The 114,966-nt window shown below is 66.2% G+C and carries 106 protein-coding genes and 1 tRNA gene (2 of these 107 running past the window's edge); 47 read left to right on the top strand and 60 right to left on the bottom strand.

Annotation, left to right across the window (positions count from 1 at the left end):
• Positions 1-135: the final stretch of a helix-turn-helix domain-containing protein gene (locus MKW15_RS04725; protein WP_240856420.1), read on the top strand. Its footprint begins 474 nt before the window's first position; the window shows 135 of its 609 coding nt (coding positions 475-609); the start codon falls outside the window, past its left edge; it ends in the stop codon at positions 133-135.
• A 275-nt stretch (positions 136-410) separates the two neighbouring features.
• Positions 411-1,862 carry a DEAD/DEAH box helicase gene (locus MKW15_RS04730; RefSeq protein WP_240856421.1) on the top strand — a complete coding sequence of 484 codons (1,452 nt, stop codon included), beginning with the start codon at positions 411-413 and terminating at the stop codon, positions 1,860-1,862.
• Positions 1,863-2,295: 433 nt separating this feature from the next.
• Here MKW15_RS04730 and MKW15_RS04735 read toward each other — a convergent pair whose 3' ends face one another.
• The 4 genes from MKW15_RS04735 to MKW15_RS04750 all read right to left on the bottom strand — a co-directional run bounded on the left by MKW15_RS04735 (position 2,296) and on the right by MKW15_RS04750 (position 6,314).
• Entirely contained in the window at positions 2,296-3,102 is an 807-nt protein-coding gene (locus tag MKW15_RS04735) for a maleylpyruvate isomerase family mycothiol-dependent enzyme (RefSeq protein WP_240856422.1), read from the bottom strand.
• Between the two features lie 120 nt (positions 3,103-3,222).
• Entirely contained in the window at positions 3,223-3,699 is a 477-nt protein-coding gene (locus MKW15_RS04740; RefSeq protein ID WP_240856423.1) for a hypothetical protein, read from the bottom strand.
• Positions 3,700-3,716: 17 nt separating this feature from the next.
• The gene (locus MKW15_RS04745) at positions 3,717-5,276 is read right to left on the bottom strand and encodes a 4Fe-4S binding protein (protein WP_240856424.1); all 1,560 of its coding nucleotides are present in this window, start codon (positions 5,274-5,276) and stop codon (positions 3,717-3,719) included.
• 33 nt (positions 5,277-5,309) lie between these two features.
• Positions 5,310-6,314 (bottom strand): AurF N-oxygenase family protein, encoded by a 1,005-nt coding sequence (locus MKW15_RS04750; protein WP_240856425.1) that lies wholly within the window; start codon positions 6,312-6,314, stop codon positions 5,310-5,312.
• A gap of 165 nt (positions 6,315-6,479) precedes the next feature.
• On the opposite strand from MKW15_RS04750, the gene MKW15_RS04755 reads away from it, so the two are divergent.
• Positions 6,480-8,291 carry a cation:proton antiporter gene (locus MKW15_RS04755; RefSeq protein WP_240856426.1) on the top strand — a complete coding sequence of 604 codons (1,812 nt, stop codon included), beginning with the start codon at positions 6,480-6,482 and terminating at the stop codon, positions 8,289-8,291.
• 600 nt (positions 8,292-8,891) lie between these two features.
• Here MKW15_RS04755 and rpsR read toward each other — a convergent pair.
• The 4 genes from rpsR to rpmB are packed head-to-tail and all read right to left on the bottom strand — an operon-like array spanning position 8,892 to position 9,886.
• Positions 8,892-9,152: a 30S ribosomal protein S18 gene (rpsR, locus tag MKW15_RS04760; protein WP_240856427.1), complete on the bottom strand. Its 261-nt coding sequence runs from the start codon at positions 9,150-9,152 to the stop codon at positions 8,892-8,894.
• A gap of 22 nt (positions 9,153-9,174) precedes the next feature.
• Positions 9,175-9,480 carry a 30S ribosomal protein S14 gene (gene rpsN / locus MKW15_RS04765; RefSeq protein WP_240856428.1) on the bottom strand — a complete coding sequence of 102 codons (306 nt, stop codon included), beginning with the start codon at positions 9,478-9,480 and terminating at the stop codon, positions 9,175-9,177.
• On the bottom strand, positions 9,480-9,650 hold the full coding sequence (rpmG, locus tag MKW15_RS04770) for a 50S ribosomal protein L33 (RefSeq protein WP_240856429.1): 171 nt from the start codon (positions 9,648-9,650) through the stop codon (positions 9,480-9,482). Before rpmG ends, rpsN begins: the two co-directional genes overlap by 1 nt.
• Complete coding sequence (rpmB, locus tag MKW15_RS04775; RefSeq protein WP_240856430.1) at positions 9,650-9,886, bottom strand: 50S ribosomal protein L28; 237 nt, start codon at positions 9,884-9,886, stop codon at positions 9,650-9,652. The genes rpmG and rpmB overlap by 1 nt, the downstream gene beginning before the upstream one ends.
• A 69-nt stretch (positions 9,887-9,955) precedes the next feature.
• On the opposite strand from rpmB, the gene mrf reads away from it, so the two are divergent.
• From mrf to MKW15_RS04810, 7 genes are all read left to right on the top strand, one after another.
• Positions 9,956-11,311, top strand: a complete 1,356-nt coding sequence (gene mrf, locus MKW15_RS04780; RefSeq protein ID WP_240856535.1) for a ribosome hibernation factor-recruiting GTPase MRF — start codon at positions 9,956-9,958, stop codon at positions 11,309-11,311.
• Positions 11,308-11,568 carry a type B 50S ribosomal protein L31 gene (locus MKW15_RS04785; RefSeq protein ID WP_240856431.1) on the top strand — a complete coding sequence of 87 codons (261 nt, stop codon included), beginning with the start codon at positions 11,308-11,310 and terminating at the stop codon, positions 11,566-11,568. The genes mrf and MKW15_RS04785 overlap by 4 nt, the downstream gene beginning before the upstream one ends.
• 422 nt (positions 11,569-11,990) lie before the next feature.
• A complete protein-coding gene (locus MKW15_RS04790) occupies positions 11,991-13,547 on the top strand; it encodes an FAD/NAD(P)-binding protein (protein WP_374246207.1) in 1,557 nt (518 codons plus the stop codon).
• 3 nt (positions 13,548-13,550) lie between these two features.
• On the top strand, positions 13,551-13,988 hold the full coding sequence (locus MKW15_RS04795; protein WP_240856432.1) for a hypothetical protein: 438 nt from the start codon (positions 13,551-13,553) through the stop codon (positions 13,986-13,988).
• The gene (locus MKW15_RS04800; protein WP_240856433.1) at positions 13,985-15,598 is read left to right on the top strand and encodes an FHA domain-containing protein; all 1,614 of its coding nucleotides are present in this window, start codon (positions 13,985-13,987) and stop codon (positions 15,596-15,598) included. Before MKW15_RS04795 ends, MKW15_RS04800 begins: the two co-directional genes overlap by 4 nt.
• A gap of 11 nt (positions 15,599-15,609) precedes the next feature.
• Positions 15,610-17,757, top strand: a complete 2,148-nt coding sequence (locus tag MKW15_RS04805; RefSeq protein WP_240856434.1) for a cation:proton antiporter — start codon at positions 15,610-15,612, stop codon at positions 17,755-17,757.
• A 1-nt stretch (position 17,758) separates the two neighbouring features.
• Positions 17,759-18,571 (top strand): protein kinase domain-containing protein, encoded by an 813-nt coding sequence (locus MKW15_RS04810; RefSeq protein WP_240856435.1) that lies wholly within the window; start codon positions 17,759-17,761, stop codon positions 18,569-18,571.
• Positions 18,572-18,803: 232 nt separating this feature from the next.
• On the opposite strand, the gene MKW15_RS04815 is transcribed toward MKW15_RS04810, so the two are convergent.
• A complete protein-coding gene (locus MKW15_RS04815; protein WP_240856436.1) occupies positions 18,804-20,384 on the bottom strand; it encodes a serine/threonine protein kinase in 1,581 nt (526 codons plus the stop codon).
• A gap of 74 nt (positions 20,385-20,458) precedes the next feature.
• Positions 20,459-20,752 (bottom strand): hypothetical protein, encoded by a 294-nt coding sequence (locus MKW15_RS04820; RefSeq protein ID WP_240856437.1) that lies wholly within the window; start codon positions 20,750-20,752, stop codon positions 20,459-20,461.
• Positions 20,753-20,925: 173 nt separating this feature from the next.
• Between MKW15_RS04820 and MKW15_RS04825 the strand changes: the two genes are divergently transcribed.
• The 7 genes from MKW15_RS04825 (at position 20,926) to MKW15_RS04855 (ending at position 27,923) form a co-directional block, all read left to right on the top strand.
• Positions 20,926-21,786 (top strand): universal stress protein, encoded by an 861-nt coding sequence (locus MKW15_RS04825; RefSeq protein WP_240856438.1) that lies wholly within the window; start codon positions 20,926-20,928, stop codon positions 21,784-21,786.
• Positions 21,787-21,950: 164 nt separating this feature from the next.
• Complete coding sequence (gene soxR / locus MKW15_RS04830) at positions 21,951-22,400, top strand: redox-sensitive transcriptional activator SoxR (protein WP_240856439.1); 450 nt, start codon at positions 21,951-21,953, stop codon at positions 22,398-22,400.
• Positions 22,401-22,429: 29 nt separating this feature from the next.
• Positions 22,430-23,392 carry a patatin-like phospholipase family protein gene (locus tag MKW15_RS04835; protein ID WP_240856440.1) on the top strand — a complete coding sequence of 321 codons (963 nt, stop codon included), beginning with the start codon at positions 22,430-22,432 and terminating at the stop codon, positions 23,390-23,392.
• The gene (locus MKW15_RS04840; protein ID WP_240856441.1) at positions 23,389-24,594 is read left to right on the top strand and encodes an MFS transporter; all 1,206 of its coding nucleotides are present in this window, start codon (positions 23,389-23,391) and stop codon (positions 24,592-24,594) included. The genes MKW15_RS04835 and MKW15_RS04840 overlap by 4 nt, the downstream gene beginning before the upstream one ends.
• Positions 24,595-24,635: 41 nt before the next feature.
• The gene (locus MKW15_RS04845) at positions 24,636-25,865 is read left to right on the top strand and encodes an arginine deiminase (protein WP_240856442.1); all 1,230 of its coding nucleotides are present in this window, start codon (positions 24,636-24,638) and stop codon (positions 25,863-25,865) included.
• Positions 25,866-25,878: 13 nt separating this feature from the next.
• Positions 25,879-26,250 (top strand): GntR family transcriptional regulator, encoded by a 372-nt coding sequence (locus MKW15_RS04850; RefSeq protein ID WP_240856443.1) that lies wholly within the window; start codon positions 25,879-25,881, stop codon positions 26,248-26,250.
• 32 nt (positions 26,251-26,282) lie between these two features.
• Positions 26,283-27,923, top strand: coding sequence for a BCCT family transporter (locus tag MKW15_RS04855; RefSeq protein ID WP_240856444.1), 1,641 nt, complete (start codon positions 26,283-26,285; stop codon positions 27,921-27,923).
• 164 nt (positions 27,924-28,087) lie between these two features.
• Here the strand turns inward: MKW15_RS04855 and MKW15_RS04860 are convergent, their stop codons facing one another.
• Positions 28,088-29,677 carry a dolichyl-phosphate-mannose--protein mannosyltransferase gene (locus tag MKW15_RS04860; protein WP_240856537.1) on the bottom strand — a complete coding sequence of 530 codons (1,590 nt, stop codon included), beginning with the start codon at positions 29,675-29,677 and terminating at the stop codon, positions 28,088-28,090.
• Positions 29,678-29,721: 44 nt separating this feature from the next.
• On the opposite strand from MKW15_RS04860, the gene rsmI reads away from it, so the two are divergent.
• The gene (rsmI, locus tag MKW15_RS04865) at positions 29,722-30,588 is read left to right on the top strand and encodes a 16S rRNA (cytidine(1402)-2'-O)-methyltransferase (protein ID WP_240856445.1); all 867 of its coding nucleotides are present in this window, start codon (positions 29,722-29,724) and stop codon (positions 30,586-30,588) included.
• Here rsmI and MKW15_RS04870 read toward each other — a convergent pair.
• Positions 30,521-31,789 carry a sigma-54-dependent transcriptional regulator family protein gene (locus tag MKW15_RS04870; protein WP_240856446.1) on the bottom strand — a complete coding sequence of 423 codons (1,269 nt, stop codon included), beginning with the start codon at positions 31,787-31,789 and terminating at the stop codon, positions 30,521-30,523. The genes rsmI and MKW15_RS04870 overlap by 68 nt on opposite strands.
• Before the next feature lie 94 nt (positions 31,790-31,883).
• Here MKW15_RS04870 and MKW15_RS04875 point away from each other — a divergent pair, with 94 nt between their 5' ends.
• Together MKW15_RS04875 and MKW15_RS04880 are read left to right on the top strand one after the other, a co-directional pair.
• Positions 31,884-32,483, top strand: a complete 600-nt coding sequence (locus MKW15_RS04875) for a TetR/AcrR family transcriptional regulator (RefSeq protein ID WP_240856447.1) — start codon at positions 31,884-31,886, stop codon at positions 32,481-32,483.
• On the top strand, positions 32,483-33,598 hold the full coding sequence (locus MKW15_RS04880; protein ID WP_240856448.1) for a glycosyltransferase: 1,116 nt from the start codon (positions 32,483-32,485) through the stop codon (positions 33,596-33,598). Before MKW15_RS04875 ends, MKW15_RS04880 begins: the two co-directional genes overlap by 1 nt.
• Positions 33,599-33,706: 108 nt before the next feature.
• Here MKW15_RS04880 and MKW15_RS04885 read toward each other — a convergent pair whose 3' ends face one another.
• The 18 genes from MKW15_RS04885 to MKW15_RS04970 form a co-directional block, all read right to left on the bottom strand.
• Positions 33,707-34,867, bottom strand: a complete 1,161-nt coding sequence (locus tag MKW15_RS04885) for an aminodeoxychorismate synthase component I (protein WP_240856449.1) — start codon at positions 34,865-34,867, stop codon at positions 33,707-33,709.
• Between the two features lie 10 nt (positions 34,868-34,877).
• The gene (gene metG, locus MKW15_RS04890) at positions 34,878-36,452 is read right to left on the bottom strand and encodes a methionine--tRNA ligase (RefSeq protein ID WP_240856450.1); all 1,575 of its coding nucleotides are present in this window, start codon (positions 36,450-36,452) and stop codon (positions 34,878-34,880) included.
• 53 nt (positions 36,453-36,505) lie between these two features.
• Positions 36,506-37,504, bottom strand: a complete 999-nt coding sequence (locus MKW15_RS04895; RefSeq protein ID WP_240856451.1) for a HEAT repeat domain-containing protein — start codon at positions 37,502-37,504, stop codon at positions 36,506-36,508.
• Positions 37,504-38,160 (bottom strand): HEAT repeat domain-containing protein, encoded by a 657-nt coding sequence (locus tag MKW15_RS04900; protein WP_240856452.1) that lies wholly within the window; start codon positions 38,158-38,160, stop codon positions 37,504-37,506. Before MKW15_RS04900 ends, MKW15_RS04895 begins: the two co-directional genes overlap by 1 nt.
• Positions 38,161-38,321: 161 nt before the next feature.
• Positions 38,322-40,685, bottom strand: coding sequence for a glycoside hydrolase family 65 protein (locus MKW15_RS04905; RefSeq protein ID WP_240856453.1), 2,364 nt, complete (start codon positions 40,683-40,685; stop codon positions 38,322-38,324).
• A complete protein-coding gene (locus MKW15_RS04910; protein ID WP_240856454.1) occupies positions 40,682-41,404 on the bottom strand; it encodes a beta-phosphoglucomutase family hydrolase in 723 nt (240 codons plus the stop codon). Before MKW15_RS04910 ends, MKW15_RS04905 begins: the two co-directional genes overlap by 4 nt.
• Before the next feature lie 58 nt (positions 41,405-41,462).
• Positions 41,463-42,161: a GntR family transcriptional regulator gene (locus MKW15_RS04915; protein WP_240856455.1), complete on the bottom strand. Its 699-nt coding sequence runs from the start codon at positions 42,159-42,161 to the stop codon at positions 41,463-41,465.
• Positions 42,158-43,000, bottom strand: a complete 843-nt coding sequence (locus MKW15_RS04920) for an oxygenase MpaB family protein (protein ID WP_240856456.1) — start codon at positions 42,998-43,000, stop codon at positions 42,158-42,160. Before MKW15_RS04920 ends, MKW15_RS04915 begins: the two co-directional genes overlap by 4 nt.
• 51 nt (positions 43,001-43,051) lie before the next feature.
• Positions 43,052-43,966 (bottom strand): oxygenase MpaB family protein, encoded by a 915-nt coding sequence (locus tag MKW15_RS04925; RefSeq protein WP_240856457.1) that lies wholly within the window; start codon positions 43,964-43,966, stop codon positions 43,052-43,054.
• Positions 43,967-44,019: 53 nt separating this feature from the next.
• Entirely contained in the window at positions 44,020-44,748 is a 729-nt protein-coding gene (locus MKW15_RS04930) for a hypothetical protein (protein WP_240856458.1), read from the bottom strand.
• Entirely contained in the window at positions 44,738-46,006 is a 1,269-nt protein-coding gene (locus MKW15_RS04935) for an MlaD family protein (RefSeq protein WP_240856459.1), read from the bottom strand. Before MKW15_RS04935 ends, MKW15_RS04930 begins: the two co-directional genes overlap by 11 nt.
• Entirely contained in the window at positions 46,003-47,145 is a 1,143-nt protein-coding gene (locus tag MKW15_RS04940) for an MCE family protein (protein ID WP_240856460.1), read from the bottom strand. Before MKW15_RS04940 ends, MKW15_RS04935 begins: the two co-directional genes overlap by 4 nt.
• The gene (locus MKW15_RS04945) at positions 47,145-48,347 is read right to left on the bottom strand and encodes an MCE family protein (RefSeq protein ID WP_240856461.1); all 1,203 of its coding nucleotides are present in this window, start codon (positions 48,345-48,347) and stop codon (positions 47,145-47,147) included. Before MKW15_RS04945 ends, MKW15_RS04940 begins: the two co-directional genes overlap by 1 nt.
• Positions 48,347-49,390, bottom strand: coding sequence for an MlaD family protein (locus MKW15_RS04950; protein ID WP_240856462.1), 1,044 nt, complete (start codon positions 49,388-49,390; stop codon positions 48,347-48,349). Before MKW15_RS04950 ends, MKW15_RS04945 begins: the two co-directional genes overlap by 1 nt.
• A 75-nt stretch (positions 49,391-49,465) precedes the next feature.
• Positions 49,466-50,485, bottom strand: coding sequence for an MCE family protein (locus MKW15_RS04955; RefSeq protein ID WP_240856463.1), 1,020 nt, complete (start codon positions 50,483-50,485; stop codon positions 49,466-49,468).
• Positions 50,482-51,798, bottom strand: a complete 1,317-nt coding sequence (locus tag MKW15_RS04960) for an MCE family protein (RefSeq protein ID WP_240856464.1) — start codon at positions 51,796-51,798, stop codon at positions 50,482-50,484. The genes MKW15_RS04955 and MKW15_RS04960 overlap by 4 nt, the downstream gene beginning before the upstream one ends.
• A 1-nt stretch (position 51,799) precedes the next feature.
• Complete coding sequence (locus MKW15_RS04965) at positions 51,800-52,660, bottom strand: MlaE family ABC transporter permease (protein WP_240856465.1); 861 nt, start codon at positions 52,658-52,660, stop codon at positions 51,800-51,802.
• Entirely contained in the window at positions 52,660-53,469 is an 810-nt protein-coding gene (locus MKW15_RS04970) for an MlaE family ABC transporter permease (RefSeq protein ID WP_240856466.1), read from the bottom strand. Before MKW15_RS04970 ends, MKW15_RS04965 begins: the two co-directional genes overlap by 1 nt.
• Positions 53,470-54,263: 794 nt before the next feature.
• Here MKW15_RS04970 and MKW15_RS04975 point away from each other — a divergent pair.
• The 6 genes from MKW15_RS04975 (at position 54,264) to MKW15_RS05000 (ending at position 59,822) form a co-directional block, all read left to right on the top strand.
• On the top strand, positions 54,264-55,094 hold the full coding sequence (locus MKW15_RS04975) for a PhzF family phenazine biosynthesis protein (RefSeq protein WP_240856467.1): 831 nt from the start codon (positions 54,264-54,266) through the stop codon (positions 55,092-55,094).
• A 21-nt stretch (positions 55,095-55,115) separates the two neighbouring features.
• Positions 55,116-55,988, top strand: a complete 873-nt coding sequence (locus MKW15_RS04980) for a TatD family hydrolase (RefSeq protein WP_240856468.1) — start codon at positions 55,116-55,118, stop codon at positions 55,986-55,988.
• Positions 55,989-56,148: 160 nt separating this feature from the next.
• Positions 56,149-57,267 carry a resuscitation-promoting factor gene (locus MKW15_RS04985; protein WP_240856469.1) on the top strand — a complete coding sequence of 373 codons (1,119 nt, stop codon included), beginning with the start codon at positions 56,149-56,151 and terminating at the stop codon, positions 57,265-57,267.
• Positions 57,231-58,130: a 16S rRNA (adenine(1518)-N(6)/adenine(1519)-N(6))-dimethyltransferase RsmA gene (gene rsmA / locus MKW15_RS04990; protein WP_240856538.1), complete on the top strand. Its 900-nt coding sequence runs from the start codon at positions 57,231-57,233 to the stop codon at positions 58,128-58,130. The genes MKW15_RS04985 and rsmA overlap by 37 nt, the downstream gene beginning before the upstream one ends.
• A gap of 116 nt (positions 58,131-58,246) precedes the next feature.
• A complete protein-coding gene (locus MKW15_RS04995) occupies positions 58,247-58,834 on the top strand; it encodes a GNAT family N-acetyltransferase (protein ID WP_240856470.1) in 588 nt (195 codons plus the stop codon).
• A 34-nt stretch (positions 58,835-58,868) separates the two neighbouring features.
• A complete protein-coding gene (locus MKW15_RS05000; protein WP_240856471.1) occupies positions 58,869-59,822 on the top strand; it encodes a 4-(cytidine 5'-diphospho)-2-C-methyl-D-erythritol kinase in 954 nt (317 codons plus the stop codon).
• Between the two features lie 185 nt (positions 59,823-60,007).
• Here MKW15_RS05000 and MKW15_RS05005 read toward each other — a convergent pair whose 3' ends face one another.
• Positions 60,008-60,748 carry a glycoside hydrolase family 25 protein gene (locus MKW15_RS05005; protein ID WP_240856472.1) on the bottom strand — a complete coding sequence of 247 codons (741 nt, stop codon included), beginning with the start codon at positions 60,746-60,748 and terminating at the stop codon, positions 60,008-60,010.
• Positions 60,749-60,790: 42 nt separating this feature from the next.
• On the opposite strand from MKW15_RS05005, the gene MKW15_RS05010 reads away from it, so the two are divergent.
• Entirely contained in the window at positions 60,791-61,939 is a 1,149-nt protein-coding gene (locus tag MKW15_RS05010; protein WP_374246276.1) for a lipase family protein, read from the top strand.
• A gap of 17 nt (positions 61,940-61,956) precedes the next feature.
• On the opposite strand, the gene MKW15_RS05015 is transcribed toward MKW15_RS05010, so the two are convergent.
• The 3 genes from MKW15_RS05015 to MKW15_RS05025 all read right to left on the bottom strand — a co-directional run bounded on the left by MKW15_RS05015 (position 61,957) and on the right by MKW15_RS05025 (position 66,006).
• On the bottom strand, positions 61,957-63,756 hold the full coding sequence (locus tag MKW15_RS05015) for an ABC-F family ATP-binding cassette domain-containing protein (RefSeq protein WP_240856473.1): 1,800 nt from the start codon (positions 63,754-63,756) through the stop codon (positions 61,957-61,959).
• Positions 63,757-63,780: 24 nt separating this feature from the next.
• On the bottom strand, positions 63,781-64,653 hold the full coding sequence (locus MKW15_RS05020) for an SGNH/GDSL hydrolase family protein (RefSeq protein ID WP_240856474.1): 873 nt from the start codon (positions 64,651-64,653) through the stop codon (positions 63,781-63,783).
• A gap of 159 nt (positions 64,654-64,812) precedes the next feature.
• A complete protein-coding gene (locus MKW15_RS05025) occupies positions 64,813-66,006 on the bottom strand; it encodes an acyl-CoA dehydrogenase family protein (protein WP_240856475.1) in 1,194 nt (397 codons plus the stop codon).
• A 133-nt stretch (positions 66,007-66,139) separates the two neighbouring features.
• Here MKW15_RS05025 and MKW15_RS05030 point away from each other — a divergent pair, with 133 nt between their 5' ends.
• Positions 66,140-67,363 (top strand): acetyl-CoA C-acetyltransferase, encoded by a 1,224-nt coding sequence (locus tag MKW15_RS05030; RefSeq protein WP_240856476.1) that lies wholly within the window; start codon positions 66,140-66,142, stop codon positions 67,361-67,363.
• Positions 67,364-67,874: 511 nt separating this feature from the next.
• Here the strand turns inward: MKW15_RS05030 and MKW15_RS05035 are convergent.
• Both MKW15_RS05035 and MKW15_RS05040 read right to left on the bottom strand, forming a co-directional pair.
• Positions 67,875-68,609 carry an alpha/beta fold hydrolase gene (locus tag MKW15_RS05035; RefSeq protein WP_240856477.1) on the bottom strand — a complete coding sequence of 245 codons (735 nt, stop codon included), beginning with the start codon at positions 68,607-68,609 and terminating at the stop codon, positions 67,875-67,877.
• 69 nt (positions 68,610-68,678) lie between these two features.
• Entirely contained in the window at positions 68,679-70,292 is a 1,614-nt protein-coding gene (locus MKW15_RS05040; RefSeq protein WP_240856478.1) for an ABC-F family ATP-binding cassette domain-containing protein, read from the bottom strand.
• Between the two features lie 142 nt (positions 70,293-70,434).
• Between MKW15_RS05040 and MKW15_RS05045 the strand changes: the two genes are divergently transcribed.
• A complete protein-coding gene (locus tag MKW15_RS05045) occupies positions 70,435-71,436 on the top strand; it encodes an enoyl-CoA hydratase/isomerase family protein (protein ID WP_240856479.1) in 1,002 nt (333 codons plus the stop codon).
• A 14-nt stretch (positions 71,437-71,450) separates the two neighbouring features.
• Here MKW15_RS05045 and MKW15_RS05050 read toward each other — a convergent pair whose 3' ends face one another.
• The 4 genes from MKW15_RS05050 to MKW15_RS05065 form a co-directional block, all read right to left on the bottom strand.
• On the bottom strand, positions 71,451-72,206 hold the full coding sequence (locus MKW15_RS05050) for a hypothetical protein (protein WP_240856480.1): 756 nt from the start codon (positions 72,204-72,206) through the stop codon (positions 71,451-71,453).
• Positions 72,207-72,221: 15 nt separating this feature from the next.
• A complete protein-coding gene (locus MKW15_RS05055; RefSeq protein WP_240856481.1) occupies positions 72,222-73,841 on the bottom strand; it encodes a peptide chain release factor 3 in 1,620 nt (539 codons plus the stop codon).
• A gap of 85 nt (positions 73,842-73,926) precedes the next feature.
• Complete coding sequence (locus tag MKW15_RS05060) at positions 73,927-74,778, bottom strand: type IV toxin-antitoxin system AbiEi family antitoxin domain-containing protein (protein WP_240856482.1); 852 nt, start codon at positions 74,776-74,778, stop codon at positions 73,927-73,929.
• A 111-nt stretch (positions 74,779-74,889) separates the two neighbouring features.
• On the bottom strand, positions 74,890-75,906 hold the full coding sequence (locus tag MKW15_RS05065; RefSeq protein ID WP_240856483.1) for a beta-ketoacyl-ACP synthase III: 1,017 nt from the start codon (positions 75,904-75,906) through the stop codon (positions 74,890-74,892).
• A 173-nt stretch (positions 75,907-76,079) separates the two neighbouring features.
• Here MKW15_RS05065 and MKW15_RS05070 point away from each other — a divergent pair, with 173 nt between their 5' ends.
• Complete coding sequence (locus tag MKW15_RS05070; RefSeq protein WP_240856484.1) at positions 76,080-77,084, top strand: ATP-binding cassette domain-containing protein; 1,005 nt, start codon at positions 76,080-76,082, stop codon at positions 77,082-77,084.
• Entirely contained in the window at positions 77,081-77,905 is an 825-nt protein-coding gene (locus MKW15_RS05075) for an ABC transporter permease (protein ID WP_276614618.1), read from the top strand. Before MKW15_RS05070 ends, MKW15_RS05075 begins: the two co-directional genes overlap by 4 nt.
• A gap of 182 nt (positions 77,906-78,087) precedes the next feature.
• On the opposite strand, the gene MKW15_RS05080 is transcribed toward MKW15_RS05075, so the two are convergent.
• The 4 genes from MKW15_RS05080 to MKW15_RS05095 all read right to left on the bottom strand — a co-directional run bounded on the left by MKW15_RS05080 (position 78,088) and on the right by MKW15_RS05095 (position 82,984).
• Positions 78,088-79,158 carry a beta-ketoacyl-ACP synthase 3 gene (locus MKW15_RS05080; protein WP_240856541.1) on the bottom strand — a complete coding sequence of 357 codons (1,071 nt, stop codon included), beginning with the start codon at positions 79,156-79,158 and terminating at the stop codon, positions 78,088-78,090.
• A gap of 738 nt (positions 79,159-79,896) precedes the next feature.
• Positions 79,897-81,696: an SLC13 family permease gene (locus MKW15_RS24510; RefSeq protein WP_240856485.1), complete on the bottom strand. Its 1,800-nt coding sequence runs from the start codon at positions 81,694-81,696 to the stop codon at positions 79,897-79,899.
• 53 nt (positions 81,697-81,749) lie between these two features.
• Entirely contained in the window at positions 81,750-82,316 is a 567-nt protein-coding gene (gene pth, locus MKW15_RS05090) for an aminoacyl-tRNA hydrolase (protein ID WP_240856486.1), read from the bottom strand.
• Between the two features lie 38 nt (positions 82,317-82,354).
• Positions 82,355-82,984, bottom strand: a complete 630-nt coding sequence (locus MKW15_RS05095; RefSeq protein ID WP_240856487.1) for a 50S ribosomal protein L25/general stress protein Ctc — start codon at positions 82,982-82,984, stop codon at positions 82,355-82,357.
• A gap of 260 nt (positions 82,985-83,244) precedes the next feature.
• On the opposite strand from MKW15_RS05095, the gene MKW15_RS05100 reads away from it, so the two are divergent.
• Positions 83,245-83,706, top strand: coding sequence for a limonene-1,2-epoxide hydrolase family protein (locus tag MKW15_RS05100; RefSeq protein ID WP_240856488.1), 462 nt, complete (start codon positions 83,245-83,247; stop codon positions 83,704-83,706).
• Between the two features lie 47 nt (positions 83,707-83,753).
• Complete coding sequence (locus MKW15_RS05105) at positions 83,754-84,167, top strand: NINE protein (RefSeq protein ID WP_240856489.1); 414 nt, start codon at positions 83,754-83,756, stop codon at positions 84,165-84,167.
• A 64-nt stretch (positions 84,168-84,231) separates the two neighbouring features.
• Here MKW15_RS05105 and arsC read toward each other — a convergent pair whose 3' ends face one another.
• The 4 genes from arsC to glmU all read right to left on the bottom strand — a co-directional run bounded on the left by arsC (position 84,232) and on the right by glmU (position 88,431).
• A complete protein-coding gene (gene arsC, locus MKW15_RS05110) occupies positions 84,232-84,573 on the bottom strand; it encodes an arsenate reductase (glutaredoxin) (protein ID WP_240856490.1) in 342 nt (113 codons plus the stop codon).
• A 9-nt stretch (positions 84,574-84,582) separates the two neighbouring features.
• Positions 84,583-85,758 (bottom strand): MFS transporter, encoded by a 1,176-nt coding sequence (locus MKW15_RS05115; RefSeq protein WP_240856491.1) that lies wholly within the window; start codon positions 85,756-85,758, stop codon positions 84,583-84,585.
• 224 nt (positions 85,759-85,982) lie between these two features.
• Complete coding sequence (locus MKW15_RS05120; protein WP_240856492.1) at positions 85,983-86,960, bottom strand: ribose-phosphate diphosphokinase; 978 nt, start codon at positions 86,958-86,960, stop codon at positions 85,983-85,985.
• Positions 86,961-86,970: 10 nt separating this feature from the next.
• The gene (glmU, locus tag MKW15_RS05125; protein WP_240856493.1) at positions 86,971-88,431 is read right to left on the bottom strand and encodes a bifunctional UDP-N-acetylglucosamine diphosphorylase/glucosamine-1-phosphate N-acetyltransferase GlmU; all 1,461 of its coding nucleotides are present in this window, start codon (positions 88,429-88,431) and stop codon (positions 86,971-86,973) included.
• A 236-nt stretch (positions 88,432-88,667) separates the two neighbouring features.
• Here glmU and MKW15_RS05130 point away from each other — a divergent pair, with 236 nt between their 5' ends.
• Both MKW15_RS05130 and MKW15_RS05135 read left to right on the top strand, forming a co-directional pair.
• Entirely contained in the window at positions 88,668-89,423 is a 756-nt protein-coding gene (locus MKW15_RS05130; protein ID WP_240856494.1) for an SDR family oxidoreductase, read from the top strand.
• Between the two features lie 61 nt (positions 89,424-89,484).
• A tRNA-Gln gene (locus MKW15_RS05135) sits at positions 89,485-89,556 on the top strand.
• Positions 89,557-89,606: 50 nt separating this feature from the next.
• On the opposite strand, the gene MKW15_RS05140 is transcribed toward MKW15_RS05135, so the two are convergent.
• The gene (locus MKW15_RS05140; RefSeq protein ID WP_240856495.1) at positions 89,607-89,816 is read right to left on the bottom strand and encodes a hypothetical protein; all 210 of its coding nucleotides are present in this window, start codon (positions 89,814-89,816) and stop codon (positions 89,607-89,609) included.
• A 321-nt stretch (positions 89,817-90,137) separates the two neighbouring features.
• On the opposite strand from MKW15_RS05140, the gene MKW15_RS05145 reads away from it, so the two are divergent.
• Entirely contained in the window at positions 90,138-90,725 is a 588-nt protein-coding gene (locus MKW15_RS05145) for a vitamin K epoxide reductase family protein (RefSeq protein WP_240856542.1), read from the top strand.
• A gap of 66 nt (positions 90,726-90,791) precedes the next feature.
• Positions 90,792-91,346 (top strand): hypothetical protein, encoded by a 555-nt coding sequence (locus MKW15_RS05150; protein WP_240856496.1) that lies wholly within the window; start codon positions 90,792-90,794, stop codon positions 91,344-91,346.
• Positions 91,347-91,772: 426 nt separating this feature from the next.
• Here MKW15_RS05150 and MKW15_RS05155 read toward each other — a convergent pair whose 3' ends face one another.
• On the bottom strand, positions 91,773-93,287 hold the full coding sequence (locus MKW15_RS05155; protein ID WP_240856497.1) for a DHA2 family efflux MFS transporter permease subunit: 1,515 nt from the start codon (positions 93,285-93,287) through the stop codon (positions 91,773-91,775).
• Positions 93,288-93,388: 101 nt separating this feature from the next.
• Here MKW15_RS05155 and MKW15_RS05160 point away from each other — a divergent pair, with 101 nt between their 5' ends.
• Entirely contained in the window at positions 93,389-94,075 is a 687-nt protein-coding gene (locus tag MKW15_RS05160; RefSeq protein ID WP_240856498.1) for a TetR/AcrR family transcriptional regulator, read from the top strand.
• Positions 94,076-94,096: 21 nt separating this feature from the next.
• Here MKW15_RS05160 and MKW15_RS05165 read toward each other — a convergent pair whose 3' ends face one another.
• The 6 genes from MKW15_RS05165 to MKW15_RS05190 form a co-directional block, all read right to left on the bottom strand.
• Entirely contained in the window at positions 94,097-94,996 is a 900-nt protein-coding gene (locus MKW15_RS05165) for an AurF N-oxygenase family protein (protein ID WP_240856499.1), read from the bottom strand.
• A gap of 31 nt (positions 94,997-95,027) precedes the next feature.
• Entirely contained in the window at positions 95,028-96,026 is a 999-nt protein-coding gene (locus tag MKW15_RS05170; protein WP_240856500.1) for a glycine betaine ABC transporter substrate-binding protein, read from the bottom strand.
• The gene (locus MKW15_RS05175) at positions 96,023-96,763 is read right to left on the bottom strand and encodes an ABC transporter permease (protein WP_240856501.1); all 741 of its coding nucleotides are present in this window, start codon (positions 96,761-96,763) and stop codon (positions 96,023-96,025) included. The genes MKW15_RS05170 and MKW15_RS05175 overlap by 4 nt, the downstream gene beginning before the upstream one ends.
• Entirely contained in the window at positions 96,760-98,049 is a 1,290-nt protein-coding gene (locus MKW15_RS05180) for an ABC transporter ATP-binding protein (protein WP_240856502.1), read from the bottom strand. Before MKW15_RS05180 ends, MKW15_RS05175 begins: the two co-directional genes overlap by 4 nt.
• Positions 98,046-98,690, bottom strand: a complete 645-nt coding sequence (locus tag MKW15_RS05185) for an ABC transporter permease (protein ID WP_240856503.1) — start codon at positions 98,688-98,690, stop codon at positions 98,046-98,048. Before MKW15_RS05185 ends, MKW15_RS05180 begins: the two co-directional genes overlap by 4 nt.
• Positions 98,691-98,847: 157 nt before the next feature.
• Complete coding sequence (locus MKW15_RS05190; protein WP_240856504.1) at positions 98,848-99,261, bottom strand: nuclear transport factor 2 family protein; 414 nt, start codon at positions 99,259-99,261, stop codon at positions 98,848-98,850.
• 62 nt (positions 99,262-99,323) lie between these two features.
• Here MKW15_RS05190 and MKW15_RS05195 point away from each other — a divergent pair, with 62 nt between their 5' ends.
• The 3 genes from MKW15_RS05195 (at position 99,324) to MKW15_RS05205 (ending at position 100,779) form a co-directional block, all read left to right on the top strand.
• Entirely contained in the window at positions 99,324-100,040 is a 717-nt protein-coding gene (locus MKW15_RS05195) for a TetR/AcrR family transcriptional regulator (protein ID WP_240856505.1), read from the top strand.
• Between the two features lie 84 nt (positions 100,041-100,124).
• Positions 100,125-100,478: a hypothetical protein gene (locus MKW15_RS05200; protein WP_240856506.1), complete on the top strand. Its 354-nt coding sequence runs from the start codon at positions 100,125-100,127 to the stop codon at positions 100,476-100,478.
• A gap of 103 nt (positions 100,479-100,581) precedes the next feature.
• Entirely contained in the window at positions 100,582-100,779 is a 198-nt protein-coding gene (locus MKW15_RS05205) for a hypothetical protein (protein ID WP_240856507.1), read from the top strand.
• Positions 100,780-100,783: 4 nt separating this feature from the next.
• On the opposite strand, the gene MKW15_RS05210 is transcribed toward MKW15_RS05205, so the two are convergent.
• Positions 100,784-101,593: a dioxygenase family protein gene (locus tag MKW15_RS05210; RefSeq protein ID WP_374246331.1), complete on the bottom strand. Its 810-nt coding sequence runs from the start codon at positions 101,591-101,593 to the stop codon at positions 100,784-100,786.
• Between the two features lie 90 nt (positions 101,594-101,683).
• Here MKW15_RS05210 and mfd point away from each other — a divergent pair, with 90 nt between their 5' ends.
• Positions 101,684-105,268, top strand: a complete 3,585-nt coding sequence (mfd, locus tag MKW15_RS05215) for a transcription-repair coupling factor (RefSeq protein WP_240856509.1) — start codon at positions 101,684-101,686, stop codon at positions 105,266-105,268.
• Positions 105,269-105,455: 187 nt separating this feature from the next.
• Here mfd and MKW15_RS05220 read toward each other — a convergent pair whose 3' ends face one another.
• Positions 105,456-106,529, bottom strand: coding sequence for a M48 family metallopeptidase (locus tag MKW15_RS05220; RefSeq protein ID WP_374246336.1), 1,074 nt, complete (start codon positions 106,527-106,529; stop codon positions 105,456-105,458).
• A 145-nt stretch (positions 106,530-106,674) separates the two neighbouring features.
• Between MKW15_RS05220 and MKW15_RS05225 the strand changes: the two genes are divergently transcribed.
• The 5 genes from MKW15_RS05225 (at position 106,675) to cysC (ending at position 113,005) form a co-directional block, all read left to right on the top strand.
• A complete protein-coding gene (locus tag MKW15_RS05225) occupies positions 106,675-107,640 on the top strand; it encodes a nucleoside triphosphate pyrophosphohydrolase (RefSeq protein WP_240856510.1) in 966 nt (321 codons plus the stop codon).
• Between the two features lie 106 nt (positions 107,641-107,746).
• Complete coding sequence (locus tag MKW15_RS05230; RefSeq protein ID WP_240856511.1) at positions 107,747-109,180, top strand: sulfatase family protein; 1,434 nt, start codon at positions 107,747-107,749, stop codon at positions 109,178-109,180.
• A 119-nt stretch (positions 109,181-109,299) separates the two neighbouring features.
• Positions 109,300-110,097 (top strand): trehalose 2-sulfotransferase, encoded by a 798-nt coding sequence (stf0, locus tag MKW15_RS05235; protein WP_240856512.1) that lies wholly within the window; start codon positions 109,300-109,302, stop codon positions 110,095-110,097.
• The gene (gene cysD, locus MKW15_RS05240; RefSeq protein ID WP_240856513.1) at positions 110,094-111,071 is read left to right on the top strand and encodes a sulfate adenylyltransferase subunit CysD; all 978 of its coding nucleotides are present in this window, start codon (positions 110,094-110,096) and stop codon (positions 111,069-111,071) included. Before stf0 ends, cysD begins: the two co-directional genes overlap by 4 nt.
• Entirely contained in the window at positions 111,071-113,005 is a 1,935-nt protein-coding gene (gene cysC / locus MKW15_RS05245; RefSeq protein WP_240856514.1) for an adenylyl-sulfate kinase, read from the top strand. The genes cysD and cysC overlap by 1 nt, the downstream gene beginning before the upstream one ends.
• A 246-nt stretch (positions 113,006-113,251) precedes the next feature.
• Here cysC and efeB read toward each other — a convergent pair whose 3' ends face one another.
• Positions 113,252-114,559 (bottom strand): iron uptake transporter deferrochelatase/peroxidase subunit, encoded by a 1,308-nt coding sequence (gene efeB / locus MKW15_RS05250; RefSeq protein WP_240856515.1) that lies wholly within the window; start codon positions 114,557-114,559, stop codon positions 113,252-113,254.
• 38 nt (positions 114,560-114,597) lie between these two features.
• Positions 114,598-114,966, bottom strand: partial view of an iron uptake system protein EfeO gene (gene efeO / locus MKW15_RS05255; protein ID WP_240856516.1) — the 3' end only. 858 nt of this gene lie beyond the right edge of the window; only the last 369 of its 1,227 coding nucleotides appear in the window; the start codon falls outside the window, past its right edge; the stop codon is at positions 114,598-114,600.

A 114,966-nucleotide genomic window follows, 5' to 3' on the forward strand; every position in this document is an offset into this window, starting at 1 on the left:
GCCCGACTCGGACCGACCGACGCACCGGAGGAACTCGGACCCGGTGACTACATCTCGTATCCGGGCGACGTGGAGCACGTTTTCGCGGCACTGGAGCCGGGCACGGTCGCGGTGATGCTGAGCGAAGCGTTCTGACGGCCAAAGGCGACGTGGGTCACAGAATTGGCCGTGCGACTACTAGACACGTAGGGTGGTCAGCGGTGACGCGCCCGATGGGCGACGTCAACGCGTCGTAGAACGCTGATTCGCAGCGCGGCCGCAGGACAAACAGACCCAGTCCGCAACCCGGCCCCTGCTCCACGACTTCGTACGGCGAACGGACCCGCACACCTGCGTGTTCGCCATCTGAGCACCTGAGATCGACCGGCAATGGCCGCGATCGGAGCGTGCCTCAACGCAGAAAGCAGTACATGACCACATTCGAATCCCTCGGTGTGCCCGCAGAACTGGTGAAAGTTCTTGCCGCCGAAGGTAAAACCGAAGCATTCCCGATTCAGGCCGACACCCTGGGCGACACCCTCGAGGGCAACGACGTCCTCGGTCGCGGAAAAACCGGCTCGGGTAAGACCCTCGCCTTCTCCATCCCGCTGGTCGCGGGTCTGGCCGAGTTGAAGGTCGCCCGCACCCCGGGCGCGCCGACCGGCCTGGTCCTGGCCCCGACCCGTGAGCTCGCAACGCAGATCGCGGGCGTCGTCGAACCGCTCGCGGCGGCCGTCGGCCTGCGCGTGACCACCGTGTTCGGTGGCGTCAAACAGGCCCGCCAGGAGCAGGCTTTCCGGCGTGGCGTCGATATCGTCGTCGCATGCCCGGGCCGTTTGGACGACCTGATGAAGCAGGGCATCGTGACGCTCGACGACGTGGAGATCACGGTCATCGACGAGGCCGACCACATGGCCGACCTCGGTTTCTTGCCGGTCGTCACCCGGATTCTGGCCGCGACTCCCGCCGACGGACAGCGCCTGCTGTTCTCGGCGACCCTCGACAACGGCGTCGACAAGCTCGTACGCCGCTTCCTCGACAACCCGGCGATGCATTCGGTCGACGAGGCCAATTCGCCGGTCGCGGCCATGACCCACCACGTCTTCGAGGTGTCCGCGAGCGACAAGGCGGCGCTGATCACCGAACTCGCGTCGGGCGCCGGGCGTCGAATCCTGTTCACCCGCACCAAGCATCACGCCAAGAAGCTTGCTCGCAAGCTGACCGAGGGTGGCATCCCGGCGGTGGACCTGCACGGCAATCTCAGTCAGCCCCAACGTGATCGGAACCTGGGCGCTTTCGGTTCCGGTGATGTGCGCGTGCTGGTCGCGACCGATGTCGCGGCCCGCGGCGTGCATGTCGACGACATCGAGCTCGTCGTGCACGTCGACCCGCCCGCCGAACACAAGGCGTACCTTCATCGTTCGGGCCGTACCGCTCGTGCGGGCAGCGCAGGCGACGTGGTGACGGTGTGCCTGCCCGACCAGCGGCGCGACGTCGCTGCTCTGCTGCGCAAGGCCAAGATCTCGGTGTCGCCGACCGTGGTGTCGCCGACCTCCGAGGCGGTCGGCGTCCTGGTCGGCGAGCGTGCCGCGCACGTCGCACCTGCGCCGGCGAAGGCTCCGCAGGCGCGCTCCCAGTCGGGCAAGTCCCAGCCGGGTAAGCAGCGTCGACGCGGTTCCGGCCGGTCACACTCGGGTGCCGGTGCGGCGGATGGTCGTCGCAGCGGTGCCGGGAATGCGCGCCGGACCGGACACACCGGCAGCGGACACGCAGGCGGCGGACACGCGGGCACCGGACACTCAGGTGGTGGCGCCCAGGGCGCGGCTCATCGTCGTGCCGGGCAGTCGCGCGGACGCCGACGCGCGGTGCGCGCAGCCGGCTGACCACGTCCATCCAAGCCAAGACGATCCGTTTGAAGTTGAGCCTGGAATCCGGACCCAACGTCGAACGGATGAGGCCTGTCACCAGACTCGTCGGATCAGCGGCCCACCCGCCGCCTGCGGCGGCGATCGTGGAGGCGGGAAGAGGGCCGTGGAGCGCGACGCGGCGACGATGATCCACGAAAAATAGGGGAAGAAACTCGTCCGCTACCCCTGGAGTCCTCCCCGCGAATTTTCTCGCGGACGACTCAACAAGCAGGGGCAGAAAGTAGGGGAAGAACCTTCCCCTACTTTCAGTGGTCCGGTGGCTCGCTGACGTGGCCTGTTCGCCTGCCCTTCGAGGTATCCCTCGGCTGGTGCCTCGGGCACCTCAGAGAGCGGTGGGGTGGTGGACGCTTATGTGCAGGTCAGAGCGCTAGTCACCGAACTCGTCGAATCAGGCAGGCAGAAACCGTTTGGCGAGTGCCGGAGCCAGCCAGGGTTTGCCACCCCAGGCGAAGGCCCGGCCCGTCACGCCCGCCCACATCGGTGAGCAACGACCGTAGCCGGCCAACAGCGCCGTGGTTGGCTCGACGCTGATGTGGACGTCGGTGGGCCGGGGGTCGGGCGGGTTGATCTCCAGATTTCCCGCGGTGAACTCGTAGATGAAGGATTCGTCGGAGCCGCGCAGGTGGATGTCGTAGGTGGCGAAGTGGCCGGCGCAGGCCGAAGCGTTCACCCAGCTCGGCAAGATCTGGTGTCGTCCGCGGGCGATCATCGCCGCCACCTCCGGGTCCACCGGCCATGGCGCGCGGACCGTGCGGGCGATGTCGTGTCCGTGCACCACGAACTCGCCGATGAGGATGCCCAGCGCCGCGTCGGCCCGGATCATCCGATCGCCGTCGAAGTGCATCTTGGGTACCTGCGCACCGAAGTGGGCGACCGCGTCGAGAAGCTCGTCGAGGTCGTCGAGCAGGGTTGCGACCAGGATCGGAATGTCGCGGCTGGTGAGGTTCGCGATCTGTTTCGCGTTGAAATCGGGCACGTCAGCGGCGTGGAACGACCAGTCGCCTACACCGCGGGCCAGGGCGAGGTAGCGGGCCGGTGCGGTCGAGACGTGTCCGACGCAATCGGCCACCGTCCAGCCGGGGGTTGCCGAGAGTCGGGCTTCGGGATCGGTGACCGAACTGACGAGTGCGGCGAACTGGGCTGCCGTCGCACGGGCAGCGTCGATGTAATCGAATCTCGAGTACATCTGCGTCATCGGTGGGTCCCCCACATGGGGGACGAGATTACTCCCGGAGGCCGGGGTGTGCGAGGCATCGAATCCGGGTCGTCACCAAACTGAGTTGATCCGTGATCAGATGCGCTGTGGCAGTACAGGTCAGGGATTCTTCGCGCCGACGATCGCCGCACGGACGGCTTCCTGGCACGCCGTGCCATCGGGTGCGCCGACCCCGATGTGGAGACTGCCCGGCTGAGCATCCGCGCCGAAACCGGTGACCGAGAAGCCGTCGTCGGACGTCGGACCCAGCTGCTGCATCGAGGCACGGGCGAGCGGCACCGACAGCGCACTGGTACCGCGTTGTGCGCCCGACACCACGACGATCAGGTGTGTCGGATGCAGAACCACCAGCGTCTGGTGCTCGGAATCGGGATCGACGGCGTTGGCTCGCCGCCCGAACAGCTTGCCGAAAAACGTCGTCGACGGCGGATTGATGCTCCGGGTGATCCAGGCCGGCAGATCGTCGGTGATCTGCAACTGATGTGACTTGGCGTGCTCGCGAAGAGCGGTCGCCATGCCGGGAGCCAGGTCGGTCAGGTCGGCGTGTGTGGTGGTGCGCTGGTATGCCGCTGCCATGGCCCCAGCGTAGATGCCTACCGCGCGAGGAGTCTGCGACGACGAGTCGCAGCGGGTGCCCCGAGTGCCCCGGACTCCAGATCGGCGATCAGCGCGGCGACGGTCTCGGCGGAGTCGGTCTTGTTGGTCCCGATGAAGCCCGACGGTCCGCGTTTGATCCAGCCGGTTACATACATGCCGGTCAGCGGGTCGTCGCCGTCGTACACGCGTCCCGAGCGATGGCTGATGGTTCCGGTCGATTCGTCGAACGGCAGACCCGGAACGGGCCGCCCACGGTAACCCACCGAGGTCAGCACCAGGCTGGTGTCGACAGTGATCGTCGCGCCGGTCGGCTCGACACCTCCGTCTGCGGTGGCCCGATTGCGGCCGAGGACGACGCCGGTGGCCACGCCCTTCGACGAGGTGATGACCTCGAGCGGCGAGGAGAAGAAGGCCAGCCGGATATGTCGTTCGGCGGGTAGGCCACGATCGGCGATCTCGCGCAACAGGTTCAGCTTCGCCGTGTCGGTCGCGTCGCGTGGGATCTGGGGGTCGAGGTGGTCGAGGTCAGCGGGGTCGACGGCCACCGGGACGCCGGAGTCGACGAGTCCGACCAGTTCGGGCAGCGTGAACGCCGCATGTTCGGGGCCGCGTCGACCCGCGACAATCACTTCCTGCACCTGCGAGGTCCGCAGTGCACGCAGGGCCCGACGCGAAATCGTGGTGTGCGCCAGTGCGTCGGGGTCCGAGACCAGGATGCGGGCGACATCCAGTGCCACGTTCCCGTTGCCGATGACGAGAGCGCTCTCGCCATCCAGGTCCAGACATTTCCCGTCGCTTCGCTCGCCCCGGTCGAGGTCGGCGAAATCGGGATGGTCGTTGTACCAGCCGACAAACGACGTCGCGCTGGCAACGCCGGGCGCGTCGATGCCGGGGATGTCGAGACGCTTGTCGGTGGGTGCGCCGCCGGCCCAGATGACCGCATGATGCCGTGCGCGCAGCTCGTCGAGCGTGATGTCGCGTCCGACCTGCGTGTTCAGCAGGATGTCGAGCCGGGGGTTGGCCGCGACGTCGTCGAAGAGCCGCATCACCGTGCGGGTGGCCAGGTGATCGGGTGCGACGCCGTATCGAGCCAGGCCGAACGGTTTGTCGAGGCGCTCGTAGATGGTGACCGAGATGCTGGGGTGGCGCAGCAGTTCGTCGGCGGCGTACATGGCCGACGGTCCCGATCCGACGATCCCGACCGTGACATCGCCGTCGACGGCGATCCTACGCGGCTGGTCGATGGGCGCGAGAGGCAACCGCATCGCGGGATCGACGGGGAATCGTGCGCCGACGTCCATCGGATCGGCGTAGGCGGCCGCGTTGATGTCGGCGAACCGCTCCTGGCCTTCCGGCAGGCGGTGGCCGGGAACGATCGCGCCGACAGGGCACGCGCTTACGCAGGCGCCGCAGTCGACACACGTCGACGGGTCGATGTAGAGCATCTCGGCAATGCCGAAATCGGGCTCTTCGGGTGTGGGGTGAATGCAGTTGACCGGGCATGCGTAGACGCACGAGGCGTCACCGCAGCACGCCTGCGTTACGACATGAGGCATGAGTTTGCTTGCTGGGTAGGCGGATTGGTCGAATCAGGCTGCGGTGTAGATGGGTTCGCTGCGGAACCGCGACGACCGGCCGTCGATTCCCAGCACGCGCCAGACCAACCGGGAGATCGGGTTCATCAGGCCGCATTGTTCGGCCAGCATCCGCACGTCGCCGAAGACGTTGCGGCGCACACGCTTGGACTCTCCGGAACGCCAGAAGATGTCCTTCATCACCTCGCGGGGCACGTCGAACTCCTTGGCGAAGGAGCGCGGTGGAACCATGATGGCGCCGAGCAGGATTCGCATCGTGAGGGGGAACATCAACGACAGCGCGAACCGCTGGATGCGGCCCTTACCCGGAACGGTGGCGCGCAAGTGGTTGTGCGCGAACGAGATGTGCCGGGCCTCCTCGGCGACGTGTAGCTGCATCACCGCTGCCATTGCCGGGTGCAGGTTCGAGCGGGTGCGCAGGAAGTCCTTCTGCAAGTGGTCGATCGGCTCCTCGCCACCGAGGACGCCGAAGAAGAAAATGCTCGGGAACGTCGTCGACGCCAGGGGGACCAGCGGCGAGATCAGCCGGTAGCCGACCTTGGCGCCGGGAACGTCCATGCCGATGCGGTTGACCAGTTCCTGAAACATCAGGGTGTGGTTGCACTCTTCCTTGGACTCGTGCGTCGTGTAGCGGAATCGCTTGTCGCCGTTGGAGAGTTTGAAGCTGTACTGCATGAGACCGCGGATCAGGATGGACTCGAACTGCAGTCCCACCTTGGCCACGTTGGCCTGGCGCCACATGCCGATCTTGATCTGCTTGTCCTGCGGCAGGTTCTGGTACCAGGGGTGGCGACCGATGGGGTCCACGTCGTAGGAGAGGATCCACCGCGGATCGTTCTCGACGACCGCCATGTGCGGTGCGTCCCAGTCGATGTCGAGGTACGGATCGAAATTGCGGTGCACCGACGCGGACGACAGGTCGTCGAGGACCTGGGCGTAGTCATCTGCAGCGATGGACTTGTCATGTTCGGGCACGTAACGCACGGCGGCGTCGGTCATCGTCCTCGCCTCTCTCGTCGTCGACGCGACCGAGAGTCGCGTCAGGTGTGTGGGTTGCGAAACTATGTCCAGCGGGGCTATTTGTCAACATTCAATGTCACATTCGCTGATGGCACGGGGTGTCATCGGGTTATCCCGACGCGGCGATGGACGATGATGGTCTCCATGGAGCATGTCCTGCTGGTGGTCCTTGCTGTGCTCGCGATCGCGGCCGTGCACGAACTGGCCCCTCGAGTGCACGTCGCACCCGCGCTGGTGCTGGTCGTATTCGGCGCCGTGATCGGGGTGATGCCCGGCGTGCCCGAGGTCGAGATCGATCCCGAATGGATCCTCGTCGGTGTGCTGCCGCCACTGCTCTACGCTGCGGCCGTCTCGATGCCGACCATGGATTTCCGACGGGACTTCGGGACCATCAGCGCGCTCTCGGTGGTGCTCGTCGTGATCAGTTCCGTTGCGCTCGGGTTCTTCTTCTACTGGCTGATTCCCGGCATCGGTCTCGCCGCGGGTATCGCGCTCGGCGCGATCGTGAGTCCGACCGACGCCGTGGCCACCGCGATCGCGAAACGCATGGGCGCGCCGTCGCGGGTGACGGCGGTGCTGGAAGGCGAGAGCATGCTCAACGACGCCACCGCCCTGGTGCTGCTGCGCTCGGCGATGGCGGCGATCTCGATGAGTGTGTCGTTCGGCGGCGTCGTCCTCGGTTTCGCGTGGGCGGTGGTGGGCGCGGTGATCATCGGCAGCGTCGTCGGGGTGCTCAATCTGCTTGTGCGATCGCGGGTCTCGGATGCGACGGTGAACACCGCGATCTCCTTCACCGCGCCCTACCTGGCGTATCTGCCGGCCGAGCACTTCGAGGCGTCGGGCCTGGTCGCCGCGGTCACCGCCGGCCTGATCACCGGTGCCGGCGCGGCGCGCTACCTGACGCCGCAGCACCGGCTCTCCGACACCCAGAACTGGCACACCGTCGAGCTGATCCTGGAAGGCGGGGTGTTTCTGCTGATGGGTCTGGAGTTGTTCGCGCTGATCCAAGACGTGGAGAGGCACCACGAAGGGGTGATGCGCGCGGTGTGGATCGGACTGGCCGCGCTGGCGGTGACGCTGCTCATCCGAGCGTTGTATGTCACACCGCTGGCCTGGCTGCTGAATCGGGCGGCGAAACGCGGGTTGGCGGTGCGCCCATACCTGGAGACGATGAACGACAACATCACCTCACATGCGAAGACGCAGCGATTGTCGGCGCAGTCGGCGTCGGGTGCCACGTCGTCGGGCAAGCGACGACGCCAGAAGGTCGACCGCCGGCTGCGACGCGCACTGTCCGGTCGAAAAGGGGCAGGCGAACCAGCTGACGTATCGCAGCTCGGACCCGAGACCGCGCGGCTCTACAGTTTGCGCATTCGTCGCCAGATCGCGGACATCGACTACTACCTCGCCGCTCCGTTGGGCCCCAAGGAGGGCACGCTCGTCGTGTGGGCGGGAATGCGCGGCGTCGTGACGGTGGCGGCGGCACAGACGCTGGACCCGGACACGCACTACCGCTCGCTGCTGGTGCTCATCGCCTTTGTGGTGGCTGCGGCGTCGCTTCTGTTGCAGTCGGGCACCCTACCGTGGCTGATCAGGAAGCTCGGGGTCGCCGACAAGCCCGAGGAACTCGCCGCCGAGCACGACCGCCTGCGCGCCGACCTGAACAAGACCGCGCAACGTGTGATGACCGAATCCGATGCGGTGCAACGATTCCCGTGGCTGCGCGCCCGGATCGAGCAGATGGAACGGGAATCCGACGAGGACGAGGACGCCACCGGCAGCGCTCTGGACTACCGCGCGAGTTTCGAGAAGACCCGACGCGCGATCATCGAAGCCCAACGCCGCACCCTGCTCGCGTTGCGCAAACAGGGCACCTACTCGTCGGCCCTTCTCACCCGCGAACTCAAGCAACTCGATGCCGAGGAGATCAGTCTCGACATGCGGACGGAGGATTGACTGGCCGCCGACAGCCGGAGATCACGGGTGGCCAGAAACCGCTGGTGTACATCGGGTTTCTAACTGAACACACGATTTATGGCATCGCGACGCGTCGCGATCACAAAGACCTCACAAATGAGGTCCATGTCGCAGCCCTGCTCCGACGATCCAGGTCGTTGGCTGACGGTCGTGAGCCCGGAGACCTGGTGGCACGCGCGCTTTCCCCTAGATTTCGCGGTCGGGTCGCTGGCGTTTCTCCCCGATTCGGGGGTTGGCAACCGAACTCGCCGAGTCAGCGACCCACCCGCCACCTGCGGCGGCGACCCTGGAGGTGGGAAGAGCGACGCCGTCCGAAGCGTCCCAAGAAAGTAGGGGAAGAAACTCGTCCCCTATTCTTGGAGCCCTCCCCGCGAATTTTCTCGCGGGCGACTCAACAAGCAGGGGCAGAAAGTAGGGGAAGAACCTTCCCCTACTTTCAGTGGTCCGGTGGCTCGCTGACGTGGCCTGTTCGCCTGCCCTTCGAGGCATCCCTCGGCTGGCGTCTCGGGCACCTCGGAGAGCGGTGGGGTGGTGGACGCTTATGCGCAGGTCAGAGCCCTGTTCGCCTAACTCGTCGAGTCAGCGATTGCTGCCGTAGGGCAGCAGCGCCATTTCTCGTGCGTTGCGAATCGCGGTGGCCACCTGGCGTTGCTCCTGGGGTGACAATCCGGTGACTCGTCGGCTGCGGATCTTGCCTCGATCGGAGAGGAAGGTGCGCAGCAGGGAGACGTTCTTGTAGTCCACCGGGTTGCGACCGTCCACCTTGATTCCCTGTGCGGTCAGTTGATTACGCGCCTTGCGGGCGGGTTCGGCCGCGCGTCGGCGAGAGGGTTTGGGCATCGATGGCTCCTGAGATCGGCTGTTACCAGCTGGATTTGTGGATTCCGGGCAGCTCGCCGCGGTGGGCCAGTTCACGGAACCGGACCCGTGAGACCCCGGCCTTCCCGATGTATCCGCGGGGGCGGCCGTCGATGGCGTCGCGGTTGCGCAATCGGGTGGGGCTGGCGTTGCGGGGGAGTGCCTGCAGTTCGCTCTGCGCACGACGACGGTCGGCGGCGGGCAACGATATGTCGGCGATGGTGCGTTTGAGGGCAGCGCGACGCTCCGCGTGGCGGGCGACGATCACCTTGCGCTGCTCGTTGCGAATCACCTTGGACTTCTTGGCCATCAGCGTTCCTCCCGGAATTCCACGTGGCGACGGACAACGGGGTCGTATTTCTTCAACGTCATGCGGTCGGGATCGTTGCGCCGATTCTTGCGCGTCACATAGGTGTATCCCGTTCCGGCAGTTGACTTCAGCTTGACGATGGGGCGAATCTCGCTTCCGCGCGCGGCCATCAGATCTTCTCCCCGCGGGCGCGAATACCGGCCACCACGGACTCGATGCCCTGGCGGTCGATGGTGCGCAACCCTTTGGTGCTGACGCGCAAGGTGATGTAGCGGTTCTCGCTCGGCAGGTAGAACCGCCGACGTTGGATGTTGGGGTTCCAGCGACGACGAGTTCGCCTGTGCGAGTGCGAGACCCGATTACCGAAGCCGGGTGAGCGGCCGGTGACCTGGCAGTGTGCGGACACGAGCACTCCTTTTTTGTTGGCAATGATTTCCAATTACTGTCAGGACACGGTAGCGTGGTCGACGTGCAAATGGAAATTGTTCCCAATAGCCGGACGCCGGTGATCCTGGTTTCCGGGCTCGACCGTGACGGCGTTGCCCGCGTGAGCGACTCGCTTGCGACGCCAGGAACGACGCTGATCCACCACGACCTGCGATCGCTGAACTCCGGCGCAGTCATTCGAACGGTGCGCTCGGTGGACCCCGACGGCACCGACCGTCAACAGTCCACTCTCGTGCAACTCGAGCACGGATGTGCGTCGTGCACGCTGCGCTTCGACCTCCTGCCGCTGCTTCGTCAGCTGCATCGGCGCACCAGCGTGAATCGCATTGTCCTGGAACTCGACTCCACCCTGGAACCCGAGGTGATCAGCGAGGCCATCGACACCGTGATGATCACGGACATGCCCGGTTTCGTCGACGGGCCGGCCGGCCTGGATGTCGACATCCACGCGACGGTGGTCTGTGTCGCAGAGGCCGATTGGCTCGACGCGGCGACCGGCGACATCACGCTGGGCGAAGCGGGCCTGCTGAATCGCGAACCATCGATCGGCGACGACGTCCCGGAATCGGAGATGATTTCGGTCGAGTACGACGACGATCGGACGCTCGCGCAGGTGGCCGTGGGTCAGGTCGCGTTCGCCGATGCCCTCGTGGTGTCCGCCGCCGATCCGGCTGTGCGCGACAACTGGGCATCGGCACGTTTGATGGCCGTCCTCACGAGGTTGGCGCCCAAGGCGCCTATCATTCTGGAACTCCCGCAACGGCCGATGTCGTCGTCGCATGCGACAAGCCTGCTGCAGGCCATACAGCCGGGTGCTCGCCGCGGTCGGGTGAGCGGTCCGCACAGTCCGCTCCTCGTCGGCGAACCGCCGCTGGATTCCGAGTGTGGTGTGCAGATCGTCGAGTTCCATTCCGATCGGCCCTTCCATCCCGAACGACTGCACGAAGCGCTCGACGCCCTGCTCGACGGTGTGGTGTGTTCGCGGGCGCGGGTGTGGTTGGCGACGCGGCCCGACCACATGTTCTGGCTCGAATCCGCCGGTGGCGCCCTGCGGGTCAGCGAGGCGGGCCGGTGGCTGGTCGCGACGCCGGTCGACGAACTGGCCGGCGTCGACGCCCAGTGGCGCGCGATGGCGGCGCTGCGCTGGGACGACACCCATGGAGACCGGCACTCGTCGATGGTCGCGCTCGTCCACCGGGCCGACCCGATCGAGATACAGGAAGCGCTCCGCGACGCCTGCCTGACCGACGCCGAGATGGCTGAGGGGCCGCAGGCTTGGCTCAGTTATTCCGACCCGTTCGGTGTCGTCCACAACGACCCCTGCGAACCCGATGAACGCGATGCCGACGAGTCGACGAGCATCGCCCGAGAGGACCGACGATGAAGAAGGGTGTTCACCCGGAATACCACCCGGTGGTCTTCCGCGACGCCAACACCGGCGACGAATTCATGACCCGATCGACCGCGACCTCGTCGTCGACCGTGGAGTGGAGCGATGGTGAGACCTACCCACTCATCGTGGTGGAGATCTCATCGAAGTCGCATCCGTTCTGGACCGGCAGGGCGCGGGTGCTCGACCGGGAAGGCCGCGTCGAACGCTTCCGTCGGAAGTACGCTGACCTGGGTCGAAACGCCGGATGAAAGCCATCTGTCGCGTGTCGTCTGATTGAGTGGTTGTGATCGCCGGTCGGATTTCTACGGGTTAGAGTTGTCGCACCAAGTTCCCGCCTCTCACCTGGAGGACCGATGTGCGGTCAGGCTAGCCCGTCCGGCGCCGTGCACGCGATCGTCCCAGTTCGATTGAGTGTCACCGGACACCCGAGGACACTGGGGTGAGCGCGCCACGAGGGCCGCACGATCCGCGTGGCCCGCAAGGTCCGACGCGGATCGTGCCTGCCTCCTCTCCTCCGGGCGGGCCGCCGCCTCCCGGTCCACCACCGCGATACCCCGGTCGGCCGGGTGGACCACCTCCGGGACCGGGTTTTCCGCCGCCTCCTCCAGGTCAACGAGCACCCGGTCCGCCGCCGAGGTCTGGGGCACCGCAGCCAGCTGCACGTGGTCAGGTGCAGACCGTCGGCGGTGACCTGACACCGGAGCTCATCGACTCCGACGTCTGGACCGACCAGATGGTCGAGCTCGCCGGGATTCCGGTTGTCGACGTGCCTTTCGTGACGGTCGGATCGGGTATCGGCTCCTTTGTCACGGTCGACTACCTCCGCATTTGTGGCGTCCCGCTGGACCGGATCGCGGTGCTCGGTCCGCAGGATGTGCCGTGGCACAGCTACGAATACCTGACGCGGGTGTCGCAGATCCCGCGCGGTGAGCGGCTGCGCTCGGACTCCGCCTCGACGCCGGACAACATCTGGGGATTCCCGTCGTATGCGGTGCGGGAAGCGTGGAACGACAAGAAGATCGGGCCGCTGTGGAACGTGCTGACCGAGCCGATCTTCTCGAACTACTACACGCCCAAGGCCGGGCACGCATTCGAGTCGATGGAGAAAGAGTGCAACCGGATCGGCTACCTGAATTGCCTGCATCGCGGACAGGTTCGGATGATCCGACGCCGGGCCGGTGGCGGCTACTTCACGATTCTCACACCGCCGCAAGGAACTTCGCCCACCAAGCGCGTCGCGTTCCGCAGCCAGTGGGTTCACGTGGCCATCGGCTACCCGGGTATCAAACTGCTGCCCGACCTACAGGCATTCCGTGAGAAGTACCGCGACGCAAGCAAGGTCGTCAACGCCTACGAGCCGCACGAACACATTTACCAGTCCCTCCAGCGCAAGCCCGGCACGGTGATGATCCGCGGTGCCGGTATCGTCGCATCGCGTGTCCTGCAGCGGCTCATCGACGACCGCGACAAGTACGGCCTGCAGACCCAGATCGTGCATCTGTTCCGCAGCTACGTCGACAAAGCGCACGGACCGCACATCTTCATGCGGCGCAAAGGCAAGGACGGATGGGCCTACCAGGGCTTCAACTATCCGAAATCGGTGTGGGGTGGCCAACTCAAGGCGCGCATGCGCAAACTCGAGGGCCACGAACGCGCCGAGGCGTACAAGCAGATGGGCGGCACCAACACTCCGGTGCGCGACGACTGGCAGGAGCAACTCAAACGCGGACGCTCCGAGGGCTGGTATCGCGTCGCGGTGGGCAAGGCCGAGAGTCTGGTCCCGGCCCAGGGCGGTCAGGGCGTGATGGCGACGGTGCGCGTCGACCCGCACGCACCGATCGAACAGCAACACCGGCCGGACGGGACCTTCGAGCTGTACGCCGATTACGTGATCGACTGCACCGGACTGGAAGCCGACGTCCGCGAGCATCGGCTACTCGCCGATCTCCTCGACCACACCGGCGCCGGCATCAACCCGGTCGGTCGCATGGATGTCGAACGGGACTTCGAGCTCAAGGGCACGCGCAATGGCAGCGGGAAGATCTATGCCTCGGGCAGTGCGACTCTCGGTGGGTACTTCCCGGGCGTCGACACCTTCCTCGGGCTGCAGATCGCGGCCCTCGAGATCGTCGATGATCTTGCCAAGCAGGGCTTTTGCAAGCGGCTCGGACCGGGCAGATCGATGCGGCAGTGGTGGCGCTGGGTGAATCACAAGGGGGTGGACTGACCCATGCTGCCAACTCTGTGGGGCCGAATTCAGACCCGGGTGCTGGTCCTGGGCATCCTCGGTGGACTCTGGACGCTGGTCCTCGCTCCGTTCCTGCCCGACGGCGCCCCGATCGCCACGAGCTATCAGGTGGCGTTCACGGTGCTGGCCGTGGTCATCGTGCTGGGTGTCGGCTGGGAGTTCATCTACCACTTCCTGCAACAGTTCCGGTGGGAGAAGGACTGGCCGACGCTGTTCGGATTGCTCACCGCAATCAACGAGGGCATTGCGGCCTGGTTCTTCCTCAAGTACGTCCCGGTCCTGCCCGACGATGTGGAGCTGACCCCACTCGTGTTCTGTATCCAGTTCATCACCACCTGGCTGATCGTGTGGGTGGCGGTCAACGGGCCGTTGCGAGCGATCTTTCCGCACTGGCGATTCCAAGGAGGCCGGTTCTTTTGACCACGTCAGCCGAGACCCCGAGTCTGACGCCAACCGTCACCCTGGTCCCGGGCGACGGAATCGTGATCCGCAAACCCGCATTCCTGTGCGTGCTCACCTCCGACGCACCGGCCGCGCTGCTCAAGGACGTCACTGCGCTCCAGGCCGCCGTCGCGGTACCCGACCGGATGCCGCGCCGCGGCCGTCATCTGGTGCGCAAGCTCGCCGAGATCGTCGCCACCGCCGACGACCCGGTGAACATCGCCTTCGCCGCGCCCGACAGCGCCGGAATCGCAATCTTCATGTCCGGGGCGGTGTTTGCCGAAGCCGACGGTGAGCGACTCGAACCGGAGGGCGACGAACCCTTCGACCGTGCCGTGGTGTGGCCGTTCGAAGGATTGGGGCTGTATCTGGTCGGCGCGGTCCCCGCCGAACCGGGCGAAGAGACCTTCGACCTGGTCAACGGTGTGGTCCCGGCCAGGGGTGCCCTGTTGCACACGCCGCTGGGCCTGCGGGGCACCGAAATCCACGAGATCGCCGCGCCACCACCGCGTATTCGTCCAGAAGTCCACGTCGACGACATCGCATCCAAGCCTGCCGCCGAGCCGGTCGACGCCGAGTCCGTTCCGGCCTTCCACGAACCGCCCCTGGACTTTTCGAAGCCGGCGCCGGAGCCGCCGGTGGAAGAGCCGGTCGTCCAACCGGATCCGGTTGCGCCCGCGCCGGCCGCCGACGCTGTGGACGAATCGATGAACTCGGCGACCGAACCCATGCGGGCGCCAACTCCGCCGCCTCCTCCTCCTCCTCCTCCTCCTCCTCCTCCGCAGCCCGAGCCGCGCCCTGGCCCGGTGGCAGTGCCCGAACCGCAACCGTTCCAGTCGTCGTCACTGGGCGGTGGTGAACCGTTCCAGTCGGCGTCGCTCGGTTCCGTGGGTCCCGACCCCGTTGCACTCGAGCCTGCTGCACCCGAGCCCATTGCGCCCGAGCCGGTTCCGCAGCCGCTGCCCGTCCAACCCGTGCGACCCGCCGAACCGGTGCAGCATGCACACGTGCATCACGACGACCTGCACGAACCGGTGGAGCAGCGCGCACCGTTGCCCAAGCAGGAACATCAGCGGCCGGCAACCGAGGTCGTGAAGATCGAGGAATCCCGCGCACATGTCCACGGGATTCGCTGCTCCCGTGGACATCTCAACCACCCGCAATCGTGGCTGTGCGGGGTGTGCGGCATCCGCATGGATCAGCTCACCGCGATCCTCGTCGAAGGGGAGCGGCCGCCGCTGGGCTGGCTGTTGCTCGACAACGGGTCCACGTACCTGCTCGACGAGGATCTGGTGATCGGACGTGAACCGGGCACCGGAGGGGGTGGAGGGCGTGGGAAGCCCAAACCGATTCGCGTGCAGGACGAGTCCGGGCAGCTCTCTCGGCGACACGTCGAGATCCGGCTCGTCGAATGGACGGTGCAGCTCGTCGACCTTGGTTCGGCGAACGGTACCTACGTCGTCGACCCGTTGAGCGGCAATCGGGAGACCCGACTGCCCGCGCAGCGCCCGCATGTGCTCGCTCCCGGCTCGCACGTGCGAATCGGCGGACGGCACTTCATCTTCGAATCCCCGCACGCCCGAGTCTGACCGAGGGCGACATGGCCGACACGCACACCGTCACGTTCCTTCTCCTCGACGTCGCCGTCGTCATCGCGGCGGCGCGAGCGGGTGGCTTCGTGGCACGTAAGTTGGGGCAGCCCGCGGTGGTAGGTGAGATCGCGGCCGGAATCGCGCTGGGGCCAAGCCTGCTCGGGCTGTTCCCGGGCAACCCCGACGAATGGCTGTTCCCGACCGAGGTGCGACCGCTGCTCTTGGCGATAGCCCAGCTCGGGCTGGTCTTGTTCATGTTCATCGTCGGGCTCGAACTCGACATGCGGCTCATCAAGGGGCGTGAACGCGCTGCGGCGAGCATCTCGCTGTCGTCGATCATCCTGCCGTTCGCGCTCGGTGCGGCACTCGCCCTGATCCTGTACGACCAGCACGACGACAAGTCCCTCGCCCCGAATGTCAGTCTCCTGAACCTGACGCTGTTTCTCGGAATAGCCATGTCCATCACCGCATTTCCGGTGCTGGCCCGCATTCTGAACGACCGAGGGATGATGCGCACGGTGCCCGGCGTGTTCAGCCTGGCGGCAGCCGCGGTCGACGACATCGTCGCGTGGACCCTCCTCGCATTCGTGACCGCCATCATCGGTGGCGAGAACGTGGGTGACGTCGGCAAGATCGTCGGGCTGTCGCTGTTGTACTGCGCGGTGATGTTCCTCGTCGTGCGCCCGTTGCTCGCTCGTCTGGTCGAGTGGCGCGACACCGCGGGCCGCATGACTCCCGACATCCTTGCCGTTGTCCTGATCGGGTTGTTCCTGTCTGCGGCGGCCACCGAGTGGATCGGCATCCACTTGATCATCGGTGCCTTTGTGTTCGGTGCGGTGATGCCGAAAGTCGGCGCCGAACAACTGCACCGGGAGATCCTCGAACGGCTGGAACAGGCCAGCGTGCTGCTCTTGCTGCCGATGTTCTTCGTGGTCACCGGTCTGGCGGTGGACCTGAGCGGCATCGGTCTGGACGGGTTGTGGCAGCTCGTGCTGGTTCTCCTCGTGGCGATCGCGGGTAAGTTCTTCGGAGCGTTTGCCGGTGCTCGGGCCAGTGCGATCCCGGGCAGACAGAGCGCTGCGATAGCCGTGCTGATGAACACACGAGGGCTCACCGAGTTGGTGATCCTGTCCGTGGGGCTCAGCCTCGACGTGCTCACACCCCAGCTCTACGCGATGCTCGTGGTCATGGCGCTGGTCACCACTGTGCTCACCGCGCCGCTCCTACGACTCGTGTATCCGGATTCGGTGGTGGCCAACGACATTGCGGAGGCCGAGCGCCTCGCATTGGCGGCCGGATCGGCCAACCGGGCGATGGTGGTGCTGACCGATCTCGACGCGAGTGTCGACGAACTGTTGCATCGACATCGGCGACTCTTCGGTGCAGCGGCAGGCTACGACGTGGTCCTGGCCGGCGTACTCTCGGTCACGGCGCCCGCGAAGCGGCTCGAGGTCGGGGTGCCGATCATGCCGGACTTCGCTGCGATGGCGTCGGCCGTGGAGAAGCTGAACATGTTGGGATCGGCGTTACCGGGCCCGGATTCGGTGTCGGTGCTGTGCCGCTTCAGTGCCGACCCGGTGGTCGATCTGACCGAGATGGCCGAGAACGCCAACATCGATTTCATCTTCCTCGACAGCAGCCGTTCCGAGATCGCCGACGGGCTGCAGATCGCACCCGTGGTGACGGTGGACGAGCGAGCTCCGGGACCCGATATTGCTGCGAGCGGGGATCGGGGGGCCGCGTCGATCGTCTGCGTCGCACCGGAGACGCGTGCCGGCCGGACCGCCATTCTTGTGGCTGCCGGGTTGGCACTCAACGAATCTGCGCCGCTGACGATCGTGACCGGCGCATCTCGGCGTCGCGTGCTCGCCGATCTGGAACCGGCGATCGACCAAGGTCTCGAGATCAGCGTCATCGACCGCAAGCGCTCCTACGATCGGGTCGCGGCATTGATTGTGGTGGCCGACGAGGAGACCGACGGCACGGTCAAGGTCGTCGACCATGTGGGAACCAGTGAAGAAGGCTTGGGGGACAGGGTGAGTCGCTACTTTGAACGGGTGGTCGCAGAACGGGTGGACTCAGCCGCCCCGCGCCCGATACTCGGGCAACCAGTGCACACGCACACCACAGCACACGAAACACCGGAGAGGCACTGACATGGCCACCGTCGAGATTCCGCAACAGCTCGCGGATTTCACTGTGCTCAGCAAGTTGGGTGCAGGAGGAAACGGCACGTTCTACGTGGCGGTCCCACCACCGCGCCTGAACATCAACGCCGAGCGCGTGGTGGTGAAGGTGTTCAGCGGCACCTGTAGTGACGATGCCTATCGTCGCGGTGTCCGCGAGCTCCGCGCGTTCGCCGCGGTGCAGTCGCCGTATCTCGCCGCGTTGTACGACGCTGTGCTCCAAGGCCAATTCATGTATGCCATGGAGTATTTCCCGCTGGGATCGCTGGGCGCTCCGACTCGGCCGCTGACCCGCAACGAGAAGCTGTCGGCGATCGCCGACGCGGCCCGTGGCGTCGACGCACTGCACGAAGCTGGGATCGCCCACGCCAACATCACGCCGACGAGCATCATGGTCACCGAGGGCGGCGGTCGCATCTCGGACCTCGGTCTGGCCCGGGTTCTCGCCGCCGATGAGCCGATCACCAGTTTCGCGCAGCCCGGCGCGGTCCAGTACATGGATCCTGCTCTGCTGGCCGGTGACACACCATCCCGTGCCACCGACATCTGGTCGCTCGGTGCGTGCCTGCACGTCGCGCTCACCGGTCGCGGCGTGTACGGCGACATCCCAGAAGCCCAGCCGCTGTTGGCGATTCGCGCCGCACTGTCCACTCCGCCGGCGCTCTCGGAGAACCTCGACCGCGACGAGCGTGCGCTGATCGCGAGTTGTCTCGCACTGGCCGGCACCCGCCCGGCCACCGCACTCGAGGTCGCCGACAAGATCGAGGCGATCAAAGAGGCGTGAGCCCAGCCGCCGGGAGAGCCGACCATCCGCTCCCTGGCTCGAAGGGCCTATTCCGCTCCCTGAGGTGCGAGCGAAGCGAGCCTCGAAGGGGCTTGGTGAGACAACAACGCAATCTCACCAGGGAGGCTTCGAGGCTCGTCGCTTGCGCTCCTCGCACCTCAGCCGGCGGGACGGCTCAGCCGACGGGACGCCTCAGCCGGCGGAAGCGGTCTCGAGTTGGGGATGGTCACCGTCAGGTGCCGAAAGGTGCTGTCTGCCACCAGTCGTCGAGGACTTGCTGCCCGGTGTGGCCGGGCCACGTGGCGACGATCGTGTAGGGGCGCCGTGGGTCGTCGTTGAAGTTGGTGATGGTCCAGCCGTGCGGGACCGTGTCGGGGCTGGCGAAGACCGGGCCCTCATCCCACCGGTGGGGCTGGCCGGGGCGTTTGGGCAAGTCGGCGGTGACGACGGACCGGCCGGCCATGGTGGCGGTGTGCCACACGACGAACGTGAGGTTGTTGGGGTTGATGCAGCTGATCCCGGGGACGTCGCCGTTGGTGATCTCCTTGCATCCGGAGTCACCCCAGCCGTTCTCGGCCGGTCGCGAGGGAAGCAGGTCGGGGAAGGTGTCGGCGATCGGTGCGGCGGCCGACGACCACTTGTCGCCGCCGTTCCGCGCCCCCAGGTAGGCGAGCGTGCCGATGACGACACCGACGATGACCAGCACGGAGACGATGGGCACCACGACGGGCGGCATCCGCCGGTTGTGGGCAGATTTGGCACGGACTGCCGACCCCGATCGAGATGCGTTGCGCGGCTGGGGATGATGAGAGGCGTCGGCCTGCCCGAGGGCGGCGCGGCGGTCGGTGACCACCTCGGTGTCACTCTCCGGATTTGCCCGCGGGGTGAACAGTCGCCGGAGGCGGGTGGTCGGCTGGTCTATCGCCTGGGTGGTCGCCTCCACTGAAGCAGGAGCGGGTTGTGATCGCTGCGCGTCGGCGACCTGTGCGGCCCTCGTCGCCGACGACGACGGCGGCACCGGGCTCCCCGACGGGAAGTCGCCCGACGGCGGTGGCTGGGCGGCTTCGGGCCGGGACAGTGTGACGGCGAGTTCGGCCGCGCGCGTGAATTCGGCGCACGTGCGATAGCGCACGTTCTTGTCGGCACCGAGGGCGCGGTCGATGGCCGACCGCAGGGTGGGCGAAATGCTCTCCGACAGTGGTTCATTGGGTGACGGAGGGGTTCCGGTGAGCAGCTCGAGGAGCACGTAGGCCAGCATGTGAACGTCGTTCGCGGGATGGTACCGGGCGTCGTCTGCGGTGCGCGACAGGGCAAATCCGGTGAGGACGGCGCGTGGTGCAGCTGTCTGCTGTCCCGCCTCGGCTGGCACGAGGATGATCGTGGCCGGGCTGATGTTGCGCAGGACAAGGCCTTTGCGGTGCGCGCTGTCGAGCCCCTTGCCGATGTCGGTGACGATGGCGACGGCGGTCTCTTCGTCGAAAGCGTTGGGTCCACTGCGGAGACGTTCGGCAGCGGAGATGCCGTCGAGGTGTCGGGCGGCCACCCACAGTTGCGCGTTGTCGCTCCCGCGTCCGAGCACTTCGGCGAGGTTGGGATGCCGCAAGCGCGTTGCGACGTCGATGGCGCGCTCGAGTCGGCGTCGAAAGTCGGGATCGGCGGAGAGATCGGGTCGGATCAGGGTGAGGTCCACCGGCTCCGGGTGCGAGGGGTTGGTGGCGAGGTAGGTGACCCCGCCCGGGTCCGCCCGCAACACGGCCTCGATCCGATGCCCTGACACTGTGGTTCCCGGCGGGACGGTGCCAGAGATGTTCACAGTCGGATCTGCTCCCCGAGTCGTGAGGTTACTGCCCGTCGCTTCGCTCGCCCCGGGTTTGTTGGAGTCTAGCCCTAAGACTCGACGAGTTCGCCTGCCGTGCCGAAGAGCGTGATCACGAAGAATGCGAGCAGAAACCACGATCCGCCCTGCCATACCTGCCAGCGGCCTTCGTTTCGCCAGACCCGATAGGTGCGCCACAACATGGCGAGTGCCCCCAGCAGTGCCACGATCGGTGACGCCGCGAACAGCGCCGTGCGCAAGGGCGAGGACGACGCGACGGCGACGCCGATGAGGCCGAAGGTGAAAGCGACAGTGACGATCACGTGAATGGCCACCGCGCGGAGATCGTCCGACGTGCCGGTCATCGGGCCGACTCCTGGTAGTTCGCAAGCATGTTCATCGTCGACAACACCCTACACGGAGCTTCGCAAAGCGTAAGAACGGGACTTTCGCCTTATTGCCACCACAGTCGTAACCGGGCACGATAGAAGGTGAGGATAAGAGTATCCTCCAGTCGAATTGAGGAGATGGTCTGCATATGAACGCGATTCTCGTCGGCGTTGACGGGTCGGACGCGGCAACAGGTGCAGTACGGTGGGCGGCTCGAGCCGCCGCGGTGGAGAACGCCGAACTCAAGTTGGTAGGCGTGTATGACGCCAGCACCAGTGACTACGCCCCGGGGTTGATCATTCCCCAGGACGTCATCGACGCAATTCGTCAAGATGCCTCTGATGCGGTACATGCCGCCGCGGATGCGGCCAAGCAGGTGGCTCCCGACGTCAGTGTCGTCACCTCGATCGTCGACGGCGATGCCGGCCGCGTCCTTCTCGAACTCGGCAAGGAAGCATCGATGATCGTCCTCGGTACCCGCGGGCTCGGCAGCGTCAAAGGACTGTTCCTGGGTTCGGTGAGCACCACGGTCGCCGCACACGCGCATGGGCGCGTCGTGATCGTCGCCGGTGAAGGCGGCGGCGGACCGGTGGTGGTCGGTGTCGACGATTCGCCGGTCAGCGAAGCCGCTGTCGCCGAGGCGTACCGGCAGGCGTCGTTGCGCAACGCGACACTCGTGGCAGTGCACACCTGGACACCGCTGGATGTGGATGCCCTGCACGGCTATGGCATCGACCCCGATGAGGTCGCGCGGATGTCGCAGGACGCCGTGGAAGCCGTTGCCGAGCGGATGGCCGGATTCGCCTCCGACTATCCCGACGTCAACGTCGAGCGCAAGGTGCTGCCGGAGGATCCGGCCAAGGCGCTGCTGGACGCTGCGGGCGACGACGCTCAACTGATCGTCGTGGGCAGCCGCGGTCGTGGCGGCTTCAAAGGACTACTGCTCGGCTCGACCAGCCAGAAGGTCATGCACCAGGCGCAATGCCCGGTGATGGTCGTCCGGGCCTGACAGACTCGCGTCCGCGGGCGTGCGGGCGCAACCGATCGAACACCCCATGATCCCGTCGGGGGCAGGGGTGTTCGTGATCATGGATCGCCGACGGTGGCCTTCGTACGACGACGGGCCGCTCGCAGCGATCCTTCTCCGGGACCGGTGACGCCTACCATGGCGGCATGGCCCTGAAGAAGCTCGAGCTCTCCGTGGGAGAACTCGCGCAGCGGGCAGGAATCGCACCGTCGGCGGTCCGATTCTATGAGGAGCAGGGACTCATCTTCTCCCGGCGTACCTCGGGGAATCAGCGACGCTATCACCGTGCGATGCTGCGTCGAGTGGCCTTCATCCGGGCGTCGCAGGCAGCCGGGATTCCGCTGGCAGTGATCGCCGAGGTCCTCTCCGAACTCGGTGACCACGAATCGCCGCCGAAAGCGATGTGGGAAGCGGCGTCCAAACGGTGGATCGACGACATCAACCATCGCATCGCACTCCTGGAGAACATGCGCGACATGATCGGCTCGTGTGTGGGCTGCGGATGCCTGTCGCTGGGGGAGTGTCACCTGCTCAATCCGGGGGACGAACTCAACAAACTCGGCCCCGGGCCGCGTCGACTGATGCGGGATAACTGACTTTCTGGGGGCGTCGATAGTGTGGGGGCATGGCTCGACCGACGCGGGTGGCGCTCGCCCTGGGTAGTGGTGGCGCGCGGGGCTACGCGCACATCGGGGTGATCGAGGAACTCCTTGCGCGTGATTTCGAGATCGTCAGCGTCGCGGGCTCGTCGATGGGTGCACTCGTGGGTGGACTGCACTGTGCGGGCCGCCTCGATGAGTATGTCGAGTGGATCGCGGGTCTGCGACAACTCGACGTCGTCCGCCTGGTGGATGTGTCGTTGAACAAACCGGGCGGAGTGATCGGTGCCGAGCGGGTCGTCGACCGAGTTCGGGAGATGCTGGGAGACAAGCAGATCGAGGATCTCGAGATCCCGTTCACCGCTGTCGCCACCGACCTGAACGCCGGGCGGGCGGTGTGGTTCCAGCGTGGCCAACTCGTCGACGCGATCCGCGCTTCGATCGCCATTCCGGGTGTCATCAGTCCACACGAATACCAGGGACAACTCCTCGGCGACGGCGGCATTCTGGATCCGCTTCCGGTGGCACCGACCTCGGCGGTACCCAGCGACGTCACGATCGGGGTGATCCTCGGCTCCGACAGCGGGCCCGACGACGGCGCATCGCGGGAACCGCGCCCCAAGGGCCTGCTGCGCCGCAACGTGGCACCGATCCTGGAGACCGAGTTCGTCCGATCGGTCCGCGAACGCTTCGGCTTCGATGGCACCGGTTCCGATACCGACACCAAGGACACCGACGACACCGCCGACGCCGCCGACGCCAAGGAAGGGCCGCAGCGGATGGGCCGAATCGAGGTTCTCGGCCGTTCGCTCGACATCATGCAGGAAGCGCTGACGCGCTACCAGGTCGCCGGATACCCGCCGGATGTGCTCATCCGGGTCCCGCGCAATGCGGTCCGGACCCTCGACTTCCACAAGGCGTCCGAGATGATCCAACTCGGGCGGGAACTCACCGCGCAGGCGCTCGACGATCTGCCCGAGCGGCCATGAAGCAGATTCCTCGCGGTATCTGGGTGTTGCTCGCCGCCAACGTGGTGATCGCCCTCGGCTATGGCCTGATCGCACCCGCGTTGCCGAGTTTTGCGCGCAGTTTCAACGTGTCGCTCACCGCGGCGACGGCCGTCGTGTCGGCGTTCGCGGTGATGCGGCTGCTGTTCGCGCCGGCCACCGGGCGTCTCGTCACCCTGTTCGGTGAACGCCGCATCTACCTCACCGGGCTGTTGATCGTCGCCGTCAGTACCTTCGCGTGTGCGTTCGCGCAGGGCTACTGGCAGTTGCTGGTGTTCCGGGCGGCCGGTGGCATCGGATCGACGATGTTCAGCATCTCCGCGATGGCGCTGCTGATCAGGATGTCGCCCAACGACATTCGCGGTCGCGTGTCCGGATTCTTCTCGGCCGGTTTCCTGATCGGCAACATCACCGGCCCGCTGATCGGGGCGGCGCTCGTCGGGTTCGGGCTCCGTATGCCGTTCGTCGTCTACGCGATCGCACTGGTGATCGCCTCCGCGGTGGTGGCCACCCAGCTGCGTGAGGTGCCGGCACCCGACCGCACCGACGGCCCGGCGAGCGGCGTCATCTCCTTTCGGCACGCCCTCGGCGACAGCGCCTACCGCGCGATCATCGCGTCCAACTTCACCCAGGGCTGGGCGTCGATGGGGGTGCGGGTTGCCGTGGTTCCGCTGTTCGTCACCGAAGGGCTCGACGAGGGTGCCGGCATGGCGGGGGTGGTGCTGGCCGTGTACGCCGCCGGCAACGTCGTCGCGATCCTCAGCGCGGGCCGCCTGTCGGATCGTTACGGGCGTCGGCCCATCATGCTGCCCGGACTGGTCCTGATGGCGGCCTCGACGGCCGCTCTCGGGTTCTCCGCGAACATCGTTGTCGCGCTGGTCCTGTCGCTCGTCGCGGGTGCGGGATCGGGGTTGTTCGCACCCACCCATCAGGCGGCCCTCGCCGATGTGCTCGGAAATCGGCAACAGGGCGGCTCTGCGTTGGCGGCCTATGGCATGTCGTCGGATCTGGGTGCGATCAGTGGGCCAGTGATCGTCGGGTTCGTGGCCGACCGGGTGGGTTTCGGTCCAGCGTTCGTGTTGACGGGTGTGGTGGCGGCGCTCGCCTGCGTGATGTGGCTGTTCGCGCGGGAGACCGCGCCGGCGATCGTCGGCGACGGTCCGACGATCACACCCACCGGATGATTTGAAATGTGCGCGCCTCGCCGAGGCTCTACCGTTGACTCATGACCGATCGGGACGCGTACGACTATCGGCTCGGGGCGACATCGGAGGTGGGCCGACTCCGCGCCGTCATGCTGCACCGGCCCGGCGACGAGCTCAGGCGTCTGACCCCGCGCAACAACGATCAACTCCTGTTCGACGGTCTGCCCTGGGTGGGTCGCGCGCAGGAGGAGCACGACGCCTTCGCGCAGGTGCTGACCGACCGCGGTGTCGACGTCTACCTCCTCGGTGATCTCCTCACCCAAACCCTCGAACACAGTGGTGCCGCACGTATTCAGGGGATCGCGGCGGCGGTCAGTGCGCGGCGGCTGGGCAACCACCTGGCCGAGGACCTCGCCGGCCACCTCCGGTCGTTGCCGCCCGCCGAACTCGCCCGTGTCCTGACCGCGGGAATGACCTACGACGAACTGCCGATCACACCGTCGGCGGCCACGTCGTCGCTGGTGCGTCGGATGCACCACGGGCCGGAGTTCGCGATCGACCCGCTGCCGAATCTGCTGTTCACCCGCGACAGTTCGTTCTGGATCGGGCCGCGGTTCGCGATCACCTCGCTGGCCCTGCCGGCGCGTGCCCGCGAAACCTCCCTGACCGACCTCATCTACGCACACCACCCGCGGTTCACCGGTGCCCGACGCGCCTATGAGTCGCAGGTGGCGCCCGTCGAAGGGGGTGACGTGCTGCTGCTCGCCCCGGGCGTGGTGGCGGTCGGCGTCGGCGAACGCACCACACCGGCCGGTGCGGAAGCCTTGGCGCGCAGTCTCTTCGACGACGAACTCGCGCACACCGTGCTCGCGGTGCCGATCGAACAGGCCCGCGCGTTCATGCACCTCGACACCGTCTGCACCATGGTCGACACCGACGCCGTCGTGATGTACCCCAACATCCGCGACACGATGTCGGCGTTCACGTTGACCCACCGCGACGGCGAGGTGACCGTGACCGGTTCGCGACCCTTCGTCGACGCCGCCGCCGAGGCGATGGGAATCGACAAGCTTCGCGTGATCGACACCGGACTCGATCCGGTGACCGCCGAACGTGAGCAATGGGACGACGGGAACAACACGTTGGCCGTCGCCCCGGGCGTGGTGGTCTCCTATAACCGGAATGTGGAAACCAATCGACGCCTTGTGGATTCGGGTATCGAGGTGATCGAGATCGAAGGCCGCGAACTCGGTTCGGGCCGTGGGGGACCGCGCTGCATGTCCTGCCCCATCGCCCGAGATCCACTGTGAGAAGCGACGTTCCATGACGCTCGCCGAGAAGCTGGCCATCGACCCGTCGTCCGACCGGGCGCCGTTCGAGCAGGTTCGCCTGGGCATCATCGAGCTGATCTCGACCGGCGCACTGCTGGCCGGCGAGCGTCTGCCGACCGTCCGGGCACTCGCCACCGACCTGAACCTCGCGTCGAACACCGTCGCCCGCAGCTATCGCGAACTCGAGGCGGCGGACGTGATCGAGACCCGCGGCCGTCAGGGGTCGTTCGTCAAAGCCGGACGAAGCACCACGCTCGACGCGGCCGCGCGGGCCACCGTCGAGCATGTGACATCCCTGCGTGAACTGGGTGTCGACGACGAGACGATTGTTTCGCTAGTGCAACGAGTGGTGCGTGGTGCTTGAAGTCTCATGTCAAGATTTGATTACGTGAAGTAATGACAGCTGAACAGTTCCTGAAGAAGCCGGCTCGCCCGGTGGTGGATCCGTGGGTTTTCGGGATCACTGCGGTGATTGTGATCGCCTTCGTCGTCTGGGGCCTCGTCGATCAGGAAAGCCTGAACAACGTCAGCCAGGACGTCCTCGACGTGATCACCGAGAACCTCGGCTGGCTGTTCATCCTGGCCTCCACCGGCTTCGTCATCTTCGCCGTGTGGCTCGCCCTGTCCAAGTACGGGCGCATCCCGCTCGGCAAGGACGACGACAAGCCCGAATTCCGCACGGTCAGCTGGATCGCGATGATGTTCAGCGCAGGCATGGGCATCGGCCTGATGTTCTTCGGTGCCTACGAACCGCTGTTTCACTACGTGAGTGCGCCACCGGAGTTCCCGGAGGCCGACATCCGCGCAGCGATGGCGACCACGATGTTCCACTGGGGTTTCCACCCGTGGGCGATGTACGCGGTGGTGGGCCTCGCGATCGCCTACAGCACCTACCGGGTGGGGCGGACCCAGCTGATGAGCGCGGTGTTCGCCCCGTTCCTGGGCGAGCGCACCAACGGGCCGGGCGGCAAGATCATCGACATCCTGGCGATCTTCGCGACGCTGTTCGGCACCGTCGCGTCGCTGGGACTCGGTGCCCTTCAGATCGGGTCCGGTCTGGACACCGTCGGCTGGGTACACGAGCCGACGACACCCCTGCTGGTGGGCATCATCGCCGTTCTCACCGCCGCATTCGTGCTGTCGGCGGTGTCGGGAATCGCCAAGGGCATCCAGTGGCTCTCCAACATCAACATGGTGGCGGCGATCGTCCTGGCGGTCTTCGTGTTCGTCGTCGGCCCGACGATCTTCATCCTCAACCTGCTGCCGACGACGCTCGGTGCCTATGCCACCGACATCACCACGTTCTCGGCCCGGTCGGCGGCCACGGTCGGCGACGAGGGCGAGAAGTGGCTGGCGGACTGGACGATCTTCTACTGGGCCTGGTGGGTGAGCTGGACGCCGTTCGTGGGCATGTTCCTTGCCAAGATCAGCAAGGGCCGGACGATCCGCGAATTCGTCGTCGGCGTGATGCTGGTGCCGACCACGGTGTCGTTGGTGTGGTTCTGCATCTTCGGTGGTACCGCCATCCGGCAGCAGATGACCGGCGAACTCGGTTTCAGTTCCGACTCGTCCAGTGACTCGGCACTCTTCGACGTCCTCGGCCACCTCCCGTTGACGGGTATCGCATCCGCACTCGTGATGTTCCTCGTCGCCATCTTCTTCGTGTCGGGTGCCGACGCGGCGTCGTTGGTGATGGCCACACTGTCCGAACGCGGCGCGGAGGATCCGTCGCGATCGGTCACCATCTTCTGGGGTGTGCTGACCGGTGCCGTGGCCGCGCTGCTGCTCGCCATCAGCGGCGACGACGCACTCGAGGGAATCAAGAAGATGGCGATCATCGCGGCACTGCCGTTCGTCATCGTGATGATCGGTATGTGCCTGGCCCTCTACAAGGATCTCCGGCGCGATCCGCTGATCGTGTCGCGCAAGATCCTGACGACCCAGGTGGACAAGCACATTCGAGAACAGGCCGAGAAGATCACGACCGGCGAGTTCGAGGCGATCGACCCCGAGACCGCGGAGCGTGTCGATGGATGACGAAGCGCCTCCCGCCGGCTGAGGTGTGAGGAGCGATAGCGACGAGCCTCGAAGCCCTGGTGAGACGAAGTTGTTGTCTCACCAGGCCCTTCGAGGCTCGTCGCTTGCGCTCCTCACACCTCAGGGAGCGGGGGCGCAGGTGGCGAAGGCGGGAGTGTCGTCCATCAGCCCCAGCTGGGCAGCCAGATCTGCTGGTCCCACTGGGCCGGCGAGATCGGGGAGCCGGTGAGGATCGGCCACAGCCAGACGAAGTTGGTCACCACGAGGCCGACGTAGATGGCGACCACCAGGATCGCGAGTATGCGACGTTCGGGTCTGACGCCGGCGCGGGCGGTGGCCGAGCGCAGGATGTCCCCGCAACACAGGGCCAACCCCATCACCAGGAACGGTGCCATCACCGTGGCGTAGAAGAAGTACATCTGCCGGTCGATCTCGGCGAACCAGGGGAGGAACCCGGCGGCGTACCCGGTGAGGACGGCGGCGTAGCGCCAGTCACGGCGCACGATCCACGACCACAGACCCCAGAGCAGCATCGGCAGGGCGAGCCACCACAGTGCGGGCGAACCGATGAGCATCTGCGCGCGGACACATTCGCCGACGCCGCAGTGGTCGGGCCCGCTCTCGTAGGCGTAGAGCATGGGGCGCAGACTCATCGGCCAGGTCCATGGCTTGGATTCCCACGGATGGTGGTTGCCTGCCGAGTTCGTGAGTCCGGCATGGAATTTCAGGATGCCCGACTCGTAATACCAGAGCGATCGCCAAGCGCCGGGCACCCAGGCCCAGGTTCCTCCGGTGCCGATCGAGTTGCCGACCTGGTAGCGGTACACGGCGGTCTCACTGTTGAACCAGGGGATGAATGTCGCCAGATAGATGGCGATCGGCATCACCACGAGACTTGCGCCCGACGGCACCACGTCGCGTACCAGCGTCCCCACCCACGGGCGCTTGACGTGGTACGCCCGCCGCGCCGCGACGTCGAACCCGATGGCCAGCAGGACGAAGAAGATGACGAAATAGATGCCCGACCACTTGGTGCCGCACGTCAGACCGAGCATCACACCGGCGGTGAACCGATACCAGCGGAATCCCAGGCGCGGGCCGAAGTCGGAGTCGTCGATGCGGCCCTCGACGTACACGCGGTGCATGCGGGCGCGTACCTGATCGCGATCGGCGATCAGCGCGGTGAACGCGGCCACCACGAAGACGGCCTGGAAGATGTCGAGCATGCCCATCCGCGACTGCACGAACAGCACGCCGTCGCAGACAGCGAACACGCCGGCGATCGCGCCGACAAGGGTGGACCGCGACATCCGTCGCACCACGAAGTAGATCATCACCACGGTGGCGACACCGCAGACTGCCGATGCCACTCGCCAGCCGAGCGGACCGTAGCCGAACATGCCCTCCGACGCGGCGAGCAACCACTTGCCGACCGGCGGGTGCACGACCAGCCCGTACCCCGGATTGTCCTCGATCCAATTGCCCCCGGTGAGTACCTGCCACCCCTGCGGCACGTAGTGCTTCTCGTCGAACACCGGGGTGCCGTGGTCGGTGGGGTTCTGCAGGTTCCAGAACCGGGTGGCGATCGCCAGCAGGGCGATCACGGCTCCGACGACGAGTCCGCGCGCACGGTCGGGCGCACCGAACAGGGGGGTCGGGATGGCCGCGGCGAGTTGTGCCTGAGGGCCGCTCGGTTCGGTGGGCGGTCCGCCGCCGGCGGCGACGTCCGGCTCGCGGTCGCCGACAGCGGTCATGGTCACCCGTCCGATCGTAGGGGACACTCGTAAGCTGGCTCATCATGGACGCTCCGCACTCGGTCGAACACACCACGGACTCGGGTCGCCTGGTCCTCGCCGCGACCCCGATGGGGCAGGCCGACGACGCGTCCCCGAGGCTGCGTGCCGCGTTGGCGACCGCGGACGTGGTGGCCGCCGAGGACACCCGGCGCGCCCGATCGCTCGCGGCCGCGCTCGGTGTCGAGATAGGCGGCCGGCTGGTGAGCTACTACGACCAGGTGGAGGCGGCGCGCACACCGGCGCTGCTCGACGCGATCTCAGCCGGTTCCACGGTGCTGCTGATCACCGACGCCGGAATGCCGTCGGTGAGCGATCCCGGCTACCGCATCGTCGTGGCCTGCGCCGATGCCGGCCTGCCGGTGACCGCGTTACCGGGTCCGTCGGCGGTGACCACCGCGCTGGCGGTGTCGGCGATGCCGTCGGAGCGGTTCTGCTTCGAGGGTTTCGCACCCCGCAAACCCGGTGCTCGTCGGGATTGGCTGGCCACCCTGGCCGACGAGCGTCGGACCGTGGTGTTCTTCGAATCGCCCCATCGACTCGCCGAGACGCTGTCGGCCGCGGTGGACGTCCTCGGCCCCGACCGGCGTGCGGCGGTGTGCCGCGAACTCACCAAGACCTATGAGGAGGTGCGGCGGGGCCCGGTGTCGGAGTTGGCGCAGTGGGCCGCCGACGGTGTGCGCGGCGAGATCACGGTGGTCGTCGCGGGTGCCGAGATCGCCGAACCAGATGTGGGCGAGCTCGCCGATCGTGCCGAGCAGCTGGTCGAGGCCGGCACCCGCCTCAAGGAGGCGTGCGTGATCGTCACGCGAGGAACCGCTGCCTCTCGTCGAGACGTGTATCAAATGGTGCTCGAGCGCCGTCGGGAGTGACACCGTCGGGAGTAACACCGTCGGGGATGACGCGGAGTTCGACGTCGGGCGCCAGTCGGTAGGGCCTGCTGGTCACCAGCGCGCCGACGGCACGGCGCAGGCGCGACATCTCGGCGCGCACGGTCACCAGGTGTCCGCCGTCGCCGAAGATCAAGTGGCTCAATCGTTCTGCGTTGAGGCCGTGGTCGCCCGCGTTGCCGAGCAGGATCAGTATCTCGGCGTGGCGGGGCGTCAGCACGGTGTGCCACGGCTCGGCGTCACCACTGACGGTCACCGTCGGCTCGCCGCGCAGATCCAGCTCGGCAACCACCGGCGACGACGGCCCGACCTGCCGGACCAGCCAGCCCTTCGGCAGGCGTTCGACGACGCACGCACCGAGGCCCGGAATGAACTGGCGCATGCCGTCGACCGGTGCCGCGACGCGGGTCGGCTGCGTGCAGCCGCGGCCTTCGGCGACCCATCCGTCGTCGTCGATCAGCAGTCCGGGTCCCCGAATTCCGGCCAGCCGCGAGGTTCCCGCGCTCCGCAGCTCGGCCAGGGCGGCGAGGTGTGCCGTGGACATCTCGTGCTCGCCGAGTGTGGCGATGGCGGTGGTGAACGCGGTGGCGGCCGGCTGTAGCGCCATTGCCGGTCCGGCGAGTCCGGCAATGGCGACCATCTCACCGGTCCGCCGGTCGTGGATGGGGGCGGCGGTGCAGTACAGGCTGTGCAGGGCACGGTTGTAATGTTCGGCGCCGAAGAGCCGGGTGGGCCGCTGATGCCGGACGACGAGTCCGACGGCTGTGGTGGCGGTGGACTCCTCGTCCCATCGGGCACCTTCGACGAGGTGGAGGCGGTCGGCCGCTGTCAGCAGGCCCGATGACCCGCCGCGCCACAGGAGTACGCCGTCGGCGTCGAAGATGCCCATGGTCATCGCGGTGTCGTCGGCCGCGTCGGAAAACAAGGTCTGGATCTTCTCGACCGCGTCCCGGACCGGGTGGTGGGCGCGCCGCTCGGCGAGTTCGGTGCCGCTGATCGACGTCGGATTGTGGGTGTCGGGGCTGGGGCGTGTGCCGGACGAGCGTGCGCGCGTCCATGATTCGTGCACGTCGTCGTCGGGCGTGGCCGTCGGGGTCGCGCCGGCCATCACGGCGTCGTGCGTCGCGCTCAGATCGCGTGCGAGAACCGTGAGGTCGGTACCCGGAGCGATGGGGATGCCCATGGTCGGCAGTCTACGCAGGCCGCGGATATCCGGCCTGCTTGACGCGACGCCACGAGGTGGTGCCCGGGCAACTTTGATGTTAATGTCGATTGACATGAAATCTGCGGGGTCGCCGGCCGATACGCGGCGGTACCGTCAGACGGCGCGTGCCGAGAAGGCGGCGCGGACGGCGCAACGAATTCTCGATGCGTGCCTGGAACTGGCGTCGACCACTCCGCTGACGTCCATCACATTGACGAAGATCGCCGAGACCGCCGACGTATCTGTTCAGACGGTCATGCGGCGCTTCGGAAGTCGTGACGGGGTGGTGGCCGCGGCCGTCGAGCACTTCCAGGTGTCGGTCACCGATCAGCGCCGCGTCACACCGGGCAACATCGATGAGGCCGTCCGAGTCGTGGTGGAGCATTACGAAGAGTACGGCGACATCGTCATCGGGCTACTCGCGCAGGAGAACGAGGATGCTCAAGTTGCCGCGATCACCCAGCAGGGCAGAGAACTTCACGATCGATGGGTATCCGACTCCTTTGCGCCGAGCGGCCCGGTGATCCACCGACTACTCGTGGTGGCCACCGATGTGTACACCTGGAAACTGTTGCGATGCGACCGCGGTCTGACCGCGACGCACACCGAAGAACACATGCGCAGGCTGTGCCACGCGATCCTGGCAGATGCGTCGAACACCGAGGAGAACTGATGGCCGACATACTGTTCGTCACGATGGATGCGGGCGGCAACGTGCAGCCGATGCTCGGGGTGGCGCAGGCCGTTGCTGCCATGGGGCATGACATTCGGGTCGTGGGCCATGAGTCGCTGCGCGCCGAAGCGTCGCGGTACGGTGTCGACCTGATTGCGTATAGATCTGTACGACAATGGGATTCACTCAAAGTGCAGAGTCCGCTACGGTGGCCGCAGATGCTCAACGACCGGCGGATCGGCGACGAGGTGCGTGAGCTGTGTGAGACTCGACGGCCCGACGTCGCGATCGTCGATTGTCTGCTGGCGCCTGCGCATCATGTGGTTCGTGAACTGGGAGTATCGCGCGTCGTGTTCACTCACACCTTCCGCGAGTATGCCGACCACATGCGTCAGCTTCGACGGCTCGGCGGTGGCAGCCCCGCCGCGTTCTACGGCTATCGTCTTGGTGCGCTGTGGAACTCGGCGTCGGCGAACCTGGTTGCGACGCACCGCGCACTCGATCCTGCGTCCCGTCGTACGCAGCCGGCCAACGTGGAGTGGACGGGTGTGGTACTGCCCGAGGTCGTCGGGCCTGCCGCGTCGTCAGCGAGCAATGTGCTGGTAAGTATGTCCACCAACGGTTTTCCCGGTCAGGATCGCACCCTGCGGCGGATTGTCCAGGCGCTCGGGGACTTACCGGTGCAGGCGACTGTGACAACCGGAGGGGTCTTCGATCCGTCGGCCTTCGACGCACCCGACAACGTGACGATCACCGGCTATGCGGACCACCTGACGCTGATGCCGCAGTGTTCGCTGTTGATCGGCCACGGCGGACACTCGACCACCATGCGTGCCCTGGCTCATGGCATGCCGGTCCTCGTCATCCCGGCTTCGGCGTTCCTGGACCAGCGGATGATCGGGCGGGCATTACGTACTGCGGGCGTCGGAAATGTGTTGCCGCGCTGGTCATCGGCCGCGGCGATTCGACGGGCCGTGCAGACCTTGCTGGACGAGGAGGACGTACGTCGTCGGGCGGCGGCGTTGGGGGCCGAACTTCGTGCCGAGGACGGTGCGCGTCGTGCTGCCGAGAAGATCGACGCGCTGGTCGCGACGCGCGGTGTCGACTCGGCGTGACGATTCGCTCGCGTGCGGGATGACCGTGCCACTGCCGGTGCTTCCGCAGCGGATGGGATCTTCGGGCGAGGGAGCGGATACGACTCTACGAGGCAATGCGGTGCGCGATCACGGCTCGCTATGCTGCACGATGCTGGCCGCCTTGTCGAGGCACTCCTGCCATTCGGCGAGGGGGTCGGAGTCGATGGTGATCCCGCCGCCGACCCCGAGGGTGGCGCGCCCGTCCGGCGCGATCGCGACGGTGCGGATTGCGACATTGAGGTCCAGTTCCCCTCCGGGGCCGGCGATTCCGACCGCTCCGCAGTACACGCCGCGCGCAGCGGATTCCCACTCCGAAAGTAGCTCCAGCGCACGTAGTTTGGGGGTTCCGGTGACCGATGGTGGGGGAAACGTGGCCGCCAGCAGGGCGTCGTTACCGGTGCCGACCTCCAGGATGGCCTGAACGCGGGAGACGAGGTGCCATACCCCGGGGGCGGGCATGATCGAGAGCAGCTCAGGTACCCGAACCGATCCGGGTACCGCGAGGCGGCCGAGGTCGTTGCGGGTCAGGTCGACGATCATGATGTTCTCCGCGACATCCTTGACCGACGACGAGAGCACGTTCGGGTCGTCGTGGCCGGCGATGGTGCCCTTGATCGGCGCCGACGAGACGATGTTCCCGGTCCTGCGCAGGAACAGTTCCGGCGAGAAGCTCGCCACCGAGCCCCAACTGCCTTGCAGGAAAGCAGCTTTCGCCGGTGCGGTGGCGGCGGTGAGGTCGGCGAAGTAGTCGAGAGCGTTTCCGGTGACGCTCCCGGTGAACTGTGTGCATACGCAGGCCTGGTACACCTCACCGGCCCGTATCGCCGCCAGGCACCGCTCGATCGCCATCAAGTGGGGATCACGTTGTGGTGCAACCCAGTCCGCATGCCATTCGTTCCCTCTGGCCGGCCGAGCCGATGAATTGCCTGCGACGACGGCCAGTGCCCACGGCGGCACATCGCCGATCGTCTCCCAGACGCCGTCGCGCAAGATCAGCAGGTGGTCGGTGAGTCCACCGACCACCGTCGGAAGCGGCGATCGGTCGTTGTGCACCGGAAAACCCAAGTAGCCGAGCCAGTATCGGTCCGGGTTGTCGGGTGGGCGCACACCCGCGCGCAACTCGATCGACGGCGCGATGACCGCGTCCGCGTCCCACCACTCGCCGACCAGGGCGGCCGGCGGCGCCACGCCGTGTTCGGCGGTGTGGGCAGACAGCGCCCGCAGGACGTCGAGCGCGGTGCCGACCATCCGCGTCGGATCAGCTTTCGTAGCGCGGGAAGACCGGCGACGGCTTGGGCAGGGCGGTGCCCGGCACCAGGCGATCGCCGACCGCGCTGAACTGCCGGTCGGGCCCCACCGCGAGCAGGTCGAGCATCTTCGCGGTCGACGTCGGCATCACCGGCTGGCTGAGCAGGGCGACGATGCGTACCACCTCCGAGCACACGTACAGGACGGTTCCGGTGCGGCCGAGATCGGTCTTGGCCAGCTTCCACGGTTCCTGCGCGGAGATGTAGCGGTTGGTGTCGGCCAGCACCGCCCACAGCGCTTCCAGCCCGAGGTGGATGGCTTGGACATCGAATTGTGCACGGACCGCGTCGAGCAGCGCGTCGGCCTTCGCGAGCAGCTCGGTGTCGGCGTCGAGATAGACCCCCGGCGCCGGTAGTTCACCGTCGAAGTACTTGCCGATCATCGACAGAGTGCGTTGGGCGAGGTTGCCGAATTCGTTGGCGAGGTCGGCGTTGATACGGGCGATGATGGCGTCGGTCGAGTACGAACCGTCCTGGCCGTAGGAGATCTCGCGCAGGAAGAAGTAGCGGACGGGGTCGAGGCCGAACTCGGCGACGAGGGCATCGGGATCGAGGACGTTGCCGACCGACTTGCTCATCTTCTCGCCCTTGTTCAGCAAGAACCCGTGCACGAACACCCGCTTGGGGAGCTCGATCCCCGCACTCATCAGGAATGCCGGCCAATAGACGCAGTGGAACCGGATGATGTCCTTGCCGATGATGTGGAGATCGGCCGGCCAGAAACGACGCAGCGTTTCCTCGTCGTCGGGGAAGCCGACGCCGGTCAGGTAGTTGGTGAGGGCGTCGACCCACACGTACATGACGTGGTCGGGGTGGTCGGGGACCGGGACGCCCCAGTCGAAGGTGGTGCGCGAGATCGACAGGTCGGTGAGGCCGCCCTTGACGAAGCTGACCACCTCGTTGCGCCGGACGTCGGGACCGATGAACGACGGATCGGCGTCGTAGAGCTCGAGCAGCTTGTCCTGATAGGCCGACAGCCGGAAGAAGTACGTCTCCTCCTCGGTCCAGGTGACGACGTGACCCGATTCCGTTGCGACGCGCTCGCCCGCCTCGTTCACGCTGGTCTCGGAATCGGCGTAGAAGGTCTCGTCGCGGACGTCGTACCAGCCCGAATACTTGTCCAGGTAGATGTCGCCGTTGTCGTTCATCCGCTGCCAGATGGCCTCCGACGCCCGCTTGTGGTCCTCGTCGGAGGTGCGGATGAAGCGGTCGTAGCTCGACGACAGGCGGTCCTGCAGGGCCTGGAACCGGTCGGAGTTGCGGTTGGCGAGCTCGGCAGTCGGGATGCCCTCGGCCTCTGCGGTCTGCTGCATCTTCTGGCCGTGCACGTCGGTCCCGGTGAGGAACCGCACGTCGTACCCGTCGAGCCGTTTGAACCGGGCGAGCACGTCGGCCGAGATGTACTCGTAGGCGTGGCCGATGTGCGGTGCGCCGTTGGGGTAGGCGATCGCGGTGGTGATGTAGAACGGGCGCCCGTCACCGTGCGAGGTGGCAGGGGTGTCGGTGCTGGTCGGGTTCTCGGCCATAGTGGTGCCAGATTACCGATCGCGGCGTACGGGCCACCAACCGGCGTACACGCCTACGACGAGTTGCGGTGGCGCAGGATCGCCGCCGCGGTCCCGGCGACCGTCCCGTCGGGATCGGTGGTCATCTGGGTCAGCACGTCGACCGCACCCGGACCCGGAATCTCCGCCAGGGCCTGCGCGAGGCGTTGGCGCTGGGCTGGGTTCCCGTCGCCGAGTGCGGTGGTGAGAGTGCCGACGATCGGCACGGCGACGGTCGGGTCGTCGGCGTAGGTGCCGAGTATTTCGGCGGCCTCGACGTCGCGGTGGCCTTCGACGATGAGGCCGACCAACGATGTCACCGCGACCTGATCGCCGCGCGCACCGAGCGCGAGCGCCGCCCGATGACGGATCTCGTCGTCGGAGTCGGTGAGTAGTCGGCGGAGCAACTCGGTTGCACGATCGTCGTCGAAGCCCGCGATCGCCGTCGCCGCGCGGCGTCGCACATCTGCATCGGTCGACTCCAACCCTTGTGCGAGGACTGATAATCCGTCGCCATCAGACTGTGCCAACGCCCACCGCAACGCGCCGGCGACGTTGGTGTCGCTTTCGGTGAGGACGGCTTCGGCGAGACTGTCGGCCGACAGCCCGCGTGGGCTCGGGGACTCGAGCGCCGCCCGCTGCCGCAGCGCCGCGTGCTCGGACTCGACGCCGCGCAGGAGTGCGACCACGTGCAGCACCGAGTCCCAATCGGTCGGCCCGGCATCCGATACGTGCTCTAGGCGTTCGAGAAGGTCGGCGTCAGCGGCCATCCGGTCGCGGGTGTGGCGGATCAGGTCGGCGACGAGGGCGGACGGTGAGAAGCCGGGGTCGTCGAGCGCGTTGTGGATGTCGCGCAATGACATGCCCAGTGTCCGAAGGCTTTCCACGTGCAGCAGGCGCGTGATGTCGTCGGCCGAGTACTCGCGGTAGCCGCCGGAGGTTCGGCCGGTCGGTCGCACGAGCCCCAGCTTGTCGTAGTGACGCAGCATCCGTGTGCTGACGCCGGAGCGTCGTGCGACCTCACCGATCAACATCAGGCGCCGTCACCGAGGGCTGCAACGCGTTTGGCCGACTCGACCTCCAGCGCGAAGTCGGTGTCGGGGTCGAGCATCAGGCGCTCGGTGGCAATTGCGTGCGCCCGAACGCTTTCGAGCGCAGGAACAGCGGCGTCACCCAATGCGACAAGGGCGCGGCTCAAACTGCGCTGGACATCGATGTCGCCGCGGCCGAGTTGCGCTGTGAGTGTTCTCGCCAGTGCAGCTTCGCTGCCCGACGGCACCAGTGTGACTGCCGCCCGCCACGCGCTGCGCGCCACCTCGTCGTTGTCGTCGTCCATCAACGATGACGTTATCGCGGCCCAGGCCCGACGATCGCCGATCTTGGAGAGCGTGTGCAGCGCCTGGCTGCGTGCCTGCGGGTTCGGTGCGCCGAGCTCGACGATCAGGCGCTCGACGGTGACCTCGGTCGGCAGTCGGGTCAGTGCCCACGTCAGCATGTCGCGGACGAAGAAGTCCGGCTCGACCCCGCACCGTTCGGTGAGCGTGTCGACGAGTCCGGCGTCGGCGTGCGTGCCGGCCGCCAGTGCCGCCTGCAGTCGAGTCGACGCGTTCGGCGCGGCGAGCGCGGCTACGAGTCGGTTGTCGACGGTGTGCCGGGTCGCTGGGTGCTGGGTCGTGCTGTTCTGGGTCATGGGGACCACCTCCTTCACCCATGACCCAACACCTTGTCACCGTGTGAAGGTCAACGGTGGTCTCGACACGACGCCTCGCCCCACGGGGCTCGGTGTCGGCTCGACCAGCGGTGGGTGCGGGTTGGCTGGTGGTCTCGACCAGCGGTGGGGGCGGTGCTGGGTCAGATCTCCCGGCGGTAGGGTTCGCAGCCGTGTGGCGCCTTCGGGGGTTCGCGGTACTCGAGGGGTGGGATTTCCATCGCCACGGGTGCCGATTCCAGGGTGAACTTCTCACCGTGGTGGGCGAGGTCGATGGGCGGTCCGGAGAGCAGCCGGTAGGTGGCGTGATCCTTGTCGATCGCGACGACGATCTTGGAGTCGCGCACGATCATGCGGAACGACAAGTAGGTGAGCCGGCTCGGTAGCCGCGGCGCGAACGTGATGTTGCCGCCGAAGTCGCGCATCCCGCCGAACCCGGCGACGCAGTCGGTCCACGCCCCGGCGAGGGCCGCGATGTGCAGACCGCTGTTGACGTTGTTGTGCAGATCGTGCAGATCGGTGAACACCGATTCGGCGAGCAGGTCGTAGGCGAGATCGAGATATCCCACCTCGGCGGCGGTGACCGCCTCACAGCACGCCGACAGCGACGAGTCGCGCACGGTCAGCGGGTAGTAGTAGTCGAAATTGCGCAGCTTCTGTTCGGGCGTGAACGACGACCCGAACAGGTAGGTCGCGAACACCAGGTCGGCCTGCTTGACCACCTGCTTGCGATAGAGGTCGTAGTACGGGTAGTTCAGCAACAGCGGGTAGCGGCCGGCCGACGACTCGAAGTCCCACGCGCCGAGCAGGGTGAACGACTCACACTGCTGGTGCACGCCGAGCGCCTCGTCGTAGGGGATCGTCATGTCGTCGGCACACGATTCCCAGTGTGCGGCTTCGGCATTGGTGACACCGAATTGCTCGGCCAAATCGGGTCGACGATGGACCGCGGCCACCGCGTCACGCAGATTCTGCTGCGCGGCAAGGTTGGTGAAGGTGTTGTTGTTGACGACGGCGGTGTACTCGTCGGGTCCGGTCACACCGTCGATGCGGAAGCGTCCGTTGGCATCGTGATGTCCGAGCCCGGCGAACAGTCGCGCCGTCTCCACGAGAATCTCGACGCCGCACTCGGTTTCGAACTGCTCGTCATGCGTCGCGCGTAGGTAGCGGCCGGTCGCGTTGGCGATGTCGGCCGACACGTGCACACCGGCGGTGCCCGCGGGCCAGTAGCCCGAACACTCGTCGCCGTTGATGGAACGCCACGGGAACATCGCCCCGCGCTGGCCGAGTTCGGCGGCGCGGCTCTTGGCCTTGTCCATGGTCGCATGCCGCCATCGCAGTTCCTCGCCGGCCGCCGCGGGCACGGTGTAGGTCAGCATGGGCAGGATGAAACTCTCGGTGTCCCAGAAGGTGTGGCCGTCGTATCCGGGTCCGGTCAGACCCTTCGCCGGGATGGCGCGGGACTGCCCGCGGGCGCCGGCCTGCAGGACGTGGAACAGGGCGAAGCGCACGGCCTGTTGCAGTTCGGGGTCGCCGTCGATCTCGACGTCGGCGTCTCGCCAGAACTCCTCGAGGTAATGCACCTGATCGGCCTTGAGGGAGTCCCATCCCGTCTCCATCGCCATGGCGAGCGCGGCGTCGACCTGGGCACGGAGCGCGGGCACCGAACGTCGCGCCGACCACCCGTAGCCGATGTACTTGGTGAGCGTGATGCTCTTGCCCTGCGGCACATTCGCGGCGATGGTGAGGCGGGCCAGGTCCGCGTCGGCGCGGATGAACGTGTCGGCCTTGTCCGGGAAGTAGATCTCGTGGTCCATGCCGGCGGCGATGTGCAGGCCAGACTTCTTGGTGTGGTGGACCAGCATGCCCCAGTAGTTGCGGCATGTTGCGAGATCGGAGACCAACGGCGCGTCGAGCGCCGCGGCCAGACGTGGATCGTTGCCGGGCGCCGGAACCGGTTCGTTGGCAAGCAGATCGGACTGCAGGACCAGCTTCATGTCCTCGCCGATGGGCTCGACCTCGTAGCGGATCGCGGCGATGGTGCGCTTGGTGAACGACACCAGCCGCTCGGATTTGATGCGCACGGTACGACCGGTCGGCGACGTCCACAGCGTATGTCTGCGCAGGGTTCCGGTCCGGAAGTCCAGTACCCGCTCGTGAATTTCGGTGCGTCCGTAGCGAAGATCCATCGGCTCGTCTTCGACGAGCAGCCGGATGATCTTGCCGTCGGTGACGTTCACCACCGTCTGGCCGGATTCCGGGTAACCGTAACCACTTTCGGCGTAGGGCAGGTCACGTAGCTCGTAGAAGCCGTTCAGATAGGTGCCCGGATGATCGACCGGCTCACCCTCCTCGAATGTTCCGCGCAGCCCGATGTGTCCGTTGGACAACGCGAACAGCGTCTCCGTGGCCCCGAGCATGTCGAGTTCGACTCCGGCCGAACGCTTGAGCTGCCAGGGATCGATCTCGAAGCCGAAGCCGCTCTCCTGCGGCGAGTGGCCGCTCATGCGGGGAGCAATTCATCGAGATCGCCGACGACGACGCTGGCTCCGGCCGCACGCATGGCCTCGGTCTGCGCACCGTCATGCCGGTCGATGGCGACGACGAACCCGAATTGGCCTGCGTGACCGGCCTGCACGCCCGAGATCGCATCCTCGAACACGGCGGCCTGCGCCGGCGGGACACCCATCAGTTCGGCGCCCAGCAGGAACGAGTCGGGAGCGGGCTTGCCCGCCAAGCCTTTCTCGACGATCTCGAGGCCGTCGACCCGGACCTCGACGAACTGTGACAGGTCGGCTGCATCCAGCACGGCTGCTCCATTCTTCGATGACGTCACCACGGCGATGCGCAGACCCGCATCGCGTGCCGCGTTCAGATAGCGCACAGAACCCGGGTAGGCCTCGACACCCCCCTCCGACAGTGCGGTCAAGAACATCTCGTTCTTGCCGGTGCCGATGGCGGCAATCGTGTCGTCGTCGACGTCATCGATGGCACGCGAGTGCAGAAAGGCGCGGACGCCTGCCTCGCGCGGACGCCCGTCGACATAGTCGAGGTAGTCCTGATCGGTGAACTCGACGAAGTCGGGACTGTCCGTCCCGCCCGCCCGTTCGGAGAGGAAGTCGTCGAAGGCCGTCTTCCATGCCTTGCGGTGCAAGACCGCTGTGGACGTGAGCACACCGTCGAGATCGAACAGTGCCACCGAGATCGCTTCTGGCAAACCCAACACGCTTGGCAACGCTACCCGTCCGACGCCGCTCTGGCGCGGTTAGCGCGTGTCCTGGCGTTCAGGCCGAAGTCGCGGCGGGTTCGGAGTCGTCGTCCCAGAAGCCGATCGACTCGAGTTGGGCGATCAGACGATCGCGCGCGTCGGCGAATCGGGCGTGGATCTCGTCGCGGATACCGCGGACATCGCCGGTACGCAGTTGCTCGATCAGCAGGCGGTGGCTCGTCACCGCCTCGCGTCCCCAGGTCTCGTCGCCGGAGTACAGCTCGAACGGGTTGTACTTGCTCGCGGCGTACTGGAACCATGCCAGTTTCTTGCTGTTCGCCATCAGGTGCACCTTGCGATGAAAGGCGAACTCGCCGGCGAGCACGCGGTCGGCAAAGCCTGCGTCGACCGCCCGCTCGAGGTCGTCGACGATGGCGGACAGCTCGGCAAGATGGCGTTCGATGTCGGGCGTGTCGACGGCGTGAGTGGCCAGCCGCGACGACAATTCCGCCTGCATCCAGAAGATGTCGACGATGTCGCCGCGGTCGAGTGGTTCGACGATGAATCCACGGTGCGGCGACGAGCGGACCAGTCCTTCGCCGCGCAGGGTCACCAGCGCTTCACGAACCGGGGTCACACTGCAGCCGAGTGCCGACGCGGTCTCGTCGAGCCGGACGAAGTCGCCCGGCCGGAGTTGTCCGGTCATGATCCGGTTGCGGAGGTAGTCGGCGACCTCGTCGGTCAGTTGGGTACGCCGAAGGGACGCGGGGCTCATGTGCGGCTCCGTTGGTTCAGGGGGTCGTGATACACGGAGTTCTCTTTCAGTCGCGTGACCGCCTTGGCGGCCTTGCGCTTGCCGTGGCGACGTCGGGAGGGGCCAGGCCAGCACGCTTGCTTCCACCGTACTGTCCGGACGGCTCTTCGGAAGCGAACATCGTGTGCGGGGGTCCACTCGATGCCGTAGATCGATCGAAGTTGTGCGCCGGCCATGCCCCAGGTGATCAGCTGGACGCGCGGTATCTGGCGCACATATCGCCAGGGTAGGGAGTAAGTCGAGAAGACCTGCGTCGCGACATCGCCCGGGGTGGCCGTCTCCGGCGGGTCGGCCGGGTCCGACCGTGGACGATGCGCCGGGTAGTCGCCCTCCATGTAGGCGACGTAGGAGCGCAGGGCGGCGACGTCCACCGGCCAGTCGCCCACCTTCATCTGCAGCAGCGTGCCGACCGGGAGGAACTCTCGGTAGAGATGCTCGATGACGTCGTCGTCGAGCGGGGAGACGAACAACTGGTAGGTGTCGACGATGCTGACGAACCAGGTCGAGGCCACCCACAGCTGGTGGCCCGGATCGAACGCGGGGCGCCGACGACCATCCGGATGACCCGCGGGTACGCGGACATCGGCGTGGATGCGGTTGACCTCACGGACCAGCGGACGAAGCACCTCGTCGTCGCCCGAGGTGGCCAGACGCAAGTAGTTGATGGTGCCCGCCCAGCGTCGGGCCCCACGCATCCCGTAGACACCGCTTTCCACCTCGGTGGGAGCGATGTCGTCATGGGCGAGCTGCATGAGTGCTGCACGCGGCCACATCAAGTAGATGACCGGTTCGTTGAGCACCCGCTGCAGGTCGGGTCTCGACCTGGTTCGCAATGTCAGTACTCCGGGTCCTCAGACCATCGCCCGGTCGTGCTTCATGCGGAAACGCAGGTCGCGCATCAGCATTCGGCTGCCACCGAAGCGGATCGACTTGGGCAGGAACTTGTTGACCACCGACACGAAGGTGAACAGGTGCTGGAACCGACGGCGGTCGTCCTCGGTCCATTCCAGACCGAGCTGGTCGCGGTAGATGGGCGGCAGGGTGCCGATGGTGAGGAAGCGCAGCAGGTTCACGAACGGCAGCCGGATCATCGGGTTGATCATCCGCAGGTCGACCAGGTCGTTGAGGAAGTCGCAGGTGGTGTCGTCGATGACGATGCGCTGGCAGGCCACGTTCCAGTAATGGTCGAATTCCTTGCGGCTGGCCGGCCACATGTCGTCGGGGACCTGCAGCGTGGTGCCCAGGGTCTTCGACGACTGGTAGAACTCCTCGGCTTCTTCCTCGTTCATGACGCCGTGCAGCAGCTGGTGGGTGTCTTCGATGCCGACGAACAGGCAGGCGGCCACCCACATCTGGAGTTCGCGGTTGAAGGCGTTGTACTTGACCGGGCTGTTGGCGTCGGACTTGACGTGCCGGTGGGCGGAGTTGACGGCCTCGCGGAACGCGGCCTTCTCCTCGTCGGTGCCGAGGATCGCCACGGCCAGGTACTGGCCGGTGGTGCGGGCACGCTTCCAGGGATGTTTGACCAGCGACCCGGATTCCACCTTGGACTCCATGACGCCGTAGGCGACCTCGGGCCAGCCGAGTTGCATGACGACGTTGGCGGCGCCGCCGGCGAAGGACCAGAAGTCGATGGCCTCCTGGATGCGCGCCGGCTTACGCAGACTGGTGGAACGACGTTTGCGGGTGTCGATCTCGATCCGGGTTTTGGCGGTGGTCAACTCGGGGACGGTCTCGGTGAGAACGGGCAGGTAACTAGCGGCCATCGTCGTTCCTTTCTGTGTTCTGCGGTGGGTGGTGACGCACTATTCGGTTGTGATCACTTCGTCTGGATGTCGTCGACCAGCCAGTGGCCGTTGGAGTTCTTGAGCTTGACCACCATGCGGTAGGCCTGGGTCTTGCCGGTCGGTGCGACCACGTTGCGGGCCTGCTGGTCGACGAACAGCATCACGGTGGCGTCGGTTGCGCTGACCTGCTCGGCCGCTGCGTGACTGACGGTTGCGGTGGCCTCGCCCTTGCCGTCGGTGACGATCTGGGTGAGGTCGGTGACCATCTGGCTGTACTTGGCGGCGAACTCGGGGGTCGACATCGCCGCGATCGCCGCACGGTTCTTGTTCAGGTCGCGATAGTCGAAGCTGGACAGCTTGATCGCGTAATCCTTGGCGGTGTCGATGGCCTCGGCGGTGCTCGGCGCGGCCGCGCTCGAGGCGTCGTCGTCGGAGAGGAACTGATAGGCGAAGAAGCCGACCACGCCGATCAGGATGACGAACAGCAGGCTGACTGCACTGATGATCAGCGCGCGGGGCCGGCCTCGCTCGGGCGCAACGTCGCTCGAAGTGTCGGTGTCGGTGTCGGTGTCGGTGTTGTGGCCCACGGTCTTCGAGTCTCGTGTGGCGCTCGGCCGTTTGGCCTGCTTGCGCCGCGCGACCGGGGCCGTGCGTGCGGCAGCGCTCTTCTTGCCGCGGGGCGTGTCGGTCTCGCCGGTTGCCCCGGTGTCGTTCTTCTCAGTGTCCTTCTTCTCGGTGAGAGAGGTTGTATCAGTTGCCACTTCGTGCCCTTTCTAGAAGCTCTTGCCACCACTGGAGAAGTTCGACGCCGTTCGGGATGAGAAGCGGGTCGGCGACTGCGGGCGGCCCGGAAACCCCGCCCGGGGTGGTCATGTTGGTCGTTCCGAGTCCATTGGGTCGCGGAGCGTTTACCGCCCCGCGCTGTCCGTAGCCGTTTCCGGGCGGGCAGTAGCGGGTGAGATTGGGTGCGGTGACGGTGAGATCGCCGATCGCGCTGCGCGGTACGTCGTAGAACATGCACACCGGCCCCTGCGTGCCGATGAGGGCGAAGTCGGCGCGGTTGCCCTTGACGATCGATCGCAGGTCGAGCAGCCCCTGCGGAATCGTGTTCAAACCGGTTGTGAGCGCGGCATTTCGGTCGCTGATGATCGGCTCGACGACGGCCAGGTTGGCGAGCACACCGCCGAAGGTTCCGCGGTAACGATCGAAGAGAGTGCGGGTGCGCGCCAGGCTCTTCGGTCCGTGGTCGAGCAGGTAGACAAAGGTCGGCTGGTTGGCGTCGAGTTGGTCGGTGAAGTTCGCCACCGACCGCATGCCCGACTCGAAGGCCGCCGTGTTGTTGCTCATCGCGCCGAGCACGCTCAGCAGGTCGTCGAAGAGACCACGCAGGATCGGCGCATTGCGGTTGACGAGACTGGCGAGCGCGCTGCCGTTGCTGACGAGCTTGGCCAGCGCCTGATCGTTGTGATTGAAGGCGGCATAGAACTCGTTGCCGAAGGTGCTCAGATGGCCGGTCCCGATGCTGCGCAACACCGATGCGGCCTCGGTGATGATGGCGTCCATCTGCTTGGGCTGCAATTGCTGTGGGGCCTTGATGCTGTCACCGGATTTGAGGAACGGCGGCTCCTGGTCGGGCGTGATGATGTCGACGCTCTGGATGCCGGCCATCGAGGCCATGGTGACCTGCATGACGGAGTCGACCGGGATGAGGGTGTCGCCCCGGACGGTGAGTTCGATGTCGGCACTGTCGCCGGTGTCACTGAGGGACACCGATTTGACGGTGCCGATGTCGACGCCGCGAAGCGTGACCCCGGTGCCCGGGGTGAGGCCGAAGGCGTCGACCATGGTGGCGTGCAGCGTCATCTTGTCGCGCAGCCCCTCGGGCCCGGACACGAAGGTGATGCCGTAGGGGATCACCACGGCGGACAACACCAGGAAGATGATGAACTGCAGGGTTCCGGTGCGCGGCTTGGGCATCCGGTGGCGGCGTTTGGTTCCCGAGGGTGTGGTGTGAGTCATCGCGGGGCTCCTGGCCGGGTCGTCGTCGGGCGGGCCGGACTCGGTTGCGGTGTGGCGGGGCGATTGGCGCGAGCCTGCTTCTGAGGCCGCCCGAGGCCACCGGTGAGGGCGTCCTCGAGCTGCTTGGGTGTCGGCAGCGGCTGGCCGCTGAGCAGCAGCCCGCCGGTGAGGATCTTGTCGATGCCGCCGGGGATGTCGAGTGCACCGTCGAAGACGAGGTAGTCGCCGCGGATGGCCCGATTGAAGTTGCGCATGAACGAATTCATGTTGTTCAGCGTGGTGCCGACCGTCCCGTTGAACGCGGCCAACGACTGCACCAGGATGTTCGCGTTGGCGACCATCGTGTTCAGCGACGCCTGACGTCCCTTGACGACGGCGTCGAGATTGACGGCTAGCGTGGTGGTGTTTCGCATCAGCGATGCGACCTGATCACGCTGTGCGGCAAGGACTCCAACGGCGGTCGGCGCCTGCTGCAGGAAGTCGTCGACGACGGTTCGCTGGCTGACCAGCAGGTTGCTGACCTCGGTTGCAGCGGCGATCGCCGCGTTGAAGTCGTTGGTGTACACCGACGATCGGGACAGCAGCCGGTTGAGTGTGTCGATGAGATCGCCGACCTTGTCCGACCGGTTCTCGAACGCCGTGTTGAGGCTGTTCATCACCGACTGCAACTGGCTGACACCGCTGCCGCCCAGGATGTTTCCGAGTGCGGCCAGGGTGCTCTCGATCTGTGGGCCGACCGACGTCTGGGCGAGCGGCAGGTGTGAGCCGTCGCTGAGTTCGCCCTCGGGATCCTTGGGTGCGCTCAGCCGGATGAACGGAGTGCCCAGGGCCGACGGCAATTCGACGGTCGCATTGGTGTTGGCGGGCAGCGTGGTGCCGTCCTCGAGCGTCATCGTGATCTCGGCGTGGTTGCCGTAGAGGCCGATGTCGGTGACCCGTCCGACGATCTGCTGACCGTGGCGCACGTCGGCGCCCGACACCACTCCGTCGGCGGTGATCAGTTCGGCGGTCACGTCGAAGGAGTCGCCGCTGCCGGCACCCAACGGGAGATCCTGCAGTCCCGCCGAGCAGGCGGACAGCGGGATCGTCACGGCCGCTGCGAGAGTCGCGACGCGCAGTGCGGTCTTACGCCCGGCCATCAGTTCCCACCCCTCGGTGCTGGTGTCCCATTCCCTGGTGTCACTGCTGGGGGCCGGACGGGCAGCGCACCGCCGGTGATCGCCGAGACGATGCCCAGCGGATCGGACGAGCTGATCGGGAAGGCGATCGGGTTGGTGAGGCCTGCCCCGATGCAGATCGGCATCGGGAACTGATCGCACAGCGGCTTCAGCTTCTTGAACTGGGCCAGTGTGGTGGAGATGTTGAGGCGGATCCGACCACGACGGTCGGGGCCGATGGTGCTCGACAGGTTCTGCATCATCAGCGGTGCGAGATCCATGAACTCGGCGAGCCCGGCCTTGTTGGCGACCAGGGTGTTGCCGAGGTTCTCGAGGTTCTCGGCGACCACGCCCACGTCGTTGCCGTGTTGCATCACGAAGCCGTTGATCTGGTCGAAGACGATCCGCAGGTCGTTGATGGGTGTGGTGATGTCCTGGTTGGCGCCGGCCCACTGCGTGGACAGTCGGCTCATCGCCTCGACCAGGCCCGTCAGCGACACCTGCTTGGAGCGGAAGGTCTGCATGAGCTGATTGAGGCTCTCGATCAGATCCTGCAGATCCTCGGTGCGTGCGCCGAAGACGCCGGAGGCCGACGCCAGGCCCGTCATCATGGTGCCGAACTGTTCGCCGCGTCCGTCCCACGACTTTGCGGTGGCGGCCAAGAGCGTGCCGATGCCGTTGGGGTCGTTGTTGTTTGCGCCGCCCGGTGCAGGGCCCATGATCTTGGTCAGCGTGCCGATGCTGTCGAGCAGCTGGTCGAAGCTGATGGGGGAGTGGGTGTGTTCCATCGGGATGGTGCCGCCGTCGGGGAACTGCGGTCCGCCGGTGTAGGCCGGGCCGAGTTCGAGGTGGCGGTCGCTGATCACCGACGGATTCAGCACGTACGCCTGGACATTGGCGGGCAACTTCACGTCGGCCGGCATGCTCAGGGTGACGTTGACGTGGTTGCCGGCCGGCTCGACGGTCTCGATGCGGCCGATGTGGACGCCGAGCACCGTGACCTTGGAGCCTTCGTAAAGACCGTTGACGAAGGCGAATTCGGCATGCACGGTTCGGGTGTCGGCCTTGTCGACAAAGACGTACCAGAAGCCGGCGACGAGCGCGCCCACCAGCAGCAGTGCCATGAAGATCTTGTCGCCGTAGGTCTTACGCCGGCGTACTTCGCGAACTTGACGGAAGGTCATCAGCGGCACCCCTGCATCGCGCCGAGCAAACACAGCATGTTGTCCGGGATCACCGCGCTCGGCGACACCACGTCGGCCCAGTTGCCGTTGCCGGTGGCGTCGGTGATGGTCCGGATGGCCGGTGGCAACTGCTTCATGATGGCGTCGATGGTGGTGACGTTGGCGCTCAGCGTGCCGGTCACCGACTGGATATTCGTCACGAGTTGCCCCATCGGGATCTTCGGGAAGGTGGCGGCCATCTGGGCGAGAATGGTCCGGAGGTTGTCGACAAGACGCGTCAGCACGATCCGGCGCACCGCGAGGGTCTGCACGATCAGCTGGGTGCTCGAGAAGGCACTCGCCACCGAATCACTCTGCTGCGCAGTCACTGTCGCGAGCCGCTTGGAGATGGCGAGCAGCTGGTCGATCTGCGTGCCGGTCTGGGTGATGGCCGCGGTGGCACCGGCCGCACCGGCGATCGACTGATCGAGGGTGTCGCCGTTGGGCACGATCTGGTTCATGGTGGTGATCATCGCGCGCACCGCGTCGGAGTCGATGTCGCGCGAGGTGTGCACCGCCGCGCTGGAGATGTCGTCGAGGTTGTACGGAACCGTGGTGCGCGACAACGGAATCGTGTTGTCGGGACCCACCTTGCCGGAGCCGGCCGGGATGATCTCCAGGTAGCGCTTGCCGAGCACGGTCCGCAGTCGCACCGTGGCGCGGGTCTGGTTACCGAGCGGCTGGCCGTTGTCGAGGCGGAAACCGACCCGCACCTTGTCGCCGGCCAGGTCGATCGACTCGATGCGGCCGGCCGGAACGCCGGCCACCAGAACCGGATCGGCCGTGGTGAGCCCGGACGCGTTCTTGAGTTCGGCGGTGAACGGCGAGGTTTCGGCGTGGTACTTGAGCTGCGGGACGCCGAGGGCGATCAGCATGAGTGTCAGCAGGGTGATGATCCCGGCGGTACCCAGCACGGCCGCCGACGCACCCTGGGCACGCTTGTCGGACTTGAAGACGAACTCCAAGATTCCGACGAAGACGTCGATGAGTCTGACCAGAAACACGGGCTGGGCTCCTACTTTCTTTCCGGCTGTCGGCTGATGGGCAAGTCGTTGGTGGTCACGGGTTGTCGCATTCGCTCACATGCAGACCGGCGAGTGCTGCGGACCGAAGATGTTGGCCTCCAGGTTGAACGCCTTGAGGGTGAAGTTGCAGAGGTAGAGCATCATGAAGCCGCCGTAGCGTCCGCTCTGGTTGATCTTCTGTGCGAGCACCGGGAACTGTTTGAGGAATGTCGTGAACTGCGGGGTGTGGGCGACCCAGGTCGAGGTGACACCTTCCAGGCCGGTGAGGGCCTGCTGGAAGTTGCCGCCGGCCGACGTCATCATCTGCGCCAGTGAGGACACCGCGCGGTCGCCACTGGTGAGCAGGGCCGCGAACTGTCCGCTGTCGCCGACCACCGCCGACGTCAACGAGCTCAGCCCGTTGAACAGCTGGGTGAGCTGCGGGTTGTGTGAGTCCATCGTGCCCATCAGCTCGTTGAGGTTGGTGACGAGCTGCGCGAAGATCGCGCTGTTGGCCGACAGATTCGACCCCATGCTGCCGATTTGCTTGAGCAGCAACTGGACCGAACCCTGGCGACCCTCGAAGGTGTCGACGAAGCCGCGGGCGAGCTCGTTGACCTGCTTGGGATCCAGCGCGGAGAACAGTGGCTGGAATCCGTTCATGAGAGCGGTCAGGTTCACCGGTGCCGACGTCGCGTCGACCGGGATGTCGGTGCCGTTGCGGCCCGGCTGTCCCGGACGCGCCTGGGACAGCGCGATGTAGCGGGCGCCGAGCATGTCGCCGTACCGGATGGACGCGTGCACCTGCTGGGGAAGCTTGACGTCTTGCTGGATGTCGACCTCGACGTCGGCGAGCGCGGTGCCATCGGGCTGCGGGCTGAACTCGATCTTCTTCACCCGTCCGATGCGCACGCCGGACATGGTCACCGGGTTGCCTTCCAGCAGGCCTTCGGCGTCGGTGAACTGGATGTTGTAGGTCGTCGTGGGACCCGAAACCGGAACGCGCAGAGTGTTGCTGACGATCACGGCCGCGATGATGCCGATGATCACGAAGGACATCGACTTGACGACGGTCACCCAGGACAGGCGGGTCATCGCACCCTCACCTCGTTTCCGCGGAGCATCGGGCCGAGCATCAATGTGGTCGCCGGGTTCGGGGTCGCCGCCACCGGTCCGCCGCGCAGCTGGGTCTCGAGCCCGGCCAAGGTGGGCGCTTCGGCAGCACCGTCGATGACGGCGGGTCCGGTGAAGCCGGACGGTGTGTAGCCCGGCCGCGCGGTCTGCCGAGGCGACAGCAACGGTGGGTTGGGGGCGCCGGGCGCGCGCACCGGACCGGTACCGAGGCCATTGCCGGCGCCGAAGCACTGCTGGCCGCGCAGGTTCACATACGTCGGGCAGTTGGCGGCCGTGTACGGCATCGGTTGCGAGAACGTCGGTACCGCAGTGATGTTGAACCGTCCGCTGGAGAACAGGATGGTGCCGGCGGCACCGAACTTGGCGGCCTCGGTGACGGTGTCGGTGATGCCCGACGGGTTCTGCGCGACGGTCGACAGGATGACGTTCGTCGAACTCAGCACCGTGATGAGGTTCTTGCGCTGCTGCGCGATGAACGGGGCGACGCTCCCGACGAAGCCGGAGGCCGAGGCGAGGAAGGCGCCGAGGTTCTCCTGGTGTTCCACGATCCCACGGGAGATCGAGGTGGTCGACTGCAGGGTCCGGGTGATCGATGGTGTTGCGCGACGCAGGCTTTCGACGACGGCACGGAACCGCGGCGTCGAGTCGATGAATCGGTTGATGGTCGATTCGAGTTCACGCGACGCCTGCCACCAGTCGTCGATCATGATCCCGAGATCTCCACCGCTGGTACCGATTGCCTGCGAGACCGCGGCAAGCGCGATGTTCATCTTCTCCGGCTGCACTTCGGCGAGGACGCTGGAGAGCTTGCTGAAGATGTCGTACAGGTTGATCGCGTCGGGTCCGGCGTCGATCTTGATCTCGTCACCGTCGCTGAGCGACTCGGTGGACCCGGCCGGGGCCTGCGAGTTGTCGACGAGCTGAACATAGATGTCGCCGAAGAACGTTCGTGGAAGCACCCGCATGACGACGGTGCTCGGGATCTTCGACAGTTCGTCTTCTTTGATGGCGAGACTGACCTGCGACGACGTTGTGCCGGCGTCGATCGAGCTGATCTCGCCGACCTTGACGCCGTGGTAGCGCACGGGTGCGCCGGTGGTGATGAGACCGGCCTCGACCGGCACCTCGGCGTGGATCTCGGGTTCGGTCTCGAGAACGCCGGTGCTTCGGGCCACCATCCAGATGGCGAAAGTGCCCACGAGGACGGTCGCGATGAGGGCACGCAGGATGTAGGACGTGCGGGACACGGGATTTCCGGGCAGCATGACCGACATTTCAGATTCCGAATCCCGGAATCTGCGGGACCAGGCCCCAGAGTCCGAACGTGAAGATGACGTCGAAGATGCCGATCGCGAGGATCGACGTGCGCAGCGCGCGGCCGGCGGCCTGGCCGACACCCTCGGGTCCGCCGGAGGCGAAATAGCCATAGCTGCAATGCACGAGCGCCACGATGGCGGCGAAGACGATCGCCTTGGTCGCCGAGTAGAGCAGGTCGGTGGGGGTGAGGGCGAGATGGAAGAAGTAGTCGTAGGTGCCCGAGGATTCGCCGTTGTACCAGACGACCACGAGGCGGGTGGCGATGTAGCTCGCCAGCAGGCCGACCATGTAGATCGGCAGGATGCAGACCATCGCGGCGATCATGCGGGTGGTCGCGAGGAACGGGATCGACCGGATGGCCATCGAGTCCAGCGCCGCGATCTCGTCGGAGATGCGCATCGCGCCGACTTGTGCGGTGAATCCGGTTCCGACCTTGGCGGCCAACGCAATTCCGACGACGACGGGCGCGAGTTCGCGGGTGTTGGCGATCGCCGCGAGCATGCCCGACAGCGAGGTCATCCCCACCAACTGGAGTCCGCGGTAGGTCTCGACACCCAGCATCATGGCCGCGGCGAGTGACATGGCCAACACGATGCCGAGGGTGCCGCCGCCGGAGAGCAGGGACTTGGAACCGAAGGTGACCTCGGCGATCTGGTTGAGCACGTGCTTGCGGTAGTGCACCAGGGTGAACGGGATCGCGATGATCGAGCGCCAGATGAAGGTGACGAACTCGCCGAGCCGGACCAGACCGGACGTGAACTGTTGCAGCCGAGCCGAAGTGCGGCGCTGGACGCGCAAGGAGAAGTCTGCGGAAACCATCAGTACGCTCCCACCGCCGGGACGATCACCGTGTACAGCTGCGACAGGATCGTGTTGAAGATGAACACCAGCGCGAAGGCGATGACGACGGCCTCGTTGACCGCGTCGGCAACACCGCGTGGTCCGCCTCGGGCGTGTAATCCCTTGAAGGTGGCCACGATTGTGGATGTCAGCGCGAAGATGGTCGCCTTCACCAGCGCCATGACGAAGTCCGAGAAGCGTCCGTACTGGCTGAAGGTCGCCATGAAAGCGCCGGCGGGCAGGTGCTGGACGTAGATGTGGTAGAGGTAGCACGCCCCGACGCCGGTCACGGTGATCAGTGAGCACAGCACGAGCGAGACGATGATCGCGGCCAGGATGCGCGGCGCGACGAGACGCTCGATCACGTTGAGCCCCATGACTTCCATCGCGTCGACCTCTTCGCGGATCTTGCGGGAGCCGAGGTCGGTGCAGATCGCGGAACCGGCGACACCGGCCATCATGAGCGCGCAGACGAGGGCCGAGGCCTGACCGACGATGACGAAGGCGACGACCGCACCGGAGTATCCGCCGGCCCCGATCCGGCCGGCGAGTTCACCGACCGAGACGGCGATGAAGACACCGACGGGAATCATCAGCAGCAGCGACGGTCCGGTGCTGACCCGTCCGATGAAGACGGTCTGGTTCAGCGTCTCGGCGATCGACAGTCGACGTCGAAATGTGGCGACGACGAGGGCCCCGATGGCCTGGAGTGCGAATCCAAGAGTGTGGCCGGCCTCGTTCGCGAGATCGCGGACCGGCCCCTTGGATGCGGGCAGCTCGAACGCCAATGTGACCCCCTGTCATCGTGCGCGCTCTTGAAGCGGCGAGACGGGTCGCACCTACTGCGTATGGTGTGACCCGCATCGCAACGGAAAGCTATCGTGTTTCATATATGAAATCAACTCCTGAGTTGGTCGGTCGACCAGAATTGGGGACTTTCGACCCATGAACTGGGTGAACACGACTGCGTCTGTCCGCAAAATCTAGGGGAAGTACTTCTTCCCCGGGGTTCGTAGTCGTCCGCGAGAACTTTCTGTGGGAGGACACCACGGGTAGGGGAAGAAGTTTCTTCGCCTACTTTTGTGGGCGCATGCTCCTGGCGTCGCGTTCGGCGGAACGCGACGACCGACAAGCGGTGACTGAGATCGCGCCCGTCAGCCTCCGCTTCCGGGACATACCCGGACGACCACCCTCAGGGGCCCGATCTTGGCCACCGGCCCCGACCCACCTTCCCCCTTCACGATCGCCGACGCTGTCGGCGGGGGCGGGGGGGGGGCCGATCCGAAGAGTTTCGTGACCGCCCCGCTGGCCGTCGGGAATCTGTGCCTGGGAGGCCGGCCAAGCTCACAGTGCGCGTCGTCGGGCTGAGGGGTACAGCTTTCCGCACGGTGGTGGTCCCGGTTGAGTCCTCGTCGGCGCGTCGCATGCCCAGAGACCGCTTGTTGTGCCTGAAACCCGATGCGGACAGGCAGTTTACGACCAGGCATACGGTTACTGGCGGGAAGTCGGGTTTCTGGCCGGTCGCCGGGTTGATTCGAAAATCGTTGGCGCGGACGAGTGCACATGACGCAGGATGCGACCCATGAAGAGACGTTTCGCGCAGGTGGATGTGTTCTCGGCGGTCGGCACTCTCGGCAATCCGGTCGCCGTGGTGCTCGACGGGGATGGACTGACGCCCGACGAGATGGCGGCGTTCGCGCGGTGGACGAACCTGTCGGAGACGACGTTTGTGCTGCCTGCCACCGACCCGGCCGCCGACTACCGGCTGGTGATCTACACACCGGGCGGTGAGTTGCCGTTCGCGGGTCACCCGACGCTGGGGTCGGCGTTCGCCTGGCTCGCGGCCGGTGGGTCTTCGCGTAGGGAACGGATCGTTCAGGAGTGCGGAATCGGCCTGGTCGAGATCCGGGAGGAGGCGGGGCGGTTGTCGTTTGCCGCGCCGCCGTTGACCCGGTCGGGCGCGGTCGATGCAACAACGGTCGACGAGGTGTGTGCGGCTCTGGGCGTCGGGATCGACGAGGTGTCGGATGCGCAGTGGGTCGTCAACGGGCCGGAGTGGATGGTCCTGCGGCTGCCGTCGGCCCAACGCGTGCTGGACGTGACACCGGACATGGCCGCTCTCGGCGATCACCTCGTCGGGCTGGTCGGCGCCCATCCGGTGAACGGCGACGCGGCGATCGAGGTGCGGGCATTCGGGCCCGGCGTCGGGGTGCCCGAGGATCCGGTGACCGGCAGCCTCAATGCCGGCATCGCGGTCTGGCTTCGCGCCACCGATGCCGTGCCGTCGCAGTACATCGCGACCCAGGGCGCCGCGCTGGGTCGCGCCGGCCGGGTGCACGTGGACGACGACGGCACCGACATCTGGATCGGTGGTGACTGCATTCGGGTCATCGACGGAACGGTCGACATCTGACTCTGTGACATCGTTGGGTTCATGACCGAGGAGACGCTGAGCAACAAGGCGGCCAAGAAGCGGCGTCGTCGTGAGCCGCCGCCGGATCCTCCACCGCTGCCCGGGCTCGTCGACGCACACACCCACCTTGCGGCCTGTGGTGGCCGCGATGCGGAGACGGTCCACGCGATCCTCGACCACGCCGCAGCGGTCGGGGTGGGCCAGGTCGTGACGGTGGCCGACGACATGGTCGATGCGCGCTGGGCGGTTGCGGCCGCCGAATGGGACGACCGCGCGTTCGCCGCCATCGCCCTGCACCCGATGCACGCGGGTGATCTGACCGACGAGACCGCTGCGGAACTGGAAGAGATGGCGCGGCATCCGCGAGTGGTGGCGATCGGCGAGACAGGGCTCGACTACTACTGGCCGGCGCGATCGGAGGACTGTGCCGATCCGGCGATTCAACACGAGGCGTTCCGATGGCACATCGACCTCGCCAAACGCGTCGGCAAACCCCTGATGATCCACAATCGGGAGGCCGATCGTGACCTGCTCGACGTCCTCGCGGACGTCGGCGCGCCGGAGACCGTGATCATGCACTGCTTCTCCGGTGACCGAAATGTTGCATCCGAATGCATAGATCGCGGGTACTTGCTGAGCTTTGCCGGAACTGTGAGCTTCGCCAATGCCGGAGAACTCCGAGCCGCAGCCGAGATCGTGCCCGACGATCAAGTACTGGTCGAGACCGACGCGCCGTTTCTGACCCCGGATCCCTATCGTGGCCAGCCCAATCAGTCCTATTGCCTGCCGTACACCGCCCGCGCGCTGGCGCAGGTCCGGGGCGTCGACGACGCCGAGATGGCGCGGGTGCTGGGCGACAACGCCAAAAGAATTTACCGACTGCCTTTGCAGTAATCAGGCCGGTTCGTTATCGTACTGTGATCCACCAGGTGCTCCGGGTATCCCACCAGGATTCCGGGGAGACATTCCGGCCACGAGGGGCTTACGGCCGTCGGGGATGTGTTGTGTCTAGCGCGTTGGTGGACGCCCGTGTAGTCGATCAGGATGTTTCACCTTGTCTGTGCTCTCGAAGATCAACGAGTCCAAGTCCACCCGTGCGCGTGTGGCGCTCGGAGCTGTGCTCGCGACCGTCGCCGCCGGTGGTGTCATGGGCATCGCCATGCACAAGAACGTCACGATCGACGTCGACGGCTCCACTCAGAACGTGTCGACGATGGCGTTGTCGGTGGAATCGCTCCTCTCCTCACAGGGCATCGACCCGGTCGACGGCGACAAGGTGACCCCGGCGCTCGACTCCGGCTTCGACGACGGCCAGACGATCACCGTGCACCGGAAGAAGACCCTCACCCTCGACATCGACGGTCGTTCCGAGGTTGTTACCACCAACGCGGTCACCATCGACCAACTGCTGGCCGAGCGCGGACTCGCGCACGCCGCAGATCTCCCGAACTTCCAGCCGCACGCCGCGATGCCGGTCAAGGGCGGCGTCGTCGATCTGGCCATGCCCAAGAAGGTGCAGCTGACCGACGGCACCGCGGTCTCGCGACCGACCGTTGCCGCCCAGACCGTCGCCGATCTGCTCGCGACCCTGGGTAATCCGCTGGTCGCCACCGACAAGGTGGTGCCCCCGGCGAACACCCCGGTCAGCGCGAACATGAAGATCAACGTGACGCGCATCCGCACCGAGACGTCGACCGTCAACGAAGCTGTCGCACCGCCAGAGGTCAAGAAGAACGATCCGACCCTCATCAAGGACCGCAAGGTCGTGGTGAAGAAGGGCAAGCCGGGTCAGGCGCGGGTGACTTACAACATCACCACCGTCAACGGCAAGGTCGTCAAGCGTGAGCGCCTGCAGTCGGTCGTACTGGCTGCGCCGGTCGCCGCGACCGTCCGCGTCGGCACCAAGCCGGGTGCACCGTTCGTGCCGTACGGCGTCTGGGACGCCCTCGCGCAGTGTGAGGCCACCGGCAACTGGGCCATCAACACCGGCAACGGCTTCTACGGCGGCGTCCAGTTCGACCAGAACACCTGGGATCGCTGGGGCGGCCAGGAGTACGCGCCGCGCGCCGACCTGGCGACACGCGAGGAGCAGATCGCCATCGCCAAGAAGACTCAGGCCGCACAGGGCTGGGGCGCCTGGCCCTCCTGCTCGTCCCGACTGGGTCTGCGCTGACCGACTCCGACGCACGCAGGGTCGGTCTCCTCGGTCCTGTAGAGATCCGACGTCTCGCCGACGAGGTGGGGGTGCGCCCCACCAAGACACTCGGGCAGAACTTCGTTCATGACGCCAATACGGTGCGACGTATCGTCGCCGTCTCGGGTGTTGGCCCCGACGACACCGTCCTCGAGGTCGGTCCCGGGCTCGGATCACTGACCCTCGCGCTGCTCGAGGTCGTCGGCCGGGTGGTGGCGGTGGAGATCGATCCTGTTCTCGCCGAGCTACTTCCGAGGACTGTCGCAGACCGCGCGCCGTCGCGCGTGGATCACTTCGAGGTGATCACCGCGGACGCGCTGCGTGTGTCGAGAAGTGATCTGCCGGTGCTGCCGACCGCGTTGGTCGCGAATCTGCCGTACAACGTCGCCGTTCCGGTGTTATTGCACCTTCTGGCCGAATTTCCGGAGATCACAACCGCTTTGGTGATGGTGCAGGCGGAAGTGGCCGATCGGCTCGCCGCCGGACCGGGCAGCCGCACGTACGGGGTCCCCAGCGTGAAGGCGCGCTACCACGGCACGGTCAGTCGTGCCGGAGCGGTGGGCCGCAACGTCTTCTGGCCCGAGCCGAAGGTCGAATCGGGGCTGGTGCGCGTCGAACGGACGTCCACCTACCCGCAGGATGCCGAGTTGCGAGCGGATGTCTTCGCGGTCATCGACGCAGCATTTGCGCAGCGCCGCAAGACGATGCGCTCGGCACTCGCCGGCTGGGCCGGCTCACCCGCCGAGGCCGAACGCCGACTGCGCGCCGCCGACATCGATCCCGGAATCCGTGGTGAACGGCTGTCCGTCGACGATTTCGTGCGCCTGGCCCAAACGAACTAGGGCGTGTCTCCCAATCCCTCGCAGTGGGATTGGGAGGCACGCCCTAATTCGCTCGCTTTGTCCGGTTCCGGCTCGTACCCTGTTGCAACACAAGCCGATACCGAAGGGAGAGCGCGATGACAGTAGACACGCACGTGAAGACCCTACGCACAGGACGACTCGTCATGCGCCTTCCCGAAGAGCGCGACATCGAGCCGATCTTTCAGGCGTGTCAGGACCCGCTCATCCAGCGATTCACGCTGGTGCCGGTTCCGTATCGACGCTCGGACGCCGAATGGTTCGTTCGGGTGAACGCGCCGAACCCCGCCTCGGTGACCTGGTCGATCGAGGCCGCCGACGGGCATCTCGCCGGGACGATCGGGGTGTCGTTGAAGGGCGACGGGTCGGGTTCGGTCGGGTACTGGTGCGCGCCCGCCGATCGAGGCAACGGCTATCTGGGTGAAGCGCTGCATGCCGTCGTAGAGCACGCGTTCGACGACGAGGACGGGCTCGGGCTGCGGCGGGTGACGTGGCGAGCTCTGTGCGACAATGTCGTGTCGGCCCGCATGGCTGCGGCGGCCGGGTTCCGCTACACAGGGGTACGCACCGACAACCTGCGTGATGGCGACGAACGGATGCACACCGCCGAGCTCTGGGCAGCCGATGATCGGTCGCCGCAGATCTGGCCCGCGGACGTGGGCGGAATCTCGAAGTCGGGTGCCTGACGTCGCCGGGCAGCCTCGGTTAGGCTGATTTCTTGTGCCTCGCTCGTCCCTGTCGGTGGTGTCCGACTCCGTCACGGCGCGGGCTCCGTCGAAGGTCAATCTGCACCTGGGCGTGGGTCCGCGCCGGGCAGACGGCTACCACGACCTCGTCACGGTCTTCCAGGCCCTGTCGCTGCACGACGACGTGCGGGTAGCGCCGTCCACCGGCCTGCAGGTGACGGTGCGCGGCGAGGGTGCGTCGTCGGTGCCCGCCGACGACTCCAACCTGGCCGCACGAGCAGTGATCGCGCTCGCGCAGTGGGCCGGACGCGAACCCCGCGTCGACATCGACATCGACAAATCGATCCCGGTGGCCGGCGGCATGGCCGGTGGTAGCGCCGACGCGGCGGCAGCCCTCGTGGCCGCCGCCACGATGTGGAAACTCGACATCGACCGGGCGGAGCTGTCGGAGATCGCGGCGACGCTGGGCAGCGACGTGCCCTTCGCTCTCCATGGCACCACCGCGCTGGGGACCGGCCGGGGTGAGCAACTCATGTCGGTGCTGTCGCGTGGTGAGTTCCACTGGGTGCTGGCGTTGGCCCGAGAAGGGTTGTCGACGCCGCAGGTGTACGGCGAACTGGATCGGTTGCGCGACAGCCGATCTGACGGTTCCGAAGACGATGAGGATTTGCTGCGTTCGCCCGACGAATTGATGGTGGCGTTGGCTGCCGGCGACCCGGAAGCCGTCGCCCCGCTACTGCACAACGATCTGCAGCCGGCGGCCCTGAGTTTGCAGCCCACGCTGCGTCGAACGCTGCGCGCCGGGGTGGACGCGGGTGCGCTGAATGGCATCGTGTCGGGCTCCGGACCGACCTGTGCGTTCCTGTGCGCGGACGAGGATGCCGCGGTCAACGTCGCGGCGGAACTCTCCGGGGCCGGGGTCGCGCGTTCGGTGCGCACCGCGTCGGGACCGGCGGTCGGTGCGCGGGTGGTCAGTCCGGGCGTGTGATTCCCTGCCTCTCCCTGAGGCGCCCCCTCCGCTCCCTGAGGTGCGAGCGAAGCGAGCCTCGAAGGGCCTGGTGAGACGACCAATGTCCTCTCGCCAGGGGGCTTCGAGGCTCGCAGGCTCGCACCTCAGCCATCGGTGGGGGCTGCTCGCACCTAGCTGGCGGGGGTGCGGTGACGCTCGGTGGATCAACTGCCGAAGACGTTGATGGCGTTTCCGTAGGCGCGCAGCGACGCGATCGAACCGTTGTAGCGGTTCAGGTCGACGCGGGTGGGGACGCCGGGCAGGCGACCCGACGAGGTGTACTGCCAGAACCGCCAGGTGCGCCAGCCGCCGCGCGGCATCTGTGGGGCACTGCGGCCGTTGTACGACGCGATCCAGAGTGGGTGGTCGGCGAACTCGCGGGTCCCGCCCATCGCGGTGTTCCAGAAGTTCGGGTAGGTGTACAGGATCGTCTTGCGTCCGGTGAGCGGCTCGAGCGTCGCGAAGAACTCCCGCGCCCACGCGGCGAGAGCCCGCGGCCCGAGGCCGCCGCTGTGCTCGAAGTCGAGTACCGGCGGAAGGTCGAGAATGCCGTTCTGGCCGAGCACGATCGTCGCGTAGAAGATGGCTTGCGGTGCAGCGGGCCGACTGGGGTCGGCGTAGTGGTAGGTCCCGCGAATCAGTCCGGCGGCGCGCATGGCGAGACTGTCGGTGATGAAATACGGGTTCACATACCAGGTCGACTCGGTGGCCTTCACCATCGCGATCTGTTGCCCGGCCGCGCGAACCGCGAACCAGTTGATCGACGCACCGCCCGGATGCTGATGGCTCGACACGTCGGGACCGATGGTCTGCGGAGCCGCGTCCGCGCCCGGGACCTGCGACAACCCGCCCACGACGAGGGCAGCGGTGAGTGTGACGGCGACCACGATTCGTCGGACAACCACAGGTCAACGCTAGGTGATGCGGTGGACTATTACAGTTGTTTCGTGCGACCGACACTCATCCGGCCCGTGGTGGCAGCGATCGTGGTGCTGCTCGCCGCCGCCTGGGGGGTCGCCGTCGTGCCGCCGCAGGCGTCGGCCGCGGCACCCATCCCCGGCTTTGTCTTCTCGGCACGGCCCCTCGCTGCCGACCAGTTGCCCTCGGGTGCGGCGCAGGGCACCGACCTCGTCTACGCGACTCTCGATCAGAACGGCCGCCCTGCCATGGCGAGCGGGGTCTTCTGGACGCCGCGCGGCACCCCGCCTGCCGGTGGATGGCCGGTGGTGTCGTGGGCGCACGGAACCACCGGCATCGCCGATGACTGCGCACCGAGTCGAACTCGGCACGGCGACGGTCTCGAAGCTCCCGTCCGAAAGGCGCTCGACGCCGGATACGCCGTCACCGCCACCGACTACGCCGGGATGGGATCGGCGGGGGAGACCGAGTACCTCGGTGGCCGGGCGGCCGCGCACGCGATCGTCGACATCATCCATGCCGCACGGTCGATCGATTCCTCACTGTCGACGCGGTGGGTGTCGACCGGGCATTCGCAGGGTGGGCATGCCGCGCTGTTCGCGGCCCGGTTCGCCGGCGAGTACGCGCCGGATCTGTCGCTGCGCGCGGCCGTTGCCATCGCCCCGGTGTCGTCGATCGAGAACTACTTCGGCCTCTTTGGCCCGCGCACACCGGGATTGGGCCGATTCAACGGATTCAGCGGACTGTTCCTCTACATCTTGGCCGGCCTCGACCACGCCCGCCGCGACCTCGGCATCGCCGACCACCTCACCGACAACGGCCGCCGCTACCTCGACGCCGCCCGCGAACAGTGCTACGGCGACCTGAACGAGTCGCTGCGGTCGACCTCACCGGGATCGTTGGTGGCCAAGCCTTTTGACGACAGCGCGTTCCGCGACGCCCTGCGTGACTACGCGGCGGTACCGACCGGTGGCTACTCCGTGCCGGTGCGCATCGAACACGGCTTCCTCGACCCCGTTCTGCCGTACTTCCTGAGCCGCGATCTCCGCAAGGAAATGCGCGACGACGGCACCGACGTCACGCTGAAGACCTACCTGCGAGCCGACCACACGACCGTCGTCGACGAGTCACTCGACGACACGATGCGGGCCATCAAGGACGGGTTCGCGCGGGACTGATCAGCCGATCAGCCCCGTCAGCCGATCAGTTCCGACAACTCCAGCCAGCGTTCCTCGAGTTCGGCGGTCTCCACCTCGACCGCCCGCAACGAACCGGCGAGTTCGTGCAGACCGGTGTGATCGCTCTGATCGTGCTCGGCCATCCGCTGATGCAGACGCTCGACCTCGACGCCCAACTTGTCGAGCCGCCGCTCGATGGACGACGCCTCCTTTTCTGCCGCGCGACGATCGGCGCCCGACAACGCCGGTGCACCAGCCGTATCGGGTTTCGGTGAAGCCACAACCGATTCCGACGCCGAGGCCTCGGCCCGCCGCAGTCGCAGGAACTCGTCGACGCCGCCCGGCAGATGTCGGAGTCGTCGGTGGAGGATGCCGTACTGCTGATCGGTGACGCGTTCGAGGAAGTACCGGTCGTGGGAGACGACGATCAAGGTGCCGGGCCACGAATCGAGCAGGTCCTCGAGCGCGGCCAGCATGTCGGTGTCGAGGTCATTGGTCGGCTCGTCGAGGATGAGGACGTTGGGTGCGTCGAGCAGGATGAGCAACAGTTGCAGCCGGCGCTTCTGCCCGCCGGACAGATCGCGGACCGGGGTGGACAGCTGTGCACCGTCGAAGCCGAGTCGTTCGAGGAGCTGCGACGGTGAGAGTTCCTGCGCCTTGGAGCCCGACCCGAAGGTGTAGGTGCTGCGCAGGTCGGCCAGCACCACCCGCACCGGGTCGTCGAGGAAGGGGTCGAGGTCGTCGAGACGCTGGGTGAGTGTCGCGACCTTGACGGTCTTGCCGCGCTTGACCCGTCCGCCCGTCGGTTCCACCGTGCCGGCGATCAGACCGAGCAGCGTCGACTTGCCCGCGCCGTTGGCCCCGAGGATGCCGGTGCGTTCACCGGGTGCCAGTCGCCACTCGACGTCGTGCAGCACCTCGCGACCGTCGTAGGACACCGAGGCGTCGAGAAGGTCGACGACGTCCTTGCCGAGGCGTGCGACCGCGAGCGACTGCAGAGCGACGTTGTCGCGGATCTGCGGGACGTCGGCGATGAGTGCGTTGGCGGCGTCGACGCGGAACTTGGGTTTCGAGGTCCGGGCCGGGGCCCCGCGTCGTAGCCAGGCGAGTTCCTTGCGGGCGAGGTTCTGCCGGCGCGCCTCGATGGCGGCGGCCTGCCGGTCTCGTTCCACCCGCTGCAGGATGTAGGCCGCGTAGCCACCCTCGAAGGGTTCGACGATGCGGTCGTGCACCTCCCAGGTGGTGGTGCACACCTCGTCGAGGAACCACCGGTCGTGGGTGACCACCAGCAGCCCACCGGCGTTCGGCGGCCAGCGTTTCTTGAGATGCTCCGCGAGCCAGGTGATGGCCTCGACGTCGAGGTGGTTGGTCGGCTCGTCGAGGGCGAGGATGTCGTGATCGCCGGCGAGCAGCCGGGCCAGCGAGACGCGTCGCCGTTGCCCGCCGGACAGCGATTTGACCGGGGCGTTCCAGTCGACGTCGCCGAGCAGACCGGCGATGACGTCGCGGATTCGCGGGTCCGACGCCCATTCGTGTTCGGGTCGGTCGCCGACCACCACGTCGCCGACCGTTTGATCGCCGTCGAACACATCGGCCTGATCCAGCACACCTACTCGGACCCCGCCGCGGACCGTCACGCGGCCCGAGTCGGGCTCGCGCCGCCCGGCCAGCATCGCCAGCAGGCTGGACTTGCCGTCACCGTTGCGTCCGACGATGCCGATCCGGTCGCCCTCGTTGACGCCGAGGGACACCGAGTCGAAGACCTTGGTCGTCGGATACTCCAGGCCGAGGGCTTCTGCCCCGAGAAGATGTGCCACCCGACAACGCTAACCGAGGTGGGATTACCGCCTGATGGCGCCGTTCACCATCATTGCGATGGCCAGTGCGCCGGCCTGGTTGAGGTGGAACGGATAGGCGATGGTGTTGGACAACGCGGATTCGTACCAGGGGTTGATGAGGTTGCACGGATCGTGCCCGGCAGAGAGGCGATTGGCGTCGACGAAGGTTCCGTTCACCTTCACCGTCGCCCGCCAGAGCGCGCCGTTCGCGCGGTTGAACACCCGGTTCATGTAGCGGGTGTCGGGGTCGCTGAGCGGCACCATCGGCCAGCAGCCGTGGTTGCCCATGAAGCCGCCGATGCCGACGACGATGATCTGTGCGCGGGGCGCCTTGCGTCGGATCGCCTTGAGCGCAGGCGTGACCCGGTTCTCCATCGTCGCGATTCGCGCGCGGACCTCGTTCTCGACGCTACGACTGTGCCGGCAGCGTCGATCCTGGAACGGCGCGGTGGTGCATCGGGCGTAGATCCGGCCCCAGGCCATGTCGTTGCCGCCGATGCTGACGGTGATCAGCTCGGCGTCGCGCGGGACCAGATACAGCTGCGGCACCTTGTATCCGGCGTTGGTGCGCTGCCCGTAGGCATAGAGGTTTGCCGACTTCGCGCCTGCACAGGAGGTGTCGACGTAGCGGCGGGGAAGCGTCATCGCGGCGACGTAGAGCGGGTAGTTCAGCAACGACCGTTTGCAGCCGAGGAAGTAGTCGGGCGTCATGGAGAAGAATGCGCCCGACGCGCGGGAATCGCCCATCGCGACATAGGGGCCGTGGTTGTAGCGGACGGGCTGGACGACCGGTGCGGCGTTGGGTTCGGCGTGAGCCGGCGACCACGCGGCGGACACCAAGGAAACGACGAAAGCGGTCACCAGGACCAACGTCACGCCGCGCCCGATCCCCCGATGTGTCCCCCCTCGACGTACCACCCGAACCACTCGTCCACTCACTTTCGCCAACAAACATCCGACACCGGCCCCGGCGCTCAGCAGATTCTAAGGCACGACCCACTTTCTCGGGTCAACTATGGCGTACGCCACATTTGCTCACCTGTCGCGGTACTCCCGCAGCAGGCCGCGGCTGATGATCTGCTTCTGGATCTCGCTCGTGCCCTCGCCGATCAGCAGAAACGGCGCCTCACGCATCAGACGTTCGATCTCGTATTCCTTCGAGTAGCCGTAGCCGCCATGGATGCGGAAGCTGGCCTGGGTGACCTCGGCGCAGTATTCGCTGGTCAGGTACTTGGCCATGCCCGCGGCGACGTCGTTGCGTTCCCCCGAGTCCTTGAGGCGTGCCGCGTTGACCATCATCAGGTGTCCGGCCTCCACCTTGGTGGCCATCTCGGCGAGCGAGAACGCCACCGCCTGGTGTTCGGCGATGGGCTTGCCGAAGGTGCTGCGCTGCTGTGCGTATCGGACGGCGAGTTCGAAAGCGCGCTGCGCCACCCCGCACGCCCGGGCAGACACGTTCACGCGGCCGACCTCCACACCGTCCATCATGTGGGCGAACCCGCGGCCGCTGACCCCGCCCAGAATGTCGGTTCGCTCGGCGCGGTAGTCGTCGAAGATGAGTTCGGTGGTGTCGATGCCCTTGTAACCCATCTTCTCGATCTTCCCGGGGATCGTCAGGCCCGGTTTGATCTCGCCGAAGCCCGACGGTTTCTCGATCAGGAAGGTCGTCAGATTGTGGTGCGGTTTCTCGGCACCTTCGTCGGTGCGGACCAGTGCGGCCACCAGGGTGGACGATGCGCCGTTGGTCAGCCACATCTTCTGACCGTTGATCCGGTAGCCGTCGCCGTCGGCCTTGGCGGTCGTCTTGATGGCCGCGACGTCGGACCCGAGGTCGGGTTCGCTCATCGAGAAGGCGCCGCGCACCTCGCCGGTGGCCATGCGCGGCAAGAAGTGCTGCTTCTGTTCGTCGGTGCCGTGCTGGCGGATCATGTAGGCGACGATGAAGTGCGTGTTGATCACCCCGGACACGCTCATCCAGCCGCGCGCCAGTTCTTCCACACACAGCGCGTAGGTGAGCAGCGACTCGCCGAGGCCCCCGTACTCGTCGGGAATCATCAGGCCGAACAGGCCCATCTCGCGCATGTCGGCCACGATCTTCTCGGGGTAGGCGTCGGCATGCTCGAGTTCGTTTGCGGCCGGGATGATCTCGCGGTCGACGTAGGACCGGACGGTGGCGAGGATGTCGCGCTGGAACTCGGTGAGATCGAGGGTCTGGGCGATGCGGGCCATGTGGTCAGCTCCGTTGCTTCTCGGCAGTGATGGCGCCGTGTGAGTGTCACACATCGCGGGACCCGGGGGTGGCCCGGGATGTGTGACGTGTAGAACGATTCTCGGTGCCACAACTGCCCGAGAGGACCACCCCATGCGTGAGATCGTCATCTGCGAACCGCTCCGCACACCGATCGGCCGGTATGGCGGGATGTTCGCCTCGCTCACGGCCGTCGACCTGGGTGTCGCCGTGCTGACCGGCCTGCTGGAGCGGACGGGCCTGCTCCCCGATGCCGTCGACGACGTGATCCTCGGGCAGTGCAACCCCAACAGTGAGGCCCCGGCCATCGGACGTGTGGTGGCGCTCGACGCCGGGCTCGGGGTGGCCGTGCCCGGTATGCACGTCGATCGTCGGTGCGGTTCCGGCTTGCAGGCGGTGATCCAGGCCGGTCTGCAGGTCGCCGCCGGCGCCGACGACGTGGTGATCGCCGGAGGGACCGAGTCGATGAGCAATGCGTCGTTCTACTCGCTGGACATGCGGTGGGGCGGTGCGCGGTCGGGTGTCGAGGTGCACGACAGCCTCGCGCGCGCTCGCACGACGTCGGGTGGACGGAATCACCCGGTCGCGGGCGGGATGATCGAGACCGCGGAGAACCTGCGTCGGGAGTACGGCATCGAGCGTGTCGAGCAGGACGAGTTGTCGTTGGCATCGCACGAGCGCGCGGTCCGCGCCCAGCGCGACGGCATCTTCGCCGAGGAGATCATCCCGGTGCGGGTGGCCGGGCGTAAGGGCGAGACGATCATCGACACCGACGAGCACCCGCGCCCCGACATCTCGATGGACGCGTTGGCGCGACTGAAACCGATACTGGTGGAGACGGATTCGGAGGCGACGGTCACCGCGGGCAATGCCAGCGGGCAGAACGACGCGGCGTCGATGTGCGTGGTGACGACACCCGACGTCGCACACCGTCACGGCCTGGTGCCGATGGTGCGCCTGGTGTCGTGGGCGACGGCGGGAGTGCCGCCGGAGACGATGGGCATCGGTCCGGTGCCGGCGACCGCCAAGGCTCTGGGACTCGCCGGCCTCTCACTCGACGACGTCGGCCTCATCGAGCTCAACGAGGCGTTCGCCGCGCAGGCGCTCGCGGTGACGCGGGAGTGGGGGTTCGGGACATTCGGTGCCGGAACGGGTTTCGACCGGACCAACGTCAACGGCTCCGGAATCTCGCTGGGCCACCCGGTCGGCGCCACGGGTGGGCGCATGCTCGCGACGCTAGCCCGCGAAATGCGTCGTCGCTCAGTGCGTTACGGACTCGAGACGATGTGCATCGGCGGCGGACAGGGGCTTGCCGCGGTGTTCGAACTGGTGGATTGAGCCGCCGCAGCGTGGGCCCGCATTTCCGCTCCCTGAGCTGAGCGGGAGTAGCGCTTGCCGCCACCGCTCCCTGATCCGAAGAGTTCGGTGACCGACGCTCTGACCTGGGCAAATACGCTTGCATCGTGCCGAAAAATCTAGGGGAAGAACTTCCTCCCCTAAGTTCCAAGTCGTCCCCGCGAAAATTTGTGGGGAGGACTCCAAGGGTCGGGGAAGAAGTTTCTTCCCCTATTTTCTGTGCGGTCCCAGGCCGGACGACCACCCTTGTCTGGGTGCTCGTCGGCGTGTCGCGAACCGAGAACCGCGTTCTTCCCGCCTCCACGATCGCCGACGACGTCGGCGGGTGGGTCGCTGATACCCAAATAGCCCATTTGCCCTGGTCACGACGCCACCCCCGTGGCCGCAACACTGAGGTTCAAGGCTCTCGGCCGGCGCCTGGATCACCTAGCCAGCGGTGGACGGCGGCTTCGAGGCTCTCGGCCGGCGGAGTGGGGTGGGTGCGCAAACCGGCTCAAGCAACCGGCGGCAACCCCAGCGAGCACGACGACGCGAAATCGTCGATCAGCCGGCCCGTGCGTTCAGGCTGGATGAGCGGAAACAGGTGGCTCGCACCGGGGATGACGGTGAGTGCGGTGGCGTCGGATACGGCTTCGAATCGGCGTTCGTGCGCGCGGAACGGATCGCGTCCGCCGTTGACGAGTGCGATGGGACCCGGGAATCGCCCCAGTTCGCCCAGTGCGTCGAAATGCCGTACCTCGCCGACCACGTCGGAGATCGCGACCAGGGCCAGACCGCCGATCTCCATGTCGTCGGACACCTGACGACCGACGGTCACCCGGGTGAGCCAGCGGCTGATGGCGGCCGCCTCTTTCGGTAGGAAAGCGGTTGCCGCACCGAAGATCTGGAACGGCAGCGCGAACACGCGGCCGGGTTGGACGGTGGCGCACATCGGCATCACCCCGGCGACGAGTTCGGGATGCCGGCCGGCGACGGCCATCGCCACGTAGCCACCCATCGACATCCCGGCGATCACAGCTGGCCGGCCGAAGCCCTCGATCGCCGCGACCGCGGTGGCGACTGCGCCGTCGAGCGTGAAGGTTTCGGCCTGGCGCGCCCCGTGCCCGGGGAGGTCGGGATGCACGACGCGGCGGTTGGGGATGGCGGCGGCGATGCGGTGCAACGACTCGCCGCTCACCCGGATGCCGTGCACGAGAACGACTGGTGTGGCGTCATGAACAGAGGTCACCCCAGGCAGCGTGCAGGTTGTGGCTGGCGTGGCGGTGGCCGGGAGGAAAACGTCGGGTGACAACCCCGTTCAGCTGTCGTCTCCCAGCGCAACAGTGCGGTCGATGCCGATCGCGTCGAGGAAACCACTGTCGTGCGACACGACGAGCAGTGCACCAGTCCAGTTGTTGAGGGCGTCGGCCAACTGGGTGACGGTGTCGAGATCGAGGTTGTTGGTCGGCTCGTCGAGGACTATCAGTTTCGGGGCGAGCGAAGCGACGGGGGATTGATGCGGGGCGAGCGAAGCGACGGGGGATTGATTCGGCGGAGACTCACGAAGGAGTGCCGACGCCAGGGCGACTCGTAGCCGTTCGCCGCCGGAGAGTTCTTCGACCGCGCGCTCGGCACGTGCACCTCGAAACAGGAACCGGGCCAGGTGCGCACGGACCTGCTGTGCCGGAATGTCGGGATGTGCCGCGCTGAGTTCGTCGGCGATGCTGCGGTGCGGATCGTCGAAGCCGAATCGCTGTGGCACATAGGCAAACGGGACGACGATCCGCCCGGTGTCGATCAGTTCGGTGATGAGCGTGGACTTCCCGGACCCGTTGGGGCCCACGAGCGCGACCCGCTCTGGACCGTCGATGCGCAGTCGGTCGTCGGTGATGACCTGCGCGTGGGCTGCCAGTTCCACTGTCGGCACGGTGATTCGGGTAGCGCGATCGTCGCGGAGGTCCGCACGTGCGGCGTCGAGCCGGGCGGATGCCGCAGTGACGTCGTCGCGATGGGCGTTGCGCAGCTTGCCGGCCGAGACTTGCGCTGCATCCCGCCGCAGGTGCGCGATGATCTTCGGGACCCGTTTCTCCCGTTCGGCCTTGTCGGCGGTGCGGGCGCGGCGGTCGAGCTTGATCTGTGCGTCGACGAGTTCGCGCTTCTGCTTGCGCAGATCCCCGGCCGCGGTCGTCGCGGTCGCGACCGCCGCGTCCTGCTCGGCGTCGACGACCTCCCGGTAGTGCGTGTACGGACCACCGAAGAGTCGGACCGAACCACGGTACAACTCGAGCGTGGCGTCGACCCGGTCGAGGAGTTCGAGGTCGTGGCTGACCACCACCACGGTTCCGGTGAAGGCATCGAGAGCATCGAAAAGCCTTGCTCGCGAGCGACTGTCGAGGTTGTTGGTCGGTTCGTCGAGCAACAGGACGGCCGGGCGGAGCAGCAGGCGGGCAGCGATCGCCAGCAGCGTGGCCTCACCGCCGGACAGACCGCCGACTCTGCGGTCGAGGTCTGTCGGCAACCCGAGTTTCGACAGCTCGGAGATCGCGCGATGTTCGATGTCCCACTCGTCTCCGACGACGGCGAAGTCGCGTTCGTCGACGGAGCCCGCCTCGATCCGACGGATCGCGTCGGCCACCGATGCCACGCCGAGGGCGGCGGCGATCGTCGTCGTGGGCTCGTCGAAGCTGTGCTGCGGAACAAGAGCCACGGCGCCGTGTGTGGTGACCGACCCGGAACTCGGCCGCAGTCGGCCGGCGATCAGTGCGAGCAGCGTCGACTTGCCCGCGCCGTTGGCGCCCACGAGCGAGTGCACACCCGTGCCGACGGTGAACGACAGGCCGTCGAACACCGGTGTGCCGTCCGGCCACGCGAAGGTGACGTCCGAGAAGGTGATGGGGGCCGACGATGGTGCGCCGAAATGAGATGCGGTCATGAAAACTCCCGAGATGGTGGCGGATCACGCGATGGGCGGTGTCCGCGGCGACGTGCGGACGCATCTCAGCTGTTCATGATGGCTCCACCGTAACGCCCGGGTGGGTCGGGATGTCAAGTTGGTTTCGCGCTACCGTGACGGCATGTCGCTTATTCGTACCTCGGTCGCCAACGGTGTCGGTGAAGTCATCCTCGATCGCCCCAAGGCGCTCAACGCGCTGGATCAGAGCATGATCGACGACATGCATGCGGTCCTCACCGTCTGGGCCGACGACGACTCGGTCGAGACGGTGCTCGTCACCTCGGCGAGCGACCGCGCATTCTGTGCGGGCGGCGACATCCGTGCGATCCGCGACCACGCCGTCGATGGCGACATCGACGCGATCACCCACTACTTCCACAGCGAGTACCGCCTCGACCAACTCGTCGCCGACTATCCGAAGGCCTATGTCAGCCTCATCGACGGCGCCGCGATGGGCGGTGGACTGGGAATCAGTGTGCACGGCGAGATCCGGGTGGTGACCGAGAAGGCCCTCATCGCGATGCCGGAGACCGCGATCGGCTTCTTCCCGGACATCGGCTCCACGTATTTCCTGCCGCGGCTGCCCGACGGCGTCGGAATGTGGCTGGGGCTCACCGGTGCTCGTATTCGCGGCATCGACGCGGTGGCGGTCGGCCTCGCCACCCATTTCGTCGCGTCCGCGGATCTGCCGGACGTCGCCGACGCGATCCGGTCGGGCGCGCCGCTCGCCGACGCCCTCGCGACGTCGGGAACCGACGAAACCAGCGACGTGCCACTACGCAAGATCGGGGAGTACTTCGCCGACGACAACGTCGTGGCGATCGTCGGCGGCCTGCGCGGCGCGGTCGGCGACGAGTGGGCCGCCGAGATGCTGGCGCTGATCGAGAACGCCTCGCCGACAAGCCTGTTGGTCACCGCAGCGATGGTGAAGGCGGGCGCGCGATCGGGTCTCGACGAATGCTTCGATCGCGAACTCCATGCAGCACAACGGATCACAACCACCAACGACTTCCTCGAAGGAGTCCGGGCGGTACTGGTCGACAAGGATCGCAACCCGCATTTCGACCCCGCCACCATCGAGGCGGTCGACCCGGCCGTCGTGGCCACGATCGTCGGGGACTGAAGTCCGGACGCACCTCACGGACGGATGTCGAACCACCCACTGAACGACACCGTGGCCGGTGGACCCGGCGTCGTCGTCGATGTGGTGGGCGGAAGAGTCGTCCCAGGAGCGGGAGGCGGTGGCGGTGGTGGCGCGCTCGACGACGACTCGTCGGCGTCGTAGGGCACCGCGTCGTCGGGTGCGATGGGGTTCGCGTCGGTGAGCGCGGCGGTCGGGCAGACGAAGGAGCCGGCCGCGCGGTCGTCGGACATCGCGGTGATCGTCAACGCGCACACCGCGGAATGGTGATAAGCGCCTCCCGCCGAGACGCCGACCTGGGCGTTGATCGGCGCGGTGAGCGGTCCGACCTTGGGTCGTACGGTCCCGATGTTCGGGAGGACGCCACCGGTGAGCTCGCCGATGAGAAACTCGAGCTGCGCGCCGTCGGTACCCGCACCCTTGAAGACGAACAGCAGGGAATCCGGCGGCACGTCCGGTTGCGCCGGACCCCATCTGGCGAATTCGTAGCAGGTCGTATTGTCCGGCCCCACCACCGCGACGCGCATGAATCCCTTGCGGAACGCCAGATCGTGTGCGGCGCGGTCGATCCTGCCCTGGGGTGCTTCGGCGAGGCACTGGTCGGTTTCGAGGGTGCGTGAGGTGGCGGGCGTCGTGGGGGCGGCCGTCGACGACGCAGCATCGTCGGTGGTTTCCGCCCCGCAGCCTGCCACGCCAAGCGCAACGACAACGCCCAGCGCCGCGAACAACCGCATCCGAGAACGTGCGCTCATATCGGTTGTCCGCTCTCAATCCGCGGTCGCGACAAGGGGTTCCAGCGTGAGATCGGAATGCTCTTTCTCGATGTACTGCAGCCGCCACTTGTCACTGAACAGCGCGAGGATCGCGCCGTCGGTACGAGTGAACACTTCGACGCCGCGCTGCCGATCGAGTTCGGGTGCGCTCTGCTCGTCGGTCCGTCGGGCCAGGGTGTAGCCGAGCGGGTCGATGACGGTGTCGACGTTGAACTCCGACTTCATCCGTGCGGTGACCACTTCGAACTGCATCGGACCCACCGCCGCGAGCACCGGCGAGGCGTCGCCTCGGGTGTCGTTGCGCAGGACCTGAACCACGCCTTCGCTGTCGAGTTGATCCATCGCCTTGCGGAACTGCTTGTACTTGTCCGCGGTGGTTGCCCGCAGCGACGAGAAGTGTTCGGGTGCAAAGGACGGGATCGGCGGGAACTGCACCCGTGGGCCGTCGAACAGTGTGTCGCCAGGGGCGAGTGCGGTCGCGTTGACCAGTCCCACCACGTCGCCGGGAAATGCCACGTCGACCGTCGAACGGTCCCGACCGAACACCGCCTGGGCGTACTTGGTGGCGAACGGTTTCCCGGTCTGCGCATGGGTGACCACCATGCCGCGCTCGAACTCGCCGGACACAATACGCATGTACGCCAAGCGATCTCGGTGACTCGCGTCCATGCCGGCCTGCACCTTGAACACCACCGCGCTGAACGGGTCGGTGACCTCACGCTCGCCGCCGTCGACGTCCGCGCGACCGGCGGGTGCGGGGGCCAGCTCGACGAGCGTCTCCAGCAGTTGTCGCACACCGAAGTTGAGCATGGCCGACGCGAAGATCATCGGGGACGTCTGCCCGGCGAGGAACATCTCCTGATCGTGATCCTGACCCATCTCGCTGAGCAGTTCGCTCTCCTCGACGGCGGCGATCCAGGCGTCACCTTCGCGTTCGGCCGCGTCGTCGGCAGTCACAAACTCCTCGGGTGCGATCTTGGCGCCGCCCGCGGTGCGGGTGAAATGCACGTACTCGCCGGTGCGACGATCGAGCAGTCCGCGGAAGTCGCCGGCGATGCCGACCGGCACGAACAACGGCGTCGGCGTGAGGCCGATGCGTTCGGAGATCTCGTCGATCAGTTCGAGGGGTGTGCGGCCGGGTCGGTCCCATTTGTTGATGACCGTGACCACCGGGATACCGCGATGCCGGCACACCTGGAACAGCTTCAGCGTCTGCGGTTCGAGACCCTTGGCTGCGTCGATGAGCATCACCGCCGCGTCGACCGCCGTGAGCACCCGGTAGGTGTCCTCGGAGAAGTCGGCGTGGCCGGGGGTGTCGACGAGATTGATGACGTGCGGCAGGTCGGGATTGTCGGGTGAAGTGGTCGGCGAACCCTGCGAGGTGTAGTTGAACTGCAGCGCGGTCGAGCTCACCGAGATGCCGCGAGCCTTCTCCATCTCCATCCAGTCCGAGACGGTCGATTTGCGTCCGGCCTTGCCGTGGATGGCACCGGCTTCGCTGATCATGCGCGCATGCAACGCCAGCGCCTCGGTCATCGTCGACTTACCCGCGTCGGGGTGGGAGATGATCGCGAAGGTCCGGCGGCGTCTCACTTCTTCGGCCACAGAACTCACCTGATGAGGCTACCCGTCGGTCCGACAGTGGCCCAAACCGGCGAGGTTGCCACGACGCTCGGAAACCGAGCGCGGTGGCAACCACTCATGCTGCGGGCCGTTTGAGTGCGTGCCGGACTTCTGCCGCGACCTTCATCGGCCGCAATGTGATGTCGTCCCACGTGAAGTGCAGTGCTCGCCAACCGTTGCCTGTCAGAACGTTGCGTTTGGTGCGATCACGCTGCAACACCTCGGAATCACGGTGGTACGCGAATCCGTCGATTTCGACGATGAGCTCGGACTCTTCGAACACGAAGTCCCACGGGTGACCATGGATCTCGAAGTTGGCGATCCATCCAGTGATGTCCGCGTCGCGAAACACCTCCGCGACGATGCGCTCGGCCTCGCTACGTGTTCCGTTTCGCATCGCGGCGAGGGTCTGCCGTGCCCACGGCGCACCGCGTCGTCGTGGATATCGCGCATGGGCCGCGTCGAGCTGGTCAAGTGTCACCCGCTTGCGCAACAGTGCGTTGTCGAGCACACGCACGCCCTGAACGGCGGCGGCCTCGAGCGCGGTCAGTGCCGGCGCTGTGACGCGCAGGCCATCTACGACGACGACGTCGCACTCGTGAAGCCGCCGGCAATGGATGTCGACGTCGCTGCCGACGGTTCGATGGTGCCCTTTGGCCGGCGTCGTCACACTGAGCGTGGCCGGCAGCCTGTCGATCAGGCCGAGCCACCACGCTGCGGAGACCCCGCTCAGAGTTGCGGCTTTCCCGACCGACGCCACCGCCGCGCGAACGCGCGTCCGGTCGGTCTCCGGGTGTGCCGCCGACCGGTAGACCCCCAACACAACTCGTACCCACTCACCGCGGGCGACGCGACGATTCACTGCTGCCGAGCTCATGCCGCAGGCGCGGGCCTCGGCGATGGTGATGATGCCGTCGTGCGCTGCCAAGAAAGTGCGTGTGTCCACATGAGATCAGACGCTCTGCACCGCCCGGCGGATCCCCCGGCTCGAAAGTGGTTGCCACGACGCTCGGAAACCGAGCGCCTTGGCAACCGGAACTCACTCGAACGGCACCGGCGGCATCTTGACGACCTGCGCCGCGTAGGAGAGTCCGGCTCCATAGCCGAGCAGCAGTGCGGTGTCGCCGGGCTTGGCGCGCCCGGTGGAGAGCAGGTCTTCCATGGCGAGCGGGATCGAGGCGGCCGACGTGTTGCCGGTGTGCTTGATGTCGTCGGCGACGACAGCGTCCTCGCGGAGCTTGAGGGTCTTGGCGAGCAGGTCGTTGATACGCGAATTCGCCTGGTGTGGAACAAAGACGTCGAGGTCCTCGGCGCCGACCTTCGCGGCGTCGAGGGCCTTCTGACCGGCCTTGCCCATTTCGAACGCAGCCCAACGGAACACCGCGGTGCCCTCGAGACGCAGGTAGGGGCGCTGCACACGGTCGCCGTCGAGGAAGGTGATCCAGTCGATGTCCTGGGCGATCGCCTTGAACTGGGTGCCGTCGGAGCCCCACACCACCGGTCCGAGTTGCTGGTCCTCGGTCGGTCCGACGACAACAGCGCCGGCACCGTCACCGAAGATGAAGCAATTGGTGCGATCGGTCATGTCCATGGTGACCGACAGTTGCTCGGCGCCGATGACGAGTACGTGCGTCGCGCTGCCGCCGCGGACCATGTCCGACGCGATCGCCATGGCGTAGCCGAAGCCCGCGCAGCCGACGGTGACGTCGAAGGCCGGGACACCGTTCGCGCCGAGTTCGGTGGCGACCTTGACCGCACCCGCCGGGGTCAGGAGCAGGTGCGTATTGGTGGCCAGGATGACGGCGTCGATGTCGGACCCGGACAGCAGTGCGTTCGCGATCGCCTTGCGGCCCGCGTTGACCGCCATCTCCATCACCGTCTCGTCACGTCGGGCGAAGCGTCGGGTCTTGATGCCGGTGCGGGTGTAGATCCACTCGTCGGAGGAGTCGATGTTCTCGCAGATCTCGTCGTTGGTGACCACACGCTCCGGGCGGTACGTACCGATGCTGAGCATCCCGATGTTGTTGGTCCCCGTCTGTTCTGCGAGCACAGTCATGTCGATCCTTCCGTTATGTGACCCGCCATAGACCGTACTCATGTGCTGCGCTACTGGGAAGTAGGGGCCGACACGGTTGGCCTGCGGACCGCAGCTGTCCGCGATCCGGTGAATTCTGTCGGTGAACGAAGTCAGAATCGTCGGGCCGCAAAAGACACAACGAGGGGAGCGACATGATCCACGCGAGAGGTCTGGTGCAGACATTCAGCACCGGGCGGGGAAAGCAGAAACGTGAGGTGCGGGCCGTCGACGGCGTCGACCTCGACATCGCCGAGGGTGAGGTGGTGGGGTTCCTCGGACCCAACGGCGCCGGAAAGACCACCACGTTGCGCATGCTGACGACGCTGCTGCGGCCCACCGCCGGCACCGCGACCGTCAACGGGTTCGACGTCGTCAAGGACGCCGTGATGGTGCGCCGCAGCATCGGATACGTGTCGCAGGCGGGTGGGACGTTCAGTCAGGCGCAGGCCGGCGACGAGGTGGTCGACCACGGGATGCTCTACGGACTCTCCCGCGCGGAGGCAACCCGACGCGGCAAGGCGCTCTTCGACGAACTGCAGCTCGACGGCCTGTGGGAGCGGATGCCGAAGAACATGTCCGGCGGCCAGAAACGACGCCTCGACATCGTGATGGGCCTCGTCCACGAACCGACACTGGTGTTTCTCGATGAGCCGACCACCGGCCTCGACCCGCAGGCCCGCGCCAACCTGTGGGAACACATCCGACGGTTGCGCACCGAACGCGGCGCGACAGTGTTCCTGACCACCCACTACCTCGACGAGGCCGACGAACTCTCGGACCGGATCATCGTCATCGACAACGGTCAGATCGTCGCCGCCGACACCGCCGACAACCTCAAAGCCCAGGTGTCCGGCGATCTCGTCGACCTCGAGGTGTCCGACGACGCGCTCGTGGCGGTATCGGCGGAGAAGCTGGCGTCGATCGCGTCGTCGGTCGACACCGACGGTCGTCACGTCCGTGGTCGAGTGCAGCGGGCCGGACGTGCGGTGCCCGGACTGCTCCGCGATCTCGAATCCGCCGGCGTCGCACTGGATTCCATCGAGGTGATCCGACCCACCCTCGACGATGTCTTCCTCACCCTCACCGGCCGATCGCTGCGCGACGCCGAATCAGAAAAGCCCGCAGACGAGCCAACCCCGGCAGGAGCCCAACAATGACCACCTCCACGAAATCACCGGAATCCGCGGCAGCCCATCCGGTCAAGACACTGCCCAAGGGCAACTTCTTCCGGGAGAGCTACATCGTCTTCCATCGGCAGATCCGGATGAACCTGCGCAACCCGGCGTGGGTGCTGATCGGGGTCCTGCAGCCGGTTCTGTACCTGGTGTTGTTCGGGCCGTTGCTCAAGCCGATCGTGTCGTCATTTCCGGGTGGGGACGAGAATGCCTACACCTTCTTGGTTCCAGGTCTGCTCGTCCAGCTTGGGTTCTTCGGAGCAATGTTCGCCGGATTCAGCCTGATCGGGGAGTGGCGCGAAGGGGTCATCGAAGCAGAACGCGTGACCCCCGCAAGTCGTACCGCGCTACTGGTCGGCCGACTCATGCGCGACGTGCTGCAGTTGCTCGTGCAGTCGGTGATCCTTGTCGTGCTCGGTTTCGCCATGGGGATGCGTGGGTCGTTCCTGGGCATCATCGTCGGCATCGTGATCACCCTGCTCGTCGGCGGCGCCTGCGCGGCGGCGTCGAACGCGTTGGCTCTGACCACCAAGAGCGAAGACGTGATGGCACCCGTGGTCAACATGGTGATGATGCCGGTGCTGCTGCTCTCCGGCATCCTGCTGCCGATGACCCTCGGACCCACCTGGCTGCAGAAGCTGAGCGACTTCATGCCGTTCAAGTGGATCGTCGACGCGGTGCGTTCCGCATTCGGCGGCGACATCGCGACCGCGCAGGTGGCCTACGGTCTCATCGCGTCGATCGTGCTGGCCGCCCTCGGAACCTGGTGGGGTACATCGGTGTTCCGCAAGGAGAACGCCTGATTATTCCCGCTCACCCCATTCGTTCCCGCCTACTGGATCCAATAAGCGGCAACGAACTGGGTGAGCGGGAACTCAGTCGAGGTCGTCGAAGCTGGTCACCTCTGGTGCCGGGGGTAGCGTCACGGTGTCACCCCAGGTCGTCGAAGCTGGTCACCTCTGGTGCCGGGGGTAGCGTCACGGTGTCACCCCAGGTCGTCGAAGCTGGTCACCTCTGGTGCCGGGGGTAGCGTCACGACAGCTCCCGCGTACGACAGCCCCGCACCGAACCCGAGCAGCAACGCGGTCTGCCCGCCCTTCGCCTTACCGGTCGCGAGCATTTCTTCCATCGCCAGCGGGATCGACGCGGCCGACGTGTTGCCGGTGTTCTCGATGTCGTTGGCCATCGGGATGTCGTCGGCGAGCCCGAGATTCTGCTTCATCAGCTCGTTGATCCGGGCGTTGGCCTGGTGCGGTACAAACACTTCGATGTCGTTGACCGCGACGCCCGCGGTGTCGAGCACCGACGACAACGCCTTGGGCAAAGTGATTGCCGCCCAACGGAACACCCGTGGTCCCTGCATGGTGACCACCATCCGGCCGACGGGATCGGTTGCGGGGTCCTTGTGCTGATACTCCTGCGCGCGATCCATGTACTCGGGGATGTCGTAGTTCTGGCCGATGGCCTCGGCGTTCTCGCCGTCGGATCCCCACACCGTGGGGGAGATGCCGTTCTCCTCGCTCGGCCCGACGACGACCGCGCCCGCACCGTCGCCGAAGATGAATGCGGTGTTGCGGTCGGTGGGTTCCATCACCACAGACATCGTCTCCACCCCGACGACGAGCACGTACTGCGCCGAACCTGCGCGGACGGTGTCCGCGGCGATCCCCAGCCCGTAGCCGAAGCCGCCGCACCCGGCCGCGACGTCGTAGGCGGGAATGCCGTTGAGCCCGATGTCGTAGGCGATGATCGGCCCGCCGTGCGGGATCTTGGTCTTCCAGCTGTTGGTGGCGAGGATCAGCGCACCGATCTTCTCCTTGTCGATGCCGGAGTTGGCGATCGCCCGTTCGGCGGCAGTAGCGGCCATCGACCGTGCCGACTCGTCGCCGGAGATCCAGCGGCGATTGCGGATGCCGCTGCGCTCGAAGATCCACTCGTCGGTGGAGTCGAGCACCTTGCACACCTCGTGGTTGCTCACCAGCCGACTCGGTCGGCAGGCGCCGATGCCCAGCATCGCCACATTCTGATGTCCGGTGTTCGCCGCGATTTTCGCCACAGTCATCCGCCCCTTTGCAGAATTGTTCCCCGCGATTCTATTCCGTCCACGACGCGGCGTGAGTGAGCCCATGGTCCCGCGTGCGTCGCGTCACATCGCAGCGAACTGGGTCAAAGGACCAGATCAGCGACCCGCCCGCCGACATCGTCGGCGATCGTGGAGGCGGGAAGAGGGCCGTGGAGCGCGACGCGGCGACGATGATCCACGAAAAATAGGGGAAGAAACTCGTCCCCTACCCCTGGAGTCCTCCCCGCGAATTTTCTCGCGGACGACTCAACAAGCAGGGGCAGAAAGTAGGGGAAGAACCTTCCCCTACTTTCAGTGGTCCGGTGGCTCGCTGACGTGGCCCGTTCACCTGCCCTTCGAGGCATCCAACTCAACTCGAATTCGCGCAGCTCGACGCGGGATGAGGCCACACCCTGTGCCGAGTCGGCTCATCTGTGTGCTGCACCACACAGATTCTCCACCAGGACACAGAGTGTCCGGAGCACCTCCCCGGGCAGGCCGCGTTTCACCAGGTCAGAGAGTTAGTCACCGAACTCTTCGGATCGGCTTCACTCCGTCGGCGTGCCGACGGTCATGGAGGCGGGCAGAACTGGGGACGCCACGCGCGCGGCATGGATTCTCTGCGAGACCGGTACTCGCCACAACCGGTGCCGAGTTGGGGAATGCGAGTGCTGTAGCACTCGCATTCTCCAACTCAACTCGCGATCTCTCAGGTCGACGCCGGACGTGGCTTCACAGCGGCCAGATCAGCGGGATCAGGACGGTCGAGATCGCCAGCCAGCACACCATGATGACCGCGCCGAGCCGCCAGTAGTCGCCGAAGCGGTAGCCGCCGGGGTTCATCACGATCATGTTGGCGGGCGTGCCGATGGGGGTGAGGAATGCGGCCGCGGCGGCGACACAGACCAGCATCAGCACCGGGCGTGGGTCGACGCCCACATCGGTGGCCGCCGACACCGCGATCGGAATCACGATCAGCACCGTCGCCGCATTCGAGATGAACTGGCCCAACGCGGCAGTGAGGACGAACAGCGTCAGCAGCAGGACGTAGGGGCTGTGGTCGGCGACCAGGTCGACGATCGGCTTCGCCACCATGTCGGCGCCACCGCTGTCGGATACCGCCGTCGACATCGGAATGAGGGCGGCGATCAGCACCAGCGTCGGCCAGGAGATCGCCCGGTAGGCGTGTTCGGAGGTGAGCACCCGCGAGAGCACCATGGCCACCGCCGCGAGGAGTCCCGCGACGACCGGCGGCACCACCCCGGTCGCGAGCAGCACGATCATCGCGACCAGGATGACGGCCGCCCGCGGTGCGGTTCGACCCAGGCCGGCCGCCTGCCGTCGTACCTGCTCGGAGGATTCGACCACCAGCACTCGACGGTCGTCGGCGAGCGCGTCGATCGCCGTCCACGGCCCGTGGACCAGCATGGTGTCGCCCTCGGTGAGTTCGACGACGCGGGCCCCGACATCCTTGTTGCGTCGTCGGATCGACAGCACGAGCAGACCGTCGTCGGGCCGCACCATGCCCGGAAATGCTTGCGTGCCGATCCATTCCGACCGCGGCGGCACCACCACCTCGCTGATCCCGACGTCGCGGCCCAGCAACCGTCCGCCACCGCGACGCCCGGCAACGTCCTCGATGGTCAGTGATGCCTCGCGGGCCAGCGATTCGACAATCGCGCCCGGCCCGGACACCACGATCACGTCACCATCACCGAGTTCCGCGACGTCGTCGGCCACGCGCGGCCCCTGCTCGGTGGCGATCAGGGTGAGCGCTGCGTCGCCGACCACCTGCCGGGTGCTCCGACCGACGGATGCCGACCCGGCCTCCACGCGCAGCCGGTAGACGAGTTGGTCGAGTCCGTAGTGGTCGACGATGGTGCCGACGTAGTTGCGGAAATCGGCGGGCAACGACGTCGACTCGCGCACCGGCAACAAGCGGTGGCCCAGCACGACGGTCACCAGGACGGTCACCACCAGCAGCGGCGCACCGATCAGCGCGAACTCGAAGAAGCCGAATCCGTTTCCGGTGTAGTCACCCGCGGCCTCGTCGATGATCACGTTGACCGGGCTGCCGGACAGGGTGAGCAGCGCTCCGGCGCTCGCTGCGTAGGCGAGCGGGATCAGGACGCGCGACGGCGACATGCTCGCGTGTCGGGCGATCGCGACGGTCACCGGCACCAGTGCGGCTGCTGCACCGTTCACGGTGATCAGGGCACTGAGGATGGCGCCGAGCAGCATGATCGAGCCGATGACCCGGGCCCGTGAGGTTCCGGCGGCGCGACTCATCAGACCACCCACCCAGCCGGTGATGCCAGATGCCTCGAGTCCTTCGCTGACCACGAACAGTGCCGCGATGAACGCGATCACCGACGCGCCGAGGCCACTGGTGAGGGTGTCGACGTCGATGAGGTCGAAGAAATACAGCGCGAGCGCGGAACTGATCGCCACGATGCCGACGGGCAGCCGGTTCCAGATGAACAGGGCAACAGTCACCCCGAGGATGACGAGGCTGAGCGTCGCATCGGACACCACCCAATCGTGGCATCGAGCTCAGCGCTTCGCAGGGAGAGGGCAGAACCCACTCACCATGCGTGGACGGTGTTCTGGGCGGCCTCGAGGCCACTGTCGATCAGCAACTCCACGGCGTCGCAGCCGTTGGTGATCAACAGTTCGACGTTGGCGCGGGCTGCCGACGGAAAGGGTTTCAGCACGAAGTCGGCGGGATCCTGTCGGCCCGGCGGTCGCCCGATGCCGAGCCGGACGCGGAGATAGTCACGCGTGCCGACGGCTTGACTGATGGATCGCAGACCATTGTGGCCGCCTTCACCACCGCCGCGCTTGAGCCGTACAGCCCCGAAGTCGATGTCGAGTTCGTCGTGCACGACGATCAGATCCTTGGGCGCCACCGAATAGAAGCTCGCCAGCGGACCGATCTGGCGTCCCGCGGTGTTCATGTAGGTGCGGGGTTTGGCGATGAGTACGGCCTGTCCGGCGAGGGTGGTCGAGGCGACGTCGGCGCCGGAGCGCTTGTGCACCTTCCACCGCTCGCCGGCCGAGGCGACGAGGGCGTCGGCGACCATTGCGCCGACGTTGTGCCTCGTCTTCTCGTACTTGGGACCGGGATTACCCAGTCCGACAATGAGTTTCACTGCTTGGGATTTTCACCACTCAGGGAGCAGCGGTCGGGTTACTCCGACTCTTCGGTCTCGTCGCTCTCGGTGGGCACCTCGGCGCCGGCCTCCACGGCCTCTTCCTCGAGATCGGCAGCGGTCGGGGCCTCGTTGACCGCGACGATGAGGGTCTCGGGGTCCGACACCAGTGCAACGCCCTCGGGCAGGTCCAGATCCGACGCGTGGAAGCTGGTGCCGGCCTCGACATCTTCGACGCTGACGGTGATCTGCTCCGGGATCGACAGCGCGTCGGCCTCGATCTCGACGGTGTTGGCGTCCTGGACGACGAGGGTGCCGCTGGCGGCGTCGCCCTCGACCACGATGGTCACCTCGACGGTGACCTTCTCGCCACGACGGATCACGAGCAGGTCGACATGCTCGATGTAGCTGCGGATCGGGTGAACGTCGATCTGCTTGGTCAGGGCGAGCTGGCTGGTGCCCTCGATGTCGAGGTCGATGATCGCGTTGGTGCCGTTGGCACGCAGGATCGTGGCCAGTTCACGCGACGGCAGGTTCAGGTGCTGCGGGTCGGTGCCGTGTCCGTACAGCACGGCCGGGACCAGGCCGTCGCGGCGTGCGCGGCGGGCGGCGCCCTTGCCCTTCTCGGTGCGGGTGGTTACCGCGAGCTTGGCGGTGTCGTTGGCCATGATGATCTCCTCGTGATCGATATCGGCGGTGGGTCGGTCACGACGAGCGGACACAACCAGCTTCACGCCATCGGGTTCAGACGCCCGAGAGGAGAACTGCGATGGTCGCGCCGATAACGGTGACCCAGGACTTTCACCCAGTCACCCTCGCCGAGACAACGGCAATCAGAATAGTCGACGGGGACGGTCGATGTCACATCGCTGCATGTCGGGTTCCCAGACCTTCCGTTGGCGCTGCGACAACCGGCATACTCGCCGGCATGACATCTCAGACCCCGATCGACATCACGACCGCTCTGCTCGATGGACTCGCCCGCGACGACATCGACGCCGCTCTGGGCGTCGTCGACGACGACATCGACTACACCAACGTCTCGATGCCGACGGTGCGCGGCAAGAAGAGGGTCGGCAAGATCTTTGCGCCGATGGCGCGCAATAGTCGGGTCGGTTTCAACTACCGCATGGTGAACGTGAGCGCCGACGGTCCGGTGGTGCTGACCGAACGGGTCGACGAGATCCGGATCGGCCGCGTCCACCTACAGTTCTGGGTGTGCGGGCGCTTCGAGGTCCGGGAGGGCCGGATCGTGGTGTGGCGCGACTACTTCGACTATCTCGACTTCACCAAGGCCATCGTCCGGGGTCTCGTCGGCGCCGTGATTCCCGCCGTCGTGCGTCCATTGCCGGTCCGCCGGCAGGTTGGCGGTGTTCAGTCGATCGGATGACGTCGGCGAGTATCGGAATCGGGTGATTTCCCATATGATTTCGCCCCATGAGCTACCAGCAGCCGGTTTACGGTGCACCCCCGAGCGGCGCCTACTACATCAACGTCCTGGGCCAGGAGCAAGGTCCTCTCGACGTCGGACAGCTTCACCAGATGGCCCTGGCCGGCCAACTGAAGAGTTCGACCATCGTCCGCTCCGCGGACAACCCGAATCAGTTCCCCGCAGGCCAGATCCCGGGTCTGTTCTCCGACAAGTCCAAGATGATCGCGGGCCTGCTCGAGATCTTCCTGGGTAGCTTCGGCGTCGGCCGGTTCTACCTCGGGTACACCGGCCTCGGCATCGCCCAGATCGCCGTTGTCTGGCTGACCTGTGGCCTCGGTGCCATCTGGCCGCTCATCGACGGCATCATGATGCTGCTCGGCAAGGTGCCGGACTCCGACAACCGACCGCTGATCGACTGACCCTCGTCGAAGACCTCGAGGCCGGATGGTTCACCGAACCATCCGGCCTCACTTATATTGAGGCTCAGATGATTTCGTCGAGCTTCTCGATCGGACGCGCGAGCCGGGTGCCGTTGTCGGTCACCACGAAGGGCCGCTCCACCAGAATCGGGTGCTCGACCATCTCGGCGAGGAGTTGCGCGTCGGTGGCCGAGTCGAGTTCGAGTTCTTTGTAGAGCGCCTCGCGTTTGCGTGCTGCTTGGGCAACGGTGAGTCCGGCGTCGGCGATGAGACGTTCGAGCTGGGCCCGGGTGTAGGGCTTCTCGAGATACTTGACGATCGTCGGTTCGATCCCGGCGTCGCGCAGCTTCTGCAGTGCCTTGCGTGAGGTCGAGCACTTCGGGTTGTGATAGATCGTCGCGTTCACCCGGACAGCTTAATGCGTGGCGGGGCGTCGTACGGGCAGCGTGATGGTCAGCAGGGCGGCGGCCACGCAACACAGCGCACCCACCGCGATCGGCGTGCTCGGGCCACCGCGGTCGATGGCGATGGCACCCACGAGCGCCCCGATCGCGATCGACGAGTTGAAGGTGGTGGCGTACAGGGTTGTCGCAGCTTCGCGGGCCTGCGGTGCGGCGCGGAAGACGGTGGTCTGCAAGCCGACCGGGATTGCCGCGTACGCCGCGGCCCACGCCAGCAGCATGACGATGGCGCTCGCGGCGATCGGGGCGGTGATCAACACCAGGGCCAGTGCCCCGGCCAGCGACCCGACAAGTCCGGTCAGCGCCCAGCGCAACGACGTCGCGCGGGTCATGAAGGCGCCGGCCGCGAAGTTGCCCGCCACCCCGGCGGCACCCATCGCGAGGAGTACGGCGCTGACCAGATCGTCGTCGATGCCGATGCTGTCGACGATGAACGGTGTGACATACGTGTATGCCGCGTAGGCGCCGATGATCACCAGAGCTGTCACACCCAGCGTCGACGCGAGTACACGATTGCGCAGCACCGCGGGCAGTTTGCGCAGCGAGACGCTCCCGACCGGCGCGGTGGGACGCATGAACACCGCGAGCGCGACGAAGGCGATCGCGCTGAGCCCGGCCAGACCCCAATACGCCGCCCGCCACCCCAACGACTGCCCGACGAAAGTGCCCAGCGGCATCCCGGCGACCGATGCGATCGACACACCGGAGAACGCGATGGTGGTCGCACGAACCGATGCCGATGCAGGGACCAGCAGGACGGCGGTCGCAGCGACGATCGCCCACATCAAGCCGAGCGCACACCCGATGACCGCGCGCACCGCGACGAGCAGCACGTAGTTGCCGGCAAGTGCGGTGAGCGCGTTTCCGACCGCGAACATCGCGAGGACGGTCAGAAGGATGACTCGGCGGTCGAGCCGACGGGTCGCGGTGGCCAGTGTCGGCGAGGCGATCGCGGCGACGGCCGCGAAGAACGTCACGGTGAGCCCGATCATGCCCTCCGACACGTCGAGGTCGTCGGCCATCGGTGCGAGCAGCCCGATCGGCATGATCTCGGTGGTGGTGATCGTGAAGACCCCGAGCCCGAGTGTTGCGACCGCGGCCCAGTCGCGCCAGGTGGCCGGTGTCCCCATGCGACCCATTCTCATCCGCCGGCACTCAACGCGCTGATCGAGCGGGTGCCAGGTCCACCTTCACGCCGATCGAGCCCCTACCGCTGATCGAGCCGGGACCGAGCCGCTAGGCGAGGACCCGTGTCGAGATCACGTCGGCGCGCCAGTGGTCTCGACACGCCGCCTCGCCCTAGGGGCTCGGTTGCGGCTCGACCAGCGCGGGTTGTGCCAGATGGTGGTGGGCCCTACGCGACGCCGTCGAAAAGGCTTGTCACCGAACCGTTCTCGAAGACCTCGCGGATGGTCTGGCCGAGCAGCGGCGCGATCGACAGAACGGTGAGGTTGTCGAAGCGCTTCTCCGGGGGAATCGGGAGAGTGTCGGTCGCGATGACCTCGGTTGCGCCGCAGTTGGCGAGCCGCTCAGGTGCCGGATCGGAGAAGACGGCGTGGGTGGTGGCGATGATGACATCACCGGCGCCGGCGTCCTTGAGCTTGCTGACCGCGCCCGCGATGGTGCCGCCGGTGTCGATCATGTCGTCGATGAGGACGCAGGTGCGGCCTTCGACCTCGCCGACGACGCGGTGGGCGACCACCTGGTTGGCGACCATCGGGTCGCGCGTCTTGTGAATGAAGGCGACCGGGGCTCCGCCGAGTGCGTCGGCCCACTTCTCGGCCACACGCACACGGCCCGAGTCGGGGGAGACGATCGCGATGTTGTCGGTGCCGTACTTGTCGCGCACGTAGTCCGACAGCTGGCCGAGCGCGTGCATGTGATCGACCGGGCCGTCGAAGAAGCCCTGGATCTGGTCGGTGTGCAGGTCGACGGTGATGATGCGGTCGGCGCCGGCGGTCTTGAGCAGATCGGCGATGAGGCGAGCCGAGATCGGTTCGCGGCCGCGGTGCTTCTTGTCCTGGCGGGCGTACGGGTAGAACGGCAGGATCACGCTGATGCGCTTGGCCGATCCGCGCTTGAGCGCGTCGATCATGATCAGCGCTTCCATCACCCATTGGTTGAGCGGGAACGGGCAGCTCTGCAGCACAAAGGCATCCGAACCGCGCACGGACTCCTCGAACCGCACGAACAGCTCGCCGTTGGCGAAGTCACGCGCGGTCTGCGGGGTGACCTTGATGCCCAGTTCGTCGGCGACGGTTTCGGCCAGTTCGGGATGGGCGCGACCAGAGAACAGCATGAGGTTCTTCTGGTTGTCGGTGGTCCAGGTCATGAAAACTCTTCTACTCGGTTGGCTGCTGTCTGGCTGTGCGAGCGGCACGGGCGGCCGGGGTGTCCGGTCGCTTGCGTACCACCCAGTCTTCGATATTGCGTTGTTCGCCCGCCGAAACAGCCAGGGCTCCCGGCGGGACATCATGCCGTACGACGGTTCCCGCACCGGTGTATGCCCCATCCCCGACGTTCACCGGCGCGACAAACATGTTGTCAGACCCGGTACGGCAGTGGGACCCGATTGTGGTGTGATGCTTGGTCACACCGTCGTAGTTGACGAAGACACTCGATGCGCCGACGTTCGACTGTTCGCCGATCGTCGCGTCGCCGACGTAGGTCAGGTGGGGCACTTTGCTCCCGGTGCCGATGCTGGCGTTCTTGGTTTCGACGAAGGTGCCGATCTTCCCGTCGGCGCCGAGCTCGGTGCCCGGACGTAGATAGGCGAACGGGCCCACCGATGCGCCGTTGCCGATCACCGCGGAACTGCCGTGGGTGCGAATCACGTGGGCGCCCTTGCCGATTGACACGTCGGTGAGGGTGGTGTCGGGGCCGATGACCGCGTCGGTGTCGATGCGCGTGTAGCCGTGCAGTTGTGTGCCCGGGTCGATGCGCACGTCGGCCTCGATCGTGACGTCGACGTCGATCCAGGTGGTCGCCGGATCGACGACGGTGACGCCGGCCAGCTGATGGCGTCGGATGATGCGGCGATTGAATTCGGCGGCGAGGTCGGCCAGTTGCACCCGGTCGTTGCAGCCGGCAACCACCACCGGATCGGTGACGGTAAAGGCGCGCACCGGGTGCCCGCCGCGACGTGCGATCTCCACGACATCGGTCAGGTAGAACTCGCCCTGCGCGTTACCGGTGGACAATTGCGCCAGTGCGGCCCGCAGTGTGTTGACGTCGAAGGCGTAGATGCCGGCGTTCACCTCGGTGATCGCTCGCTGAGCGTCGGTGGCGTCCTTCTCTTCGACGATGGCCTGCACGGAGCCGTCGTTGGTGCGGATGATGCGCCCATAGCCGGTCGGCTCGTCGGCGATGAACGACGTGAGTGTGACGACCGCCGGGTTGTCGCCCGCGGTGTGTGTGGCAACGAGGCCGCGCAGCGTGTCGGCATCGAGAAGCGGAACGTCGGCCGCGGTGACGATGACGATGCCGTCGAAGTCGGCGGGCAGTGCCTCGAGCCCCACCCGCGCCGCGTCGCCGGTGCCGAGCGGTGCCTGCTGCCAGGCGGTGACGTACGGCAGGTCCAGATGGACGACGGCGGTGTCGACCGCGTTGGCCACTCGGTCGCCCTCATGTCCGACGACGGCGACGACATCGCTGGGACCGATTCCGGCTGCGGCGTGCAGCACGTGACCGACCAGAGACCGGCCCGCAATGGTGTGCAGGATCTTCGGTGTCTTGGATTTCATCCGGGTGCCGGCGCCCGCAGCGAGAACGATCACGGCAACGGGTGACGTGGTAGCCGTCATGACTTCGTCCGCCTTTCTGCCGCACCGGGTGCGATCCTACGCACCGCGTGCGTTGTGCAGGCACGCACCGGGCGAGTTCGGCGCCTGATAGAAAACAAGGTGAACCGCAACCCCGTGCGCGTGATCATCGTCTAGTTCCGAGGCGATTCCTACCGCATCAGGGGGCCGGGGACCAAAACGAACTCGCCGTGTCGACCGCGGGCCGCCACAGCACAGTCACCAACGGAGGTAATTCGATGAGCACTCAGAAGACCGCGATCGTCACCGGGTCGGCCCGGGGAATCGGCGCGGCCGTCGCCAAGCGCCTGGCGTCCGACGGACTCGCGGTCGCCGTCCTCGACCTCGACGCCGACGCGTGCGCCGACACCGTCAAGGCCATCACCGACGCAGGTGGCAAGGCTATTGCCGTCGGCGCCGACGTTGCCGACGAAGCTTCGGTGCAGGCCGCTGTGGTGACCGTCTTCGATCAGCTCGGTGCCCCGACGGTGGTGGTCAACAATGCCGGCGTGCTCCGCGACAACCTGCTTTTCAAGATGACGGTCTCCGATTGGGACACCGTCCTGGCGGTCCACCTGCGTGGTGCCTTCAATGTGACCAAGGCCGCTCAGAAGCACATGGTCGACGCCGGGTGGGGTCGCATCGTGAACCTGTCGAGCACCTCGGCGCTCGGAAACCGCGGCCAGGCCAACTACTCGGCCGCCAAGGCCGGCATGCAGGGCTTCACCAAGACCCTCGCGATCGAACTCGGCAAGTTCGGCGTGACCGCCAACGCCATCGCCCCCGGCTTCATCGAGACCGAGATGACCGCCGCGACCGCCGCCCGCGTCGGCGTGCCGTTCGAGGACTTCAAGAAAGCCGCCGCGTCGCAGATCCCGGTCAACCGGACCGGCGTCCCCGAGGACATCGCGCACACCGCGTCGTTCTTCGTCAGCGAGGGCGCGGGCTTCGTCTCCGGCCAGGTCATCTACGTCGCAGGTGGTCCCAAGGACTGACCTGAGGGGTTCCTCAACGCTGTGGCACAATCGTGTCCGCAGTAATTGGAGCCCGCAGTATTCCCCCATGGTGTAATCGGCAACACTTCTGATTTTGGTTCAGGCATTCTAGGTTCGAGTCCTGGTGGGGGAGCAACGGTAAGCCAAGCAAGTCCTGAGTGGGCACTTCTGAACTGATCGCGACTACCCCGACCTCTGCGATGAGTAGCGAACCGGGGTATCGCCCAGCCCGTGCAAGAAGGTGTCGACGGCACGGGCCGATCGTCGGGCCAGGGAGTCGTCGGCTCCGAGTGGCACAGCAGCGGCCTTGACCAGCGTGAGGTAGACGGTCGCCGCCCAAACGAGATCGACGTCCGGCGCGAGGTGGCCGTGCGCCTCAGGTAGGTCATCCACACGATCGCTGAGGCCGGCACCGGGTAGCGATCGGTGTCGGGATTTCCGGACTCGAGATCGCGCAGCACCCAACCCCAGTCCACCTTCAGCAGTCGCAATGTCACCGAGTGCAGGCGAACCACCGGTGGCTCCTCGGCCAACATGCCGGACCGCAACTCGCCGCGCCCAACGCCGTCGCTTGACCCGCCGGCAGATCACGGCCCACCGATTAGGGACCAACTCCCATAGTCACGTCTCAGGCGCCTGGTTCATTCTGTAGTGGTGCAAGAAGCTGCAGCGCCGCAACAGGATGAACTCGACGACGCGTCCGTCCCGGAGTCCGTGGTCGAATCATGGACTCGAATCGTCGCGTGGACGCTGACTGTCGGAGGGCTGATCGCGTTCATCGCCTCGTTCACCCTGACGATCGAACGCATCGAGCTGTTGAAGAACCCCGACTACGTGCCGTCGTGCAGCTTCAACCCGGTGTTGTCCTGCGGATCGGTGATGAAGACGTGGCAGGCGGCGCTGTTCGGGTTCCCCAACCCGCTGATCGGCATCGCGGCCTTCGCCGTGGTGACGACCGTCGGTGTCGGGATCTTCGCCGGTGCTCGCTATGCGGGGTGGTTCTGGGCCGGTCTGCAGGTGGGGGTGACGCTCGGCATGATCTTCATCTGCTGGCTGATCTCGCAGAGCCTGTACAGCATCGACGCCCTGTGCCCGTACTGCATGGTGGTCTGGGCGATGATGATCCCGATCTTCGTCTTCGTCAGCGTTCGCAACGCGCACGCCAGCGGCTTGACCAGCCGTTCCGGGTTCGTCGCCTTCCTGGCGCGCAACCACGCACTGATCATCACGGTCGCGGTTCTGGTGATCATCGCGATGATCGGCCAGCGATTCTGGTCGTACTGGTCGAGCCTCTACTCATAGATTCCAGCACGCCCGGGTCTCACCGTTTTCCGGTCGGATGACCTGACCAGGCAGCAGGATGGCCATATGACCCAATTGACGTACGAGGAGTTCGGACGCCGGTTCTTTGAGGTTGCGGTCACCGAGGAGCGCGTCGAGTCGGCATTCGCGTCCATCGTCGGTGATTCCTTCGAGGTCGGTCCCATCTCCTCCGGACCCGGCGGCATCGCCAAGGTGCTCGCACGCGTGCGCATCGACGAGCCGCGTATCACTCGCGACGTGGGGGAGCTGATCACGTTCGCGGTGGAGATCCCGCTGACGATCCGACTTCTCGTCGACCTCAAGCTCGACCGCATCAAGTACGACGTCGACGGCCAGGTGGCACTGTCGCTGACCGCGCGGGCCGCGGAGCCGCTCGAGCTGCGCATCGAAGTGCAACCACCCAAGCCACGCGACGTGACGGTCGGCGTGGCATCGCACAATCTGCGCGGCGAGATCATCCGCATCGTCGGGCAGGTCGACGACGAGATCAAGCGATTCATCGCCCGTCATGTGGCCGCCGAGATCGACAAACCAGAGGTGCGCAAGGCCCGGATCATCGACGTCGCAACCGAACTCGGCCGCGCCTTCGAGTCGCTGTAGCAACGGTCGCCGTGACGTGTCTCCGAGGGCAATTTTCCCTCGGTGGCACCTGAGGGCGACCGCTTCGGACGGCTCCGATCTTCCCGCCTCGACGACGTCGGTGGGTGTTGGCACCACCGATGCGTCGTCGGCGTGTCGCGATGTCAGAAACCGCGTGTCTGGTCAGAAACCCGAGGCGCACCAGCGGTTTCTGGCTACACCGGCGGTTTCTGGCCACGAATGCGGTTTCTGCGACGACGACCGCGATCTTCCCGCCTCCATGTCGTCGGCAACGCCGACGGAGGGACGCTGACTCGAAGAGTGTGGCGACCTGCGTCGCCACCTCGGCAAACGCAATGTCGACGATTCCGTCGCGCAGCAACACAAGACCCGGCATCGCACGGGGCGATGCCGGGTCCTCGGTGTTGCGATGTGGCGCGCGATTCCTCAGTGCGCCATGGCGACTGCTTCTTCGGACGCGACCGGCAGCTTGCCGCTACGCACCACCAGTCCCGCGATGACTCCGCCGACAGCGAAGACCGCGGCCGCCACCCAGAATGCTGTGGTGTAGGAGTGCACGGCAGCCAACTCGGCCAGTTGCTGTGGATTGCCAACGCGCGCAGCATTATCCGCCACATAGGCGGTCGCCGCGCTGGCGGCGATGGTGCTCAGCAATGCGGTGCCGATCGATCCGCCGACCTGCTGCATCGTGTTGACCGTCGCCGACGCCACGCCCGCATCCTCGGAAGACACGCCCGAGATCGCACCCTGCATGGCCGGTGCCAACGACGCGCCGATTCCGACGCCGAGGATGAGCAGCGCGGGCAGGATGTGCGTCGCATACGAGCTGGTCGGGGTGATCTGCGTCAGGTAGGCCATACCGAGCGATGCCACGATCATGCCGCCGGCCATCAACCAGCGAGGACCGAAGCGGGGCAACAGAACTCCTGTCGACGTGGTTGCGGTCACGATCAGCATGCCGATCATCGGCAGGAACGCAAGACCGGTCCGGATCGGCGAGAACATCAGGTTCTGCTGCATGTAGTAGGTGAGGAACAGGAAGATCCCGAACATGCCGATACCGGCGATGAACACCACGAGGTAGGAGCCCGCCCGGGTACGGTCGGTGATCACCCGCAGCGGCAACAACGCGTGATCGGTGCGGGCCTGCAGCCATACGAAAACCGCGAGAAGCGCTGCACCGGCGACCAGCCAGGTGATCGTCGCCCAGTCGGCCCAGCCGTTGGTCTCGGCGTTGGAGAAGCCGTAGACGATCGAGAAGAGCGCGACCGAGACGGTCACCACGCCCGGGATGTCCAGACGCGGACGGTGTTCGGAACGATGCGACCCGAGAAACAGGACGGCCCCGACCAGGGCGATCGCGGCGATCACCAGGTTGACGTAGAGGCACCAGCGCCAGTCGGCCCATTCGGTCAGCATGCCGCCGAGGAGGAGGCCCAGCGCGCCGCCACCGCCGGCGATCGCGCCGAAGATGCCGAACGCCCGCCCACGCTCGGCGGGATCGGTGAAGGTGGTCGTCAGCAACGACAACGCGGCAGGCGCGAGCAGGGCGCCGAAGACGCCTTGGCCGGCACGAGCGGCGACCAGCATCTCGAAGTTCACTGCTGCGCCGCCGATCGCGGACATCACCGCGAAGCCGATGAGGCCGGTGATGAAGGTGACCTTGCGGCCCAGCAGATCCGACAACCTGCCGCCGAGAAGCAGCAGGCTGCCGAAAGCAAGGGCGTAGGTGGTGACGATCCACTGCCGGTCCTCGTTTCCGAAGCCGAGTGACTCCTGCGCATGGGGAAGAGCGATGTTCACGATGGTCGCGTCGAGCACGACCATGAGCTGTGCGAGTGCGAGCACACCGAGAATCACCCAGCGCAGCCGGTGATGGCGGTCGGCGGGTGATTCGACGTCTGCCGACGAGGTGTCGAGCTCGTTGTAGGTGGTCGTCATCGCGCCTCCAATTCTGAGATCAGGCGGAGGTGTTTCCTCCGGTTCTTAGTAGCCAACGGGGGACAAGCGGAGATGATTCCTCCGATTGCTAGACTGTGACCATGACCACCGGATCGACGTCGAATGCCCGCGAGCGTCCGCTGCGCGCCGACGCCGAGCGCAACCGGCTGCGAATCATCGCAACCGCGCGCGAACTGTTCGCCGAACGCGGCCTCGACGTCTCACTCGACGACGTCGCAGCCGCGGCAGGTGTCGGCGTCGGGACGGTCTACCGGCGGTTCGCGAACCGCGACGAACTCATCGTCGGGGTCTTCGTCGAGCACCTCAAGCAGGTGAGCGCGCAGGTCGCCGGCGCCCTCGAGGACCCGGATCCGTGGGCCGGCGTGGTCAACCTCATGACCTGGTTCGGCACCATCACCGCAGGTGACCGTGGCTTGGCCGCGATCATCATGCGCATCGACCACACCGACCCGGAGATCGAGAAGGTGAAGGCGGGGATGAACGAGCGCATCCAACTCGTCTTCGATCGTGCGCAGGCGGCAGGTGTGCTGCGTCCCGACCTCGCGTCGACCGACTTCTTCGCCCTGTTCACGATGCTGTCATCGGTCGCCGAGGTCACCGAGCCGACGGTCCCCGGGGTGTGGCGTCGCTACCTCGAACTGATACTGCCCGGCATCCGCGCCGGCAGTGAGCAGATCCCCTTCACCGTGCCCGCGTTGTCGGAGGTGCAGATCCGCGCGGTGCAGCGGGATCGGGCGCAGCGTCGACGGACGTCTCCTTCCGGCTGAGCGGTGTGAGGAGCGGTGGGCTCACAGCATGTGCACCTTGCGATAGACCTTCGCGGCTGCCGGCGTGAGGAGTCCGACCTCGTCGAGGAAGGCCATCAGGTGCGCGCACCCGGTGCGCACCATCGACTGGAAATGGTGGTTGCGACGCATCTCGGCGACGGCACGGTACTTGTCGAGTCCGGCGTCGGAATATGCTTGTGGCCGAACAAGGCTGGTGAAGATGAACGACGCAGCGACGGCGGTGTGATACGCGCTCCAGCGCTGCTTGAGGGGTCCGGCTGCCGCCATCGCCTCGCGCACCTGCTCGCGGGCGTACTTCATATGCCGGGATTCTTCGAGGACGTGGATCTCGTTGACGGTCCGGATGAAGGGGAGGACTCGATCGTCGCGCATGCATCCGCGTTGGAAGACGTCGAGGATCTCCTCGGCGACGAGGATGCCCGCGTAGGCCACCTCGTCCTTCGCGGTGGCGCCGAAGAGTTTGGCGGCCTTGCCGATTCGCGGATGTGGCCGATAGGACGTGCCGACCATCTTCTCGGTCGCCTTGGCGAACATCAGCGAGAGGCGGCATTCGTCGGCGATCTCGGTGAGCGCGAACTGATACTCGGCGCGATGGTAGTCGCCGAGGTACTGGTCGCGTAATACCAACTGCTGCAACAACATCTCGAACCAGATTCCGATGCTCATGATCGACGCGAACTCGTGTCGGGTCAGCGTCACGCGCTGCTGCTCGGTCATCTCGTCCCAATATGCGGTTCCGTACAGCGTCGACCACTCGGGGCTGCACCCGTAGTGCGCGGGGTCCATCGGCGCGTTCCAGTCGATCTCGGTCATCGCGTTACGCGAGAGGCGCGCCGCGGAGGTCAGTAGACGGCGTGATACTTCTTCGGTGTCCGAGAGCGTCGAACTCTGACATTGCATAATGGCAACGTACCATCACGCAATGGCATAGTCACGCGTCCGGGTCGTCCTCGACGACCAGTCCCTGACTCACGAGCCAGTCGTAGGCGACGTCGGCGGGGTCCTGTCCGTCGATGTCGACGCGGGCGTTGAGGTCGAGCATCACCTCGTTGGTGAGGCGCTTGGAGATGGTGTCGAGGAGGCCGCGCAGCTGTGGGTACTGACGCAGGATCTCGCCACGCACCACCGCGGTGCCGCTGTAGGGGAGGAAGAATTTCTTGTCGTCCTCGAGGAGGACGAGTCCGAGGTTCTTGACGCGGCCGTCGGTGGTGTACACCTCGCCGAAATTGCAGGGGTCGCTGTCGGCGGTGGCGGTGTAGATCACGCCGGCATCCATGCGCGTGACGTTCTGGATGGGCACACCGTCGGGGGTGTTGTACGGCATGCCGTAGGCGGCGAGCATCTTCACGAAACCGTCCGGCCGAGAGAAGAACTCGTCATCGACGCAGAAGGTGCGTTCCTTCACCGGGAGACGGGTGATGTCGGAGATGGTGTGCACGTTCAGTCGTTTGTGCACGGCAGGGGCGGCAGCGAAAGCGTAGGTGTCGTTGAAGTTGGCCGGCGCCATCCAGATGAGGTCGTGTTCGCTCTCCTCGATCGCGGCGACCTCTCGCCACAACTCCTGCGGATCTGCGATTGTCTCGGTCTGGTTGTGATAGTTCAGCCACGCGGTACCGGTGTACTCCCACACGATGTCGGCGTCGTTGTTGAGGATCGCCTGCCGCGACGACGCAGACCCGGGCGCGCCGGTCAGGTCGGTGATGTTGGCGCCGGCGGCCGCAAGGTAGGTTGCGGTGATCTTGCCCAGGATGACGCCCTCGGTGAAGCTCTTCGACGTGACGACGATGTCGGCGCCGTCGAGCGGGCGCGCACCGTCCGGCAGTGCGGCGCTCTGGAACGTGCCCGACGAACTGACCAGCCCGCAACCGGCCAGCAGCGCAATCGTGGCCAGGATGCTGATGGCCAGGGTGAGCAGGCGGCGTGGTCTCATCGCACACCTCGCGGGGTCGCGGCCAATTCGAACAGTCGGCCGAGCCAGTCGATGATCATCGCGAGGAGGGCCACCAGGATCGCCCCGGACACAAGGAGTTTGGGTAAGAAGAGGGTGATCCCGGTGTTGATCAGCGTGCCGAGGCTGGTGGCGCCGATGAAGACGGACAGCGTCGCCGTGCCGACCAGGATCACCAGCGCCGTGCGCACCCCGTTGAGAATCACCGGAACCGCGAGGGGCAATTCCACCTGGACCAGGGTGCGCAAACCCGAGTAGCCGATGCCGCGGGCTGCTTCGACGGTCCGCGGATCGACCTGTCGCAGACCGACGATCGTGTTCTGCAGGATCGGCAGCACGGCGTAGACCACGAGCGCGACGACGGCGGTCTTGAAGCCGGTACCGAGCCAGAAGGTGAACAGCACCAGCAGGCCGAGGGCGGGAGCAGCCTGACCGACGTTGGCGATGTTGACGACGATCGGGTTGAGCCGGCGCATCGACGGCCGGGTCAGTGCGATGCCGAGCGGAATGGCGATCACGATGACGATGAGCGTCGCGGTGAGGGTGAGTTTGATGTGGTCGAAGATGGTCGACTGCAACGTTTCCCAGGCCAGTGAGGTCTCCTCGACCTCGGTGAAATCGGTGGTGGCGTACCAGATGAAGTAGCCGACGCCGACCACCAGAATGACCAACGGCTCCAGCCACACATCCAGGGGCGTGCTCTTGAATCGTTGTTTCATCGCGGCGCGGACCCGTCGGGATCGGTCTCGGTGGGTACGTCGAGCACTTCGGTGACGTCGATGGGGCCGGTGCCCTCGGCGTGTTCGGCGTACGACGTGGAATCTTCCTGCGCGCGGGCTTCGGCGAGCTGCCCGCGGATGATGTCCATGACCGCGTCGATGTTGAGGGCTCCGACCACCGCGCCCTGCGCGTCGGCGACCAGCACGCCGCCCTGGCTGGCGGCCAGCATGGTGTCGAGTGCGTCATTGAGGGTCGACGACCGCGCGACCACCGGCAATCGCGCGTCGACGTAGTCGGAGACCTCCGGTTTGGAGGCGAGTTCGTCGAGCGACGGCCACGCGCGTGGCCGCCCGTGCTCGTCGACGACGACCACCCACGTGTGTCCGGCGGCGCGCGCTCGCGTTATCACCTGTCCGGCCGGCTCGCCGACCTTGGCGGTGACGATGTCGGCGTGCGCGACGTCGCGCACCCGGGTCAGCGTGAGCTGGGCCAGCGTCGCACCCGACCCGATGAAGTCCTCCACGAACGGCGTCGCCGGATTGGCAAGGATCTCTTCGGGAGTCGCGTACTGCTCGATGTGGCCGCCCTCGGAGAGGATGAGGACCTTGTCGCCGAGTTTGGTCGCCTCTTCGAAGTCGTGGGTGACGATCACGATGGTCTTGGCCAGCTCGTGCTGAATCGCGATCAGGCTGTCCTGCAACCGAAGCCGAGTGATCGGGTCGACCGCGCTGAACGGCTCGTCCATCAGCAGGACCGGCGGGTCGGCGGCCAAAGCGCGTGCGACACCGACACGTTGCTGCTGGCCGCCGGACATGTCCTTGGGCAGACGGTCGGCAAAGGTGGCGGCGTCGAGTCCGACGAGATCGAGGAGGTAGTCGGTGCGGTCGGCGATCTTCTTCTTGTCCCACTTGAGGACTCGCGGAATCGCGCCGATGTTCTTGGCGACCGACCAATGCGGGAACAGGCCACCGGACTGGATCACGTAACCGATGGATTGGCGCAGCTTGTCGGGATCCTCCTTGGTGACATCGCGTCCCCCGATGAAGATCCGGCCCTCGGTGGGTTCGATGAGACGGTTGATCATCTTGAGCGTCGTGGTCTTTCCGCACCCTGACGGTCCGACGAAGGCGACGATATGTCCGGCCTCGATGTCGAGGTCGAGCTGGTGAACCGCGGGTTCGGTCTGTCCCCGGTACCGCTTGACGATCTTGTCGAGGTGGATGTCGGCCCCGGTGACCGTGCGCTGGGCCGACGGCGCGGTCGGTTGGTCGGTGAGGTCGGTCATGACAGTCCCTTTGAGATCGTGAGGCGGCCGAGCAGTACCAGCAGTGCGTCGAAGACGAGTGCGATGATGACGATGAGAATTGTTCCGGTGAGCGCCATTTCGAGGGCATTCGCGCCGCCGAGGCGCGAGAACCCGTTGAAGATCAACGATCCGAGTCCCGGTCCGAGGACGTAGGCGACGATCGCCGCGACGCCGACGATCATCTGGGTGGACACCCGAATGCCGGTGAGGATGACCGGCCAGGCGATGGGAAGTTCGACGGTGAACAAGATGCGGAATCTGGAAAGACCGATGCCACGCGCGGATTCGACGACCGCCGGTGGCACCGAACGTAGTCCGACGACCGCGTTACCGATCACCGGCAGCGCCGCGAAGAAAGCCAGCATGATGAACGACGGCACCACGCCGAGCCCGAACGGGACGATCAGCAGCGCCAGTAAGGCGAGCGAGGGAATCGTCAGCGCGATGCGACTCGTGGTGAGTGTCAGCGACGACACCAGCGGCAACCGATAGACGCCGATCGCGATCGCTATGGCCACGAGCGTGCCGACGAGAACGGTCTGAAAGGCCAAGGACGCATGTTGATACGTCAGGAACGTGAGCCTGTCGGCATGGTCGGACACGTAGTTCCACAGCTGCACGATCGTCCCATCGTCAGGGGTGCTTGGATCTGACCTTACGCATACCGAACGGCCATGCGGTGCTCTTTGGACGTCGTAGTTGTCGGCGCGAACTGCAGTAGACCTGCTGATCAGGCGATTCCGCCTGCCCCCGGCTTTTACTCGCGATGATGAAATGTCACGCGACCCGGGCGTCGAAGCACTTCTCCAACGACCGGGCGGTGATTCGCCAGCCGTCGTCGGTCAGAGTCCACGCGTCGAGGTACCAGAGTCCCAACAGATGCGTCGAGGAGTCGGTCTGCATCGGATTGAGACACAGGGTTCGCGTCCGTGCACGAGTGCCGTCGACCGTTATGTCGTGATTGCCCACCAAGTGGCAGTAGGCGGTGAAGGCGGGCAGAACCTCGCCCAGCCACGCCTGCACTTCGGCCAGGTCACCGACGATTCCGCCCATCGCGCTGTAGTCGATGCGTGCGTCGGCGGTGAACACCCGGTCGAGGTCACCGAACCGTCGTGCGTCGACGGCGGTGGAGTAGTCGGTCAAGGCCTGCGTGATCTCCAGGCGGGCAGAAATCTCCTCGATGCTCAGCATCCGTGCAGTCTGACACCGCAGTGCAGCGCTTGGGAGAACCTTCGGAGTACTAGTCTGTTGCCATGGCAGTCAGTCGTCCCACTGATGGTGGCGCCGAGGTGCGACGCGCCCCGCGGGCCCGGATGACCGGTGCGCAGCGTCGCCTGCAGCTGATCGAGGTGGCCCGCGGATTGTTCGCCGAACGCGGCTTCGAGGGCACGTCCATCGAAGAGATCGCGCAGCGCGCCGGTGTGTCCAAGCCGATCGTCTACGAGCACTTCGGTGGCAAAGAGGGTCTGTACGCGGTGGTCGTCGACCGCGAGATGGAAACCCTTCTCGAGATGGTGACGTCGTCGCTGACGAAGAACCGGTCGCTGTACCGCATCCAACAGGTGGCGCTTGCGTTGCTGACCTACATGGAGGAGCGTACCGACGGCTTCCGTATTCTGGTTCGCGGCGACAGCACCGCGTCGACCGACGAAACAGCCACGTACTCAAGCCTTTTGAACGATGCCATCAGCCAGGTCGAGCACATCCTGGCCGGCGATTTCGAACGCCGCGGCTTCGAGCCGGGGCTTGCACCTCTGTATGCGCAGGCGCTGGTGGGCATGGTGTCGGTCACCGCGCAATGGTGGCTTGATGTCCGCGAACCGTCGAAAGAGGTTGTCGCAGCACATCTTGTCAACCTGTGCTGGAACGGACTGACCCGCCTCGACCCGAATCCCGAACTGGTGGGACCCGACTATGTGGAACCCAAGGAGAACGTGGAACCCAAGGAGCGCTTGATCACCGACGAGTGACCCGGTGAAGTGCCTGTGGATCGACGACGATCACCAAAGTCGATCGGGTGTTAGCGTGACGCGAAACAACCAGGGGGGAAGCGCATGTCAGATCTTGTTGTGGATCCATCGTCGCTCACGTCCGCCGCTCTCGAGATCCAGCAGTGCGCTGCGCGGCTGGGTGCGCTCAAGTTGGCGGCCGGCTTCCGAAGTGGCTACTCGACAGCGACATTCGGGCAGCTCGCAGGCGCGTTCAAGGGTGCGACCACCGACATGACGGATGTCGCCGGCACGGCCGACCAGCAGATCGCCAGATCGTTGGCCAATACGTCCGCCCGGCCTTTGTGCATGCAGCTTCGGCAGTCGAAACCCAGTCCGTCATCGTGGCAGTTGCGCTGGTGGTGGCGTGCGCAATCGCTGCACCGCGTCGCCCCACCGCCGTCCGCTGGGCATTGGTAATCGCGGTTGGTGCGTGTGTTGGTGGTCTGACCTCCGTGTTGCTGCCGGTGTGGCACTGAACATGGGCGGTCGATTCTTCGGTCCCGCAACACCATTCGCGGCGATGGTTGCACTGGGTGCGGCAGTGATCGCGGTGACCTACCTCTGGGTGGTCGGTTTCCTTGTGATCGTAGCGTTCGCGCTGGTTGCGGCAGCGTGCGCAATTGCCCCCGGCAAGCAACGCCAGTTCGGAGTAGGGGCAGTCATCGGATGCGCGGTCTGCGTGAGTGGACTCGCGGTGGCGATTGCCACGACGTTCTAGCGCGCTACGTCAGTACAAGACTCCGCTTGGCCAACCCCATCCAGAAGCCGTCGATCACCTGGTCCGGGCGTTGTTCTGGGTCCGTACTCGCGCCGAGGGTGACGAACAGCGGTGAGAAGTGCTCGATGGTCGGGTGGGCGTACGGCATTCCCGGGGCCTTGATGCGAAAGTCGATGAGCGACTCCACATCTCCGGCGGTGAAACGTTCGTGTGCCCAGGCGTCGAATTCGGCGGACCACGTCGGAGGTGTCGCGTCGGGCCGCGGATCGGTGAGGTAGGGAAGTCCGTGCGTGGTGAACCCGGACCCGATGATCAGCACGCCCTCGTCGCGCAGCGGCGCCAGTCGACGGCCGAGGTCGAGAAGTCGCTCCGGGTCGAGTGTCGGTAGGGAGATCTGGAGAACCGGAATCTCGGCGTCCGGGTACATGACGGTGAGCGGGACGTAGGCACCGTGGTCGAGCCGGCGATTCGGGGCGTGCGCGACGGGCTCGCCGTCGGGCATCAACGCCGCGACGCGTCGGGCGAGCTCCGGGGCGCCGGGTGACCAGTAAGTGGTCTCGTAGAAGCGGTCCGGGAAGCCCCAGAAGTCGTAGGTCAGCGGGGTGTGCGCGTCGGTGGACCCGATGGTCAGTGGTGCGGCTTCCCAGTGCGCGGACACGACGAGGATCGCGGTCGGGCGCGGGAGGTCTGCGGAGAGGCCGGCAAGTTGCTCGACCCATATCTCGCTGTCGACCAGCGGCGGGGCGCCGTGGCTGAGGAACAACGCGGGGATGCGATCCGACTGTGGGGCGTCGGTGGGCTCTGACATGGACATATCTTACTAAACAGAACTGCGGTCCGGTTTGTTTCCACAGGTGGCCGGGGTGATCGTGGCCGTCCCGGCGTCCCACCTACAATTGCTGGAGTGTCGACTCCGCGCGCCCTCGTCGGGCTTTCAGAACTTGCCTGCGCCGACACGGCGATCCACGGACTCGTCGCACGACGCGACGAACGCCGCCTCGACATCACCGCTCCCGACGCCGCACGACCGTTCGTGGTGTCCTGCCTGGCCAAGGATTCAGCGGCCCCGCTCCTCGTCGTCTCCGCGAACGGACGGGAGGCCGACGACCTGACCGCCGAACTCGGCGAGCTGCTCGACGACCCCGAAGCGGTCGCCCAGTTCCCCTCCTGGGAGACGCTCCCGCATGAGCGGCTGTCGCCCAGCGCCGACACCGTCGGCCAGCGACTCGCAGTTCTCCATCGGCTCGCCGATCCCGGCGATCGCCCGCTCGCAGTCGTGGTCACCACGGTGCGCTCGCTGGTGCAGCCCATGGCACCGGGACTTGGTGACGTCACCACGATCACTCTCCGTGAGGGTCTCGAGATCGACTTCGACCGCTTGCTCGTCGACCTGGTCGAGATGGCTTACGAGCGGGTCGACATGGTCGGCCGCCGCGGCGAGTTCGCGGTACGCGGCGGCATCCTCGACGTCTTCGGCACCACCGCCGACTTCCCGGTGCGCGTCGAGTTCTGGGGCGACGAGATCACCGAGATGCGCGCGTTCTCCGTGGCCGACCAGCGCAGCCAGCCCGAGGTCGACGCGTCCACAGTGATCGTCCACCCGTGCCGCGAGTTGCTCCTGACCCACCAGATACGCAGTCGGGCAGCCGAACTCGCCGAGAAGTCCGAGGGTGACCCGACGCTCACCGAGATGCTGACCAAGCTGGCCGAGGGTATTCCGGTCAACGGCATGGAAGCTCTCATCCCGGCACTCGTCGACGGTGAGATGCAACTCCTCACCGAAGTGGTGCCGGACGGGACGCGGGTACTGATCCTCGATCCCGAGAAGGTGCGCACGCGCGCAGCCGATCTGGCCAAGACGGGTGCAGAGTTCCTCGAGGCGTCGTGGACCGCTGCGGCGATGGGCGCCTCGGCCCCGATCGACGGGCGTTCGTCGCAAACCCTCGGAGTGGATCTGCAGGCGAGTGCCTACCGGCCGCTCGACGGGGTGGAAGAGTCCACGTTGGCGGCGGGGCGGTCGTGGTGGACGATGAGTCCGCTGTCCACCGGCTCGGGTGACGAGGTGGAGCTCGATCTCGCGGCGGGCCCGGCTCCACGCGGCAACAACGACGAGATCGCCGCGGTGTTCGCACAACTGCGCGCGCATGTGACGGGTGGTAAGACGGCAGCGATCGTGGTGGCGGGCAAGGGAACTGCCCAGCGCGTCGGCGAGCGGCTCGCTGACGCCGAAGTTCCGCACGTGCTTGCCGAACCCGGGTACCGGCCCCAGCCGGGCGAGGTGACGGTGTTCGGCGGCACCTTGCGTCAGGGGCTGGTGTGTCCCGACGCCGGGTTGGTCATCGTCACCGAATCCGATCTCACCGGCACCCGGGTCGCGAATGTCCGTGACGGGCGCCGACTTCCGGCCAAGCGTCGCAACCAGGTCGATCCGCTGGCGCTGACCGCAGGCGATCTCGTCGTCCACGACCAGCACGGCATCGGCAAATTCGTCGAGATGATCGAGCGCACGGTGTCGGGTGCGCGGCGGGAGTACCTGGTGCTCGAGTACTCACCGTCGAAGCGTGGCCAGCCGGGCGACCGATTGTATGTCCCGATGGATGCCCTCGACCAGCTCTCCCGCTACGTCGGCGGCGAGCAGCCGTCGCTGTCCAAACTGGGCGGATCGGACTGGCAGAACACAAAGCGCAAGGCGCGCAAGGCGGTCCGTGAGATCGCGGGCGAGCTCGTGCAACTCTACGCCGCGCGGCATGCCGCTCCCGGTCACGCGTTCGGGCCCGACACCCCCTGGCAGCAGGAGATGGAAGACGCCTTCGACTTCACCGAGACCGTCGACCAGCTCACCGTCATCGCCGAGGTCAAGTCCGACATGGAACGACCGGTGCCGATGGACCGGGTGATCGTCGGCGACGTCGGCTACGGAAAGACCGAGATCGCGGTCCGCGCCGCTTTCAAGGCGGTGCAGGACGGCAAGCAGGTTGCCGTGCTGGTCCCGACGACGATCCTTGCGCAACAACATCTTCAGACCTTTTCCGAACGGATGACCGGGTTCCCGGTGCGGGTTCGCGGCCTGTCGCGGTTCACCGACGCCAAAGAGTCCAAAGAGGTCATCGGCGCGATGGCGAGCGGTGAGGTGGACATCGTGATCGGCACCCACCGCCTGCTGCAGACCGGCGTCACCTGGAAAGATCTGGGTCTGGTGATCGTCGACGAGGAGCAGCGCTTCGGCGTCGAACACAAGGAACACATCAAATCCCTTCGGACGCATGTGGATGTGCTGACGATGTCGGCGACGCCGATCCCGCGCACACTGGAGATGTCGATGGCCGGGATCCGGGAGATGTCGACGATCCTCACCCCGCCGGAGGAACGTCATCCCGTCCTCACCTATGTCGGCGCCTACGCGCCGAAGCAGGTCGCCGCCGCCATCCGGCGCGAACTCCTGCGTGACGGCCAGGTCTTCTACGTGCACAACCGGGTGTCGACCATCGACAAGACCGCGCGCGACATCTCCGCGATGGTTCCGGAGGCGAAGGTTGTTGTCGCGCATGGTCAGATGAACGAGGATCAGCTGGAACGAACGGTGTCGGGGTTCTGGAATCGCGAGTTCGACGTGCTGGTGTGTACCACGATCATCGAGACCGGCCTGGACATCTCGAATGCCAACACGCTGATCGTCGACCGTGCGGAGAACCTCGGGCTCTCCCAGTTGCACCAGTTGCGTGGCCGTGTGGGCCGCAGCCGCGAACGCGGGTATGCCTACCTGCTGTACAGCCCTGAGCGGCCATTGACCGAGACGGCTTACGACCGCCTTGCGACGATCGCGCAGAACAACGAGCTCGGTGCCGGAATGGCGGTGGCGCTCAAGGATCTCGAGCTTCGCGGTGCCGGTAATGTGCTCGGTGCGGAGCAGTCCGGGCATGTGGCGGGCGTGGGTTTCGACCTCTACGTCCGGCTCGTCGGGGAGGCCGTGGAAGCCTACCGCGCAGCCGCCGACGGGCGTGAAGTGACCACCCAGGAAACCGGGGAGGTGCGCATCGACCTGCCGGTCGACGCGCACATTCCGGTCGAGTATGTCGACTCCGACCGCCTACGACTCGAGGCCTACCGCAAGCTCGCGTCGGCCACCGACGACGCCGCAGTCGACGGCGTGATCGCCGAACTCACCGACCGCTACGGCGAGCCCCCGGTCGAGACAACACGATTGGCGTCGATCGCGCGCCTGCGGTTGCGTTGTCGCGAGCGTGGCGTCACCGAGATCGGCTTGGCCGGAACAGGAATGAAGATCTCGCCGCTGCCGCTGCTCGACAGCGAGCAGGTGCGCCTGAAGCGCCTCTACCCGGCTGCCACCTTCCGCGCGACCACATCCGTTGTGACGCTGCCCATCCCACGCACCGGAGGCGTGGGATCAGCACGCTTGCGCGACGACGAGCTCATCGTCTACCTGACGACTTTCCTGACGCAGCTCAAGCCGAATCCTACTGCGAATTGATCCGCTGATCAGCGCAGAGACGCGTTATCGCCATCGCTGCCTGAGGTGCGACGAGCGCTAGCGAGGAGCCTCGAAGGCCGTGGTGAGACGACTATTTCGTCTCACTAGGGGCTAATGGGGGTCCTCGCTAGCGCTTCTCACACCTCAGCCATCGGTAGGGGGGCATCGAGGCTCGGCTATCGCGAAATCACTCCGATTTCGGGTCGTCGTACTTCTTCTTGGCCGTGCTCCGCCAGTCGGTGAACTTGCGATTGACGTTCTCGGCGACGTCGAAGGCCGCCTGACCGGCCGCGTCGACCACCCCGCCGAGCCCGTCGCGAATGCCTTTGACCAGGGGGTCCTCGGATTCGTCGAAGTTGTCGCGGTACATGCGCGCGGCTTCGGCGGCGTCGTCGGAGACCGAGGCGGTGGCGTCGTCGTCGCGGAACGGGTAGGTGCCCGAAAGGATGCGCCCATACCCGCCGCGGTCGACCCAGCGGGTGAGTTCGGCGGCCCGCAGTACCGAGAACGGATGCGACATGAGTTCGAGGTTCAGCAGTTTGAGGACACCGTCGCGAAGGTCGCCGGTGCGTTCGTACTCCTTCGCCTGTGCGACAAAGGCTTGCGTGTCCATCTGATCGAGGTGTTTGCCACCGGCGAGTTTGAGTTCGACGCGAAGCGCCGTGTCGAGGTCCTGGCAGCACAGCAAACCTGCACGGTCGCCGGAGAGTTCGGATTTGCGTTGCCATTCCATGAGTGCGGCGACCAGCGCGCGCAACGCCCAGCCGCCCAGCGGGATGAACCCGATCGATGCGGCCAGCCGGGTGAGGTGCATGAGCATGGTGCGGTAGACCGCGTGGCCCGAAAGTGCATGGCCGAGTTCGTGTCCGACGACGAATCGCATCTCGTCGTGGTCCATCAGTTCGTACATCGCGGAGGTGATCACGATGAACGGGCGGTCCATGCCGATGCAGAAGGCATTGACGACGGGGGATTGGGTGACGAAGAGTTCCGGTTTGACCGGCGAGTCGAGTACTCGAACAGACTCGTCCATGAGGCGGTCGAGGTCGGCGAACTGTTTGTCGTTCGCCCGGGCCGACGTGGCGAGATACATGAGTCGGTGCTGCCGCTCGCGCAGCAGACTCGACAGCACCTTCAGCACCTGATCGAAGCCCTTGAGTTTGCGCAGCGCGGTGAGCGCGGTGCGGTCGGCCGGATGCTCCCAAGCGCGTGAACTGATTCCCGGAAACGTCGCCCGGACCGGCACCGGCATGTGATCCACAAAATCTCCCCTCGACCCTGGCCCAATCTAACCGTTGTGCACCCATCCGCGTGGCGGCACTGCATCGTCCGAATGACCGCACGTAAGGTTTGAACCGTTCTGTATGCACCGATCGTGGGGTTCGAGTGAAAGGCGCAATGCCGAGATGACCGTGGTTCTCCTGGATCCCACCCGCCCCGACATGATCCCGATCCGGGCCCGCAACCTGCTCTCCGGTCGGGTGATGGTCACCGAAGACGTGTCGGCCGCGACGCTCTGGGAATTCGACCACGTCGAGCCCGCTGTCGACGCAGGTCCCGACGACGCCGACGCTGTGCTGGTCAGCACCGATCGGGAGCACCCGCTTGTACGTGCTCGTATCGCACGCGGCGACGACGTGATCGCCGCGGCCCGGATCTCCGGCGCGGCGCTGCTCGAGTCCGTGGCGCTGATGGACACCTTGCGTCGAAATGGGCCGTGGGAGAGTCAGCAGACCCATGCCTCGCTGCGGCGGTACCTGCTCGAGGAGGTTTACGAGCTCCTCGACGCCATCGATCTCGACGACCCGGACGAACTGCGTGAGGAGCTGGGAGACCTGTTGCTGCAGGTGCTGTTCCATGCGCGCATCGCCGCCGACGATCCGGGTGCCCCCTTCGACATCGACGACGTCGCACGCAGCTTCACCCAGAAGGTGCAGGGACGCACACCCGGCGTGCTGTCGGGTGCGCACTCCGATCTCGAAACACAGATCCGGGAATGGGAGGAGCGCAAGGCCGCCGAGAAGCAACGAGGATCGGTGCTCGACGGGATCGCGACCACTCAACCCGCGCTCGCGCTCACGCAGAAGGTCCTCGAGCGGCTCACTGCCGCGAAGTACCCCGTCGAGACCATTGATCCGCAGGTCCTGACGATCACCGTGACCCTCGCCGGCGACAGCGTCGAAGATTCCGCTCGTCGACGCGTCCTCGCGTTGATCGAGCAGGTTCGAGCCGCCGAAGAACGCGCGAAGGGTTCAGACTTGACGCTTGACACACCCGAGGCCTGGCATCGGGTCCTGACCGACAACAGCACCGACACCACCGACATCACCGACGCGCCGGACGCGACGTCCCAACCGTTCGACTCGCACTGATTTCAACCCCTTCGACGGCGCCCTGTCAGCGGAGCCGCGCGGAGCGCCGCAAGACCGCGACGGCACCCCGTCGGACGTGCGAAAACGTTCCATGCATCATGGAGGGATGGTTGACGAGACTGCAGGTGGCGCCGATTCCGGCTCGCGCACTTCGCGTGAGAACGTGATTCTGGTGCATTGGCACGACCTCGGGCGGCACCTTGCGTGCTATGGGGCCGAGGGTGTTGTGAGTCCCCATCTCGACGATCTCGCAGCTCGCGGCGTCCGATTCACCGACGCGCACGCGACTGCGCCGCTGTGTTCGCCGGCCCGTGGATCGCTGTTCACCGGCCAGTATCCGCATCGGAACGGGCTGGTCGGGCTTGCCCATCACGGGTTCGAGTACCACCCGGGCGTCCGGACGCTGCCTTCGCTCCTCGGGGACGCCGGGTACCGCTCCGTGCTGTTCGGCATGCAGCACGAGAGCGCCGATCCGACGAAGCTGGGCTTCGACACGGTCGACGTCACGGAGTCGCGCTGCGATTACGTGGTGGCCCGGTCGCAGGAGTGGCTCACCGACCACGTCGCCACGACGCCGGACCAGCCGTTCTTCCTGACCGCGGGCTTCTTCGAGACGCATCGCCCCTACCCGGCCGACGAGTACGACCACGCCGACCCCGACGGCCTCGGCGTGCCCGGTTTCCTGCCGGACACACCCGAGGTGCGCGAGGATCTTGCCGGCCTGCACGGCAGCATCACTGCGGCCGACGCTGCGGTCGGCCGCCTGCTCGACACCGTCGATGCGCTCGGACTGGGTGAGACCACGTGGATCGTCTTCGTGACCGACCACGGACTGGCCTTCCCGCGCGCGAAATCGACGCTGTATGCCGAAGGGACCGGGGTGGCGCTCATCGTCGCACCGCCGCGTGCGCGTGGCATCGCACCGCGGGTCTACGACGACCTGTTCTCCGGCGTGGATCTCGCGCCCACCGTGCTCGACCTGCTGGGTATCGGGTTGCCCGACGACATCGACGGCTACTCGCATGCCGGCCAGATCGATTCGCGTGACACACAACCGGTGCGCGGCGAGGTGTATACCGAGAAGACCTATCACGACGCCTTCGATCCGATCCGGGCCATTCGCACCAAGCGCTACAGCTACATCGAGAATTACGCCGACCGACCCGAACTTCTTCTGCCGCTTGACATCGCGGACAGTCTGTCGGCCACCGCGGTCGACAAGGTGCAGGCGGCCGCGCCGCGCGCCCACGCGGAACTCTACGATCTGCGCGACGATCCGTACGAGCGGACCAACCTCGTCGACGATCCGCGTTGTGCCGACGTCGTCGAGGAACTACGGACCCGACTGTCGCAGTGGCGCACCGCCACCGGCGATGACCTGCCCTCCGACGAGGCGGGCACCGCGATTGCCGAACGGTTCATGGCGGAATACCGGGAGAAGGCCGAACACGTGGCGCCGGACGAGGAGGCGTTGCCGTCGCGGCGGCCTCAGGGCGCGCGCCGTGAGCTCGCCGGTGGCGTCATCACCGGCGTTCGCTGACCGGTATGCACTGTCCGTCCTTGCCGCTGCACATGACGGCCTGAATGTAAAGACTTACGTTCTCGACGCTCGTAAAACCCCAGGTTGCGAAGTGTTTTCGGGTCGCTACACTTCCTCTCGTGTCGACGACGGAGAGTTATCTGGTGTGCGCCAGCCAGCGCAGCGGCAGCACGCTGCTCGTGGAATCGTTGGCGACGACGGGGGTTGCGGGAACGCCAGAAGAGTTCTTTCAGTACTTCTCCACCTCCTCGTTGTCGCCGCAGCCGCGGGAGTGGTTTGCCGGGGTCGACGATCCCGAGATCCTCGAGTTGCTCGCCCCGCTCGAACCGGGGACGGTGGATACTCGCGACGCCGATCAGTGGCGCAGCGACCTCCTCGATGCCGGGCGATCGGCCAACGGGGTGTGGGGCGGCAAGCTCATGTGGAACCAGACGCCGCTGCTGATCGCGCGCACTCGGGTGGGTTCCGGCTCGCTGCGGACCGCCATCCGGTCACTCTTCGGTGGCACCGACCCGGTGTTCGTGCACGTCTATCGTGAAGATGTTGTGCCGCAAGCCGTGTCGATGTGGCGCGCGGTGCAGACCAGAACGTGGCGCGACGACGGCGGCGGGGACAGCGCAGCTGCCGACAACGCGGTCTATCACGCGCGCGGCATCGCGCACCTCGCGGGAATCCTTGCCGAACAGGAACGACAGTGGCGCAACTGGTTTGCCGCCGAGGAGATCGAGACACTCGACATCGAATTCGTCGAGTTGGTGAAGGATCCCACCAAGGCGACGGCCCGTGTTCTCGAGGCGATCGGCCAGGACCCGGAGCTCGCGCCGCCGCCACCGCTGAAACCCCAGTCCAATACCCGCTCGAAGGAATGGGCGCAGCAGTATCGAGAAGACGCCGCCCGGAACGGATACCCACTATGAGTGCTTTGGCCCAGAGCGATACCGTTGACCCCGTCGGCGCTGTCGACGCCGTCGACGTCGACCATGTCGCCGCCATCCGTGTCCTGGAGGCGGAGGCCGTCCACATCATCCGCGAGGTCGCGGCCGAACTCGAGCATCCAGTGCTTCTGTTCTCGGGAGGCAAGGACTCGATCGTCCTGTTACGCCTGGCGGAGAAGGCTTTTCGGCCCGCGCCGCTGCCATTCCCGATCCTGCATGTGGATACCGGCCACAACTTCGACGAGGTCATCGACTTCCGTGATCGCCGCGTCGCGCCCACTCCGGAGAATCCGGAAGGGATCGAGTTGATCGTCGCATCGGTCCAGGAGTCGATCGATTCGGGCCGGGTGGCCGAGTCGACCGACCCGTCCGGTTCGCGCAACCGTCTGCAGACCCGCACCTTGCTCGACGCACTCGAGGCGGGCGGCTTCGACGCCGCGTTCGGTGGTGCACGACGCGACGAGGATCGCGCCCGCGCCAAGGAACGGGTGTTCAGCTTCCGAGACGAGTTCGGTCAGTGGGATCCGCGCGCTCAGCGACCCGAGCCGTGGTCGCTCTACAACGGTCGGATCCGACCGCGCGAGTCGGTGCGGGTGTTCCCGCTGTCCAACTGGACCGAACTCGACATCTGGCGCTACATCGAACTCGAAGGGCTCGAACTTCCCTCGATCTACTTCGCGAGTGAGCGTGAGGTTTTCGACCGCGACGGCATCTTGCTCGCGGTGTCGGAGTATTCGCAGCCGGCCGATCATCACGTCGTCACCACCGAGTGGGTGCGCTACCGCACCGTCGGCGACCTGACCATCACCGGTGCGGTGCGCTCACAGGCCAGTACGATTCCGCAGATCATCGAAGAGATTTCTGCCGCAACGGTTTCCGAGCGCGGAGAGACCCGCGCCGACGACCGTACATCCAGCGCGGCCATGGAAGACCGCAAACGCGAAGGATACTTCTGATGACCTCGACGACATCGCTCCCGGCCCCCGCGTCGACCACCGACGTCGGTGAATCCTTGCATACGCACGGCCGCCAGTTTCTCCGCATCGCCACCGCGGGAAGCGTCGACGACGGCAAATCCACGCTGATCGGCCGCATCCTGCACGACACCGGCAGTCTGCCGACCGATCACCTCGCCGCCGTCACCAACGGCGACGGCGACGTCGATCTGGCGGCGCTGTCGGACGGACTGCGTGCCGAACGCGAACAGGGCATCACGATCGATGTCGCGTACCGGTTCTTCGCGACGCAGACGCGCAGCTACGTTCTCGCCGACACCCCCGGGCATGAGCGCTACACCCGCAACATGTTCACCGGCGCGTCGAATGCACACGTCGCCGTGCTGCTCATCGACGCGCACAGCGGTTTGCAGCGTCAGACCCGACGCCACGCGCGGATCGCGACGTTGGTCGGTGTCCCGCATGTGATCGCGGCGGTCAACAAGATCGACCTCGTCGACTTCTCGGAAGCACGATTCGACCAGATCAGGGCCGACTTGGCCGACCTGGCAACACAACTCGGCATCGATGAGATCTCGGCGATCCCGGTCGCGGCCAAACACGGCGACAACGTGGTGCACCGTTCGGCGCGCACCCCCTGGTACGAGGGTCCGACGCTGCTGGAGTACCTCGAAGGCGTCGAACTCGTCGCACCCGCGCCGTTGCGCGAAGAGTTGCGGTTGCCGGTGCAGTGGGTGTCGCGTCCCACCGAGAAGCATCGTCGTACCTACACGGGACGGTTGGCGGCGGGCACGATGAAGGTGGGCGACGAGATCCTCGTGCTGCCGTCCGGCAGTCGCAGCGTCGTCACCGCACTCGACACCCTCGACGACGACCGCGACGTGGCTGTGGCGCCCTTGTCGGTCGGCGTCCAACTCGCCGACGACATCGACATCGGCCGCGGCGACGTGATCGTCAGCGGCGTAGACGGAGCACACACCCCGGTACTGGCCCGGGAGATCGACGCCCACGTCTGCTGGCTATCGACGACCCCGCTGCGGGCCGGGGATCGGGTGGCGCTCAAGCACGGCGCGTCGACGGTCCGGGCCACCGTGCAGTCGCTGGAGCGACGGCTCGACCCGGACACGCTGATCGAGCATGTCGGCCCAGGGGAGTTGACCCTCAACGACATCGGCACCATCACGTTGCGGACGTCGTCGGTGGTGACGGCGGATCGCTACGCGGAGAACCGCGACACCGGTGCCTTCATCCTGATCGACGAGGCGTCCAACGACACCGTCGCCGCAGGAACGATCCTCGAACCACGAGAAGTGGTTCCCGGCAAGGCAACTCGTAACGACATCAAATGGCATCCGAGTTCGCTGGCCCGCGCCGAACGGTGGACCCTGACCGGGCAGCGCGGCGCAACCGTGTGGCTCACCGGTCTTCCCGCGTCGGGTAAATCGACGGTGGCCGTCGCGCTCGAACGTGCGATCGTCGCGCGCGGCCGGGTGGCTTACCTCCTCGACGGTGACAACATCCGACACGGCATCTCCGACGATCTGGGTTTCTCGCCGGGCGATCGCGCCGAGAACATCCGGCGCGTGGGTCATCTCGCCCGACTCTTCGCCGACGCCGGGGTCGTGGCCATCGCGTCGATGGTGTCCCCGTTGCGCTCCGACCGCGACATAGCCCGTGAACTTCACCGTGTCGCCGACCTCGAGTTCATCGAGGTCCATGTCTCGACGCCGGTCAACGAGTGCGAACGCCGAGATCCCAAGGGGCTCTACCTGCGTGCGCGCCGGGGCGAACTTCGCGGACTCACGGGCATCGACGCGCCCTACGAGAGTCCGGACCACCCCGACCTCCGATTCGACACCACCGGCGCCGACATCGACGCGCTCGCCGCGTTGGTGCTGGGAGCACTGATGGACCGCGGGATCATCGAGGCCTGACGCTCCGCCCGCCATCCCGCTCCGCCCGCCATCCCGCTCCGCCCGCCATCCCGCTCCGCCCGCCATCCCGCTCCGCCCGCCATCCCGCTCCGCCCGCCATCCCGCTCCCTGAGGTGCTCGAGGCGCTAGCCGAGAGCCTCGAAGGGTTGGTGAGACAAAGAATTTCATCTCACCAGGGCCTTCGAGGTTCCTCGCTTGCGCTCGTCGCACCTCAGCCGGCGGTAGGGTAGGCGGCGGTAAAGCGACCTAAGACTCGAACAACCCCTGACCCCACCACTCGCCGTCGGCCAGTCCGGGCGGAACCGCGAAGATCGATGAGCCGTTGGGGATCAGGTATTCGGTCATGGCGTCGCGTCGTGAAAGTTCTTGCTGCATCGGGATGAACTGGGTCTGCGGGTCCCGGTTGAAGGCGATGAAGAACAAACCGGCGTCGAGGTGGCCGAATCCGTCGGAACCGTCGGTGAAGTTGTATCCGCGCCGGAGGATCTGCACACCGCCGAGGTTGTCCGGATGTGCCAGGCGCACATGGGCATTGCGCGGGATCATGGGTGCGCCGTAGGAGGTGATCTGGAAGTCGGGGGTGTCGAATTCCTTCTTCTGGCCCAACGGTGCGCCGCTGTTCTTCTCTCGGCCGATGATCTGCTCCTGCTCAAGGAGGTTGGCGCGGTCCCACGGCTCGATGTCCATCCGGATACGACGGGCAACCAGATAGCTGCCGCCAGTCATCCATTGGGCTCCCGGCGGATTGTCGGCGGCGTCCACCCACACCCAGCGGTCGAGCAGGTCGGTGTCCTCGGCGCGCAGGTTCGCGGTGCCGTCCTTGAACCCGAACATGTTTCGCGGGGTCTCCTGGGCCTGCGTGGTGGAGGCGGTGCGACCGAAGCCGAGCTGCGACCATCGCACGGCCACCACCCCGAAACCCATTCGGGCGAGGTTGCGGATCGCGTGGACGGCGACTTGCGGGTCGTCGGCGCAGGCCTGCACGCAGATGTCGCCGTAGGAGCGCAGCGGATCGATGCGCTCGGCAGCGAAGATGGGAAGGTCCTGCAGCACAGCCGGTTTCCGGTCGGCGAGACCGAATCGGTCGCCGCGGCCGGGAAATGCTGCGGTGGGTCCGAACAGTCCGGGACCGAATCCGATGGTCAGGGTGAGCTTTGACGGCGAGAGTCCCAGCGCCTCACCGGTGTCGGCGGGTGGGACGTAGTTGCCCAACCCGGTCGCGCCGTTCTCGACGGTCTCTTCGCCGCGCGTCATCCGCTCCGCGGCAACCGTCCACGCTTTGAGCACGGCCACCAGATCGTCACGCGACTCGGTCACGACGTCGAAACTGGCGAAATGCAGACGATCCTGGGCCGCGGTCACGATGCCGGCCTGTCGCTCGCCGCGGAACGCGACGATCTCCGACGACTCCTCCGGCTCGGGCGCAGTCGCCCGGCCGACGGCCATCCCGCCGGCCGCAGCGACCACCACACCGGCCCCGGCGCCACCCAGCAACGCGCGCCGCGACAGCCGCGAGCGTCCTGAATCTTCCGGTGCCGGTGTGGTTTCGCTCATCGTGTCCCCGTCATCGCGTCCCAGTCGTCGTATAGACGTTACTGCGGCAGGACGATGCCCGGCACCTGCGAGAGGGTCGCCGACAAGGCGTCGATCTTGGCCGACAGATCCTTGCGCTGCTCCTGTGTCACCTGCGTGTAGGAGACGTAACCCTCGCCCTGCTGGAACTGGTTGATCGCGGCGCGAACATCCGCGAACTGCGCGGTGATCTTGTCCATCAGCGGCTGGTCCTTGGCGGAGATGATCGGCTGCATGGTCGCGATGACCGTCTCCGAACCGTCCACGTTGGCGGCGAAGTCCCAGAGGTCGGTGTGCGAGTAGCGATCTTCCTCACCGTTGACCTTGGTGGCAGCGACCTCGTCGATCAGGGCCTGCGCTCCCTGAACGAAAGATCTTGTCTCGAAGTT

Source organism: Gordonia gummivorans, from assembly GCF_022513585.1.
In the GTDB taxonomy this organism is placed as follows: Bacteria; Actinomycetota; Actinomycetes; order Mycobacteriales; family Mycobacteriaceae; genus Gordonia.

What these genes read in the sequence shown, in the direction of transcription:
- MKW15_RS05155 (WP_240856497.1), bottom strand. Translation starts at nt 93,287, where the DNA reads ATGACGACCACCTACAACGAGCTCGACACCTCGTCGGCAGACGTCGAA.
- cysC (WP_240856514.1), top strand. Translation starts at nt 111,071, where the DNA reads ATGACCTCGACGACATCGCTCCCGGCCCCCGCGTCGACCACCGACGTC.
- rsmI (WP_240856445.1), top strand. Translation starts at nt 29,722, where the DNA reads ATGGACGCTCCGCACTCGGTCGAACACACCACGGACTCGGGTCGCCTG.
- MKW15_RS05195 (WP_240856505.1), top strand. Translation starts at nt 99,324, where the DNA reads ATGGCAGTCAGTCGTCCCACTGATGGTGGCGCCGAGGTGCGACGCGCC.
- MKW15_RS04995 (WP_240856470.1), top strand. Translation starts at nt 58,247, where the DNA reads ATGACAGTAGACACGCACGTGAAGACCCTACGCACAGGACGACTCGTC.
- MKW15_RS04855 (WP_240856444.1), top strand. Translation starts at nt 26,283, where the DNA reads ATGACAGCTGAACAGTTCCTGAAGAAGCCGGCTCGCCCGGTGGTGGAT.
- MKW15_RS05175 (WP_240856501.1), bottom strand. Translation starts at nt 96,763, where the DNA reads ATGAAACAACGATTCAAGAGCACGCCCCTGGATGTGTGGCTGGAGCCG.
- MKW15_RS05150 (WP_240856496.1), top strand. Translation starts at nt 90,792, where the DNA reads ATGACCCAATTGACGTACGAGGAGTTCGGACGCCGGTTCTTTGAGGTT.
- soxR (WP_240856439.1), top strand. Translation starts at nt 21,951, where the DNA reads ATGGCCCTGAAGAAGCTCGAGCTCTCCGTGGGAGAACTCGCGCAGCGG.
- MKW15_RS05050 (WP_240856480.1), bottom strand. Translation starts at nt 72,206, where the DNA reads ATGAGCGCACGTTCTCGGATGCGGTTGTTCGCGGCGCTGGGCGTTGTC.
- MKW15_RS04870 (WP_240856446.1), bottom strand. Translation starts at nt 31,789, where the DNA reads ATGGGCATCCCCATCGCTCCGGGTACCGACCTCACGGTTCTCGCACGC.
- MKW15_RS04935 (WP_240856459.1), bottom strand. Translation starts at nt 46,006, where the DNA reads ATGACTCACACCACACCCTCGGGAACCAAACGCCGCCACCGGATGCCC.
- MKW15_RS04805 (WP_240856434.1), top strand. Translation starts at nt 15,610, where the DNA reads ATGGCCGACACGCACACCGTCACGTTCCTTCTCCTCGACGTCGCCGTC.
- rpsR (WP_240856427.1), bottom strand. Translation starts at nt 9,152, where the DNA reads ATGCCCAAACCCTCTCGCCGACGCGCGGCCGAACCCGCCCGCAAGGCG.
- MKW15_RS05075 (WP_276614618.1), top strand. Translation starts at nt 77,081, where the DNA reads ATGACCACCTCCACGAAATCACCGGAATCCGCGGCAGCCCATCCGGTC.
- MKW15_RS04905 (WP_240856453.1), bottom strand. Translation starts at nt 40,685, where the DNA reads ATGAGCGGCCACTCGCCGCAGGAGAGCGGCTTCGGCTTCGAGATCGAT.
- MKW15_RS05115 (WP_240856491.1), bottom strand. Translation starts at nt 85,758, where the DNA reads ATGGGGACACCGGCCACCTGGCGCGACTGGGCCGCGGTCGCAACACTC.
- MKW15_RS04900 (WP_240856452.1), bottom strand. Translation starts at nt 38,160, where the DNA reads ATGACCCAGAACAGCACGACCCAGCACCCAGCGACCCGGCACACCGTC.
- MKW15_RS05030 (WP_240856476.1), top strand. Translation starts at nt 66,140, where the DNA reads ATGCGTGAGATCGTCATCTGCGAACCGCTCCGCACACCGATCGGCCGG.
- metG (WP_240856450.1), bottom strand. Translation starts at nt 36,452, where the DNA reads ATGGCCGAGAACCCGACCAGCACCGACACCCCTGCCACCTCGCACGGT.
- MKW15_RS04740 (WP_240856423.1), bottom strand. Translation starts at nt 3,699, where the DNA reads ATGGCAGCGGCATACCAGCGCACCACCACACACGCCGACCTGACCGAC.
- MKW15_RS04730 (WP_240856421.1), top strand. Translation starts at nt 411, where the DNA reads ATGACCACATTCGAATCCCTCGGTGTGCCCGCAGAACTGGTGAAAGTT.
- MKW15_RS05180 (WP_240856502.1), bottom strand. Translation starts at nt 98,049, where the DNA reads ATGACCGACCTCACCGACCAACCGACCGCGCCGTCGGCCCAGCGCACG.
- MKW15_RS04825 (WP_240856438.1), top strand. Translation starts at nt 20,926, where the DNA reads ATGAACGCGATTCTCGTCGGCGTTGACGGGTCGGACGCGGCAACAGGT.
- rpmG (WP_240856429.1), bottom strand. Translation starts at nt 9,650, where the DNA reads ATGGCCGCGCGCGGAAGCGAGATTCGCCCCATCGTCAAGCTGAAGTCA.
- MKW15_RS05100 (WP_240856488.1), top strand. Translation starts at nt 83,245, where the DNA reads ATGACATCTCAGACCCCGATCGACATCACGACCGCTCTGCTCGATGGA.
- cysD (WP_240856513.1), top strand. Translation starts at nt 110,094, where the DNA reads ATGAGTGCTTTGGCCCAGAGCGATACCGTTGACCCCGTCGGCGCTGTC.
- MKW15_RS04735 (WP_240856422.1), bottom strand. Translation starts at nt 3,102, where the DNA reads ATGACGCAGATGTACTCGAGATTCGATTACATCGACGCTGCCCGTGCG.
- MKW15_RS05095 (WP_240856487.1), bottom strand. Translation starts at nt 82,984, where the DNA reads ATGGCCAACGACACCGCCAAGCTCGCGGTAACCACCCGCACCGAGAAG.
- MKW15_RS04875 (WP_240856447.1), top strand. Translation starts at nt 31,884, where the DNA reads ATGAAATCTGCGGGGTCGCCGGCCGATACGCGGCGGTACCGTCAGACG.
- MKW15_RS05045 (WP_240856479.1), top strand. Translation starts at nt 70,435, where the DNA reads ATGTCGCTTATTCGTACCTCGGTCGCCAACGGTGTCGGTGAAGTCATC.
- MKW15_RS05120 (WP_240856492.1), bottom strand. Translation starts at nt 86,960, where the DNA reads ATGACCTGGACCACCGACAACCAGAAGAACCTCATGCTGTTCTCTGGT.
- MKW15_RS05165 (WP_240856499.1), bottom strand. Translation starts at nt 94,996, where the DNA reads ATGCAATGTCAGAGTTCGACGCTCTCGGACACCGAAGAAGTATCACGC.
- glmU (WP_240856493.1), bottom strand. Translation starts at nt 88,431, where the DNA reads ATGACGGCTACCACGTCACCCGTTGCCGTGATCGTTCTCGCTGCGGGC.
- MKW15_RS04895 (WP_240856451.1), bottom strand. Translation starts at nt 37,504, where the DNA reads ATGTTGATCGGTGAGGTCGCACGACGCTCCGGCGTCAGCACACGGATG.
- efeB (WP_240856515.1), bottom strand. Translation starts at nt 114,559, where the DNA reads ATGAGCGAAACCACACCGGCACCGGAAGATTCAGGACGCTCGCGGCTG.
- MKW15_RS04925 (WP_240856457.1), bottom strand. Translation starts at nt 43,966, where the DNA reads ATGGCCGCTAGTTACCTGCCCGTTCTCACCGAGACCGTCCCCGAGTTG.
- MKW15_RS04945 (WP_240856461.1), bottom strand. Translation starts at nt 48,347, where the DNA reads ATGACCTTCCGTCAAGTTCGCGAAGTACGCCGGCGTAAGACCTACGGC.
- MKW15_RS04975 (WP_240856467.1), top strand. Translation starts at nt 54,264, where the DNA reads ATGAAGAGACGTTTCGCGCAGGTGGATGTGTTCTCGGCGGTCGGCACT.
- MKW15_RS04845 (WP_240856442.1), top strand. Translation starts at nt 24,636, where the DNA reads ATGACCGATCGGGACGCGTACGACTATCGGCTCGGGGCGACATCGGAG.
- MKW15_RS05190 (WP_240856504.1), bottom strand. Translation starts at nt 99,261, where the DNA reads ATGCTGAGCATCGAGGAGATTTCTGCCCGCCTGGAGATCACGCAGGCC.
- MKW15_RS05160 (WP_240856498.1), top strand. Translation starts at nt 93,389, where the DNA reads ATGACCACCGGATCGACGTCGAATGCCCGCGAGCGTCCGCTGCGCGCC.
- MKW15_RS04965 (WP_240856465.1), bottom strand. Translation starts at nt 52,660, where the DNA reads ATGGTTTCCGCAGACTTCTCCTTGCGCGTCCAGCGCCGCACTTCGGCT.
- MKW15_RS04835 (WP_240856440.1), top strand. Translation starts at nt 22,430, where the DNA reads ATGGCTCGACCGACGCGGGTGGCGCTCGCCCTGGGTAGTGGTGGCGCG.
- MKW15_RS05230 (WP_240856511.1), top strand. Translation starts at nt 107,747, where the DNA reads ATGGTTGACGAGACTGCAGGTGGCGCCGATTCCGGCTCGCGCACTTCG.
- MKW15_RS04980 (WP_240856468.1), top strand. Translation starts at nt 55,116, where the DNA reads ATGACCGAGGAGACGCTGAGCAACAAGGCGGCCAAGAAGCGGCGTCGT.
- MKW15_RS05105 (WP_240856489.1), top strand. Translation starts at nt 83,754, where the DNA reads ATGAGCTACCAGCAGCCGGTTTACGGTGCACCCCCGAGCGGCGCCTAC.
- MKW15_RS04850 (WP_240856443.1), top strand. Translation starts at nt 25,879, where the DNA reads ATGACGCTCGCCGAGAAGCTGGCCATCGACCCGTCGTCCGACCGGGCG.
- MKW15_RS04785 (WP_240856431.1), top strand. Translation starts at nt 11,308, where the DNA reads ATGAAGAAGGGTGTTCACCCGGAATACCACCCGGTGGTCTTCCGCGAC.
- MKW15_RS05025 (WP_240856475.1), bottom strand. Translation starts at nt 66,006, where the DNA reads ATGGCCCGCATCGCCCAGACCCTCGATCTCACCGAGTTCCAGCGCGAC.
- MKW15_RS05070 (WP_240856484.1), top strand. Translation starts at nt 76,080, where the DNA reads ATGATCCACGCGAGAGGTCTGGTGCAGACATTCAGCACCGGGCGGGGA.
- MKW15_RS04810 (WP_240856435.1), top strand. Translation starts at nt 17,759, where the DNA reads ATGGCCACCGTCGAGATTCCGCAACAGCTCGCGGATTTCACTGTGCTC.
- MKW15_RS05065 (WP_240856483.1), bottom strand. Translation starts at nt 75,906, where the DNA reads ATGACTGTGCTCGCAGAACAGACGGGGACCAACAACATCGGGATGCTC.
- MKW15_RS05205 (WP_240856507.1), top strand. Translation starts at nt 100,582, where the DNA reads ATGGTTGCACTGGGTGCGGCAGTGATCGCGGTGACCTACCTCTGGGTG.
- MKW15_RS05200 (WP_240856506.1), top strand. Translation starts at nt 100,125, where the DNA reads ATGTCAGATCTTGTTGTGGATCCATCGTCGCTCACGTCCGCCGCTCTC.
- MKW15_RS04955 (WP_240856463.1), bottom strand. Translation starts at nt 50,485, where the DNA reads ATGACCCGCCTGTCCTGGGTGACCGTCGTCAAGTCGATGTCCTTCGTG.
- MKW15_RS04755 (WP_240856426.1), top strand. Translation starts at nt 6,480, where the DNA reads ATGGAGCATGTCCTGCTGGTGGTCCTTGCTGTGCTCGCGATCGCGGCC.
- MKW15_RS05130 (WP_240856494.1), top strand. Translation starts at nt 88,668, where the DNA reads ATGAGCACTCAGAAGACCGCGATCGTCACCGGGTCGGCCCGGGGAATC.
- MKW15_RS05210 (WP_374246331.1), bottom strand. Translation starts at nt 101,593, where the DNA reads ATGTCCATGTCAGAGCCCACCGACGCCCCACAGTCGGATCGCATCCCC.
- MKW15_RS04960 (WP_240856464.1), bottom strand. Translation starts at nt 51,798, where the DNA reads ATGTCGGTCATGCTGCCCGGAAATCCCGTGTCCCGCACGTCCTACATC.
- MKW15_RS04750 (WP_240856425.1), bottom strand. Translation starts at nt 6,314, where the DNA reads ATGACCGACGCCGCCGTGCGTTACGTGCCCGAACATGACAAGTCCATC.
- MKW15_RS04820 (WP_240856437.1), bottom strand. Translation starts at nt 20,752, where the DNA reads ATGACCGGCACGTCGGACGATCTCCGCGCGGTGGCCATTCACGTGATC.
- MKW15_RS04745 (WP_240856424.1), bottom strand. Translation starts at nt 5,276, where the DNA reads ATGCCTCATGTCGTAACGCAGGCGTGCTGCGGTGACGCCTCGTGCGTC.
- MKW15_RS05170 (WP_240856500.1), bottom strand. Translation starts at nt 96,026, where the DNA reads ATGAGACCACGCCGCCTGCTCACCCTGGCCATCAGCATCCTGGCCACG.
- MKW15_RS04940 (WP_240856460.1), bottom strand. Translation starts at nt 47,145, where the DNA reads ATGGCCGGGCGTAAGACCGCACTGCGCGTCGCGACTCTCGCAGCGGCC.
- MKW15_RS04840 (WP_240856441.1), top strand. Translation starts at nt 23,389, where the DNA reads ATGAAGCAGATTCCTCGCGGTATCTGGGTGTTGCTCGCCGCCAACGTG.
- MKW15_RS05040 (WP_240856478.1), bottom strand. Translation starts at nt 70,292, where the DNA reads ATGACCGCATCTCATTTCGGCGCACCATCGTCGGCCCCCATCACCTTC.
- MKW15_RS04860 (WP_240856537.1), bottom strand. Translation starts at nt 29,677, where the DNA reads ATGACCGCTGTCGGCGACCGCGAGCCGGACGTCGCCGCCGGCGGCGGA.
- mrf (WP_240856535.1), top strand. Translation starts at nt 9,956, where the DNA reads ATGGAAATTGTTCCCAATAGCCGGACGCCGGTGATCCTGGTTTCCGGG.
- MKW15_RS05225 (WP_240856510.1), top strand. Translation starts at nt 106,675, where the DNA reads ATGACCGTGGTTCTCCTGGATCCCACCCGCCCCGACATGATCCCGATC.
- rpsN (WP_240856428.1), bottom strand. Translation starts at nt 9,480, where the DNA reads ATGGCCAAGAAGTCCAAGGTGATTCGCAACGAGCAGCGCAAGGTGATC.
- MKW15_RS04915 (WP_240856455.1), bottom strand. Translation starts at nt 42,161, where the DNA reads ATGAGCCCCGCGTCCCTTCGGCGTACCCAACTGACCGACGAGGTCGCC.
- MKW15_RS04885 (WP_240856449.1), bottom strand. Translation starts at nt 34,867, where the DNA reads ATGGTCGGCACCGCGCTCGACGTCCTGCGGGCGCTGTCTGCCCACACC.
- MKW15_RS04795 (WP_240856432.1), top strand. Translation starts at nt 13,551, where the DNA reads ATGCTGCCAACTCTGTGGGGCCGAATTCAGACCCGGGTGCTGGTCCTG.
- MKW15_RS04880 (WP_240856448.1), top strand. Translation starts at nt 32,483, where the DNA reads ATGGCCGACATACTGTTCGTCACGATGGATGCGGGCGGCAACGTGCAG.